The following is a 110,314-nucleotide window of genomic DNA, read 5'->3' as shown; positions in this document are numbered from 1 at the left end:
TGTCACCCATTGCAGGTAACCCATGAACATTGCCCCCGAACGCCCCACCTACACGCTGCGGCAACTGGTGCTGTATTTCCTGCGGCTGGGCGCGCTCGGCTTTGGTGGCCCTGTGGCGCTGGCCGGCTACATGCGCCGTGACCTCGTCGATGCCCGTCAGTGGATTACCGAAGCGGACTACAAGGAAGGCCTCGCGCTCGCCCAACTCGCGCCGGGGCCGCTGGCCGCGCAACTCGCCATCTACCTCGGCTACGTGCACTTCCGCATCGTCGGCGCCACGCTGGTCGGCATGGCGTTCGTGCTGCCTTCATTCCTGATGGTGGTGGCGCTGGGCTGGGCCTATGCGCGCTTTGGCGGGCTGACCTGGATGCAGTCCGTGTTCTATGGCGTGGGCGCGGCGGTGATCGGCATCATCGCCATCAGCGCGCACAAGCTCACCACCAAGAGCGTCGGCAAAGACAAGCTGCTGTGGGCCGTCTACCTGCTGCTGGCGGCGGTGACGGTCGTGACGGAATCCGAAGTGGCGTGGCTCTTTCTGGCCGCCGGTGTGCTGGTGTGGTTCTGGCGCGCGCCGCCAAAGTGGCTGCGCCAGGGCCGTGTGAACGCCGTGGCCGTGGCCCCGGTTGCAGCGGCCAGCGGCATGCTCGGCACGCTCGATTGGCCGCTGCTCTCGCAGCTTGCCGCGTTCTTCGCCAAGGCCGGTGCATTCGTATTCGGCTCGGGCCTGGCCATCGTGCCATTCCTCTACGGCGGCGTGGTCACAGAGCACCACTGGCTCAACGAAAAACAGTTCGTCGACGCGGTGGCCGTGGCCATGATCACGCCCGGCCCGGTGGTCATCACCGTCGGCTTTATCGGCTATCTGGTGGCGGGCCTGCCCGGTGCGTGCGTGGCCGCGCTTGGCACGTTTCTGCCGTGCTACCTCTTCACCATCCTGCCGGCGCCGTACTTCAAGAAATACGGCAAGCTGCCCGCCATCCTGGCCTTTGTCGACGGCGTCACTGCGGCGGCCGTGGGTGCCATTACCGGCGCGGTGATCGTGCTGGCCAAGCGCTCCATCGTCGATGTGCCAACAGCGCTGCTGGCGGTGGCGACGGTGTTGCTGCTGGTGAAATTCAAGAAGCTGCCCGAGCCGGTGATCGTGGCGGGAGCAGCGTTGCTTGGCTTGGGGCTGTATCCGCTGCTCCATCACTGATTACGTTCACTCATGCGGGAGGTTGTGCCATGCAATGGATCACACGCGAGCGCCCCAAGATCGACCGCATTGCCTGCCCGTGGCTGATCGCCCGCTTCATCGACGAGACCCCAGATTTTCTCTACGTGCCACCGGGTGACGTGCTGCCCCTCGCCCGTGACACCGGCGCCATTCCGTACGACGTCCCGGGTGTGGAGCTCTCGCACGTGGGCGAGCTGTGCAGCTTCGATGCGTTTCTCGACAAATACCGGCTGGGCGATGATCCTGCCTTGCAGCACCTTGCGCGCATCGTGCGCGGCGCGGATACATCAAGGCTCGACATGACGCCCCAGTCCAGCGGGCTCTACGCAATTTCGCTGGGCCTGTCGCATGTCTTTGCCGATGACCTTGCCATGCTGGAGCACGGGTTGGTGATGTACGACGCGCTCTACGCGTGGTGCAAACACTGCCAGGCAGAAACGCACAACTGGCCGCCCAAGATGCCTGCATAAACAACGGCGGGGCAAGGGTCACGCTGACACGCTCGCTCACGCTGTCCGGAGGGCCCTCGATGCGCAGGCCGCGGTGAAGAAATAGCCCGCGCGATGCCCGTGGGCGCGGCCTCCAACGCCAAACGGTTGCGCTCATACAGTCAGGGAAAACCAGGCCAAACGTTGTTCCCAATGCCCGATACCAACCGGCACAGGCAGCGTTACGATTGGTTTCAATTCGACCAAAATGCGTGCCATGGCCGGGACTATCCTTCGGGCACCCCCCACCGAGGAGATAACCATGAAAACAAGCTATCGGAACATCCTCATTGCATTGCCCCTGCCATTCCTCGTCGCTGCATGCGGCGGCGGGGATGGCGGTACGGATGCCGGCACAGGCACGCTCCATGTCTCGATGACGGACGCACCGTCCTGCGGCTTTGATCACGTCTACGTCACCGTCAACAAGGTGCGCGTGAACGCCAGCGCGTCAGCCGCCGACACCGACGCCGGCTGGACCGACATCGCGTTGGCCACGCCGCAGAAGGTCGATCTGCTATCGCTCACCAACGGCGTGCTGACTGACCTCGGTACGGCCCCGCTGCCCGCCGGGCAATATCAGCAGTTGCGCCTAGTGCTGTCTCCCAATCAGGGCAACACGCTGGCCAATTCCGTGGTGGTGACGGGCTCGTCGACCGAGCAGGCGCTGGCCACTCCAAGCGGCACGCAGAGCGGATACAAGATCATCCATCCCTTCACGGTGCAGCCCAACACGCTGGTCGATCTGGTGCTGGATTTCAATGCCTGCAAATCGATCGTGCAGCAGGGCAATGGCGGCTACAGCCTCAAGCCGGTCGTCACAGCAACGCCCAGGGTGGTGAGCGGCTCGATCACGGGCTACGTGCCCACCGCACAGGCCGGCGCCACGGTGTATGCCGAACAGAACGGCCAGGTCATCCGCGGCACGGTGGCAGATGCCACGGGCAAGTTCGTGCTGTCGCCGCTGGTGCAGAGCAGCACCAATGGTGCGTATGACGTGGTGATCGTCGACAACACGCTGCCGACCGGCCATGCCACGGGCATCATCCGCACCGTGCCCGTCACGGCCAGCACCACGACCACGGTCTCCACCACGGGCGCGCCGATTACGCTGCCGGCCTCCACCACCAATACCGCATCGGGCACGGCCACCGCATCGGCGCAGGCGACGTTGCGCGCGCTGCAGACAGTCAACTCGGTGTCGTACGAGATCACCTCGGGTAATGCCAACCTCGATACCGGCGCGTATTCGCTGGCGTTGCCCGCAGCCGCGCCGCTGGTCGGCACGTACAGTGCGACGCTGCCGATCGCACTCTCAGCGGTGTCGGCATCTGCCGGCCAGTACTCGGTGCAGGCCACCAGTGCGTCGGGCGCCACGCTGAGCAATCCGGTCAACGTTTCTGCCGGCAGCCAGACCGGGGTCAACTTCAGTTTCTAACCAGGGAGAAAGGGGGCGAAGCTCGCCCTCACAACACAATGAAGAACATCATCCTCATCCTGTCTTTGGGTGCGTCGCTGCTGGGCGGTTGCGTCTATCTGCCCGACGATGGCCCCGTCATGCGCCCGCAAGGCGGCCCGGGCAACGGCTTCTGCCCGCCGGGGCAGGCGAAGAAGGGCAATTGCTGAGCCGTTGACTTAGCGCTCGCGCAACAAAAAGCCGGTCTACGTGACCGGCTTTTTCTTTGCTGCGTTGCGGCGCTTACTTGCCCTTGCCCGCGTGCTTGTGCTGCGTGGATTTGCCATGCTGATGCGCGCGGTCTGCAGCGCGCGCCTTGCCCTTATCGCGGTCCAGGCTGTCGTGGCCGTTGGTGTTGGACATGCCGTGGCTGCTCATGTGCGCAGCGGAACCGCCACCGGCATTGCCCTTGGCCTGCGCCGACAGCGAAACGGTGCACAGCGCTGCCATTGCCGCCGCCACCATCCATTGTGCTCGAGTCATCTGTTTCCTCCTCCTGGTTTTTGGTTCCACCGATTCTAGGCAGGCACAGATGAGAATGTGCGCTCCAGTGCAACCAAACGTAACCACGACCGCAGGTGCACCCGCACTAAGGGACTAGCGCCTCCAGACGTGAACTTCATTTCCACTTGGAACCAATCTCCGCCAACCCCGCCTTCTGCAAATCTTCCGCACTCATCACGATGCGGAACTCACAGTCTGCGTTGAACAGCAGAAACCACGGCTCCGCCAGCGCGGGAATGTGCGAAGCCGATTCCACATTGACGATGAGCACCGCGCCGCGGTGGCCGCCCTGCTCGGTAAAGTACACAGCCTCTGGCTTGCTCTCGGCCATCACGCGAGGGATCAGCTCGGCGATGGAACCGTCGCGCACATAGGTGTTGAAGGGTTCGTGCGGAATCCGCACGTTCACGAGCATGCGCATGATTTGCCTCCTGGGTGATGGCCAGGGCAAGCGCCGCAGTCAGGCCACCATAGCCGCCACGGCCATGCGCGGCCGAACACCGTAGGTATAGGACGGGCGCCGCGTTTGCGTTATCAGCCGTTGGCTAGGCGAGATGGCCTAGAGGCCAGGATGAGGGCGTAGCGAACCCGGCCGCGCTTGCCCTCAATCCAGCGGCGCCAGCGCCTTCGGCACGACGTATTGCTTGCCGTCATACGCAAGCCGGTAGGTGGTGCGTTGCGGCTTGGCGTTGTGTGTCTGGCATTCGCCGGCCTTGTCGACCGTGTTGGTGGATGCGGATTTGCTTTCCGACAACGCAATATCGGCGTAGCCGTTGTGGGTGTCCGCTGCCATGGTCAGCGTGCGCTTGGTTTGCTCGAACGCGCCGGCGCAGTTGGTATCCCATTCACCGCCGCTGGCTTCCACGACAACGCCATTCAATACCGGTTTCAGTTGATTGCCCTGCAACGTGTAGAGCCACAAGGCGGTCTCGCTGAACGGATTGGGCCGCGAGCTGCCCTCCTTGGCGATGCGTACGCCAAACGCTATCTGCCCGGGCGCGACCACGTAGCGCGCGGTATCGAAGGTGACGGACCGAATGCGCACCGCATCGTCCGACATCCGCGCGGGCAGGCGCAGACGTTGCCGGATGCTGCCGTTGCCGGTGTCGAGCACCAGCAGTTCAAGGTCGCCTTCATTGGTGCCTGCATCTGCGTCCTCCTGCTGCATGAGTGGCACGGCCATGAGCGTGAGTTCCGGGTGCGCGGGCCACGTACGGCACACCACCGCATGCGGGTTGAGCGCCTCCGGCAACTGGATGCGGGCGCCGTCGACCTTGTAGCCGCTGCCCGAACGTTTCGCAGCGGGGTACGCCTGCTTGATCGCGCTGTCTACCTGCGCGGCGCAGGCATCTTCAGCGGCGTGGACGGTTTGCGTGCCGAGCAACAGGCCGGCAATGCACAGCAGAAGGGATACGTGAGCGTGTTTCATGTTTGGTGATGGTGGCGTGCTTTCACTTCGGAATCGGCTCGTAATGCACCTTGCTGCGCCATTTGCCGTTGACGAGCGTTTCGACGGTGACTTTCATCTTGTCGCCAGGCCCCTGCGCGTCGTCAATGCGGCGCTCGACGGCAACCGGTACATCGTGTTCGACGGCGTACACCGTGCGCTCGTGATAGCAGCAACCGCTCTTTGCCCACGTGCGCAGACGCTTGTTCTTGGCGTCCACTTCAAAGAACCCCAGCGTTTCCTGGATCAGCCCCGTCATCTCGCTGTTGGGTACGAAGCGCTGCGCCTGCGCATTGAACAGATAGATGTCGTAGCTCGGGCCGCCGTAGCTGCCTTCGTTGCCGGTCTGGATGCCGAAGTCTTCCTGGCCATCGAAGTTGAAATCGCCAACGTTGATCACGCCCTGGTAGTCATAAAGGCGCGACGAGTTGACCAACGGCCCCTTGCTCCCCTTGGGCAGCGTGACAAAGACCTTCGGCAGGTTGATGACCTGGCGCACAGCGCGCTGGCCCTTGTCGTGAATGAGCAACTGGGCCGGGCCTTCGCAGGTGGTGTCCTCTTTGTCGCTTTGCGCCGGGCAGGCTTCGAGCATGCGCAGCACGAAGTCGTGCTGCTTGGCGATCGCGTTCAGCCGGAAGATCGGGCCATCCACGGCCTCGCCCGGCTCCGGAAACGCGGGTTGCGATTTCAACTCGTCAATGCGCGTGCGGTACGCCTCCTTCAACGCGGCCACGTCGATCTGGCCAGAGGGCGCGCGTTGCTTCAGCCAGTCACGTTGCTCCGCCTTCAACGCATCGGTGTCGGCACCGTGCTGCTTCAACGCAGCGCGGTACGTATCGGCCAGTTGCGTATCCAGCGCGGAGAGCTGCGCGTCATTGCAGATGGCATGCTCGATTGAGCTGCGCGCGGCGGCGCAATCAAAACTGGCTGCATGCGCGGCCGCGGGCAACACAGCGATGGCAAAAGCGATGGCGGAGATGCCGCGAGGTAGCGTCATTGGATCAACCTTGGGAAAGCAGATGTGAGCGTGTGCAGCATTGTGCTCGGGAATGCGGCGGCGCGGTGTGCCCTATCCGCACTTGGCCGCCTTCACCGCCCGGCCCGAGCGGCACGGGAAGACTTTTCCTACCATGGCAACCACCCCGCCCCGAAAACGATGAGGTATGCAATGGCCCTTCCCACGCGCAACCCCCAGACCCGTCCCGCACACGATCCCGCCACCCAGCGTGTACGTGGCGTCGCGCGCACGCTATCCCTTGCCATCGCGCTGCTGCTGCCTGTTGCCGCATGGGCCGCCGACCCCGTCGACGACGCACTGGAGCACTGCCTGAAAACCCCACACGGCCAAACCACGGCCGGCATGACCGAGTGCACGCACACCGCTTACCAGGCGTACGACCGCCAGATGAACACGCTGTATCAAGCGGTGATGAGCAAATCCGACCCCGTATCGCGCGAGGCCATCCGCAACGCCCAACGTGCATGGCTGGCCTACCGAAACGCACAGCGGGCAGCCGACAACGCGCCGTGGCGGGCGGACAGCGGCTCGATGGCGAGCCCCGATATCGAAGGGCTGAACGTGGAGGCGATCCGGACGCGCATTGCAGAGCTGGAGTACTACCCGCACTAGCCGGGCAGGGGAAGACTCCACTGTGGATAACCGCCCTTCCCCCTGTGAATAACTCCAGGGACAAGCATGTGGGCTCTCCGGGGTCAGCAGGCAGACAGCACGGGAACAACTTCCCACCGTGTCGGCAGGGCCCGACGCGATACCCCGGACTCATCCACGCAACAGCACACCCTGTCCGACCGGTTGTCCGTTCTGCAAGTCGTTGATGCAAAAGCGATTTTGGTACTTGCCCACAGGACTTATCCACCGTTATCTACTACTACTATCTGTATACATAAAGAAGTAAACCTATAAACCCTCTGTCGGGCATCGAGTCCGTGGCTGGGTTGTGGGCAAAGCAGCATGCAGGTGCTGGCTTTTGGTGGAGCAACCACCGAACGCCGCCGCCCGATCTCTCGCGCAACAGCATCAAGTGCCTCCCAAGTTGTTCCCGATATCGCAGGCTGACCGCCTTGCTGCAGACTTATATTTCGAATATATTGGAAATATGGAAGAAAACGACGCTATCCGATCCCTCGCCGCGCTGGCCCATGGCCTGCGCCTCCAAGTGTTTCGCATGCTGGTGGTCGCAGGGCCTGCGGGCATGACACCAGGTGCGATTGCCGAACGGCTCGACGTGCCGGGCGCCACGTTGTCGTTCCACCTCAAGGAGCTGACGGCTGCACGCCTGGTAACGCAAGAGCGTGACGGCCGCAACCTGATCTATCGCGCGGCATATGACCACATGAACGCCCTGCTGGGCTTCCTGACCGCCAACTGCTGCCAGGGCGAAGCCTGCCTGGAAGCGAGCGCCACCGACTGTAAATGCTGAAGGAGCATCCCATGAAACGATTTCACGTCCATCTCCACGTTGACGACCTGAGCAAAAGCATCGCCTTCTACTCCAAGCTCTTTGCCGCCGAGCCGACGCGCGTGGAAACCGACTACGCCAAGTGGATGCTGGATGACCCGCGCATCAACTTCGCCATCTCCACACGCGGCAATGCCCCGGGCGTTGACCACCTGGGCTTCCAGGTGGACGACGCTGCCGAACTGGCCGGGCTGAAGGCCCGTGCGGAAGCCGCAGACATGGCGCTATTGGATGAAGGCGAAACCACCTGCTGCTATGCCCGCAGCGACAAGCACTGGATCACCGACCCGCAGGGCATCGCCTGGGAGCACTTCCATTCGCTCAGCAACATCCCGGTCTTCAGCGAAGACAAGAAGGAAGAAGCCGCCCCGGAGGCTTCTGCCTGCTGCGCACCGCGTGCTCCAAAGGGCAAGCCGATCGGCATTGCCGTGAAGTCCGGCTCCGGCTCATCCTGCTGCTAAGGGCGCACGCATGACCACCAACGTCCTGATCCTCTGCACCCACAACTCCGCACGCAGCGTGCTGAGTGAAGGGATGCTCAATCATTGGGCCAAGCAACTCGGCAAAGACGTGCGCGCTTACAGCGCCGGCAGCGCACCGAGCGGGCGCCTCAACCCGTTTGCGCTCGAAGCCCTCACCAACGCAGGCATCGACACCGCCGACTACCGTAGCAAGAGCTGGGACGAATTCGTTGCCGACGGAGCACCCCAGATGCGCATCGTCATTACCGTGTGCGATAGCGCTGCAGCCGAGACCTGCCCGTATTGGCCGGGCAGTCCCGTCAAGGTGCATTGGGGCTACGCCGACCCGTCCAACGCGACGGGCGGCGACGAGGGCAAGCGCCTCGCCTTCGAGCTGACACGCCAAGCCATCGGCTATCGCATGTTGCAGTTGCTGGCCCTGCCGCTCGACCGCATGAGCAATGCCGAGCTGCAAACGGCGTTGGAAGGCATCTCGCAAAATTGATCTGAAGCCTGCCCAATGACTGCATCCAACGTAGCGCCGTCGGCACAGGCCGAGGCCAAGCCTTCCATCAACTTCTTCGAGCGCTACCTGACCGTCTGGGTGGCCCTTTGCATCGTTGCCGGCATCGTGCTCGGCCAGGTGCTGCCCGGCCTGTTCCAGCAGATCGGCCGGATGGAATACGCGCAGGTCAACCTCCCGGTCGGGTTGTTGATCTGGGTGATGATCATCCCGATGCTGGTCAAGGTGGACTTTGGCGCATTGCATGAGGTGCGCCAGCACGTCAGAGGCATCGGCGTCACGCTTGTCGTGAACTGGCTCGTCAAGCCGTTCTCGATGGCGTTTCTCGGCTGGCTTTTCATCCGCCATCTGTTTGCGCCGATGCTGCCTGCGGACCAGCTCGACAGCTACATCGCAGGCCTGATCCTGCTGGCTGCCGCACCGTGCACCGCAATGGTGTTCGTCTGGAGCCGGCTGACGGGCGGCGATCCGCTGTTCACGCTGTCGCAGGTCGCGTTGAACGACAGCATCATGGTCATCGCATTTGCGCCGCTGGTCGGCTTGCTCCTGGGCATGTCTGCCATCACGGTGCCGTGGGCGACGCTGCTGACTTCGGTCGCCCTCTACATCGTCATTCCGGTGATCCTCGCGCAGATCTGGCGCAAGGTGCTGCTCGCCAAAGGCCAATCAGCGTTCGATGCTGCAATGGCGAAGATCGGCCCGTGGTCGATCGCGGCGCTGCTGGCAACGCTGGTGCTGCTCTTCGCTTTCCAGGGCGAAGCGATCCTGAAGCAGCCGCTCGTTATTGCACTGCTGGCGGTGCCAATCCTGATCCAGGTGTTTTTCAATTCAGCGCTGGCCTACTGGCTCAACCGTGCGGTGGGCGAAAAGCACAACATCGCCTGCCCGTCTGCGCTGATCGGGGCGTCAAACTTCTTCGAACTGGCCGTCGCGGCCGCGATCAGCCTGTTTGGTTTCCATTCCGGTGCAGCGCTGGCCACCGTCGTCGGCGTGCTGATCGAAGTGCCCGTCATGCTGCTGGTGGTGCGCATCGTCAACCAGACGCAGGGCTGGTACGAGTGCCGGACCTAGCGGCAACGGTTCAATCCAGCAGCAAGCGCGCCTGAATCGTCGGGCGAGTACCCAAAGCAGCCGCAACGCCTGAGGCGCCCGCGCGCCTCCCCCTTTCCTTCACGCTTGCGCCTCGCGTGGCGCGTACTACTCTTGACGAGGCCCCGCGTCGCGCATTTCCTACGGCGCGGTCAGCCGATCTGCAGGCTGCTTCCATCCGGCCCGGCCAGCCCCCGCTCCCCCAAGAGAGAACAGCCATGCGAAAACTGTTTGCAGCCGTCGCGCTCATGCTCGCCATGACGCCCCTTGTGCAAGCGCAGGTGAAGCCGTATCCGCCGGGCTTTCGGCACCAGAACATCCAGACCGACGGCGCGACGCTGTTTGTGCGCGTGGGCGGCAGCGGCCCGGCGGTGGTGTTGCTGCACGGCTTTGGCGACACGGGCGACATGTGGGCGCCGCTGGCCGCCGAGCTGGCCCGCACGCATACCGTGGTGGTGCCGGATCTGCGCGGCATGGGTTTGTCGTCGCACCCCGAAGGCGGCTACGACAAGCGCACGCAGGCTGCAGACGTCCGCGCCGTGCTTACCCAGCTGAACATCGACCAGGCCGATGTGGTCGGCCACGACATCGGCACCATGGTGGCGTTTGCCTATGCGGCGCGCTATCCGGACAAGACCACGCGGCTGGTCGTCATGGACGCCCCCGTGCCGGGCGTGCCGCCGTGGGAGCAGATCGTCCGCTCGCCCAAGCTCTGGCACTTCTCGTTCGGCGGCCCCGATGCCGAGCGGCTCGTCAAAGGCCGCGAGCGCATCTACCTCGACCGCTTCTGGAATGAGTTTGCCGGCACCCCCTCCAAGATCGACGAAGCCACGCGCGTCCACTACGCCCGCCTCTACGCCAAGCCGGGCGCCATGCATTCAGCGTTTGCGCAGTTCCTGTCGATCCCGCAAGACGCGGAAGACAACCAGAAAGCCATCGCCACCAAGCTGCCCATGCCGGTGCTCGCCATCGGCGGCGCCAAGTCGTTTGGCGAGAACGAGGCCATCGTCATGCACAACGCCGCCACCAACGTGCAGGAGCTGGTGATTCCGGATGCCGGGCATTGGTTGATGGAGGAGCAGACGCAGGCTACGGTGGGTGCGGTGGTTAAGTTTTTGGCGCAGTAGCGTCGGCCTTCTGCATTTTCTTTATTGGTGTTTCACGCAGCTCAACGAAAGGAGTTTCCAATGCAGCCCGTCGTCCGAGTTTCGATTCTCCGGTGTCCGCCAGACAAGTTTGCCGAGATGCGGCAGATGATGAACGACCTCGAACCCGTGCTCCGGCCCGGTATCGAAGCCATGCGCGGGCTGGTCGCGTTCTATGTGGGCGAGGACGAGGCAACGTCGTCGCTGTCGAACGTGAGCCTGTGGACTGACCTGGACGCGGCCAAGCAACTGGATACGTTCCGGCCGATGCTGGATTCGGCCAAGCCGTTTCTCGACAAGGGCGGCACGTTTGAGCGGCCGATCATGAATTACCTGCCGATGTGGGAGTTGAAGCCGGTGGGGAAGGTTTGAGGTATTTGTAATAGATCCCCCCCTGCAGACACCGCACACCATGCAGTCAGTCAATGAGATGGCCCGGCAGCGCAATATCTCGATTGCGCGCCTGCAAGCACTTGAAGTTGCGACGATTGCTGTCGATTGCGCCAAGCCAGTCGACGTCGGGTTCTATGCAAAGGAGAAGATGCGCTTCCTGAACCCGCTGTCATGGCTTCCGAAAGCGGAAATCCGCCCCGGCCTTTTTGCGTATGGAAAACAGGCGCCCAACGTTGCTCACGCGGTTGCCGCTGACAGCGACCTATGCGCTGCGCTGGACCTCCTTTTGACACGCTACGCATTCGCCGTCGAATGGTGCGATGCGTCCCTGCATGCCCGCGTGAACACCTGGGCCGGGACGATCGACGGAGATTCCACAGGCGGTGACCGCTTCTTGTCCAACCTTGAGACCGTTGCTAGACACCTTGGCGATATCGCGCAAGGACGCAGCCAGGTCGAAGCCGACTTGTCGACGCCAGCATTTGGCCCGACGTGGTTCCGGAGTCGCGCCATGGTTGGTGGATTACTCACGGGGTTTGTAGGTGCCTTCCTGTTTTTGTTCGCCGTCATTGGGCTTATTGCGCTCAGGCGGATGGTGCATTGAAGGCGCGGCTCGTCGTAAAACCCGTTCAACGTATTCGTCCACATGAACATCACCTTGAAGTTTGCTGGCTGCCTCGTCCTCCTGACGGCGTGTTCGCACGCAAGCGCACTTACCCCACAGCGCCTCCCATCAGAGGTGAGAACGTTCATTGAGGAACGGAAAATCTGCGACCACTTTCGTGGAGAACCATTCGAGGGAGATAGCCCGGAGCAAGTGGAGCGAAGAGAATTCTTGCTCGACAGCTTCGATATCTATTGCGCTGGTACCGACAAGCGCCTTGCCGCATTGAAGCGGCGGTACAAAGACAATCCGGCCGTCATGAGGCGGCTCAGTGAGTTTGAGGAGCGGGTTGAGTGATAGCGCGCGCGGCGTCCCTACCGTCCGGAGACGCACCGACTGTTCGCTGCTAAACGAGGGAGGCGGGCCTGACGGCGGGGGTAGCAGACTGGCCTCACAGGAAGCCGGTAGACCCGAAGGTCTCCCCGCCCGGCCCGCCATGAAAAACACAAGCGAACGAAGATGGACTCTCGCTGGCGCGGCAGTCTGTCTAAAGACTGCAGTGCGGGTTGCTACGCTCGTCTACCGTTGGTGTCGCGGCGGGGATTATAGCGACGGGGTACAGGCCATCGCGTCTGATTTGCAGTCAACTGAGCACCCAAGTCCCATTCGACAATTCAGGCGTGGCATTCCCGCCCGTCACGGGAATGCGTCAATCTCTTGTTATTGGCTGTAGCCCCGCCGCTCTACGGCAGCTAATACATCCCACGTCTGCGGATCGACATCGCGGCCCCCGAGCGACATCGACACGTACGCATCAATCGCATCCATAAAGCCTTTGATAAACGCCGGCGGGAACGCGTGTGCGGAGAGGTGCTGAAGCTCCTCACGCAACATGCCCGGTCGGCATTGGCCGTGGGTGCGCATGGCGGTGCGGGTGCGCCTGAGATACGCCTGCGCTGCGATTGCACCGTTCAGGTAGGTGCGGTTTTTTGTAAGCGTGCCTGCGTCGGACGACGTGGGCGTTGGGCTCGGTGGTGGTGCTGGTGGAGATGGGTAAGACGCGGGGCGGTGCCCGCTTTTGACAGATGGCATGTCGGCCTCTCTAAGTTGCATCGGAGGCTCGCCATCTCGTTGCTACACGGGGTGGCGGGCCTGACGGCGGGGGTAGCAAACCGGCCCTTAGAGAACGACCGGCAGACCCGAAGGTCTCCCCGCCCGGCCCGCCATGAAAAACACAAGCGAACGAAGGCGGACCGTCGCTGGCGCGACAGTCTCTCTAAGGATGCTATGCGGGTTGCTACGCCCGGCTGCCGTTGGTGCGGCAGCGGGGGAATTATAGCGAGGGGTATGGCGCGACGACTCTGATTTTGAGGTCGCCGTTATTCCTAGGCTCGACCCTAGCCACCGCTTGCCCTCGCCATTAGCCAGCTTCGCCGTTTAGATGGATACATCGCCATGACAGACCTTCCAACCCTTTCAGAACATTCGGTGCCTCATGTTCATATGCAAAGGCTCGACTGAGCCCGGCGCGCGACAGATCTTTAGATATGCTTCTGTCCTTTCCACGGGACAAACAAAACATTGCGTCAGCCACCACCGACCCGTCCCGGATGTCTCCTTCGCAATACTGAAATGCAAACCATGACTGCTCTCATGAACAACACGAAGTGGAACGAGGTGAGAATCGGTATGTATGGTCTTGGGGAGTTGTCACCCCGTTTTCGCGTTCGTAACCTCAATAGCGGGCACGTTAGTGATTGGGACGGCGAGTGGTTCTACCACTTTGTTGGGCGCCATGAGGAAGATGAGTGGGTCGAGGTCGCCGTGACCTCTGCGGTCCAACGTGAGGCCGTTTTGAGCATCCTTCGTGCGGTTGGCGTTCCTGGCGTGGCGACGGAGGCGGGTTTCAAAATTTTTGGCTATGCGCCTCTTGGGATTTCCGTTCAGTATTTGTAGGAGCGCAGAATCAGCATCGTTGCCGCAGCGCCTCGTCCACGCGAGGAAATTCCCAACAGCTAATTTAAGCCGGCTGCACTAACGAGTGCTGGCTAATTCATCAGCCGTAGTTGACCATCCCATGCATCCTGTTATCTCTGCAGCTTTGGACGCCATTTGCTTGGAGCGCGACGATCAAAACTATTCTGCATCCTATGAGACTGCGGCTGCCATCGTCAAAGAGTTCGGTGAACGTGATCTTGCCGAGATCGTCTTCTCGGAGATTCCTCGAACGGTGCCGTTTGAACTGGTTGCCGAGCTGTTTAATTTGATCGCATGGCAAACAACCGACAACGGTGCCAGTGTCACAAGAACCATTGAAGCTTGGCTGCGTGAAGGCCAAGACAATCGCAAATTGCTGATCGCGCTCCACCTAGAGGTTTTTCCCTTCATTGACGATGAAGAGATGTACCGTGTCCTCTCTCATCTCGGGGAAACAAATTCCCGCGTGTCCGCCCGCTGCAAAGAACTCATATGGTTGCGCAAAGCTGAGGGCAGGTAGCGCAGCGACGCGCGCACCCGCGAGAGCCGTTCACCGGGCGCGGGTGAGCGTGCGTCGATCAATTACCCGAGGCAAACATGGCGAGTTGCTGCAGATGACCAAGCCTGTACTGACGATATTGCTAAACGACCAGCTCCTTTCGTGCCTGACTGCTGTCGAGACTCTAGTTCAGCCTCTCGGATTCCGGCTGGAGCATCCAATTAGCGGAAAGATAACGACCTGGACAAGCGAGGGCGTCCAGCGTGAGGTATTGCGGGAGGCCTTCGCAGAGGAGGCCGTGGAGAACGTTCAGTTCTGGAAATCGTCATGCGACGATCTCTTTGTTTCTTGGTCCCCTACTTCGTCGGGATTTCGATTTTCCTTCCATCTCAACGGTGTACCAATGGAGTCGCGTATCGCGCTGGCAAATACGCTGGTGCGTACGGTCTTGACGGATCTAAGACATCAATTTTGCGATCAGTGTGCTTTTACGATCGAGTTTGAGTAATCCATTACAAGCGTTTCGGTGCCCATCTGTCTCAGATCGAACATTGTCCTGCGAGAGGTAGTGATCCATGGAACGAACCAAGATTGCGCCACAGTGGCCAAACGCCCTTCGCTGGTTCCTGATTCAGAACCTGCACACCTTCACCCCTTGGCATTTCATTCGTGAACCTTCGGAGTTTGAGTTCGCGGCAAACGCGTTCCGACGAGAGGATGTTGGCGGGAGGGACGTTTTTGTATTTGCCCGTCGGCAGGATTGTGATGACTTTGCCGGCCTCGAAGTTGTCGATGGCCGGACTACGAATCGGGTTATCCACTTTCACCCCGTGTTTGCCACCGGCAATACAGAAGGCCCAGCGATGCGCCGCTGGGACATCGTCTGCAACGTTTTTGAAGACGTTTTTAGTTTCGTGGCAGAGCGCGTGGTCCCTGACATGAAAGACTGGGCAGAAGTGGAGGACGCCGGTGATCTAGCGTTGTGATCAATCTGAGTGCACGCCCTGACCAGTTTGCCAAATGGTTCTACGGACTTAGGCACTAACGTGCAGGCCTCATCCCCTGGCCCGTGTTAGGGCAGCCGAGCAAAAAGCCCCACACGTCGAGCTCCGAGCTCGAGCAGCCGAGCAAAAAGCCTCACACGCCGAGCCCCGAGCTCGAGCAGCCGAGCAAAAAGCCTCACACGCCGAGCCCCGAGCTCGAGCAGCCGAGCAAAAAGCCTCACACGCCGAGCTCCGAGCTCGGACGGCCGAGCAAAAAGCCTCACGCGTCGAGCTCAGAGCTCGGGCAGTCGAGCAAAAAGCCTCGCGCGTCGAGCTCCGAGCTCGGGCAGTCGAGCAAAAAGCTCCACGCGTCGAGCACCGAGCTCGGACCGTCGAGAACGTTTCTCGATGTGTCGAGTTGTGAAGGCCGCATCAGATCATTCTGATTCTTCGTCCGAAACTGCCTTCTGGCATTGCGGAGCCGCGCTGCAGCGGCCAATCTCCCGCCCTCGTGCCCTAGATGGCTCGGCACTGCCAATTGATTTGCGAGGAGTGAAATGCCGCAGAACTTGATTTCGTATCAGCTCACCTCGGCCGATCTGGCCGCCGTGGACGGCGCGCTGAAGACGCTGGAAGACCGGCTCGCCAGCCTGATCGACCTCACCCCGGTGCAGCGCCGAACGCTAGTGAAGATGGGCGACAAGTCCGAAGCCTTCGCACGCAAGGCCGTGGAGGTGCTGAACAACAACCCCAACGTGCTGCCCGGCAATTTCGACCTAGCGGAACTGCGCCGCGATCTGGCGGGCTTCGATCAGCTACGCAGTCGCCTCATGCGCGTGGCGCGCATTCACGAACGCATGGCGGATTCGCAGTTGGCGCTGGGCAGCGATGTGATGAGCGCCACGTTGGAGGGATATGCGTTCCTCAAGGTGGCAGGTCAGGGAGAAGGGTTGGATGCGGCGCGGAAGGCGCTGGCGGTGCGGTTTAGTCGCGGGCCGCAGAAGCGGGGAGAAGATATGGTGACTGAGTAAGTTCCGTTGACTCGTCTTTTAAGAACCGAGTACTTGGCACGTGTGCGGTTTCTGCGAAGGAGAGTGTCGACTGGTTGGGACAGGAGATGCAACGGAGCAACAAGCGAGAGTGTCGGCGCTGCGGAAGCTAAGACACTTTCCCGATTTGCCATGGTAGGCGTACGTCGTTATTGACCGCCGGTGTGGATTGCGCTCAGCGCATGCAAGGCTGTGCGTTTTTTCACCCGCGTGCCAACATGAAGCCCTCGGCATTGCGGTGCTTCTTTTGTACCGGGAAGACAGGAAAATGGCAGGGCGAAGAAATTTCCTCGCCCTGCCTCAAGAAACGGCTTAGGTAGCCGCCAACGCGTTGGGCGACCTCTGCGCGTTGAACGTCGCCCAGTCATTCACCTCGCCCACCAACAAGCCATCGTCTGCATCGATGAAGTTCTTGAAGTGATCGCGGAGGTTGGCGGCGTTCGTGTTAAAGCGCTTAAAGCACCAACTTGACTCAAGCATCCGCACCGCGTTGAACCGCGCGAGCTCATCGTAAAGTGGCTGATAGTTGCGTTGCTTGCGAAGGTCGTAGTCGAGAAAGTATAGAGCCATGCTATTTCCCCTTTCCCTTAACCTTTTGGGTCAGCGCGGAAGCCGCCACTGACTTCACGGCTTTCGGCGTCTTTGGATCGCGGAGCAGTTTGCTTGCAACGGTTGCCACGCGCTGTGACGTCGTTTCATTTTTCTTTGTGGTCATGCTAAAGTTTCCTTACAAATCAATGGGTTGATGTAAAGCTTATTGCTTATCTGATGCCACTCCGGCCCACGAGCCGCGCCTTGTCAGGGGTGAAGCGATTCGTGGGCCTTTTCTATTGGGGCCGCACGCCGGTGGCATAGTCGGGCGGCCGCTGCCTCATCTCAAGATACTGACCCTCCTAAAGAAGTCTGTGTTGGGTGCCCTCCTAGGAAAGGGTAGGGGCAATGACCCTTGCCGCGATAAGTTCTCCATAAGGCGACCCGCTGCTTGATTGCACAGTAGGACACTTCTCTGAATTTATCAAGATGTCTTCTGATAAAAGAAGCAAGGCATCAAGATGGAGGCTAAAATCAAGACTTCGGTTCAAGGAGGTCGAAATGGAAGACTTGGTGTCGCGTAAGAAGGATCGGAGTCCGAACTTCCCGTTTATTAGCTTGGAAGCGGCTTTGGACCGGGCAAGGGCCTTCTATGAGGAAGAGCGTCGCGGGGCCGCTCCTGTAGCGCGTGTGGCCAAACACTGGCGCTACAGTCCGTCCAGCAGCGGTCTGCTGCAAACCATAGCTGCTCTGAAGAGCTATGGACTAATGGCCGACGAGGGGTCGGGTTCGGAACGAAGGCTGCGTCTGACGGAGATTGCGCTGCGAATCCTGCTTGATACGCGGGCGGATTCATTGGAGCGTGCAGAGCTGATCAAGCGTGCGGCACTGAATCCTTCTGTTTCGAGCGACATACACAGCAATTGGCCTGATGGTTTGCCTTCGGAGGACACTCTAAGTCATGCGCTTATCTTCGAGATGGGGTTCGCGCCCCCAAATGCCTCGCGCGCCGTACGAATTCTCAAGGAAAATCAAAGGTTTGCATCGATTCTTTCGGGCGATCGCTTATCTCCGTCAGAAATGAGCGACCAAGATGGCGTCGGGGAGTCAGTCTCTGAGGTACAGGTCCAAACAGTGGACAGGGCACCATCCGACTACCCCCGTCTACCCTTATCGCATCCGACTAGCGTAGGGGCGAAGTCTCTGGGCGGTGTGGTTCCTTTGGAAGCGAGGACACATGGTGCCGGTCTGGCGTTGCCATTCACAGAGCAGGTTCTTGACCCCGACGGACGGGCTATGCGGATCGAGTTTTCTGCTCCGCCCACCGAAGAGATGTACGAGTTTCTGAAGGACTACATCGATCTGCGGCTGAAAGCGATTAGGCGTAAGGCGGCCACGATGCTGTGACCGGTCGTGCGGGCCCCGACCTGATGGGGAGGGCCGGCGCACTGTTAATTTGCAGGCCTTCATAACGCAGCGTCTGTTCAAAAAAAAGTCGGCTCGCTAATCGGTTACATCCCACATGCGGGCGCTCAGAAGTCATTCAGCGCCGCCCCCGTTTTTACACGGCGTTTACACCCCTCCCCCCCAACCTTTACCCCGTTTTTACCCCCCTTTCCCTACTGTTGCACTGCACGCAGGCCCTGTGACGGGAGCCTGCCTGCACGCCGCATCCGGCCCCCGTTGACGCGCACCTGCGCCGGGCCGGGCGGCACCTAAAACAACAAGGGAAAGGTCCATGCAAGCCAAGGTTTCTTTGCACGCCACCGTCATCGGTGGCGTTGTCTTCTGTGCCGCAGCACTGTCCAGCGCGGCCGCTTTTGCGCAGTCCACTGACGCTGCGCCGGCCCCCGCCGCTGCACCCGCCAGCCCGTTGACGGCCAATGTCACGCTGGCCAGCCAATACCGCTATCGCGGTCTCATGCAGACCAACAACAAGCCGGCCATTCAGGGCGGTGTGGATTACGCGCTGCCCAACGGCTTCTATGTGGGCAACTGGAACTCGTCGATCAGCTGGCTGGGGGATTCCAACCCCAACGTCTCCGCTCCCATCGAGATGGATTTCTACGGCGGCTACAAGACCGAGCTGATGAAGGACGTGCCCATTGATGTGGGCGTGCTGCAGTACTACTACCCGGGCAGCTACCCCGATGGCTACACGCGCCCGCACACCACCGAAGGTTATGCACAGATCGGCTACGGGCCGGTCTCGTTCAAGTACTCGCATGCGTTCTCCAACCTGTTCGGTTTTGCAGATAGCCACCACAGCCAGTACTTCGATCTGTCGGGCAACTTCGACACCGGTTTCTGGGGCCTCACGCTGAACCTGCACGTGGGCTACCAGCAGGTGCCGCATCAGGTGGTGCGCACGTCGTATGCCGACTGGAAGGTGGGCGTGACGAAAGACTTCGGCAGCGGTTGGACGGCATCGCTTGCGTACATCGACACCAATGCTGCGCGCGCCGCGTACACCAACACGCGCGGCAACTACATGGGCAAGGCCACCGCGCTGCTGGCGGTGACCAAGACGTTCTGACCAACACGACCTGAAGGAAAGGGGAGCGCATATGGACCTCGTTTATCTCGCCGGCCTTGCGATGCTGGCCCTGGCAGTGGGCGGCTTGCTCGCCCTCTCCGGCCGGCTTGCCACCAAAGACCAACCCACCACGCACGCGATGGAGAAACAGCAATGACCTGGCTCTATGTGCTGTCCGGGGCCATCACGGTGGCCTTGTTGATCTATCTGTTCGTGGCCCTGCTGTGGCCCGAACGCTTCTAACAACACTGCGAGGCACACCATGAATGCGTTCCTCCTCCAGCTGGCGATCTATCTGGTCGTGCTGCTGGTTCTGGCCAAACCGCTGGGCGCGTATATGACCGGCGTGTTTGGCGACAAACCGTCGCGCGCGCACTGGCTCGGCCCCATCGAGCGGCTGTTCTACCGCGCGGCCGGCGTCAACCCGCAGGCCGAGATGGGCTGGAAGCGCTATGCGCTGGCCGTCATCGTCGTCAACGTGCTGGGCGCGCTGGCGGTGTATGCGCTGCAACGCGCGCAGCAGTGGCTACCGCTCAACCCCCAGGGCTTTGGTGCCATCACGCCGGATTCGTCGTTCAACACGGCCATCAGCTTTGTGAGCAACACCAACTGGCAAGGCTATTCGGGCGAAAGCACGATGAGCTATCTCACGCAGATGCTGGGCCTGGCGGTGCAGAACTTCCTGTCTGCGGCGACCGGCATTGCGGTGGTGATTGCGCTTATCCGCGGCTTTGCGCGCCACTCGGCCAACACCATCGGCAACTTCTGGGTCGACTTCACGCGCGCGACGGTCTACGTGCTGCTGCCGCTGTCGATTCTGGTGTCGGTGTTCTTCGTGAGCCAGGGCGTGATCCAGAACTTCGACGGCTACAAGGAGGTGACCACCGTCACCGCCACCACGTACGACAACCCGAAGATGGATGCGCAGGGCAACCCGCTCAAGGATGCCCAAGGCAACCCCGTCACCGAGAAAGCCACCACGCAAACGCAGACCCTGCCGATGGGCCCGGTCGCGTCGCAGGAGGCGATCAAGATGCTCGGCACGAACGGTGGCGGCTTCTTCAACGCCAACTCCGCACACCCGTACGAGAACCCCAACGCGCTGACCAACTTTGTGCAGATGCTGGCGATCTTCATCATCCCGGCGGCGCTGTGCTTTACGTTTGGCGGCATGGTGGGCGATGGCCGGCAAGGCTGGGCCGTGCTGGCGGCGATGACGGTGTTGTTTGCCGTGCTGGCCGTCTTCCTGGCATGGGCTGAGCTGCACGCCAACCCGATGCTCGCCAACCTTGGCATCGACCAGGCCGTGGGCAACATGGAAGGCAAGGAAACGCGCTTCGGCATCGTGGCCTCGTCGCTGTTTGCCACCATCACCACGGCAGCGTCGTGCGGGGCGGTCAACGCCATGCATGACTCGCTGACGGCGCTGGGCGGCTTCGTGCCGATGTTCCTGATGCAGCTGGGCGAAGTGGTGTTTGGCGGTGTGGGCTCGGGCCTGTACGGCATGCTGGTGTACGCCATCCTGGCCGTGTTCATTGCGGGCCTGATGATCGGCCGCACGCCGGAATATCTCGGCAAGAAGATCGAGGTGTTCGAGATGAAGATGACGTCGATCGCCATCCTTGTCACGCCGCTGCTGGTGCTCGTGGGTACGGCCATCGCCGTGGTGGTTACGCAGGGCAAGGCGGGCATCTTCAACCCCGGCACGCACGGCTTCTCTGAGGTGCTGTACGCCTTCTCGTCCGCCGCCAACAACAACGGCAGCGCGTTTGCCGGCCTGTCTGCCAACACGCCCTTCTACAACGTGGCGCTGGGCATTGCGATGTGGCTGGGCCGCTTCTGGATCATCGTGCCGGTGCTGGCGATGGCAGGCACGTTTGCCGCCAAGAAGCGCCTGCCCGTGACGGCCGGCACGCTGCCCACGCATGGGCCGCTGTTTGTGGTGCTGCTGATCGGCTCGGTGCTGCTGGTGGGCGCGCTCACGTACATCCCGGCGCTCGCGCTCGGCCCCATTGCAGAGCATCTCGCCCGCTAAGCGCACGGCGAGTCGTCTACCCAATATCAACAGGTGCCTTATGGCTATCCGTTATCCCGAATCCGAACCTGCCGTGCGTACGGTCAAGCACAAGCTTGAGCCCAGTGCCGGCACTGGCACAGCCGCAGCCGCCGAGCCGCAGGCGCGCAGCACGCACACGACGCTGTCCGCCAAGGATGTGCGCAAGCTGTCGATGTTCTCGTCGGCGCTGGTCAAGCCCGCCATTGTTGACAGCTTCCGCAAGCTGTCGCCGCGCGCGCAGGCCAAGAACCCGGTGATGTTTGTCGTCTACGTTGGCAGCATCCTCACCACCATCCTGTGGGTCATGGCGCTGCGCGGCCAGGCCGAAGCGCCGGCGGGCTTCATCCTCGCCGTGTCGGTGTGGCTGTGGTTCACGGTGTTGTTCGCCAACTTTGCCGAAGCGCTGGCCGAGGGCCGCAGCAAGCAGCAGGCCGCATCGCTGCGCGGCATCAAGACCACGGTGCAGGCCAAGGTGCTGGCAGACGCGCACCGCCGTGACCGCGTGGAAGCGCGCGCTGCCACCGCGCTGCGCCGTGGCGACATCGTGCTCATCGAAGCCGGCGACATGGTGCCCGGCGACGGCGAGGTCATCGAAGGCGTGGCCTCGGTGGACGAAAGCGCCATCACCGGCGAATCGGCACCGGTCATCCGCGAATCGGGCGGGGATTTCTCGTCCGTGACGGGCGGCACGCGCGTGCTGTCGGACTGGATCATCGTGCGCATCACCGCCAACCCCGGCGAGAGCTTCCTTGATCGGATGATCTCGATGGTGGAAGGCGCCAAGCGCCAGAAGACGCCCAACGAGCTGGCGCTGACGATTCTGCTGGTGAGCCTGACCATCATCCTGATGCTGGCGACCGTCACGCTGCTGCCGTATTCGATCTTCTCGGTCGACGCCATGAAGGCCGGCTCGCCGATCACGATTACCGTGCTCGTGGCGCTGCTGGTGTGTCTGATCCCGACCACCATCGGCGGGCTGCTCTCCGCCATTGGCGTGGCGGGCATGAGCCGCATGATGCAGGCCAACGTGATCGCCACCTCGGGCCGCGCCGTAGAGGCGGCCGGTGACGTGGATGTGCTGCTGCTCGACAAGACCGGCACGATCACGCACGGCAACCGCCAGGCTTCGCGCTTCATTCCCGCGCCCGGTGTGACGGCCAAGCAGTTGGCCGAGGCCGCATGGCTGTCGTCGCTGGCTGACGAAACGCCGGAAGGCCGCAGCATCGTCACGCTGGCACGCAACCTGGGCGAGGCGTCCATCGATGAAGCCGCGCTGGCGAAGACGCAGCCGGTGTACGTCGCCTTCTCTGCGCAAACGCGTATGAGCGGCATCAACGTTGGGCACAACGGCGAGGCACGTCAGATCCGCAAGGGCGCAGCCGATGCGATTCGCACGCATGTGACGCTGCTGGCCGGCAAGTTTCCCGATGCCGTGTCCACCGCCGTGGACGACGTCGCACGCCAGGGCGGCACGCCGCTGGTGGTGTCCGACAACGACCGCGTGCTCGGCGTAGTGGAACTGAAGGACATCGTGAAGGCCGGCATTCGCGAGCGCTTTGCCGAGCTGCGCCAGATGGGCATCAAGACGGTGATGATCACCGGCGACAACCGCCTGACCGCGGCTTCCATCGCCGCTGAAGCCGGCGTCGACGACTTCATTGCCGAAGCCACGCCCGAGACCAAGCTCGCGCTCATCCGCGAGCAGCAAGCGCAAGGTCGCCTCGTTGCCATGACCGGCGACGGCACCAACGATGCCCCCGCCCTGGCACAGGCCGACGTGGCCGTCGCCATGAACAGCGGCACGCAGGCCGCCAAGGAGGCCGGCAACATGGTCGACCTGGATTCCAGCCCGACCAAGCTGATCCAGATTGTCGAGATCGGCAAGCAGATGCTGATGACGCGCGGCTCGCTCACCACGTTCTCGATCGCCAACGATGTGGCGAAGTACTTCGCCATCATCCCGGCCGCGTTTGCGACGACGTATCCGCAGCTCGCCGCGTTGAACGTGATGCACCTGGCAACGCCCGCATCGGCCGTGATGAGCGCCGTGATCTTCAACGCGCTGATCATCGTGTTCCTGATTCCGCTGGCGTTGAAAGGCGTGAAGTACCGCGCGCTGGGAGCGGCTGCGCTGCTGCGCCGCAATCTCTTGATCTACGGCCTGGGCGGCCTGCTGCTGCCCTTCCCGGGCATCAAGCTCATCGACATGTTCCTGGCCGCGATGGGCTGGGTTTAAGGAAGGAGTGCATTCATGGCAACCACAACGCAAACCGTGCAGGGCGATGTGCCGCAACAAGGTGGGCTGCTGCGTGCGGCGCTGGTGGTCTTCGTCGGGCTGTCGCTCATTACCGGGGTGCTGTATCCGGTGGTGGTGACGGGTATCGGCAAGGCGCTGTTTCCGGCGCAGGCCGGGGGCTCGATCATCGAGCGCAATGGCAAGGCAGTCGGCTCATCGCTGATCGGGCAGAACTTTGAGTCGCCGGAGTATTTCTGGGGGCGGATCTCGGCGACTGCACCGAACCCGTATAACGCGCAGGCTTCGGGTGGTTCGAACTTTGGGCCGAGCAACCCGGCGTTGACTGATGCCGCCAAGGCGCGCATTGCGGCGCTCAAGGAAGCGGACCCGACGAACACTGCGCCGATTCCTGCTGATCTTGTGACGGCTTCTGCGAGTGGGCTGGACCCCGAGATTAGTCCTGCTGCTGCGGCGTATCAGGTGGAGCGGGTGGCGCGGGCGCGGCACTTGTCGGTGGAAGTGGTTCAGCGGGTTGTTGCTGAGAACACCAAGGGGCCGGTGCTTGGGGTGTTTGGGGAGCCTACGGTGAATGTGTTGGAGGTGAATTTGGCGTTGGATGATTTGAAGTGAGGGGTTGGGGGTTTGTGGACTGCTGGGTTTGATGTTGGTGGTCCATCCCCCTTTCGTTCCCTGCCGGGACCGACTTACTTTTCTTTGTCTTGCCAAAGAAAAGTAAGCAAAAGAAAGGCGCGCCCGAGATGGCGACCCCCTCCTTGAATTTCTGTAACCGTGCGGGGAAGGAGGCAAACTCGCTTCGCTCAGACAGGCCTCCTTCCTTTATCCGCCCGCTTACAGAAATTCAAGGCGCCATCAAGGGCAGGAACGTCAACGGCCAAAACGGTGGTGTGCGGGTCCTGTCGGCGTCTCGGTTGTTGCTGTTTTCTGCTTCGCTTCGCTCGCACTCCACCGGTGGTTTTGCTCGCTTCGCGTTTTGCCGCGTACGCACCGCTGCGGCTGTACTTCGACGGTGTGGCCGTACCCTGCCCTAGATGGCGCCTTGAATTTCTGTTGCAGAGAGGAAAAAGGAAGGGAAACTGTCTGAGCGCAGCGAGTTTTTCCCTTCCCCTCTCTGCGACATAAATTCAAGGAATCTTTCGCCATCTCGGGCGCGCCTTTCTTTGCTTACTTTCTTTGGCAAGACAAAGAAAGTGAGTCAGCCCCGGCAGGGGATGAAACAGGGGATGGACCACCAAGTCCCAAAAACCCAAAATACGCAACATGCCAGAAGCCGCGCGCCCGAACCCCGACCAACTCTTAGCCGAACTCCAATCCGGCCAAGAACAGTCCGCCCGCGGCAAACTCCGCATCTACTTCGGCGCCTCAGCCGGCGTAGGCAAAACCTACGCGATGCTGGCAGCAGCAAAGGCCGCCCGCGCCGCCGGCATCGACGCCATCATCGGCCTCGTCGAAACCCACGGCCGCGCGGAAACCGCCGCGCTGGTCGCCGACCTCGAACACCTCCCCACCCGCCAGATCGAATACAAGGGCCGCACGCTGCCCGAGTTCGATCTGGATGCCGCGCTAGCCCGCCGGCCCGCCCTCATCCTCGTCGACGAACTTGCGCACTCCAACGTGGCGGGCTCGCGCCACCCGAAGCGCTGGCAGGACATTGAGGATTTGCTCGCTGCTGGCATCGACGTCTGGACCACCGTCAACGTCCAGCATCTCGACAGCCTGAACGAGGCGGTGGGCAGCATCACCGGCATCCGCGTGTGGGAAACCGTGCCCGATGCGGTGTTCGATGCGGCCAACGAAGTCATCCTCGTCGACCTGCCGGCCGATGAGCTGCTGCGCCGCCTGGCCGAGGGCAAGGTCTACATGCCCGAGCAGGCGCAGCACGCCGCGCGCAATTTCTTCCGCAAGGGCAACCTCATCGCCCTGCGTGAACTCGCCCTGCGCCGCACCGCCGACCGTGTGGACGACGACGTGCAGGCCTACCGCCGCGCGCGTCGCATTGAAAACGTCTGGCGCACGCGCGAGACCGTCGTCGCCTGCCTGGACCCGCAGGGCGATAGCGAACAGGTTATCCGCAGTGCCGCGCGCCTGGCCGCGCAACTGGAATGCGACTGGCATGCCGTGGCCGTGGTGATGCCGCATCTGCGCGCCGCCGATGCGCGCGCCGAGCGCCTGCACGCGTTGCTCAAGCTGGCCGAAGACGCGGGGGCGCGTGTGGAAACGCTGGCCGGCACCAACGCCGTCGAGGCGATCACCGGTTATATCCGCCGCCACAACATCACCAAGGCCGTGATCGGGCGGCCGCCGGAGAAGCGCTGGCGATCGGCGCGCGCCATCGTCGTCGCGCTGCGGTTGGCGATCGGGCTGGAGCGCCGGTTGCCCAGCGGTGACTTTGCCGAGGCGCTGGCGCGGCATTGCCCCGAGGTCGACGTGATTCGCGCCGCGGCCGACCCGGCGCATATCCAGCTCACGCCGCGCGCAGCCGAGGTCGGCCGTGCTGATGTGCGCAGCGAAGCCCAGCGCGCGGCCGATGCGCAGGCCGGTTGGCTCAAGCCGGCTTACGTGGCCGCGTGCGTGTACGTTGGGATTGCGACGGCGATCTCCAGCCTGGTGCGGCCGGTGTTCGATCTGGCCAACATCGTCATGCTGTTCCTGGCGGCCGTGGTGGCGGTGGCGATGCGCCATGGGCGCGGCCCGGCGGCGCTGGCGTCGGTGCTGTCGGTTGCGCTGTTCGATTTCTTTTTCGTGCCGCCACGTTATTCCTTTGCCGTGAGCGACGTGCAGTACCTGCTGACCTTTGCGGTGATGCTGGCCGTGGGCATGCTGGTGGGCCAGTTGACGGCAGGCCTGCGTGAACAGGCCGAGGTGGCGGTGCAGCGCGAGGCCGCCGCGCATGCGTTGTATGAGGCCGCGCGTGAACTGTCCGCCGCGCTCACGCTGGATCAGATCGTCAGCATCGGCGGGCGCTTCGTCAACGCGACCTTTGGCGGGCGCTGTGCGTTCTTCTTCGTCGGGCTTGATGGGCGGCTCGGTGCACCTCAGGTCGCCAAGCCGGAAGGCAGCACCGATGCACCGTCGGGCATGCCGAACCTCGACCACGTGCTGGCCGATTGGACGTACCAGCACGGCCAGCCTGCCGGCACGGGCACGCACACGCTGCCGTCGGGCTCGGTGCTGTATCTGCCCTTGAAGGCGCCGATGGCGATTCGCGGTGTGCTGGCCGTGGAGCCCGAAACCTTCCACGTGCTCGCACAGCCCGACAACCGCCGCCAGATTGACGCCTGCGCCACGCTCATCGCCATTGCCATCGAGCGCGTGCATTACGTGGAAGTGGCCCGCGACGCCTTGGTGCGCATTGAATCGGAGCGGCTGCGCAATTCGCTGCTGGCCGCCGTGTCGCACGACTTACGCACGCCGCTCACCGGGCTGGTGGGAATGGCCGAGACATTGCTGCGCGCGCAGCCGCCCCTGCCCGCGCTGCAGGCTGAAGCTGCCGCTGCAATCGGCCAGCAGGCGCAGCGCATGCGCACGATGGTCACCAACCTGCTCGACATGGCGCGCCTGCAGAACCAGGACGTCAAGTTGCGGTTGGAATGGCAATCGATCGAAGAGCTTGTTGGTGCGGCGCTGCAAGCGATTCCGCTGCCAGATCATCGTGTGGTTGTGGATAACCTCGCAGCCCTGCCCCTCATCCGCTGCGACGGGCCGTTGATGGAGCGCGTGCTGTCGAACCTGCTGGAGAACGCGGGCAAGTTTGCGCCGGCCGGCACCGAGGTGCGCATCTCTGGGGAGATCGTCCACGACGGCGCCCGCGGCGATGAACTGCGCATGCGTGTGCGCGACCACGGGCCCGGTGTACCGGCGGGTTCGGTGCGGACCATCTTCGAGAAGTTCACGCGCGGTGAGAAGGAATCGGCCACCACCGGCGTCGGCCTGGGCTTGGCCGTGTGCGAGGGGATCGTGAGCGCGCATCACGGCCGTATCTGGGTGGAGGCGCCGGCCGATGGCGGCGCGTGCTTCGTCGTCGCCCTGCCCGCCGCTGAACCTCCGCCCGTGGAAGACGGCGAGCCCATCGCCTAGCTGCACCGTTGTTGGGCATATGGACATGCCGAAAATGTCGTTCTGTCGTGAGCGCATGCGTGACACGATTGCGTCACACCGCCCGCTACCCGCGGGCGATTTCATTCACGACAAGATCCACGAGGTTTCTCCATGTCTCTGTTCTCCCGCCTTGCGCGCGTGGCCGTACCGGCCATCGCCTTTGCCGTTGCCACTGCCGCCAGCGCCGACACCAAGCAGATCAAGCTCGGCACCATGAGCGGCCCCGACGCGCAAATCTGGGAAGTCGTGCAGAAGGTCGCCAAAAAGGACGGCCTGGACGTCAAGGTCATCGAGTTCAACGACTACGCCCAGCCCAACCCCGCGCTCGATTCGGGCGACCTGGACGCCAACGGTTTCCAGCACCAGCCTTTCCTCGACAGCCAGATCCAGGCGCGCCACTACAAGATCGTCAACGTGGGTTTGACTTACGTTGCGCCGATGGGCTTCTACTCGAAGAAGATCAAGTCGCTCGCGCAGCTCAAGGAAGGCGCCAAGGTCGGTATCCAGAACGATCCGTCCAATGGCAACCGTGCGCTGCTTTTGCTGCAGAAGGCGGGCGTGATCAAACTCAAGGCGGGCGCCGGCACAAACGGCAACAATGCGACACCGCGTGACGTGGTGGAGAACCCGAAGAAGATCAAGCTGATCGAGCTGGATTCGGCACAACTGCCGCGCTCGCTGGATGATCTGGACGCCGCCTCCATCAACACCGACTACGCGGTCAAGAACGGCCTGACACCGGCCAAGGACGCCATCGCACTGGAGGATCGCCAGGGTCCGTACGCCAACCTGATCGCCGTACGCGAAAAAGACAAGAACCAGCCGTGGGTGAAGACGCTGGTGCGCGCCTACCAATCGGAAGATGTGCGCAAGTTCATCGACACGCAGTTCAAGGGCGCGATCCTGCCGGCGTTTTAAGCAGCGGGGGCTAAGTCAGCGGTTACTTTCGCGGTTTGGCCCGAGAGTGAAGCATGGCGTGCCGGTAGGCGGACTACCTTTTGAGCCCACCGCGTCGTTTTGCTGCGCTGCGTCATTGTGTGACAAGTGCAATCGTTTTCGTCACCCGTGGCGCCTTGGCAACGCTTGTAGCCTCTCGTTACATTAAGTAGTTCTACGTTATTGCAACGCAACAAACGATTCGCTATAGTAGGAACTGTCTCCTCCACCCTCCTTGGTGGATTGTGGCCCGAGCACCTGGTGCTCGGGCTTTTTTCTTTGGTGCGCGGCTTTTGTTGTTCTTCCGGCCGCCTTGCATCTCGGCCAGTTCCGGCTACCCTGAATTCTCAATTTTTCTGCGCGTTTTCCGCTGCGGCGTTGCCCGATAGCAACGAGCGCAGATTTTTCAAGCGTGCGCTTCGAGTCCCACTTCGAACACCGCCACGTATGTCGGCGGAAAAGAGCCAAAGCGTTGTTTGAATCACGTTAGCGCTGCGAATGTGCGCGCAACCCGCCGCTTTGTGTCGCTAACATCGCGAAATATCGTCAGTTTTTGTCCTACAAGCCTTTCGGCCAACCCCGGACAGTCTGACTGCATCCCCTCCGCTAAACTTCACCTTGCTCTCTCTTTAGAGAGCACTCCCCCCCTTTTGAGCCCGCCCCTGTTGCGGGCTTCATTTTTTTCGGGCACGATTTCTTCCATCCCGACGCTGTCGACACCGGCGTCGGAAGCTCAAAAGGTTGGGGGAATCTCTCAAGGCCCGCGCAGTTGAAAAGCTGCGCGGGCTTTGTTTTTTTCCGGCGCCGCACGCTGACTCCACCTGACAAGGCCCCCGGCCGGTGCTTCAATGGCGGCTGACGGTGGCATCACTCAGCGCAAACGGGATGCGCCTTGCCCCGATACCGACAACAACAAGGACTGGCCGATGGAAGGTTTTGCGCAACTCGCCGTGCTGGTGGTGGACGACCATCCGGTGCAACGGGCGGCCGCCCGGCAACTGCTCCATACGCTGGGCGTGCAGCAGATCCTGACCGCCTGCGACGGCCGCGAGGCGCTCTACCTTCTCCAGCTCTGCCATGTCGATCTCGTGCTGTGCGACATCGACATGCCCGGCATGAACGGTCCCGAGCTGATGGAGCAGATGCACTTGCGCGGCGGCCGCGTCTTTCCGCGACAGGCGCCCGTGTGGGCGTGGGTCAGCGCGCTGGATGCGCCGATTGTCGAGTCGCACGTCAGCCTGGCCGACGCGATCGGTTTGACGCGCACGCACGGCGTGCAAAAGCCGCTGCGCCCAGCACACGTGCTGCCGCTGTTGGAAGAGGCAGCCGCGCGTGAGCGGGACAGGGCATCGGCTGCACCAGCTGTCTTGCCGCAGTTTTCCGACGACGAACTTGTCGCGCTCATTCAGGAAACGCCAGAACAGATCGAGGTCGTATTCCAACCCCAGCACGATCTGGCCACCAACCAGATTGCCGGCGCCGAGGCGCTCTGCCGCTGGATGCATCCAGTGCATGGGCGAGTGTCGCCCGCGGCGTTCGTGCCGCGCCTGGAAGCGCTTGGGCTGGCCGATGGCCTGTTCTTCCATGTGCTCGACCAATGCGTGCGTGTGCAGCACGCGCTGGCAGCGCATGCGTATCCCGTTTCGATCGGTGTGAATGCGTCTGCGCAGACGCTGAGCCGGGCCGGCACCATCGAGCGCATCGAAGCCATCGTGCGCGAGGCCCGCATTGCGCCGGCCGCCATCGCCATCGAGTTGACGGAAGATTCGCCGGTGCACGATGCCACGCAGCTCACCATCGCACTCAACCGCCTGCGCCTGCTGGGTCATCCCCTGGCCATCGATGATTTTGGTGTGGGCATTGCCACGCTCAAGCTGCTGGCCGACCTGCCCTTCACCATTCTGAAGATCGATCGCTCGTTTACCGCCGCGGTAGACCAGACCAGCCAGCGCGGCGTGATCTGCCGCACGATGATCGAACTGGCGCGCACGCTGCATCTCGAGTGCATTGCCGAAGGCGTGGAAACCGAAACGCAGCGCCAGACGTTGCGCGCGCTGGGCTGTGCGACCGGGCAAGGCTATCTGTGGGCGGCCCCGCTGTCTGTCACCGCGTTTCTTGCGCACGTGCAGGCGGCAGCGTAAGCGCGAATAAGCGCGAATACCGCAGGGCCATTCAGTTTTTCTCAACCCAGATAGAAGCAGCTTCTGCCCCGAAAGGTTACACGGAGCCAAAGTCAGAAAAGTCTGATCCCGCGCGGCATATCTGATGAGTAAGGTACCGGCTCCTTTCAGCGGTGCTCCTGACTCCCATGACGGCTCCGATCTCTTCCACCCTGCTGCTCGCCACGCTGGACACCTTATCGCTGGCGACGCACCTGACCTGACGGCGTGCGCATGTGCTCTGTCCTCTCGATCGTGATGGCAGACGATCATCCGGTGATTCTTATGGGGCTGGCGGCGGCCATTGCGCAGTTTCCACAGCAGCAGGTCGTGGCACAGGCACACGACGGGCGCGAGCTGATGCAGGTGCTTACGCAAATCGACTGCAACGTCATCGTGACCGACTACAACCTGGGTGGCGAACCTGCCTTCGATGGCATGCAGTTGCTGGCGCGTTTGCGCAAGCAGCATCAGAAGCGCGCCATCGTCGTCTGCACGATGGTCCGTAACCCGGCCCTCTTGCGCGCCATGCGGCAGGTTGGCGTGGCAGGCATCGTCAGCAAGAGCGATGACTTTGTTCATGTCGGGCATGCCGTCATGGCGGCCGCACGCGGCGTGCGGTATGACAGCCCGCGCATCCTGGAAGAGACGGGCCTCGGTTCCAATGAACGAAATGTCTGCGAGCGGCTGAGCGAGCGCGAGCGCGAAGTCCTGCGCCTGTATGCCGGTGGCACGGCCGTGTCCGACATAGCGCTCATGCTCGGTTCGAGCGTGAAGACGGTCAGCACGCAAAAGGCCGTGGCGCTGCGCAAGCTTGGCCTGGCGCGCGAGATCGATCTCTTTCAGTACGCCCGCGCCCGCGGGCTGACGGCGCTCCGCTGAGCGCCCACCCTCAGCTTGGCTGGCGGTGCATCGGCACGGCTTGTGCCGGTGCGATGGGAGCATTGGAAGCCTGCGCGGGTGCGGCTTCCACGCCCATCAGCCAACTGAACAACGGCGTTGCCAGCAGCGCGCCGGCGAGTTGCGCCAGCATGTAGCCCGGGACGTCGCCGGGACGGATGCCGGAGGGGCCGTCGGTCAGTGCGCAGGCAAAGGCCAATGCCGGGTTGGCCAGCGATGACGACGACGTGAACCAGTACCCCGCCGCGATATAAGCAGCTACCACCAGCGGCAATTGCTTCGGCGCATGACGCCCGCATGCGATGCCCATGCCGATCAGCCCGAACGTTGCCAGAGCTTCGCCCCACCACAGTGCGGGGCCCGTGGCGGCATGCGTGCCCGGCGCCCACGCCGCCATGCCGAACATGACGTGCGCAGCGGCCACACCCAGCGTGGCGCCCACGGCCTGTGCAGCCAGATAGGCCAGCGCTTCATGCCCACGCAGACCGCCCCGCAGCAACGTCGACAGCGTCACCGCCGGGTTCAGGTGCGCACCCGACACCGGCGCAAACACCGTCAGCAGCGCCAACAGACCGGCGCCGCCAGCCAGCGATTGCGCGAGCAGCGTCCAAGCGGCATCGCCGCTGGAGAGCCGGCTTGCGTGGATGCCCGTGCCGATGACCACCGCAATCAGCAAGGCCGTACCGAGCCCCTCCGCGACGATGCGGCGAGCCAGCGACGGGGCAGCGGACGTGGCCGAAGCCGCAGTGCGAAGATGAGAAACAGTGGCCATGCGGAAAGAAGACGAGCGATGCCGAGCGCATCGCGCGGGAGTGTGGAATGTCCGCCGAGGCCGATCAATGCACGCGGGCGCGCTTGTGTCGCGCACCCGAGTATCGAATGGTGATGAGAGTGATTGGATGGTGCCTCAGGCCGGACTTGCCGCGCCGGCGGCCGCCAGTTGCCGTTGCTGTGCCCCGAGCCGCGCAAAACCCACGGCCGCCGCCCCGAGCGCCGCCAACATGGCGATGCATCCCGCCATCGTGCCGTGCGCCATGCCGGTGGCACCGCCGGCAGCGGCAAACGTGAAATACAGCCCGCCGATACAGGCGACGCCCAGGGCGCCCGCCAGTTGCTGCGCGGTAATCAGCAGCCCCGCCGCTGCGCCGGCCTGCGTACGTGCCACGCCGGTCAGCACCAGGCCGATCAGCGGCACGACCACCAGGCCTTGCCCTGCCCCGTACAGCGCCACGGCAATGCCGATGCGCATCATGCTCGGCGTGGCGGGGTGCGCCCAGTCTGAGCCGAATCCCGACAGCAGCGCCACCAGGCCCAGCGCCATCAGCCCAAGGCCCGACAACAGCGCGCGAACGCCATGGCGCCGCACCAAGGCATTGGCCGCCCGCGACGTGATCAGAAAGGTGACGGCCAGCGGCAGGATGGCGACGCCCATGCGCACCGCAGAAAGCTGCCGCCCGTTCTGCAGATACAGCGTCAGCACCAGGAAGAACGCCATCATCCCGATGTAATGCAGCGCTGATGCCGTCAGGCCGGTCATGAAGGCGCGATGCTGCAGCAAGGTCGGCGGCAGCAGCGGCGTACCGCCGGCCCGGTCGACGCGGGCTTCAAGCTGCTGGAACGTTGCCATGCCGAGCACGCCTACGACCAGCAGTGCCAGCGACCACACCGGCCAGTGCAGCTCGCGGCCGAACAGCAGCGGCACGAGCACGGCGGCCACGCTGACGGCCATCCACGCCACGCCGGCGGTATCGAGATGCACCTTCGGTGCGTCGGCGCTCGGGTGCGGAATCCAGCGCCAGCCGAGCAGCGCGGCGGTCAGCCCGACCGGCACGTTGATCAGGAAGGCCGAGCGCCAGCCGAGCCCGGCGATGTCGGCGCTGGTGAGCGCGCCGCCCACCAGCAGCCCAGCCGCGCCGCCGGTGCCCATTACCAGGCCGAAGATCGACAACGCGCGGTCGCGCTCGGTGCCGGCAAAGAGTGCCTGCACGCTCGCCAGCACTTGCGGCACCATCATCGCGGCCGACAGGCCCTGCGCGAAACGCCATGCAATGAGCGCCGCCGCGCTGCCCGCCAGCCCGCAACCGGCCGAGGTGGCGGTAAAGGCCACGAGGCCCAGCAGGAACACTCGCCGGCGCCCGAACAGATCACCCAGGCGGCCGCCGGTGATGAGCAGAATTGCGTAGCCAAGCTGGTACACCGCCAGCACCGCCTCCAGTTGCGCGGGCGTGGCGTGCAGGCTTGTGCGGATGCTCGGAATCGCCACATTGGCGATGAACGCGTCGACGATGAACATGAATTGCGCCGTCACCATCACACCGAAGGCGAGCCAGCGGCGAGGTTCCGATACTGAGGAAGCAGAGGAAATGTGAGTCACGATCGGCTCCGGAAAGAGGGATGAACGCAGCGTAGGTGCGCGAGCCGATTCGATGCAGAGCTAGGATTAACCTAGGATTGGGTTGTCCCTCCCACCTTCACGCGCTGTCGTGTGTAATGCCCCTCATGGACGATTTCACCGCCGACCTTGCCCCCTTTCCGGCCACGCCCCGCAACGAGCTGGGCGAATTCCTGCGCAGCCGCCGCAGCCATCTGCGTCCGCAGGATGTGGGGTTGCCCGAGGGCAGCGGGCGCCGCCGCACCGCCGGCCTGCGCCGGGAAGAAGTCGCGCAGCTCGCCAACATTAGCATCGATTGGTATGTCCGCATCGAGCAGGGGCGCGACGTGCGGCCCTCGGTGGCGACTATCGAGGCGATCGGGCGGGCGCTGAAGTTGTCTTCAGATGAGCGCGCGCACATGCGCGGCCTGGCGCGCGCGGAATCGGTCTTGACGGGCACAGCGGCAGCGGCGTCGGGGCGTTCGGCCGCCGAAGCGGTGCCCGATGTCTTGCGCCGCGCCGTTGCTGGCATGGTCCTGCCCGCTCACGTGCGCAGCTACCGCACCGAGCTGCTGTGCTGGAACGAGGCGACCTCGCAGCTCTTCATGGATTTCGGCACGATGCCGCCGGAAGACCGCAACTCGCTGGTCTACATGTTCCTGTATGCCAATGCGCGCGAGCGTTTTGTCGAGTGGGAAAACGAGGCGCGCCGCATGCTGGCGAAGTTTCGCGCGGTGTACGACCCGCACGCAGACGACCCGGTGCTCGTGGCGCTGGTCGACCGGCTGCGCACCAGCAGCCGCGAGTTCGATACCTGGTGGCGCCAGCACGAGGTGCGCGCCCAGCGCGCGGAGCACAAGCTGATCCGCACGCCCGGCGGCAAGGTCGTCCGCTACGACTATATCGGCCTGCCGGTGATGGAAGACCCGCGCCTGCGCATGGTGCTGTACGTGCCGGTCGAGGACGGCGCCTGAACGTTCAGGCCGTCAGCGTTCAGGCCGTCAGCGCCGCCAGGATGGTGTCGGTGTCGCGCACGCGGCCCAGTCGCGGGAACACGTTTTCCACCGACGAACGATGCATCGCCGCATCGTTGGAGCTCATCGCATCTTCGGCCAGCACCAGCGCGTAGCCGTGCTCCCACGCGGCGCGCGCGGTCGATTCCACGCCCACGTGCGTCGAGATGCCGCCCAGCACGATGGTGGTGATGCCGCGACGGCGCAGTTGAAGATCGAGTTCGGTGCCGTAGAACGCGCCCCACTGGCGCTTGGTGATCTGGATGTCGGTGGCCGCCACTTCCAGCTCGGCCGGTTGTTCCCACCATTGCGGCGGTAGGCCGCCCGGCTGTGTGGGCGCGGGGCGGTCGACGGGCTGGCGTGGCGCATCGGCGTAGTCGGCCGCCCAGCCCACACGCACCAGCACCACGGGTGCCCCCAGCTCGCGAAAACGCTTGGCGAGCTGTGCAGACGCGCTCAATACCTGCTCGGCTGAGTGTGGCCCCTGCGCAAACGGCAGGATGCCGCGTTGCAGGTCGATCAACACCAGCGCGGTGGTTTTCGCAGACAAGTCGGACAGGGTTTGCAGCGGTTCAGACATCAGTGCTCCAGGTCAAATCGGATTTACGGACGGCGGATGACACACGTTGCCGTGGCATGCGCCAGCAACGTGCCGTCCTGCGTCTTGAGCGTGCCCTCTGACACGCCGATCGTGCGCGAGACATGCAGCACGCGCCCGACGGCCACCAGCGGCGTATCCACCGGCACGGCCTTCACCATCTTCACGTTCAGGTCGACCGTGCCGTAGCCGACGCCGGCTTCCAGCATGGAATGCACGGCGCAGCCCGTCACGGAATCGAGCACCGTCGCCGCAAAGCCGCCATGCACGCCGCCCAGCGGATTGAGGTGGCGTTTGTCGGCCTGGGCGGTGAAGTGCACGGTGCCCGCTTCGATGGAATCCATCGTCATCGGGATGGTCTCGCTGATGGACGCGCGCGGCAGCTCGCCGTGCGACATGGCCTGCAGCAATTGCAGGCCGGTCATTTGGGACGGATGCATGGGAAAGGGCCGTTGGAGTTGAGATGGGGCGACTCGACACTCTACCGCGAGCCCGATTGCCAGGGCTGCAATGCGTTGCATTGGACGGCGCAACAACCTCCGCCTCCGCACGCGCCCCCAATGCGGGTAGACCCTAGCGTTGCGCGCACGCCGACGCGAAAGGCTCCAGAAAGGTGCCCCCTTCTACGCTCGCCCAGCGATTGCATCGGGCGGCCTGACCCACTGCCCTAGCGCGTTTCCCGAAGCCGGCATCACGACCGGACACCATCACCCACAAAGGAAGGAGACTTCAATGTCCCGCATCAAGTTTGCCCTTGCGGCAACTGCAGCCGCGGCGGCCACGCTCGCAGCCGGCGCCGCCCATGCCCAGTCGAACGTGACGCTTTACGGCCTGATCGACACCACCATCAGCACCGTGAACAACACCAACGCCTCGGGCGCGCGCACCACCGGCTTCCAGATTCCCTGGTTCTCGGGCAGCCGCTGGGGCCTCACCGGCAAGGAAGACCTGGGCGGCGGCACGTCGGCCATCTTCCGCCTGGAATCGGAGTTCGAGACGCCGACCGGCAGCATGGACACCCCGGGCGTGCTGTTCAACCGCGACGCCTGGGTGGGCCTGTCGAGCGAATCGCTGGGCAAGCTGACCTTCGGCCGCCAGAACGCGATCGCGCGCGATATCTCGGCCATCTACGGCGACCCGTACACCAGTGAAAAGGTCGGCCTGGAAGAAGGCGGCTACACCAACACCAACAACTTCAAGCAGCTGATCTTCTACGCAGGCAGCGCCACCGGCACGCGCATGAACAACGGCGTGGTGTGGAAGAAGATGTGGGGCGGCCGCTTCCTGACGGCCCTGGGCTATCAGTTTGGCGAAGTGCCGGGCCAGTTCACGCAAGGCACCACCGAGTCGCTCGCACTGGGCTACAACGGTGACAACTTCCACCTGGCGGGCTTCGCGCAACAGGCCAAGGTGGGCGGCTTCATGGACCGTTCGTATTCGGTGGGCGGCAACGTGATCATGGGCATGTTCCGCGTCAACGCCGGCTATTTCCACTACACGGGCGAGCAGCCGGCCGCGATCGGCAATCGCAGCGACAACGCGTACACCGTGTCGCTGAAGATCGCTCCGCAAGGCGCGTTCGACTACGAAATCGGCTACCAGATCATGAAGGCCAACAACGCCGCCTTCAACGCCGACGGCAACACGCTCAACGCATACGCCAGCGTGGTGGGCGCGACGGCTTCGGGCAGCGGCCGCAAGAACACGCTGTACGGCTCGGTGTTCTACCACGTGTCCAAGCGCACGGAGTTCTACGTGGCCGCCGACTACATGAAGCTGAAGGATCAGTACATCGTGGGCGGCACCAACGGCCACAACAGCCAGACGGAGTTTGGCGTCGGTATGCGCACGCGCTTCTAAGCGCCTGTTTGGCTTGAGCTAGCGGCGCTCGCGCACTTGATCAACAAACTTGTTGGTGTAAGTGCGCGAGAGGTCGATGTGCTTGTCGCGCGCGTTGGCATTGCTGGCGGCGAGGACGCGCAGGACGGTGGGTGGGCCGTCGTCCGGCATGCGTCCGTCGGTGCTGAAGGTGGGCAATGCGGCGGCAAGCGCTTTTGTGTACAGCTCGGGATGATCCCGCCGGAATTCAGGCGGCATGCGTCCGGCAATGTCTTCGGCGCCGTGCGTGTGCATGTAACGCAGGGTGCGCACGAATGCGCGGGCCAGTTTGGCGGCGACGTCCGGATGCGCTTCCAGCCATTCGGTCTGCAAGTACAGACACGCTGCCGGATACGAACCGCCCAGCGCGGCACGCGTGCTTTCCAGCGTGCGCAAGTCGAGCAGCACGCGCGCTTCACCGCTGTGGACGAGGCGCGAGACCGTCGGGTCGGTGGTCATGCCGGCATCGATGCGGCCGCTACGCAGCGCGGTGACGAAGCTGCGTTCGGCGCCGACTGGCAGCATGGTGTAGTCGCCGGCCGACAGCCCCTGCTGCGCCATCAGGTAACGGGTGAGAAAGCTGGTGGATGCGCCCAGGCCCGTCACGCCCAGCGTGCGGCCGCGCAGGTCATGCATCGATTGCACCGTCGCCGGCAACCGTGTCGACACGACTTCCGCTTCGCCCGGCACTTGGCTGAATACGACAATGGCGCGCACTTCCTTGCCCTTGGCCTGCAGGTCGATGGTGTGGTCATAAAAGCCGACTACGCCTTGCGCAAAGCCGGTGAGCAGCTCGCTCTCCGCATCGACACCGGCGGGCTGCGAGAGCAGTTCCACGTCGAGTCCTTCGTCATGGAAATAGCCCAGGCGCTGCGCTAGCGTAGCGGGCAGGTAGATCATCTTGGCGGTGCCGCTGACCATGAGCGTCAAGCGCGCAGGGTCTTGCGCAAGGGCATGTGAACCTGCCACTGCCAGAAGGGCAGCGAGCCACGGCGTGATCCAGCCCCGGACGCCGCGTGCGCGGGCGCTCCTGCAGGTAAAAACACCCATTGAGTTGTCTCCGGCTCTTTTGTAGATATCAGTATCGCGCGGTCCGGATCTGTTGAGTGATGCTTCCGGCGCGCGTAGGCAGCCGCCACTATTCTAGGAAGCGGCAACCCACAAATCGCTTTCATTTTTCGGACGCGCTGTTTTCGCATGAAGCTGCTCCTGATCGAAGACAACGCCCCGCTGGCGCACTGGCTCTCCGAAGCCCTGCGCCGCGCCCATTTCACCGTGGATCACGCCACCGATGGCGAATCCGCCGACACACTGTTGCTTACGCAACACTACGATGTGGTGCTGCTTGACCTGCAATTGCCGACCTTGTCAGGGCAAGGTGTATTGCAACGTTTGCGCGGGCGGCGCAACCCGGTGCCGGTGCTGATTCTCACGGCCAGCGGCGGGATCGACGACAAGGTTGCCTGCCTGGGTGCCGGCGCCGACGATTACCTCGTCAAGCCGTTTGAGATCCGTGAGCTGATTGCGCGCATTCAGGTGCTGGTGCGGCGCAGCGCGCCCGACCAATCTGTCGAACTGCAATGCGGCGACCTGACGTACCACACCGGCAGCCGTACCTTCAATCTGGCCGGCCAGCCTTTGTTGCTCCCCGCGCGCGAGCACACCGTGCTGGAAATCCTCATGCTCAAACTGGGGCGCACGGTGTCCAAACCGGCGCTGGTGAACGGCGTGTTTGGCATGGACGACGAAGCCAGCCCCGAGGCCATCGAAATCTACATCCACCGCCTGCGCAAGAAGCTGGAGCATTCCGCTGCCACCATCGTCACGCTGCGCGGCCTCGGTTACCTGCTGCGCGATGCCTCCGCCGCGCAGTCCTGAACAGGCGCCCGCGCAATCGGCCCCAGCGCGTGCGCGCAGCCTGCGTGCGCGTCTGGTGTTGTGGCTGGCATTGCCACTGGTCGTCTATGTGGCGGCCGATGGCTGGCTTGACCTGGCGGCCGCACGCCATAACGCCGATCTCGTGCACTTCCATGCGCTCGACACCGCCGCACAGATGATCAGCGGCCAGATCGAATGGGACGAAGGCCGCCTGCGCGTGTCGGTGCCGCCGGCCGCGCTCGCCGTGTTTGCCGCGCCGGAAACCCCGGTGCGCGATCAGGTGGCGTACCAGGTCAGCACCGAGCATGGCCGCCTGCTGGCCGGGCGGCTCGATTTCGGCACGCGCCCCGCGTTTGACGCAGCGGGCCTGGCCGATGCTGGCACCTACACCGATACCGTGGAAGGCCAGCCCGTGCACGTGGCCGCCGTGGTGCGCACCATGTACGACGCCGGCCGCACCGAGCGCGTCGTCACGCGCGTCGCGCAAACCATGAACGGTCGTGACGCGATGGTCCGCCAGTTGTGGTGGCCCGGCACCGTGCGCCAGCTCGCTCTGGTGGGGCTGGCGCTGGCGATGATCCTCATCGGCCTGACCCTGGAGCTGCGGCCGATCTTGCGGCTGGCCGGCAATGTGTCGGCACGTGCGCCCACCGACCTTGCGCCGCTCGACCCCGACGGCCTGCAGCACGAGCTGCAGCCGATTGCCGGCGCGTTCAACCAGTACCTGCAGCGCATTGCCGACAACGCGCTCACGCAGAAGCGCTTCATTGCCGATGCCGCGCACCAGATGCGCACGCCGTTGGCGATTCTCGATACGCAGATGCAGGTAGCGGCGCAAGCCAACGCTGATGCCGCGCTGCACGAAGTCCTGAAAGCCGCGCGAACCAGCACGCGCAATCTGGCAGACCTCATCAACGACCTGCTCCTGTTGTCTCAGGCCGAAGCATCGGCTGCGACGAGCGAGGCGGTCGACCTTTCGCAGGTGGCGCGCACGGTGCTGGAAGACCTCGCGCTGCTGGCCGATGGCCGCCAGATCGATCTGGGCATCGAGCCTGCCGAGCTGCCCGTGTGGACGTCAGGCAACCGCACGCTGATCGCTGCCCTGCTCTTCAACCTGGTCGACAACGCCGTGCGTTACACGCAGGAAGGCGGCCATGTGACGGTGCAGGTGTCGGCGGACTACGGATGGGCCATGTTGACCGTGACCGATAACGGCCCTGGCATTCCGCCCGAGGCGTACACACGCGTGTTCGAGCGCTTCACGCGTCTGGAAGGCACGCAGACCCAGGGCAGCGGCCTGGGTCTGGCGATCGTGCGTCAGATCGTGGATCGCATGGGCGGCCAGATTGCGCTGGCGCCCGGGCCGGGCGGCGCGGGGCTCGCGGTGACGGTTTGGCTGCGACGGACGAGTGCGCCCGCCGCCGCGTGAGTCACCGCCGCTGCCTTACTGCTTCGGCACTCACTGCACCGATACAAACACCGGGTTCGAGTAGAACCACAGATCGTTGTAGTTGCGATCGTTGATGGCGTTGAAGCGCGCAGCGTTTTCTGTCACCACGGTCTTCTGGTCGGGCAGCGGGTTGCCGTTGCTGGTCTCGCCCGACACATTCATGCCGAGGTTGGTGCCGCGCAGGCGGAAGTATTGATTCTTGGCCGCTGTGTAGGTGTACGTGATGCTGTTGTAGCCGTCGGCGTCGACCTTCCAGTCTGCCTTCGTGAACGTGGCGATGACCTTGGTGGAGTCATTGGTGTCCTTCGCATAGGCTGGCGTGCCCGATGCAGCCTTGCCCGTCACGTCGCCGGCGATCAGATCAACGTGATCCACTACCGGGCGCATGTTGACCTTGAAGCCGCTGCCCAGCGGGTACTCGTAGTTGTTGTGGTCGGGGCTCTTGAAGCGGATGGTGATCGTCACCTTGTCACCGGCCTTGGCCGTGAGCGTGCCGCCCATGTCGGCTGACGTGGCCGCGGTACCGGCGGTGAAGTCCAGCGCGTTGATGAGGTCGCCAAACACGGCGAACGATTTGCCCGAGCGCATGGCCGCCAGCAGCGTCTTCAGGTCGGTGCTGGTGCCCGGCAGCCAGATGTAGGTCTTGGCGTATTCGCCCGGGTAGTAGCCGCTGCTGAACTGCTGCGTGGCATCGACTTCAAAGTGGTGGTCGGAATCTGCAAAGTTCCAGATGCGGCGGCCCTCACCGAGCAGCGCATCCCACACACCGCCGACTTGCGCGACCACGTAATCGACGCCGCCGTAGGTGCGGTTCTTCAGGTTGGCGTCGATATAGGCGCTGGTATAGCCGCCGCGGTCGGGCTCCATCTGGTTGCCGACCATGCCTTCGATGCCGAACATGATGTCGGGCGCGGTGTCGTTGAACTCCCGGAAGTCCGCCACCGTGTACTTGCCCGGGTTGCGCGACGGGTGGTTGATCAGGCCGTAGCTGGTGTTCGGATAATTCGTCTTGAGCCACTTGAAGGCATTGACCACGTCGGTGTGCGTCGTGCCGGCGCGCGGGCCCTCCTGCTGCCATGCGGTCACATCGTTCGGATCGAACAGCGATGCGGATTGCTGCGTGAAGAAGTATTCGAACTTGTTCAGGCCCTTGGCCGACGTCTGCAGCTTGTCGGTGCCATCAAAGATGCCGACGTTCAGGTGGTCGTGCGTTGGCATGTCCCACTCGGCGGCGGAGAAGATCAGCTTGCCCGCGTACTTGCCTGCCGCCTGCGCTTGCGCAATGGCGGGCATTTCGTACTTGGCGATCCCGGCGGACGCGGCAATGGAGCCGCCCGTGAGGGTGGCGCCCGTGGCGTCACGCGGCGACGGGCGCAGGTGGTTCGATACGGCCATCCAGTCGAGGCTGTTGAGGTCGAACGCGTGGTCGAGCACCGTGGACAGCGGCGTGACGGCATCGACGGACTCAGCCGTGTGCACGTGCAGGTCGCCGGTCGTCCACATGCCCTGCGGCTTGGCAGGCTGGGTCGGTGTGGTGGGCGTGGTCGGTGCCGGCGAGGTACCTGCCGTGCTTGTCGGCGCGGGGTCGTCACTGCCGCCGCAGGCGTATAGGCCGAGGGTCATGCACGCCGGCACCGCAATCGCGAGCAGCGTTTTCTTGGTCGAAAGCATTGTGGTTTCCTGTCGATTCATGAGGTCGGGCAAACGCCTCCGGCCACCCATGCGTGTGGGCGGCTCATTCACGACTAAAACGTTTGCGCGGCCGAATCTTGGCGGCAAACCATGAAAATTTAGTGACGAAGCGATATGAAAACAGGAAGGGACAGGGCCCGAAGCGAATTCGTTGGGCACGCAAACGGGGCGCAAAGAAAACGGCCCCGAAAAGGGGCCGCGTTCATCGCGATTTCTCTCGGCGCCAGGGCAGGGTCTTGGGGCGCAGCGCGGAATTATTCCATCGCGGGCTTCAACTGCTCCGCCATCTGCAGATGCTCGCGCAGCGCAGGCAGGTTATGTGAAAAGAACGCCTTGATGTCGGGGTCCTTCGCGTCCTTCAAAGCCTTGTCGAACAGCGAAACCGCCTCCTTGTGCGCCTTCACGCCCACCTCATCCGCGTAGGCCTTGTCGAATTTCGCACCTTCCAGTGCACTGAGCTTGTCGACCTTGGCGCGCTCGTCGGTGGGTAGGCTGTCCGGCACCGTAATGCCCTTTTTACCGGCCAGCGCCTTGAGTTCATCGCCAACGGTGGTGTGGTCCTTCACCATCCGTTGTGCAAAGGCGCGTACGTCGGGATTGCTTGCGCGCGTGATGGCAACCTGGCTGGCTTGCACTTCGAGCATCCCGGCCGCCGCCGCCTTGGTGACGAAGGTGGCGTCGGACTTGTCCGCCGCCGCCCGCGCTATCCCGAGCGCCCCGCCAAAGCCCAGCGCGCCTGCCACCAACAACGCGGCCACGCGGCGCGCGCCAATCTGCTGTGTCGATCTGTTCATGAGTCGTCCTTCTGCGCGGGTGCGCATCACATTTCGTGGCCGATGGCCTTGGAAACGGCGGCCGGCGTCTCGTACTCGTCGTCGGGCATGTCGCGCAGCGTCTTGAGCGTGCTGTCGTCTGCACCGTTGGCCTGCGCGGTCTTCACCAGCTCCTGCTTCTTCGCGGGGTAGGACGCGCCCTTCAGGGCCTTTTGAATGCCGATCGGAGAATGCGTTGCGTGTTCACGCCCGCTGCCGCCCTGTGCGCCGCGCTCGTGCGACTTGGCACCCGCACGTTCAGATGATTTGCCGGCACTGCCGTGGCTGGCGTGCCCGCCACGCTCCTTGTCAGATGCGCTGCTGCGCGTGCTTTGGGACGTCGATTTCGAGTGCGACGCGTGATTGCTCTTGTCGCGAGTCGGTTTCATGACACCTCCGCTGGTCAGTTGATCGGGCCGTCACCGGAAATGGCGCGGCCAACAACCGTTTTGCAGCAGTGAACATGCCTGGGCGAACGTGCGACGAAGGCAAAAAGGAAACGCGGCCCAGAAGCGGCGCGCGGGCTACGTGCGCGATGCAAGCTTGGCGCGGGGGCGCGGCATCGGCAGCGGCGCCTCCCCCAGCGCCCGGTTCACCGCATTCGGCTTGTCGACCAGATTCTGCAGCGTGTAGCCATCGAGCACCTCAAAGTACGCCCGCAGCGCCGCGTGCAGCACGCCGCGCAGGCCGCACACGCGCGTAATGACGCAGTGGTTGTCGTCGCCGTGGAAGCACTCGACCATGCGGAAGTCGGGCTCGGTGGCGCGCACCACATCGCCGAGGTTGATTTCGCCCGCAGGACGGCCAAGCGTGATGCCGCCCGCGCGGCCCCGCACGGTGTGCAGGAAGCCGTCCTGCCCAAGCTGCTGGACGATCTTGATGAGGTGGTTCTTGGGAATGTCGAAGGCATCGGCAATGCGCTGGATCGTGACGAGTTCGTCCGGGTGCACGGCCACGTAGATCAGCGTGCGCAGGGCGTAGTCGGTGTAGTCGGTCAGTCGCATGGCGTGCGTGCGGGTTTGCCGCAAGTAAAAACATTCATGAGAGGCACATCTTATCGGGAAGTTGCCCCCAAGATGCGCCGGTTTGCCGCAGGTCAATTTGTTGCATCACAAATATATGTTTAATAGAATCCGATGCAAGCGGTTGCCTGAGCACCAGGCCATCCAAAAACAGAGCGTGACGGCGCCCCCCGTCTTATTTGTTGCATATTTCACGCATATTTGGAGTCCAGCATGCTGTCCGACAAGTCCAAGCCTTACATCGATGCCAGCGTTCCAGTGCTGCGCGAGCACGGCTTGACCATCACCGAGACCTTCTATCGCAACATGTTCGCCAGCCACCCCGAGCTGACCAACGTGTTCAACATGGGCAACCAGGCCAATGGGTCGCAGCAGCAATCGCTGGCCTCGGTGGTGTTTGCGTACGCAGCCAACCATGGCAACAACGCTGCGCTGACGCCCGTGGTCAACCGCATCGTGCACAAGCATGCCGCTGTGGGCATCAAGCCGAGTCACTACCCGATCGTGGCGCGCCACCTGCTGGGTGCGATTGCCGAAGTGCTGGGCGATGCCGCCACGCCCGACCTGCTTGCCGCCTGGGACGAAGCTTATTGGCTGCTCGCGGCCGAGCTGATTGCGGCTGAAGCACGCCTGTACCAGCACACCGGCAGCGGCCCCGACCACCGTCAGCCGGTGCGTATTGTGGAACGCCGTCAGCAGGCCGAAGACGTCGTCTCGCTCACGCTGGAAGCCGTGGGCGATGCGCCGCTGGCCGATTTCCTGCCTGGTCAATACGTTTCGGTGCAAGTGGAGCTGGCGCCGGGTGCGCAACAGCAGCGTCAGTACAGCCTGTCAGACGCGCCGAATGGCCGCACGTGGCGCATCTCGGTCAAGCGCGATGCGGGTGATGCCGACCGCCCTGCGGGCACCGTGTCGAGCTGGCTGCACGCCAACGCGCGCGAAGGCGACGTGCTGCTGGCCAGCCAACCGTACGGCGACTTCGTGCCGCAACTGGCAACCGACAACCCGATCGTGCTGATGTCGGCCGGTGTTGGCATCACGCCCATGATCTCGGCGCTCAACACGCTCGCGCAGCAGAACAGCGCGCGCAAGATCGTATTCAGCCACGCCAGTCGCGCGGCCTCGCATGTTGCCCACGTCGATGACTTGGAGCGTGCCGCACAGGCGCTGCCTGCATTCGAGGCGCACGTATTCCTGGAGTCCGGCGAAGACGCGGAATTCGCGCAGCGCCCGGCCCAGCCCGGCCGCATGACGGTCGACACGTTCGTGCGCGACCACGGGACGGAAGCGGACTTCTATCTCTGCGGCCCGCTGCCGTTCATGCAGGCGCAGCGTGCGGCGCTGCTCGCCAGCGGCGTGCCGTCGGAGCGCATCCACCGCGAAGTGTTCGGCCCCGATCTGCTGGACGACATCCTCTGACCTGAACCACGGAAATCACCATGCCCCGCCAAGCCCCGTTGCTCACCATCGGCAAGCCCGACCCGGCAAGCCGCATGCCTTACACGGGGCGGGCCGTCTTCGCGCTCGGCTTCCGACCCTTTTACCTGCTTGCAGCCGCCTTTGCCGCCTTGGGCATGGCGTTGTGGGCAGCGTTGCTGCTGGGGGTGCTGCCGTCGACGCAGGGCCCCGCCACCATGGCACCGCTCTTCTGGCATGCGCACGAGATGGTGTTCGGATTTGCGGCAGCGGTGGTGGTCGGTTTCCTCTTCACCGCAGGCAAGAACTGGACGGGCCTGCAGACGCCACAAGGCGCGCAACTCGCCGCGCTGGCTGGGCTGTGGCTGGCGGCGCGTGTGCTGATGTGGACGGGCCCCGTGCCGCTGGCCGTGGCGGCGGATGTGGCGTTTCTGCCGGCATGCGGCGTGGCGTTCCTGCGCGTCCTGCGGCGTGCAAAAAGCGCCCGCAACTACGGCTTGGCGATCGCGCTGCTGGTGCTCGGTGCCGTCAACGCGGCGTTCCATGCGGCGCTGGCTCTGGACGCGCCGCTGGCCGCACTGCGTTGCCTCGATGCGGCCGCTGGGCTGGTCTGCCTGTTCGTCACGGTCATTGGCGGACGCGTCATCCCGATGTTCACGTCCAACGCCGTCCCTGGCGTGCAGGTGCGCCGCGTGGTGTGGGCCGAGCGCGCCATCGTCCCGGCGACTGCGCTCGCCGTTGTCATGTTGGCGACGCCGCTTCAAGGCATCGTTCCAGCCATCGTGTTTGTGGCGGCAGCAGTCGTGCAGGCCGTCCGCTGGGCCGGCTGGGACACGCGCCGCACGCTGCGCACGCCTATCGTCTCCATCCTGCATGTGGCGTATGCCTTCCTGCCCGTCGGCTTTGCCATGTTGGCAGCCGCGGCGCTCGGCTGGGGCGATCGTTCCACCGCGCTGCACGCGCTCACGGTGGGAGCCATCGGCGGCGCCATCATCGCGATGATCACGCGCACCGCGCTGGGCCACACCGGCCGGATGCTGCGCACGGGCCGGGCAGAGCATTTCGCCTACGCTGCCGTCGCGCTGGCTGCACTCGTACGTGTGGCCGGCCCCGCTTTGTTGCCGCGCGAGGTGTGGATCGGTGGCGCGAGCGTGCTGTGGGTGGCGGCGTTCGTGGCGTACCTGTGGCGCTACACGCCATGGCTGATGGCGCCGCGCGGTGACGGCCGGGAAGGCTGAACTTCACACTGCCCTCCCCGCCTCCGGTTGCTTCCGTAGAATGGCGCAGCCCCTTTGCACACTGCGCCCACGATGGATGTCCATTTGACGATCCACGGCCGGCACGACCTTGCCGGCCAACTCTATCGACAACTCCGCACCGCCATCCTCGATGGCCGGCTCGTGCCGGGCGAGCGTCTGCCCTCCACGCGCGACCTGGCGCTGCAGATTGGTGTGTCGCGCAAGACCACGCTCGACGTATTCGAGCGCCTCATTGCCGAGGGCTATCTGCAGCCACGCGCCGGCTCCGGCACCTTCGTGGCCGAAGCCACCGAAGGGTTGCGCGCTCGCACGCCGGCCGCCTCGCCTGCGGTGCAACTCGCCTCGCCCACGCCGGCCGTACGCACCTTCGACACGCCCTGGAACAACATGCCCGCGGTGCTGCCTCAGCCGCGCCCAAACCTCGTCTACGACTTTGTGGGCGGCGTGACGGAGAAGCGCCTGTTTCCCTTCGACGTGTGGCGCCGCTGTGTTGCGCACGCGTTGCGCCAGCAGGCGCGCGGGCGCGGCGGCTATCACGACCCGGCGGGCGATCAGGCGCTGCGCCTGGCCATCTCGCGCTATCTCGCATTCAGCCGTGCGGTGGTGTGTGCCTGGGCCGATATTGTCGTCACGCAGGGCGCGCAGCAGGCCATCGACCTGATCGCCCGCGTGCTCGTGCGCCCCGGGGATACGGTGGCGATTGAAGATCCGGGTTACCCGCCCGCGCGCATTGCGCTGCAGGCGCTGGGTGCCAACGTTGTGCCGGTGCCGGTCGATGCCGAAGGCCTGGTCGTCGATGCGCTGCCGAAGCACGCGAAGCTTGTCTACGTGACGCCGTCGCACCAGTTTCCGCTGGGCATGCCGATGAGCCTGGCGCGCCGCGCACAACTGCTCGACTGGGCGCAGCGCCATGACGCGCTGATCATCGAAGACGATTACGACAGCGAATTCCGCTTCGACGGCCGCCCGATGGAGTCGCTCAAGAGCCTGGACGCTGCCGGTTGCGTGGCTTACGTGGGCACGTTCTCCAAGACGATCTTTCCGGAGCTGCGCATCGGCTACGTGGTGCCGCCGGCTTCGCTGGTGGCGCCGTTGCGGCACGCCAAGCAGGTGGCCGACTGGCACAGTGAATCGCTCATGCAGGCGGCGCTCGCCAAGTTCATGCTCGACGGCGATTTCGGCAAGTACCTGCGCCGCATGCACAAGGAATACGCGGCGCGCCGCAATGCGCTGCTGCGGCATCTGCGTGGCCCGCTGGCCCCGTGGCTGGTGCCCGTGCCATCGGCGGCGGGCATTCACATGGCAGCGCAGTTGCAGACGCCGTTGGCGGAAGCCGAGCTGGTCAAGCTGGCGGAGAGCGTGGGCGTCGGGTTATACGGCACGGCCAGGATGCATGTGGCGCGGCCGCCGCAGCCCGGGTTGCTGATCGGCTACGGCCATGTAAACGTTGCGGAGATCGACGCGGGCCTCGGCAAGCTGGCGGAAGTGCTGGACAGAGTGGCTACCTGATATTCGCTGCGATTGGCAATTTCAAGGTGCCACCTGCGCGCCTAGACTGGCTTCAGTTCTCAAGCACAGGAGCCACTCATGGAACCCCGCCTCGACTTCTACCAAAGCAATCCCGCCGCCATCCAGGCCGTCATGGGCCTGGAAAAAGCGCTGGGCAAAAGCACGCTGGAAAAACCGCTGACTGAACTCGTGCGCCTGCGTGCCTCGCAGGTCAACGGCTGCGCCTACTGCGTCGACCTGCACACCGCCGATGCCCGCAAGGGCGGCGAAGACGACCGCCGCCTGGCCACCGTGTCCGTCTGGCATGAAACGCCGTTCTTCACCGACCGCGAACGCGCCGCGCTGGCGTGGACGGAAGCCGTCACCCTCGTCGCACAAACGCGCGTGCCCGATGACGTCTGGCAGTCCGTGCGGGCGCAGTTCTCCGATGCCGAGCTGGTCGACCTCACGCTACTGGTGAGCACCATCAACACATGGAACCGCCTGGCCATCAGCTTTCGCAAGCTGCCCGCCTGAGCGCCGCATATACTGCCTCGCACGGCGCGCGCCGCACACGGAGGCCACATGCTGCACAACGTCCGCACCCTGAGCATCAATGTCGAGCGTCACTTTGATGACGTGGCCATGTTCCTGGCCGAGCCGCTGAACTTCCCGATCTGGGCGACCGGCCTGTCGGAAGGGCTCGCGCCGGGCACGCAGGGTTCGGGCGCGGCACCCGACGAGTGGATCGCCAAGGCCGCACCCAACAGCGACGAAGGCTGCGTGTTCATCCGCTTCAGCCCGCCCAACGAATTTGGCATTGCCGATCACTGGGTTCGCCTGCCGGACGGATCGATCGTCTACGTGCCGCTGCGCGTGGTGCGCAACGGCGCGGGCACCACCGTCTCGCTCACGCTGTTTCAGCAGCCGAACATGGACGACGCCCAGTTCGAGGCCGATGCCGAGTGGGTGCAGCGGGACCTGGTGAAGCTGAAGACCGTGCTGGAAGCCGAATAACCGCTCAGACCTTTTCCGCCTGCGGTGCTTGCGGCGCCGTTTGCGGACCGGATGCGCCGGCGGAGGCAGGGGATGCAGCCAGCGACGGGCCGCCCTGCGCATCCGATCCCTTCACCTGGCTCACCCAGAACACGCAGAACAGCCCCGCCGCCACGGCCAGCCAGCCGTTGAGGCCGTAGCCTTCGATGCGGCCACCCGCGCCACCGGACAGCAGCAGCCCGCCGACCCACGCACCTACGCCGGTACCCACCGACATCACCGCGCTGTTGGCCGACAGGAATGCACCGCGCACTTGCGGGGCGGGCACCGTCGTCATCAGCGCCTGCATTGGCACCATGCGGCTGGAGAGGGTCACCATGAAGAACGGGAAGAACAGCAGCATGCCGATGTAGGGCCAGTCAGGCAGATGCGTCATCACCAGCACCGGGATGAACGCCAGCAGTGCGGCGCCCACGAACACGCGGCGGCGGCCGTAACGGTCGGCCAGCTTGCCCACGGCGCGCGAGCTGAAGAACGACGCCGCGCCGCCGGCCACATACAGCCACGACAGGCTTTCGGGCGACACTCCGTGGTTGGCCACCAGCACCGGCGAGATGAACGGAATCACCATCATGTGCGAGCCCATCATCACGAAGGTCAGCACAAAGGCGCGCAGGTGGCGCGGGTTGGTGAGCAATTGCCACAGGCCGGAGAGGATCTCGCCCAGCGTCTGGCTGCGCTTGCCTGCCAGATGTTCGGCCAGCGGCGGAATGGTCTGCCGAGCGCCCAGCCAGATCAGCACCGTGAGCGCCGTCAGCAGGAAGAACGGCGCCGACCAGCCGAAGTGCGCGCCAATGGCGATGCCCACGGGCACGCCTGCCATGGCCGCCAGCGCAAACGACGACATCACCACGCCGGTGGCCGCGCCACGCCGCGCGGGCGGCACCACGTCTGACAGCACGGCCATGATGATCGACCCGAGTACGCCGCCCGTGACGCCCGCAAATGCACGGGCAAACAGCAGCATGCCGTAGCTGCCCGACAGCGCACAGGCCAGGTTGGCCAGCGTGAAGAGGCCGTAGACGGTCAGCAGCAGGCGGCGGCGGTCAAAGCGGTCGACATAGGTGGCGGCCAGCAGGCCGGAAGCACCCGAGCACAGCGAATACACCGACACCGCCGTGGCGAACGCCGCCGGACCGATGCCAAACGTATGCATGATCTGCGGACCAAGCGGCATCATCACCATGAAATCCATGATGACGGTGAACTGCGTGAGCGCGAGCAGCCAGAGCAGCCGGCGCTCGCGCGAGGAATCAAGTAAGGGCATGAGGGCGAGCGAAGAAAGGGGGGAGGCGGCGCGCGCAGGCGGGAGCCGGAATCGGCCGGCTGGTGCACCGAGTTGTGTCAAAAAACATATCTTAAGATAGTTGTCGCGACACAAGAAGTCAAACTTTATTCAAGCGGGGATTCTCCGCCTCGTCATGGTTTCGAGGCGAGCAATGGGCTATTTCGCCCGTAGCATCCAAAGCACGTCAAGCACGTGCTGGGTCGATCGCTCTACGTGGCCGGCCCGGTGCGCGATACCAAGCTCGCGCCACAAGGCGGGCCGGAGCGGCCGCATGGTGATACGTGCATCCGAAGGCGCGGCCGATGCCTCATGCGGCAGCAGCGTGGCGCCATAACCGGCCGCGACCAGGCTCTTGATGGCGTCGTTGTAGTTGAGCTGGATGCGCGGCACCGGGTGATGGCCGCCCGCCGCGAACCATTCGGTTGTCTGGCGCGAGAGTCGTGTGGTGGCGTCGTTCAGGATCAGCGGCTGCGCAGAGAGCCACGCGGGCGTGATGTGCGCGGGGCTCGGCCAGTGCGCCGGCAGAAACGCCATGACGGGATCGCGCCGCCACGGTTTGATGGCGAGGCCGGCCACCTGCGATTGCGGCAGCGCAACCAAGCCAATGTCGAGCGCGCCATCGGCCAGACCCGCCAGCGTTTCCTGCGAAGTGAGCACCGCCACCTGCACGTCGATGCCGGGGTGGTTTTGCCGCAGCACGTCCAACGCCTGCGGCAGCAGATGTGCGATGGCGCCGGTGGAAGCGCCCAGTCGGACGCGTCCGCTCAAGCCTTGCACCTGCCGCTGGATGTCGTCCAGCGCCTGTTCGGCATCGGCGAGCAGCTTGCGCGCGCGTTCCACCATCACCTCGCCAATGGCGGTGGGCTGCACCTGCCCGCGCTTGCGAGAGAGAAGTTGCGCGCCCACGCGATCTTCCAGCTCGGCGATATGCAGGCTCACGGTGGGCGCCGCCAGATGCAGCGCCCGCGCCGCGTCGGCAAACGAGCCGCGGCCGGCCACTTCCACGAGTGTGCGCAGGCGGTCCAGGCTGATTTCTCGCATGGTTCAGAAACGCTGAATGTGATGGTTGGGAAATTCAACTTTTCATATTCTAGGTCGCGCTCGAAGATGGGGGGTCGCATTCACCGCCCTCTTCTTTCTTCTATTGGAGCGCCCCGCCATGTCCACTCCCCGCGTCTTCATTGATGGTGACCAAGGCACCACCGGCCTGCAGATTCACGAGCGCCTGCGCGGCCGTGTGGAGCGGCAGGACCTGAAACTGCTCACGCTTCCCGCCGACGCGCGCAAAGATGCGCGACGCCGCGCCGAGGCCATCAACACCTGCGATATCGCCATCCTGTGCCTGCCCGATGCGGCTGCGCGCGATGCGGTCGCGGCCATCGTCAACCCGAGCGTGCGCGTGATCGACGCCAGCTCCGCGCACCGCACCACGCCGGGCTGGGTGTACGGCTTTCCGGAGATGAGCGAAGGGCAAGCCGATCGCGTTGCCGCCGCGTCGCGCGTGACCAATCCGGGCTGCTACCCCACTGGTGCGATCGGGCTGCTGCGCCCGCTCGTGCAGGCGGGCCTCGTGCCGGCGGATTACCCGATCAGCATTCATGCGGTGTCCGGCTATTCGGGCGGTGGCCGCACTGCGGTGGAAACCTACGAGGGGCCGGATGCGGCGAACGCATTGCCGTTCCAGGTGTACGGGCTGGGCCTGGCGCACAAGCACACGCCGGAGATCCAGTTGCACGCAGGGCTCACGCAGCGGCCGATGTTCGTCCCGGCCTACGGCGCCTATCGCCAGGGCATTGTGCTGACGGTGCCGCTGGAACTGCGCCTGCTCAACGCTGGTGTTGACGCGGCCGCGCTGCACGCGTGTCTGACCGACCATTACGCTGGCGCGCAGCATGTGGACGTGATGCCGCTGCAGGCGCCGTCGGCCTTGCCGCATCTGGACCCCCAGGCGCTCAACGGCACCAACGACATGCGTCTGGGCGTGTTCGCCAACCAGCATGGTCAAGTTTTGCTCACGGCAGTGTTTGACAACCTTGGCAAGGGCGCCTCAGGGGCGGCGGTACAGAACCTGGACCTGATGCTGGCGCGCTGATTTACGTATCGCTCCGTCGATGGGTAGTGGCAAATCGAATGGAAGTCATCGCAACATTTAATTGGTCGATTGTGAGTGACTTCGCTATCGTCAACGCCGCCCGTGAACGAACTGCCTGATGCTGTTTGCGCCCGCGGCCGGACCAACCCATTGCCTGAATGCAATATGTCTAAGACCACGTATTACGCGCCGCATGGCGGCCATCCGCCGCAGACGGATCTGCTGACCGATCGCGCGATGTTCACCGAGGCGTACGCGGTGATCCCCAAGGGGGTGATGCGCGACATCGTCACGAGCTGGCTGCCGTTCTGGACCAACACGCGCCTGTGGGTGATCGCCCGCCCGCTCTCGGGTTTTGCCGAGACCTTCTCGCAGTACATCGTCGAAGTGAACCCGGGCGGCGGCAGCGACAAGCCCGAGCAGGACAAGAACGCCGAAGCCGTGCTGTTCGTCGTTGAAGGTGAGGCCGAGCTGACGCTGCAGGGCACGAAGCACACGCTCACGCCGGGCGGCTACGCGTTCATTCCGCCGGGCGCCGACTGGACGCTGCACAACGTCAGCGATGCCGCGGTGCGCTTCCACTGGATCCGCAAGCACTACCAGCTCGTCGATGGCATTCCCCTGCCGGAAGCCTTCGTCACCAACGAACAGGACGTCGAGCCGATCCCGATGCCGGGCACCAACGGCGCCTGGGTGACCACGCGCTTTGTCGACATGAGCGACATGCGCCACGACATGCACGTCAACATCGTGACGTTCGAGCCGGGCGGCGTGATTCCGTTTGCCGAAACCCACGTGATGGAACACGGCCTGTACGTGCTTGAAGGCAAGGCCGTCTATCGCTTGAACCAGGACTGGGTCGAGGTCGAAGCCGGCGACTTCATGTGGCTGCGCGCGTTCTGCCCGCAAGCCTGTTATTCGGGTGGCCCCGGCCGCTTCCGTTACCTGCTGTACAAGGATGTGAACCGTCACATGAACCTGACCCTGAACCCGTCGCGTTAAGCGAACCAGAGGTCGGACAAAAAAGCCCGCTGGCGGTACCGGCGGGCTTTTTTCATGGCTGGCGTTTCTGTTTCTGCAGGTTCACTTACTTGCGCGTGGCCACGATGAACAAGCGCGGGAAGGGCAGCAACACCGTGCCATCGTTGAAGGCCGGATAGGCTTGGGCGATCGCGTCGCGATAGCGCGATAGGAACGCGGGGCGTTCGTCCTCGCTCAACGCCGCCAGGAACGGCCGCAACGCGCTGCCCTTGAACCATTCCACCACCGCGTCCGCGCCGCCTTGCAGCGGGTGCATGTACGTGGTGCGCCACACGTCGACGCGCGAGCACAGCGGCGCGAGCAGCGCGTAATAGCGGCGTGCATCGAAGCGCTCCGTGCGCTCCACACCCTTGAGCTTGCCGGCCCACGGTCCCGCAGCGGCCACTTCGCGCATCAGGCGGTGCGCCGGTTCATCGAGGTTGTCCGGCATCTGCACGGCCAGGTGGCCACCCGCCGCCAGCTTGCCGATCAGCTTCGGAAACAGCGTTTCATGCGCCGGCAGCCATTGCAGCACCGCATTGGCGAGGATCAGGTCGTACGCGCCCGGCTCATCCCACGCAGCAATGTCGGCGACATCGAAGCGCACCTCGGGCAGGCGCTTGCGTGCGGCTTGAATCATGTCGGCCGAGGCGTCGGTGCCGCGAACAGCTGCCGCGGGCGCACGCGCTATCAGCGCTTCCGTCGAATTGCCCGGTCCGCAGCCAATGTCGATGGCGATATGGATGGGCGTGGGCGGCACAGCGGCGAGCAGGTCCCGGACGGGGCGCGTGCGCTCATCCTCGAATTGTACGTACTGCTTTGCGTACCAATCGTGTGGGGTCGTCACGGTGCGCTCCTTGTTGTTTGCCGATGCACGGAGTGTCCGGCTTCCCGATCGATCAGTAAAATGAATTCAATTTCTGGATTGATTCACAACGCTGATGAAAATCGATACGCTGGGCGTGCAGGCATTTGTGGCGATTGCGGAGTGCGGCAGCTTTACGCAAGCCGCTGAAACCCTGCACGTGACGCAGACTGCGATCACGCAGCGCCTGCGCAAGTTGGAGGCGTTTCTGGGTGTCGCACTGGTGGAGCGCACCACGCGCCGGACCGAGCTGACGGAAATCGGTGAGCGCTTCCTGCCGCAGGCGCGGCGTCTGCTCAACGAGTTGTCCGATGCGCTCACGGAGATTCGCGAGACCGGCCTGAGCCAACGCGGCGACATCACGATCGCGTGCGTGCCGACGGTGGGCGTGCAATATCTGCCGCGCATCCTGCGCGCGTTCTCAGAGCACCGCCCGCACGATCGCGTGAAGATTCTCGACCATGCATCGGCGTCTGTGCTGCAAGCGGTGCTGCGGCGTGAGGCCGAGTTCGGCATCAGCATTGCGGGCGACCAGCATCCGGAGTTGGTGAGCGTGCCGCTGACGAGCGATCCGTACGTCCTTGTCTGCCGCGACGATCATCCACTGGCCAAGCGCCGCCGCATCCGGTGGCAAGCCTTGCAGCCCCACCCGCTCATCTTTGCCGGCGAGGTCAGCGGCAACCGCAGCCTGCTCGACGGCGCGCTCAAGGCGAACGGCGTGACGCTGCATTCGTTCTACGAGGTGCAGCGCAGTTCAACGGCGCTCGGGCTGGTGGCGGAAGGGCTGGGCGCGGCGGTGGTGCCGCGTCTTGCGCTTCAGAAGAATGCGTATCCGATGATCCGCACGGTGGAACTGGTCGAACCGGAAGTGTCGCGCACGCTGGTGCTCGTCACGCGCAAGGCGGCGCAGCTATCGCCTGCAGCGCGTGCCCTGTATGACCGGATCGTCGAGGGGGCAACACCGTCGACGTGATGCCGGCACAGACGGGCGGCCGTGTCTCACAGCGGCCCGTCTCATGCCATACGCAGCCATTCACGCGCTTGCGCCGTCCGTGGTGCTGGGGTAACGCGTATCGCCGCGCCATGCGAGCACATCGTGTGCGCTGGATTGCCGATCCGCGCCCTGCGCATACGGATCGAAGCGATCGTACTTCCACGACAGATAGCCATAGGTATCGGCCTGGCGGTCCGCACCTTGCGTGAACGGGTCCGTCTTGTCGACGGCGCCTTGCGTGTACGGATCGTACTTGGCCTGCGCGGCCGAGGCTGGTTGCGCGATGAACAGCGCGGCAGAAGCGGAAAGCGTGGCAAGCAAGGCCTGGGAAATGCGGCGGGTATGCATGGTGAACTCCTCGTGCGGTGAATGTGCCGCCGGAGGCGGCATCCCATCGGATCGCTGGCGGAGCGTGGCCGCCCGGATCCCACAGGTTGGTCGCGGTGCGCATGCAAACCTGACACTGCATCGACGAAAAAATTGCCGCACCAGCCTGTACCTGCAGATACGCAGCCCGTGCGGCAATGGATGCAGCCCTTGCGAAAAATGCGGACGCTGCTACGGCAGTTGCATCAAGCCGTGCACGCCCTGCCACCCCACGTAGAGCCCCACGAGGGCGATCAACACGCCAGAGAAGTACGGCGCCCTGCGTGCGAATTCACCAAAGCCGCCCCAGCGCCTGGAGACGTGTTTCACGCTCAGCGCGGCCAGCGCGCCAGACGCCACCAGCGTGAGCGCCAGCCCGATGCTGAAGCACAGCACCAGCGCTGCGCCCAGGGTGATCTTCTTGAGTTGCAGGCACAACAGCAGCACGGTGATCGACGCCGGGCAGGGAATCAGCCCGCCCGTGAGCCCAAACACGATGATCTGGCCGGTGGTCACTTCACGGTTGGCGAAGCGGCGGCGGATGTCGTTGGCGTGCGCGCGTTCGTGGGCGTCCTGGTATTCGGCAGATGACACATCGAGCCCGCTATGGTCGTGGTTGTGCTCGTGGTCATGCTCGGTGAACGTGACGTCATAGTCATGCCGATGGTGTTCGGACCCGAGCGACAGGCGCGCCACAAACGCGTGCGGCTCCGGAATGGATTGCTCCGATTCCAGAAAGCCGTCGCGCTGGACGAAGCGGAAGGTTTGCCGGCTGCCGTCGGGGCGCTCGGTCACGATCTGCACCTGCGCGGCCGACCATGCGGTGCCGCGCGTGCCTTCGCGCGTCAGCCGAAAGTGCGGCGGCACGCCGTCTTCGAAAATCGCCAATTGCACGACACCATGACCGGTGTCGATGCGCTGAACCTCGTCATGGCCATGATCGTGATCATGGTGATGATGGTCGTGGTCGTGCGCCGCGTGGGTACTGCGCCAGGTGCGCCACATCATCCACGCTGCCACGGCCACGATCAGCACGGCAGACACCACTTGAAAATACGGTTCGGTGGTTTCGGCGTTCCAGTTGCGGCCGAAGTACAGGCCAGCCATGGCCACCGCCCACACCACCGCCGTGTGCGACACGGTGGCCGACAGCCCGAGCAAGACCGCCTGCGTGAGCGTGCCGCGGATAGCAACGATGAACGCCGCCATCATCGTCTTGGAATGCCCGGGCTCCAGACCATGAAGCGCACCCAGCAGGATCGCACTGGGAACGAACAGCCAGGCGTTGCCTTGCTGCAGCAGGGTGGTGAAGGCGGTCATGGATGGCAGTCGATCAATTCGGGTAGGCGAAATATACTCCCCCCGAGTATAGTGATGCTACCCTCCCGCGTCATTTACACCACCTCGATATCCGACCCATGGCCCATACCATCCGCGACAAAGCCAAGCTGCTGGCGCGCGTGCGGCGTATCCAGGGGCAAGCCGCTGCGTTGGAAAAACAACTCGCCGACGAGGGCGATTGCACGGCCATCCTGCAGCAGATTGCGGCCATTCGCGGAGCGGTCAACGGGCTGATGGCGGCGGTCATCGAAGGCCACCTGACGGATCACGTGGTGAAGGAACCCGCCGAGGCGCAGCGCCAGGAAGATCTCGACACGGTGATGCAAGTGATCAAGTCGTACCTGAAGTAGCGCGCCGCCCTTGCGCCATGCGCACGATGCCGATACGCTGCTCGAACGCCATCGGCCAATTCTGATTCTTCGATTCTCCGAATCTTCGTCTTCATGTCCCGACTTCACGCCACCCTCCTCGCCGCCGGCCATCGCGCCCGCGTGGATGACGTGTGCGTGCAGCCCGGGCCCTTCCCTCCTCCTGTCGTGTCTTGGGGCTACGACGCGATCGGCGCACAGCCGCCGCCGCTTCCGCCCGCTCTCGGCTGATTCTCAGCCGCTTCGTTTCCGGTTGACCTGAACCAGGCTCGGGCACACGCCCGAGGCAGGCGCTCGCCTGCGCGCCGGAACCCGACATCTCTTTTCGACAGGTGAGTGGTATGCGTTCCATGCAAGCCGCGCTAGCAGGGTCCGGCGCGACGGTTCTATTCGTGCTGCTGTGGAGCAGCGGCGCAATCTTTGCGGAGATCGGGGTGCAGCATGTCCCAGCGTTCGCGTTTCTGGTTGGGCGCTTTGCGCTCGCGTCTTTGGTGCTGGCGGGGCTTGGCCTCCGGCGGGGACGGTGGTGGCCGGCGCCGGGGTCACGCCTGAAGGTGGCGGCCACCGGTGCGTTGCTGACTGGCGGCTATTCGATCTGCTATCTGCTCGCGCTGGACCGCGGCCTCACGCCCGGGTTGCTGGCTACGGTGCTCGGCGTGCAGCCGCTGCTCACGCTGCTGGCGACCGAGCGCACGTGGTCTGTTCGGCGCATGGCGGGCCTCGTGCTTGCGCTGGGCGGCCTATCGCTCGTGGTGGGCGGGGCCGATGCGCAGCAGGTGCCGATGGCCGGTCTCGGCTATGCGCTGGCCGCGCTTCTCTGCATGACGGTTGGCGCCATCGGCCAGAAGCGGCTGAACCAGTCGCCCATCGCTACGCTGCCGTTGCAGAACGCGGTGAGCTTCGTGCTGTGTGTGGGGTTTGCATTGGCGCTGCCCGCGCAATCACTGGCATTCACGCCGAACCTGCCGGGCATCGCCGCTTTGTTGTGGATGGGCGTGGTGATGTCGGTGGGGGCGCAGTTGCTGTTCTACCGGCTCATGCAGCGCGGCAACCTCGTCAACGTGACAAGCCTGTTCTACCTCGTGCCAGTGGTCACGGCGCTCCTGGATGATCTTGTGCTGGGGCATCGCCTTGCGCCCGTTGCAATGGCGGGGATGGCGATGATTCTGCTGGGGTTGGCGGTGGCGTTTCGGGCGCGGCGGTAGATCGGTGTGCGGTTGCCGCTAGGCGGTCGGCAACCGCACCGTCGCCCGCAATCCGCTGGCACCACCACTGGCCTCGCCCAGTTCGACCTCTCCGCCGAGCCGTCGCACTACGGTGCTCACAATCGACAGGCCAAGCCCCGAGCCGGTCGCCTCGTTGCCGAGCACACGGTAGAACGGGTCGAACACGCGTGCGTGCTCGTCGGTGGGGATGCCGGGGCCCGTGTCCTGCACGGCAATCGACACAACGCGCGCGTCATTGGCTACCGACAGGTCGATGCGTCCGCCTTCCGGCGTGTAGCGGATGGCGTTGTCCACGAGGTTGCGTACCACGACGAAGAGATCGAGTTCGTTGGCATGTACGTGCGCATCGGCTTCAGAGGTGACGCCCACGTCGAGCTGCTTGGCGTCGGCCAGCGGCATGAGGTCTTCGAGCACGCTGCGGAACACGCGCTGGACGGAGACGGTGGCCGTCGGCACGCCAGTGGCCTCTTGCGCACGTGCCAGGGCCAGCAGTTGTTCGAGCAGCCCGCGGCTACGTTCGATGCCCTGGCGCAGCGTGCCGAGCCGCTCCTGCGCATCGGGCGACATGGCGGCCTGGCCGAGCCGTTCGGCCTGCAGCGACAGCGCAGACAGCGGCGTGCGCAACTCGTGCGCGGCATCGGCGACGAAACGGTGCTGTGCATCCATGGACTGCTGCACGCGCGCAAGCAGCCGGTTGATGGCCACCACGAACGGGCGCACCTCATCGGGCACGGCTTCGGGCGCGATGGCATGCAGTTGGCGCTCGTCGCGTTGGTCCACCTCATGCGCGAGCCGCTTGATGGGCGAGAACATCTTGCGCAACACGTGTGCGACAGCCAGCAGAAGGATCGGCACGAGGATCAGGAACGGCATCAACGTGCGCAGAGCGCTGTCGCGGGCGGTTTCGTCGCGCACGGCGGTCTCTTGCGCCACGGCGATACGCTTGCCGTTGGCAAGCGTGCGGACCCACACGCGGTAGTCGCGCTTGCCCAGGCGCGCGGTCTGCATGCCGTCGGCCAGCACGGGCATGTTGGCCGCCGGCAAACCGTCGGCCGGCGGCAACACCTGGACGATCACGCGAGCCTCTTTGTCCGAGACCTTGGGGGCATCGGCCGGGTTGCCGGGGGCGGGCAGATGCGCGAGGTCGAACATCGCCCCCACCTGACGCAAGACGTCGTCCTGCAATTCATACGCTTCGCGGAAGGCCGAGGCAAACGCAAAGCCGCCGGCCAGCACGGCCACCGCCACGATGATCACCGACAGCCACACCGACAGCCGCCGCTGCACGGATGCTGCCGTAGACGCGGCCGCTGTCATTGCCCCCTGGGCACCATCCATCCCACCCCCCTGACGTTCTTGATGGCCTGCGCGCCGAGCTTCTTGCGCAAGGCGTGGATGAGAAATTCCACCGCGTTGCTTGCCACCTCATGGCCCCAGCCGTAGATGCGCTCTTCCAGCTCTGTGCGAGAAAGAATGGCGCCAGGCCGCAGCATGAGCGCCTGCAGCAACGCGAACTCGCGCGCGGACAGGCGGATCGGCTCGGCATCGCCCATGCGCGCTTCGTGTGCGGCGGGGTCGAGCGTCAGCACGCCATTGGTGAGCACGGGGCTCGCTGCCCCGCCCCTGCGTCGCAGGACGGCGCGCATGCGGGCGAGCAGCTCAACCATCTCGAAGGGCTTGAGGATGTAGTCATCCGCGCCACCGTCGAGGCCGCGCACGCGCTCATCCACCGCATCGCGCGCGGTCAGGATCAGCACAGGCACAGCGTTGTCGCGGGCGCGCAGGCTGCCGAGCACCGCGTGGCCGTCCTTTCCTGGCAGGCCGAGATCGAGCAGCAGCAGGTCGTAGTGTTGATGCGCGGCCACGTCCAGCGCCGTCTGGCCGTTGCGTACCCAGTCCACCGCATAGGCGGCGTCTTGCAGCGCGGCTTGCACGGCCGCGCCAATCATCGGGTCGTCTTCAACGAGGAGCACTCGCATGCAGTGTCGGGTGAACGGTCAGGCAGATTGCAGCGCGCCACGCCGCGCCTGCCAACTCGTAAAGGCAATGGTGATGAGCAGGATCGCCAGTAGCACGGCCGATGCACCCGCCGTGCCGAGGTTCAGCCCGCCCGCGCTGACGGGTTTGGTCAGCAGGTCCCCGCCCGTGGCACCCAGGGGCCGGGTCAGCACAAAAGCCATCCAGAACAGCGCCACGCGTGAAATGCCGGTCAGATAATACGCCGCCGCAATCAGCGCAATCGCCCCGGCAATGAGCAGGGCGCCGCCCGCAAAACCCAACCCCGAAGAATCGGCCAGGAAGTCGCCCAGCGCCGTGCCCAGCGTGTTGGACACGAGGATGGCGCACCAGTACAGCAACTCCTGCCCGCTGCTGCGCACGTGCGTGACCGACAACGACTTCTGCGTCACCTTCCAGTAGATGAGCACAGCGCACAGCAGGCTGGCGAGGATGGCGGCGCCGGTGGCATAGCCCAGGCCCAGCGTGCGGTCCATGAAATCCGACAGCGTGGTGCCCGCCGTGCTGGTGGCGAGGATCACCGCCCAGTAAAGCAGCGGGTGATACGTCCTGCTGCGCAACTGGGCGCCAAGCGTGACGAGAAAGACGCCGATCAGCAGCACCGAACTGGCGGCGTAGCCGATCTTGAGCGTCATCGAGAGCAGATCGCCCGCGGTTTCCCCCAGCGTGGTGGCGCTGATCTTCATGATCCAGAACGCCAGGGTGATTTCGGGCAATTTGCTGCGCGAGGCGGCGGGCTCGCGCGTATGCGTATGTGTGGAGAGGGTCATGCGGATTCTCCAGAGAGGTGGAGGGAGATTCCGCACCAGTCTGCCGAGGCAGACTTAGATGATCCATAGCCGCCCGGTGGCCGATGCCTTACTGCGCCAGCCGCCGCAACTTCCATTCCCCGCTCGGCTGCTTGCACAGCCATGCCGTCCACTGTTCCTTGCTGCTGCCGCGTGCCAGCTCGCTCTGCAAGCGGCGGCACGATTGCCCTGCGTCGGTCTTGGATTCCAGCGGCGTGATGGTCGCGTCAATGGCGGGTTGCCTGCCTTTGGCGGGTGATGTCCATTGCGCAGGCGTGTTGTCTGCGGTGCTCTTCAGCACATCGCCAATGGCCTTGGTAAACGACTTCAACTCCGTCGGGCTCATCGAGCCGATGATGGTGCTGGCCAGCACGTTACGGAAATAGGCGAAGGAAGGCGTGGCGGCAGCAAACAGCGCAGCACCCGCGAAGGCGAGTGCAAGACGGCGGCGATGCGACATGGGTCCCCCAGGATGTGACGAAAAAGATTCTTCATCCTAGACCATGCCGCATCGGCCTGTGGCGGCAATGCGCGCTCAGCCGCCGAGCTTGTCGAGCAGGCTGTACCACGCCACGCCCGCCGCAATGTAGAAGCGCTGCAACCCATGCAGCGGGATTGGCGTGATGGGCGACACGGGATACGGAAACGCCTCTCCACTGCCCGCAAGCCGTGCGGCGATGTGCTGGCCAAGACTGGTGCACAGCGCGATGCCGCGCCCGTTGCAGCCCAACGCCATCGTGATGCCAGGCGCGGGCTCGTGGATGTGCGGCATGAAATCGCGCGTGATGGCGATGCGGCCCGCCCAGCGGTACTCGTATTCCAGCGGGCCGAGTTGTGGAAAGAGCAGCTCCAGTGAGCGTTCGAGGTGTGCGAAATCCTGCGCGTCGCGCGGCTCGGAAAAGAAGCCGCGTCCACCCATCAGCAGGCGCCCGGCTGCATCTTTGCGGAAATACAGCAGCAGCCGTTGCGATGTGGAAGCCGTTTCGCCGCGCGCCAGGATGGCTTGTGCATCCGCCGTCTTGAGCGGCTTGGTCGCAACGATGAAGCTGTTGGCAGAAAGCACCGTCTGTGCCAGGCCGGGCCACAGCGAGCCGGTGTAGCCATTGGTGGCGATTACCACGCGCTGTGCACGCACCACGGCGCCGGTGCTGGTGGTGGCGATCCACTGCGCGCCCTGTCGCTCCAGCGCCGTTACGGTGGTCTGCCCGTGCACGGCGGCGCCGGCTTGCTGTGCGGCGCGCACCAAACCGCGCGCATACGCCATCGGCTGAATGCCGCCCGCGCGGCCGTCGAGCCACGCACCTGCAAACGCCTCAGTGCCGACCCGGCGCGCGACGGCGGCGCGGTCGAGCATTTCTACCGGCACGCCGCGTTTTTCCCACTGCCGTGCGCGCGCATGCAGCGCCGGCACGGCCTTGTCCGAATACGAAAGCTGCAGCCAACCCGCGCGCACGGGCTGGCAGTCGATGCGGTGCCGGTCGATCAGATCGAACACCAGATCGGCGGAGCGTGAGATGGTGTCGATCAACGGTTCGGCACGCGCCGCGCCGAACAGGCTCACCAATTCATCGGGGTCATGCTTGAGCGTGGGATTGACCTGCCCGCCGTTGCGCCCGGAAGCACCCCAGCCCGGCTCGTTGGCCTCCAGCACGGTGACCTGCGTGCCGCGCTCGGCCAGATGCAGCGCGGTGGAAAGTCCCGTGTATCCACCGCCGATGACGAGCACATCGGTGGTGATCGATTCCATCAACGCAGGCGTGGGCGGCGCAGCGGGTGCTGTGGCGGCCCACAGCGACGGCGGCAGCGGCTCGCCGTTTGCAGCCATGTCGAGTTGCTGCTGCGTCATGGCACGAGGTCCCCGGCGGGAGCATCGGCGGGTTTGTGCAGCACGCGGCGCAGAAAGTCCTGCGTGCGCGGCTGACGCGGGGCGCCCAGCACTTGGGCAGCCGGCCCCTCTTCGACGATGGTGCCGCTGTGCAAAAAGCACACGCGGTCCGCCACCTCGCGCGCAAAACCCATCTCGTGCGTCACGACGATCATCGTCATGCCTTCGCGGGCGAGGGCGCGCATCACCTCCAGCACATCGCCGACAAGTTCGGGGTCGAGCGCTGACGTGGGCTCGTCAAACAGCATCGCCTCGGGTTCCATCGCCAGCGCGCGGGCAATCGCCACGCGCTGCTGCTGGCCGCCGGAGAGCTGCGCCGGATACGCCTGCGCCTTGGCGGCGAGGCCCACCTTCTCCAGCAGCGCCATCGCCTTGGCACGCGCCGCTTCGGGGCGTTCGCCTTTGACGTAGACGGGGCCTTCCATCACGTTTTCCAGCACGCTGCGATGCGGGAACAGATTGAAACGCTGGAACACCATGCCCATGCGGCTGCGCAGCGTGTGGATGGTTTTGCTGTGTTGATCGACGCGTTCGCCAAAGGCCCGGATCTCGCCGCCGTCGTACGACTCCAGCCCGTTGATGCAGCGCAGGACGGTCGACTTGCCCGACCCAGACGGGCCGATCAGGCAGACGACCTCACCCTTGTCCACATGCAGGCTCACGCCGCGCAGCACGTGGTGCTCGCCAAAGTGTTTCTGCAGATCGCGGATTTCGATCATGCTCATCGTTTGGCCCTCCCTGCGCCCAGGCGGTGTTCCAGCTTGCGCAGGCCGAACACCAGCGGCAGGCTCATCACCAGATACAGCAGCGCCACCAGCGTGTAGACCGTCATGTTCTGGAACGTGGACGAGGCGATGAGCTGCCCCGCGCGCGTCATTTCCGCCACCGTGATGGTGGACACCAGCGACGAATCCTTGAGCATCATCACCAGCGTGTTGCCGTACGGCGGCAGCGCAATGCGAAACGCCTGCGGCAGGATCACGCGCCGCATGATGAGCGTGCCGCGCATGCCCATGGCCTGGGCGGCTTCGCGTTGGCCGGGGTCCACAGCCTCGATGCCGGCGCGGAAGTTCTCGGCCTGATACGCCGAATACGCAATGCCCAGCCCGATCACGCCCGCCTGGAACGCCGTGAGCTGAATGCCGATGTCCGGCAGCACGAAGTAGATGTAGAAGAGCTGCACGATGATCGGCAGCCCGCGAATGATGTTGACGATGGTCGCCCCGGCCGTAGACACGGCCTTGACGGGCGACAGACGCATCAGCGCGAGCCCCAGGCCGATCACGCTGCTGAGCAGGAACGACAGCACGGTCACCTCAACCGTGACCACCGCCCCTTTCAGCAGGATCGGCAGGAAGTCCTGCGCGTTCTCAAGAAACGTTGCAACACTCATGGCGCATCACCGATCCGAAATCAGATGCCCCACTTCTTCACGATGGCATCCAGCGTGCCGTCTGCCTTGATCTTGGCGATGGCCTTGTTGAGGCGGTTGAGCGTTTCGGTATCGCCCTTGCGCACCACCAGGCACACATCGCCCACGTTGGCGGGTTTGTAGCCGGCAGCGAGCTTCACACCCTGGAAGGCGTGCTGGCGAATCTGGTACGCGATGATCGGCTGATCGCCCAGGCCGGCCTTGATGCGGCCCAGCGCCAGGTCGCGCGTCATGTCGGCCACCGAGTCGTAGCTGCGCACTTCTTTGAAGATGCCCTTCTTGTTGAGCATGTCGAGGAACACCGTGCCCACCTGCGCGCCGACCACCTCGCCTTTCAGATCATCGAGCGTGGCGTAGTTCTTGGCGTCGTCAGCCTTGACGATCAGGCCCTCGCCGTACGAGTAGACCGGGTCGGAGAAATCCACCACCTGCGCGCGCGCCGGCGTCTTGAGCATCGCCGCCGAGATGATGTCGATCTTGTTGGACGTGAGCGACGGAATGAGCGCCGAGAACACCGTCTGCTGCACGTTCACGTTGAAGCCGCCCGCCTTGCCCACGGCCGTCACGGTGTCGACCATCATCCCCTGGATGGAATTCGTCTTCACGTCCAGAAACGTGAACGGCACGCCCGTGGCTGTGGCGCCGACGTTGTAGGTGGCCGGCGCGCCCTGCGCCCAGGCAAACGATGCGGTGCCGAGCATGCACAACGCCAGTGCAGCGCGACGGAAGGTGGTGACAACAGACATGGCAATCCTCCAGGCAACGGAAAAAAGACGCACCCCGAACGCGCATGCACGGGGAATGGCTCAACGTGATGCAATGCTTGTGCCAATATTCGAACGTATCGAATCGATAAATAACTATGGAAAACCACTAATCGACGTATACGAATCGATATGCGATTCTTTGCCCGTTGATTTGCCACTGAGCCGCCACTTGTCATGACCGACGCTGCTGAATCCGCCGACGCCCCCGACCTACTGTTCAACCAGTCGCTGGAGAAAGGGCTGGCCGTGCTGGGCGCCTTCAACGCGCAGCGCCGCACCATGACGATTGCCGACGTGGCCGCTGCGGCCGGCATCAACAAAAGCTCCGCGCAGCGCATGGTCTACACGCTCGAGCAGCTTGGTTACCTGCGCAAGCATCCGCAGACACGCCGCTACCAGCTCACCCCCGCAGTGATGAAGATCGGCTTCAACTACCTGGCCGCCGACACGCTGATCGACGTGGCCAATCCGTTCCTGGCCGAACTCACGAAGATGACCACCGAAACCTCGTGCCTGACCGAGCCTGATCAGGACGAGATGGTGTACGTCGCCCGCTTTGTGAGTGCGCACTTTGTGCCGGTGCACATGCCGATCGGCAGCCGCATTCCGATGTATTGCACCGCGTCGGGCCGGGCCTACCTGAGCGCCCTGCCGATGCCCGAAGCGCAAGCCATCGTCGAGGTGTCGCAGCGCGTGGCGCACACCATGCACACGCGCACCGACGTGGCCGACATCATGGAAACGCTGCGCCTGGCGCGCCAGCGCGGCTACGCCACCAACTGCGAAGAACTGTTCCTCGGCGATATGACCATCGCCGCGCCCGTCGTCAGCAGCAACGGGCGGCCGCTGGGGGCAATCCACCTTGTTGCGCCCACCGGGCGGTGGACGGCGGAAGAGATGGAAACGAAGCTGGGCCCCGCGCTGCTGCAATGCGCGCGGGCGATCAGCACGTCGGTGCGGGCGCTGGGATAGCGCGGCGCGCGGCAGAGTTGAGCAGCACGCCGCCCACCACCATCAAGCCTTGGGCGCCTTCACCAGCAGCACCGGGCATTCGGCATGCGCGAGCACCCGCCCTGCCACCGAGCCCATCAGCGCCTCGACGAACACGCCGCGCCCGTGCGAGCCCATGACGATGGCCGCGGCCCCTGCATTTTGTGCGTGCTGCACGATGCGCTCCGGCGGAAAGCCCACCAGTGCGTGCCGCTCGAACGGCACGCCAGCCGCACCCAGGATCGCGCAGACCGATGCCATGGCGCCGGTGCTTTCCTCCGCGTACCAGGCGTCGACCTCTGCCTTGCCGACGAGCGATTTGATGTCGCCCGAGAGATCCGGCATGCAGTGCACCACATGCACCGTCACATCGCTGCCGAAGAGGGTCTTGTCGGCAATGCAGCGCGCTGCCGCATCGGAATAGGCCGATCCGTCCGTTGCCAGTACCAGGGTTTTCATGTGGCCTCCTTGCCATGTCTGCGGCCGCGCAGTGTGCGCGGCCGGCGTCTGCTTCCAACGTAAGCGCTGCTGAAAGCCACGCGTTGATACGAGTCAACGTAAGCGCTGTGGTGCGGTCACCCGGTCAGCGTTTGCACAGGAAGGCAGGCAGAATGCACAGATTGACCCGGATTTCGCGCCCCACATGACGACCACGCCCTCCCTTTCCGATTACCCGCTGCACTCGACCGACAAACTCCGCTACGGCGACACCGACCGGCAGGGCCACATCAACAACGCCGTCTTCGCCACGTACCTGGAAACGGGCCGCGTAGAGATGCTTTTCACGCCCGACAATCCGCTGGCCGCGCCCGGCTGCGAGTTCGTCATCGCGCAGCTTGTGCTCGACTTCCGCAGCGAGATTCTCTGGCCCGGCTCCGTGCAGATCGGCACGCGCGTGGCAAGCGTCGGTCGCAGCTCGGTCAAGCTGGAGCAGGCCATCTTCCAGAACGGCCGCTGCGCCGCCACGTCGCAATCGGTGATCGTGCAAATCGACGTGGCGACGCGCCAATCGAGCCCCATTACCGACAGCGCCCGCCAGCGCCTTGCCGCGCTCACCGCCGCCCCTGCCGGCGCAGAAGCGGAGTGATGCGCGCTGTACGCAAACGTCCGCCCACAGAAAATTTTTAACTTTGATTGCACTTCCACCGCTTGCCGGTGGGAAGATGGCTCTCCCGTTCAATCACGCGGAGGTGACCATGGGACTGTTGGATGAAGTGGGCAAGATCGCCGGCGCCGTCGCCGCCGTTGAAGCCGCCGAGAAAGTCGATCCGGATGCCGGCCTGCTGACCAAGGCAGTTGCCGCAGTCGCCGGTTTCAAGGGCGCGGGCGCGCTGGAAGAGATGATCGAGAAGAAGGACGAAGCCAAGGCCGAAGGCGCCGAGGCAGCTCCTGAAGATGGGGCTGCGCCGCAGGCTTGATTGGCTTGCAGGCTCAAAAGGATTTGGGGGACCCCGCCGGTTGGCGGGGTTTTTGTTTTGTCTACAGCGTTGACGAATCAGGAAAACACGGCGAGTCCGTGCTTCTGCACCAGCTGCAGGAGGCGTGCAGCCATGCCGCTAGGTTTTTTGTCACCTTGCTCCCACTGACGCACTGTCGAAGCAGTGGTGTTCAGATATGCAGCGAACACACTTTGGCTGACGTTCACAGATTTACGGATGCGCGCGATTGCCTTCGCATCGAATTCCGGCACGGGCTCTATGCACAGGTCGTCGTACTCACGCATGGTTTTCTTGTCGATGAGCTTGGCGCGATACAGGTCCGAGGCTAGGCTGTGAATGGCCTCAGATGCGTCGCTCTTGAATCGTGTCTTAGTCATTGCAAATTTCCACCAGTGCTTGCAGTTCGACCAGCGAGTCAATCTCTGTGTCTCGCAGTTTGCCCAAATTTGCGGCAACTTTTCGGAAGTCCTTCAGTTCACGGTCATTGATGTTCTCTCGGTCGCTCTTGGCGAACAGAAAGACAAAGAACCAAAAATGGCCAATCTTGTTCACCACGATGCCGCGCCTGCGGTTCTGGTCGAGACGCTTCTTCCATACATTGCCGCCGAGATCGTCGCCCATGCCCTGCATTAACTGTCTTGCCGCGCGGCATAGTTCCACGTCGGTAATACCTGCGACTTTCGCTGCTCTGTTGAACCACTTGGTTTTGAAAATGCGCGGCGTGCGGGACGTCATGCTGCTCCGATGAGAACTAAATATACCACTTGGTGGTATAGATCTAGATGCCTCGTGAATGAGGGATAGCGCGCAAACTTAGCGAGCAATGTGAGCCATCGCTATCGGAATTGTCCGCAACCCAGGGCGGAGCGCTTCCTTGGGAAGACTGTGGCCATATAATCCCCACCGTCACCGCACCAACGGTGACTGGGTTTCGCAGCCCATTTCCCCTCCAGACGGACAGCCGCTTCCGAGCGGCGTTTTCATGTCCGGTGCTTGCGCACGCCTATGCTTTCTGCGGCGGGCCGGGCAGGGAGACCTTCGGGTCTGCCGGCGAGCTGGAGTGGGCCGGTCTGCGAACCCTGTCGTCAGGCCCGCCACCCTCGTTCGCAGCGAGGGCCGGGTCTCCTTCAATCCACTCCAGGAGGCCACATGGCTACCGCACTCAGCGGGCATCGCCCCGCGTCTTACCCTTCCCCACCGCCTTGGCGCTGCAGGCTTCCCACGCAACCGGGAGGTGCCGCATGTCGCTGACCAAAAACCGCCTCTACCTGGATGGCGCGGTGTCAGCGCGCGCGTTTCTGTGCCGCACGCACAGCGTCATGCGCGACCCTGGCCATTGCCGGCCCGGCAGGCTGCGCGAGCAGCTCACGTACTTTTCGGAACACGCGTATCCGCTGGCATTCGTGAAAGGCTTTATCGATGCCATCGACGCGTATCTGTCGATGTCGCTCGGGGGGAGCGACGTGGATCCGCACACGTGGGAGGTGTTGGCCGCCATTGAGCGCCGGCGGGTTTCCGCCGCATAAGAACAGTTGGACCCATCCCCGAGACGGGCGGGGATGCCGGCACCACGCCGCAACATCGTGGAATGCGCTGTGGCATGCTGGGCCCTCACATTTGAGGCGGACACAGCGGGAGCCATCTTGAAGCTCGATCACATTGCCTTCGTCGCGCAAACACTTGAGCAGGCGCAGGCCTATGCCGCGCAGCGGTTTGGCGTGGCGCTGCCCGCAGGCGGCAAGCATCCCTTGATGGGCACGCACAACCTCGTCACGCGGATTGCGCCCGGTGTGTTTCTGGAGTTCATCGCCATCGACCCGGAGGCTGCGCCGCCCAACAGGACGCGCTGGTTTGCGCTGGACCGCCTGACGCGGGAAGGCACATTGGAAGAGGCGCCCCGGCTGTTTGGATGGGTCGCGAGCCTTCCTGATCTGGCGCGCAACACGAGCGAATCACCGCAGCACGAATTGCTCGAAGTGACGCGTGGCGATTTGCGATGGCACTTCTTTCACCGCAGCGACGGTGAAGCGGAAGCGGGCGGTTGCTGGCCCGCACTCATCGACTGGGCGAGCGGCCAAAGCCCGGTCGACCGGATGCAGGACGTGGGGCTGCGCCTGAACCAATTCCAAATCGCACATCCAGAGATGCAGGCCATCCGCGCAAAGCTTCAGGGGCTGGGGTGGGATGCTTCCGAACCGGAGAACCGATCTGTCAAATTGACCGATGCGGCGCGGCCGGGATTGACGCTCGTGCTCGATACGCCGAATGGGCGCGTGCAGATCGAAGGCGGCGGCCTGTAACCGCGAGCCACGGGTCAGGCGGCGCGCCGCTCCGCCACGCGCTGCCGCGTAGAGAACCCGTCGCGCACGCACTGCCCCAACGCCAGCGCCGCTGCACTCGCGCCTTGCGCAGGCAGCAGCAGGCTGATCGCAAACATCGGCAGTTCCGGCAGGCCGGCTTCGGGGCCGAGGATGTCGAGGTCCGCCGGCACCGTCGGCGTCAGCCATGCCGTGACGGCTAGCCCGGTGCGGACCGTGGCGGTGGTCGCTTCAATGTTGCCGCTCTCGAACACCGTGCGCCATTCAATGCCCTGCTCGCCGAGCGCCTTGAGCACGCGGGCGCGGAAGGCGCAGCTCTCGTCCACCATCGATAGCGGTAGCGGGCGCTTCGCATGCACGTTGCCGCCGCGCGGGCCGACCCATACCAGACGTTCCACGCAGAGGCATTCACCCGTGGCTTCGTCCACCGGCGCTTCGACCACGGCGACGTCCAGCTCGCCGCGCGCAATGCTCTCCGCCAGCTCGGGTGAGGTGCCGCAGACGATGGTCAATTCCACCGACGGCCACGCTTCGGTAAACGCCTTGAAGATCGGCGGGAAAACGGTGCCGACCAAGTCGTAAGGCACGCCCAGGCGCACCGGGCCCTGCAGCGGACGCGCGGCCATGTCGGCCCAGATTTCGTCGTTGAGTGCGAGCAGGCGTTTGGCGCGACCTAGGAACCGTTCGCCCGCGTGGGTGAGTTCCAGCCGCCGGCCGTCGCGCTCGAACAGGCGGCATTCGAAGGCGTCTTCGAGCCGCTTGATCTGCTGGCTGATGGCGCCCTGCGTGAGGTGTAGCGCGTTGGCGGCCACCGTCATGCTGGCGTTTTCGGCTACAGCAATGAAGGTGCGGACGAGGGTGATGTCGAGGTTCTTGGCCATCGAGGCATTCTAGATGCTAATGGATTGCATCAAAAACCTTCGATTTGCTAATGGTTTTGCCCGCTCTACAGTGGGCCATCCGTCATCAACCGAAGAGTGCCGCCCATGGCCGTCGAAGCGTTTTCCTCCATCGCGCCGCTGGTGTTGTTTGCCGTGGTGTCTACGGTGTCGCCGGGCGGGGCCACGACGCTGGCGACAGCCTCGGGGTCGCAATTTGGGTTTCGGCGCTCGATTCCGCTCATGGTGGGCATTGCCGTCGGGCTGGCTTCGTTGGCAGCGGGTGCGGCCGCGGGCTTGGCCGGGTTGCTGATGGCTGCGCCGTGGCTGCTGCTGGTGATGAAGGCGGCGGGCTCGGCCTATCTGCTGTGGCTGGCGTGGAAGGTAGTGCGTAGCGGTCCGCCCAATCTCAATGCCGCCGCCACGGTGCCGACCACGCTGCTGGGCGGTGCCTGCCTGCTGTGGCTGAACCCCAAGGGCTGGGCGATGGCGCTGGGTGCGGCGGCTTCGTTTGCAATGCTGGCGAGCGGCCCGCTGCAACTGGCGGCGCTGCTGGGCGCGACCTTTGGGTTGGCTGCGCTGGCGTCGCTGTCGCTGTGGTGCGCGGCCGGGATCGTGCTGGCGCGGCTGTTGAAGACGCCGCGCCAGTGGCGTGTGCTCAATGCGGTGCTGGGCGTGCTGCTGGCCGTCTCGATCGTGCCGATGTGGCAGCCGTGATTGGGTGGTGATTGGGTGCCGGTCGATCAGCGCACCAAGAGCTTCATCATCGTCTCGAACGTCTTGCCGTACGGCGCACGGAACAGGCCCAGCCCGTTGATGGCCGATTGCCGGAACACCGGCTTCATCTTCGAGAACCGCTCGAACCCGTGGATGCCGTGGTACGCGCCCATGCCGCTGGCGCCCACGCCGCCAAAGGGCAGGTCGTCTTGCGCTACGTGCAGCAGCGTCTCGTTGATGCACACGCCGCCGGCAATCGTGCCGGACATCACGCGGTCGACCGTGGCGCCATTGCGCTCGAACAGGTACAGCGCCAGCGGCCGTGGCCGGGCGTTGATGTAGTCCAGCGCTTCGTCCAGCGTGCGATACGGCACCAGCGGCAGCAGCGGGCCGAAGATTTCTTCCTGCATCAGGCGCATTGCCTCGGTGCCGCCCGTGATGAGCGCAGGCGGAAACTGGCGCGTGCCTTCGTCGGACACGGCGTTGGTCAGCGGCAGCACCTGCGCGCCCTGCTCGCGCGCCTCGTCGGCCAAGCCGGCCATGCGCTGGAAGTGGCGTGGGCTGATGAGCGTCGTGTAGTCGCTGTTACGTGCCATGTCGGGGTACATCTTGCCGACCAGCTTGCGCGCCGCATCGATGAAGCGCTGCTCGGTGCCGGCGGGCAGCAATACGTAGTCGGGCGCCACGCAGGTCTGCCCTGCATTGAGCAGCTTGCCGACCAGCGTGCGCTCCACCGCGCGGTCGAAATCCGCATCCGGCCCAATGATCGTGGGCGATTTTCCGCCCAGCTCCAGCGTGACCGGCGTGAGGTTGTCGGCCGCGGCGCGCATGACGTGGTGGCCGACGTTGGTGGAGCCCGTGAACAACAAGTGATCGAACGGCAGCCGCGAGAACGCCTCGGCCACTGCCGCATCGCCATTGATGACGCGCACTTCATCGGCGGCAAAGTTGCGCTCGATGAGGTCGGCAAACAGCGCGGAAAAGCGCGGCGTGTATTCCGACAGCTTGACCATTGCGCGGTTGCCCGCCGCCAGCGCAGACACCAGCGGCCCGATGGTCAGATAGATCGGGTAATTCCACGGCACGACGATGCCCGCCACGCCCAGCGGTTGCGGAATCAGCCGCGTGCTGGCGGGCCGGAACCACAGGCTCACGCCCCGGCGCTGCACGCGCATCCAGCGCTTGCCGTGCGACAGCGCGTGCTTGATGCCGTCCACGCTCGGGAAGATTTCCAGCAGGTCGGTCTCTTGCCGCGAGCGGTTGCCGAAGTCCGCACTGACGGCCTGGGCGATGGCCTCGCGGTTATCCATGACAAGGCGCTTGAGGCGCATCAGGCGGTCTCGGCGCACGGGCCAGGTGGGCAGCATGTCGGCCTGGTGGGCGGCGCGCATGGCCTCGAAGGTCTGCTGCATGCGCAGCATGTGCGGGGCGGGCAGGTCGGCAGGCTGCATCGGGGGCTCCTGGCACGGTGGGCGGATCGGTGCAATTGCAAAGCAGTATGGTCGCCAGCCGCCCTTGCGACGGCCTGATACGGCCTCGCCGTGTGCGGCATGCCCGGCCTGCGTGGGCGCACGCAACCGTATGCCAGCGCGCAATTGCTGCGTTGCAATATCCCGCCGTTGGCGTCGGCTTGAGGGTTTGGGGGCTGCCTCTCGTCGGCTTGTTGCATGACATCGAACGATGCCTCTAATGCGGGTAAGCCCGGTCGTTTGAAACAACCCGGCACGCCTAGGATGTGAGTTCGTGACCGGCAATAAGCCGGCGGCGTCGCTCGCCCATTAGAAAACCATCCGGAGACACCCATGGCCACCGAATCGCAGACATCCGCGCTCACTTTTGACTACGTCATCGTCGGCGCAGGCTCAGCCGGTTGCGCGCTTGCCAGCCGGCTGACCGAAGACCCGGACGTGACCGTCGCGCTGCTGGAGGCTGGGCCGCACGATCATCATCTTTCCGTCTGGGTGCCGGCCGGATGCGCGGCGTCGCTGCCGTTCAAGAACAAACGCAACTATGGGTTCCAGACCGTGCCGCAAGCCGGGCTGGGCGGGCGTCAGGGCTATCAGCCGCGCGGGCGGGGGCTGGGTGGCAGCTCTTCGCTCAACGCGATGATCTACATCCGTGGCACGCCCAGCGACTACAACCACTGGGCGGCGCTCGGCTGCACCGGCTGGAGCTGGAGCGATGTGCTGCCCTACTTCAAGCGCTCTGAGGGCAACGAGCGTTTTGCCGGCCGCGATGACGACGCACTGCACGGCGGCACCGGCCCGCTGCACGTGAGCGACCTGCGCACCGGCAACCCAATCGCACAACGCTTCGTCGATGCCGGCGTGGCAGCAGGCTACCGCCGCAACAACGATTTCAACGGCCCCGATCAGGAGGGCGTCGGCCCATACCAGGTCACACAATACAACGGCGAGCGTTGGAACGCCGCGCGCGCCTACCTGCATGGCGGGGACAAGGCTGACGCCACCTTCAGCCGCAACCGCCGCCAGCTCACCGTGATGCCCGACACGCAGGCCCTGCGCATCGTCTTTGAAGGCAAGCGCGCGGCTGGCGTGACAGTGGAGCGCGGCGGCCGTACCGAAACGCTGCGCGCGCGCCGCGAGGTGATCGTCTCATCGGGGGCGTTCGGCTCGCCGCAGTTGCTCATGGCTTCGGGCGTGGGCCCGGCGGAGCATCTGCGCTCGCTCGGCATTCCGGTCGTGCACGACCTGCCAGGCGTCGGCCAGAACCTGCAGGACCACCTCGACATCATCCTGCACAAGAAAGTCTTCAACCTGGATCTGATCGGCTATTCCGCGCGCGGCAGCGCCCACATGCTGGGCGAGATCCTGCGCTACCGGCGCGAGCGTCGCGGCATGCTGGCGACCAACTTTGCCGAAGCCGGCGGCTTCATCAAGAGCCGGTCCGATCTGGCCGATCCCGATCTGCAACTGCACTTCGTGGTCGCCATGGCTGACAACCACAACCGCACGTTCAACTACGGCCACGGCTATTCGTGCCACGTGTGCGTGCTGCGCCCGAAGAGCCGCGGCGAAGTGCGCCTGGCCTCCGCCGACACGCGCGACGCACCGCTGATCGACCCGCGTTTCTTGTCTGACCCCGACGACATGAACGGCATGCTTGCCGGCTTCCGCGCCGTGAAGAGCATCTTCGCGCAGCGTCCGTTGGCTGACCTTGGCGGGCGCGAGCTGTATTCCGGAAACATCCGCGGCGATGGCTCCGACGACGAAGCCGTCCGCGCCCTGATCCGCCAGCACGCCGACACCATCTATCACCCCGTCGGCACCTGCAAGATGGGCAGCGCCGACGACGCCATGGCTGTGGTCGACCCGGAACTGCGCGTGCGCGGCCTCACAGGCCTGCGCGTGATCGACGGCTCGGTCATGCCGACGCTCATCGGCGGCAACACCAACGCCCCGATCATCATGATCGCCGAGCGCGCCGCAGATCTGATGCGCCAAGGCGGACGCCCGACGCTGAACGTGGTGAGCAGCATCCCGGCGCAGGCAGCGCCGGCCGAGGTGCACTGAGCAACAAGACACATCTGGGCGCCAACGCACGCACACCAACGGTGTGGCCTTTGACGTAACTGCCCTAGATGGCGCCTTGAATTTCTGTTGCAGAGAGGAAAAAGGAAGGGAAACTGTCTGAGCGCAGCGAGTTTTTCCCTTCCCCTCTCTGCGACATAAATTCAAGGGGAAGTCGCCATCTCGGGCGCGCTTTTCTTTGCCTACTTTCTTTGGCAAGACAAAGAAAGTAGGTCAGCCCCGGCAGGGGATGAAACAGGGGTGAACCACAAACGCCCACCCCGCGCAGAGAAACAGACAACAACATCAGTTCCCAGCACTATCCGTAGGCGTATTAAACGAATCCCGCAGCAAATAACTCATCGGCACCTCCAGATTCACCCCATTCGGCGGAATCGGCTGCTGAAACCACTTCTTGTACAGCTTCGGCACCTCACCATCGACAATCAGCCGCGTCATCGACTGGTCGATCAGCTTCTTGAACTCCGGGTCTTGCTTGCTGAGCATGATCGCGTACGACGACACAAGTTGCGTCTTGCCCGTCATGCGGTAATCAGCCGGGTTCTTGGCCGTGGCGCGCATGCCCGAGAGCAGAATGTCGTCACCGGCAAACGCATTGGCGCGGCCATCGGCCAGCATGGCGAAGGCGCTGCGCAGGTCGTTGGCATCCACCACGTGCATCGTCATGCCTGTCTCGTTGAGCTTGCGTGCGAGATCGGCATTGCTCGATCCGCGCGCGGCCACCACGGTCTTGCCGTTCAGGTCTTCCCATTGCTGGATCGGCGAGCCAGCCTTCACCAGCATGCGGCCCTTGGTGATGTAGTGCGGGATCGTGAACGCGACTTTCTCACGGCGCTCGCGCGAGTTGTTGGTCGAGCCGCATTCCAGATCGGCCTTGCCCGAGGCAACCACGTCCATGCGCGTGGCGGCTGTCACCGGCACGTACTGCACCTTCAGGTCGGGGCGCTTGAGCGAGGTCTTGATCGAATCGATCAGGCGGGAGCAGATATCGATCGTGTAGCCGACCGGCTTGGCGCCATCAAGGTACGAAAACGGAATCGAGTCTTCCCGATACGCCACATGCACCGTGCCCGAATCGCGGATGCGATCGAGCGTCGGGGTGGCGGCAACGGCGGTGGACGGGAAGACAGCGGTGGAAACAGCAGCGGGAACGGCAAGCGCGGCCAGCAGCCACGTGCGCGCAGCGAACGGCATCGTCAAAGGTCCTAGGAGAGGTTCGGGCTTCTAATGGCCAGCCGACCGCATCGGGGCCCTATCGACGCGGCCGTGCGCGCAATCGATTGCCGGGCGACATCCGCCCGGCTGCGCAGCATTGGCTGGGGCGCGCCGTCACTCCCCCCGGGAATGCCAAAACGTGAAGCAATGTTACGCGCCGCCATGGGCGCGCATTATGCGCTGAATGCGGGTATACCCTCAAGCACCTTCTCTGTGCATGGTCGATCAGCGTTGCGCTAATCCGCCACCTTGTCGGTCGGGAACTTGAACGAGTCGCGCAGCAGGAAGCTCATCGGGATCTCCAGCTTCACGCCATTGGGCGGAATGGGTTGCTGGAACCACTTTTTGTAGAGCTTTTCCGCCTCGCCATCGAGGATCGTGCGTGACATGGCCAGGTCGATCACCTTCTTGAACTCCGCGTCGTCCTTGCCGAGCATGATTGCGTATGGCGCCACCGCCAGGTTGCTGCCGACGACCGCGTAGTCCGCCGGGTTTGGCGACGTCGCCCTAAAGCCATAGAGCAGCACGTCGTCCATCGCAAACGCATCGGCCTTGCCGGCCGCCACCATGCCGAAGGCTTCGGCGTGGTCGCGGGCCTCCACCACGTTGACCTTGAGCACGCGCGCATCGGCCATCGCGCGGATCTGCCCGCCGTTTGTGCTGCCGCGCGTGGACACCACCGTCTTGTTGTTGAGGTCTTCCCAGCGGTGGATGCTCGAACTGATCTTCACCAGCATGCGGCTGCTGGCAATGTAATGCGGAATAGTGAACGCTACCTTCTCGCGCCGCTCGCGCGTGTTGTTGGTCGAGCCGCATTCGAGGTCTGCGCGGCCCTCGGCGATGGCGCCGATGCGCGTGGCGGGCGTCACGGGCACGTACTGCACCTTCAGGTCGGGCCGCTTGACCGCCACCTTGATCGCGTCGACCAGCCGCGCGCAGAGGTCGATCGAATATCCCACCGGCTTGCCGCCATCGACATAGGAGAACGGTACGGAGTTCTCGCGATACGCTAGCCGGACAGTGCCGGTATCGCGGATGCGGTCAAGCACGGGGGATGCAGCCAACGCCTGGAAAGCGCACAACGCCAGGCCGGCCGCGAGCAAGGCGCGGGTCGGGTGCGGCACGGGATGTCTCCTGTCTGGTTATTTTTCTGGTGCCGGCGCGCTCGCGCGGCTCCCCCACCCTAGGCGATGTGATCTTTCATCCCGCTTTCACGCCGGTATTCCCGCGTTTCTCTTTACAGCGTCTTCATACGGGCCACGCGCGTTGCAGCACCGCACCCAGCTCCTGCGCATGCCCATCGAGCGTGCCGAACACGCGGCCATGCTGATGATGGAAGCGGCTGGCAATGAAGCGTTCGGCGTCGTCCGGGTGGGCGTGGGCCAGCATCAGCGCGGCCTGTGCCGTGAGCGCCAGCCCCTGCGCGATGCGGCGCGCGGAGGTTTCCTGGATGTCGCCCGGCTGATGCAGCATTGCCTGCAGTGCAGCCAGCTCCGCGCGCACGGCACGGTGGCCCTGTGCGCGCTCGCCAATGTCGTGCACGAGGCGTAGCGCGTCGTCCGGCGTGCGGGCGATGGCACGCAGCACGTCCAGGCACATCACGTTGCCCGAGCCTTCCCAAATGGAATTGACCGGCGCTTCGCGGTACAGGCGCGCCATCGGGCCTTCTTCCACGTAGCCGTTGCCGCCCCAGACTTCCATGGCCTCGCCGGTCGCCTCGATGGCGCGCTTGCAGACCCAGAACTTGGCGGCGGGCGTGACGATGCGCTTCCACGCCGCGGCCAGCGGATCGACATCGGCACGCTCGAACGCGTTGCCCAACTCCATCATCAGCAACGTTGCCGCCTGCGATTCGAGCGCGAGGTCGGCCAGCACATTGCGCATGAGCGGTTGATCAGCCAGCAGGCGGCCGAAGGCCATGCGGTGGCGCGCGTGGTGCAGCGCCTGCATCAGCGCGTGGCGCAGGATGGCCGCGCTGCCGATCACGCAATCCAGCCGCGTGTGCGTGGCCATCTCGATGATGGTCGGAATACCGCGCCCTTCCTCGCCAATGAGGATGCCCTCCGCGCCGCGGAACTCCACTTCGCTGCTGGCGTTGGACCGGTTGCCGAGCTTGTCTTTCAGGCGCTGGATCTGGATTGGGTTCTTGCTGCCGTCGTCACGAAAGCGCGGCACGAAGAAGCACGACAGCGGCCCGTCTTCCGCGCCCATGCGTGCCACCACAAGATGCGCATCGCACATCGGGGCGGAGAAGAACCACTTGTGTCCGGTGATCGCGTATGTGGCGCCGCGGCCCTCGCCGCGCAACGGTGTTGCCACCGTGGTGTTGCTGCGCACATCGGAACCGCCCTGCTTTTCGGTCATGCCCATGCCGACGAGGATGGCGGTCTTCTGGCGCCACGGCAGATCGCGTGCGTCGTGTTCGCGGGCGTAGAGACGCGGCCCGAGGTCGGCAAACAGCGCCGTCTCTTTTTGTAGAACGGGGATGCTCGCGAACGTCATCGTCGCCGGGCACAGCGTGCCGGATTCGATCTGCGCCTGCATGAAGTAACCGGCGGTGCGCGCGGCCCATGCACCGGCGCGCGGCTCGGCGAAGGGCAGCGCCTGCAGCCCCTGGCTGCGCATCAGCCCGAGCAGCGCGTGCCACGCGGGGTCGAAGCGGATGGCGTCGATGCGCTCGCCGGTGCGGCTGTGGGTGTGGAGTTCGGGGTGGTAGGTGTTGGCCTCTGTGGCCCACTGCAGCGTCTCGGGCGCGCCGAGCTGGTCACCGAAGGCTTGCAGCGCGCTGGCGTTCCAGCCGCCACCCAGGCGTTCGAGTGCGCTTTGCAGCGTGGTGTCGGACGTGAAGGGGTTGAAGCCGGTCAGGTCCGGGACCTGGTTGAAGACGCGGTGGGTGGCCTCGGTGGGCATTTGGGGTCTCCTGGCGTGGTGCTTTTGGTTGTGTGGGCCATGGTAGACCACCGGCGGTGGAGGTGGGTGGAGGGGGATTTCTATACGGTTGCCGCTTGCAAGGCGGCCCCATCCCACTCGAGGAACAGATACACGCCCTTGTCCTCCACCAGTCGAAACCCCATTCGCTGATACAAACGCTGAGCGGGGTTGAAGCGCTCCACATGGATCTGCACGCGTTTTCCTGAAGCGCGGGCCTGCGCAAATACAGCAGAAAGCACCGCGCCGCCGATCCCCGAACCGCACCGCTCCGGCACCAGCGAGATATCGATGATCAGCAGGGCTTCCTGCCGGTGCTGCAGGTAGATCCGCCCGGCAGGTACGCCCTCCTGTTCGATCACGAAAAATTCCGCGTCGGGGTAGGCAAAGTAGGCGCGTTGCTGTGCATCGAACTGCATCCGGACAAACTGCGCCTTCTGTTCATCGGTCCAGCCGGTCGCCTGCAGTTCGGCTTCGCGGGTGGTGCCGTAGAGGTGCAGGAGGAAGGGCTGGTCTGCGTCGGTCAGGGGGCGCAGTGCGGTGCCGGGCCGTTCAATGCGGAAGACGGGCATGCGGTGCCTCAGCTGAGATTGAAGCAGGCTTGGTATCGGAAGCCGTCGGCACTGCGTTCGACCGGTACCAGAAAGATCGCCTGTTCGGGCAGCGTGTCGTGCTGCAGGAAGTACGTGCCCTGCTGCAGCGTGAACGAGGCATCGCCTGTAAAGAACAGCGAGAACGCCTGCTGGCCCGGGCGTGCCGCGGGTGTGGTCACTTCGTTCAGTCGCAGAGTGAACTGCGGATTGGGGATCTGGCCGGGCTCCTGGAGCACGGAGAACGCGGTGCCGACATGCGGCTGGAACAGCTCGGCGGAGAGGGTCATGGGGGCAACGAAAAGACGGATGCGGAAATCGGGGAGCCGAAAGGCGGACCGGTGCGACATGCGCGGCCGGTCCGCCACGAGGGCTCGGCTTACGGACGCGTCGGCCAAGCGCCCTGCAGGGCGATGCAGTAGTTCATCACCAGGTATGGCTGCATGTTTTCGTGCGGCAGACTGCCGCCGGCTATGCCGACTGCCTGCGGGGACAGGGTCGTGAGGGCCGGGGACGAATCCGTCGCGATGAACGCCTGGTTGAATGTCACCTGGAAGCGCGACGGCAGACGGCCTGCTGCCGTTTGTGAAGCTGCACGGCTGTTGTCACCGTATGCGGTGTGCGTGTGAGCGGGCATCTCCTCGCTCAACAGCGTGACCGTCGACGAGCCTTGCAACTCGTTCGGCACGCCGTTCTGCTCCGTGCCTACTACTGCCCGCCCCCGCAGGTCGGGCAAGCCGAACGTGCTCGTGCCGTTGCCGCCATACATGGTGCCCAGGATCGAGAACAGCGCGGTGTTCTGTGAGATCGGCATGATCGCGCCGTCGCAGGCTGCCCAATCCACCGGGGCAAAGTTGAAGCCGAAGACCCGGATCTCTCCGAGGAATTGATCAGACATGGGGTTCCCTTTTCGACTCAGCCTTGCGACGGGTAGATGCCCGCGGTGGCAATGATGTAGTTGATGGAGACCGTCGGCATTTGATTGGTATGTGGCTGATTGCCACCGGCCTGCCCGATCGTCTGGGGGGCCAGTGCGGCCTTGCCCGGCGGATTTGCCGTGCCGGCGTCGTAGAAGCCCTGCGCGTTCGGTACGGTCGCCAGCAGTGTGCTGGGGCCGGGCGTGATGGTGGTGGCGGCTGCACTGGTGCAGTTGATGGCGTGGTTGTGCCCCGGAATCTGATCAGTCGTCAACGTCACGCTGTCGACGCCGAACTGCTGACCGATCAGGCGGTTGGTGAGCCCTAGGCCCTGCCCTTGTCCCACGGGAAGCTTCCCTTGCAGGTTCGGCAAGCCGAAGTTGCTCTGGCCATCGCCACCGTAAGTGGTGCCGAGCAGGGTGAAGAGGACCTCGTTCTCGGATATGCCAATGATCTGACCCTGGCAAAGCAGCCAGCCCACCGGGGCATAGTTGCCAGCGAACAGGCGGATTTCGCCAACGTATGGTTCTGCCATGAGTGATCTCCTAGCCGCGTGACGGGTACACGCCGGTCAGCGCGATGATGTAGTTCAGCGCCAGCGAAGGCTGCATGTTCTCGTGCGGCTGGTTGCCGCCGCTGCTGGAGCCGCAGGCTTCGCTCGACAGTGGCGTCAATGTGCCCGGGGCGCCGTAAAGCAGGGTGCCCGCGCTTGGGGGCCCCGGATTCGTCGCGTTGTAAATGTTGCTGGTGGCTAGAAGATGGTTCTGCGTGATGCCGGTATTCGGCAATGTGGCAGGCGTCGTCGATGCGGTGAATGAGTGGCTGTGCGCCGGCAGTTGCGGGGTCGACAGCGTGACGGTCTCGACGCCACCTACCTCGCCCTGCACGTAGCCCTGGAGGTCGCGGTGCAGCGGCGTGCGGCCGCGCAGGTCCGGCAACGCGAAGTTGGTCGTGCCATTGCCGCCATACTGGGTGCCCAGCAGCGAAAACAGCGCGGTGTTCGTCTGGATGGCCAGCAGTGCGCCATTGCACAATGCCCATCCTTTTGGTGGAAAAGGAAATCCACAGAGGCGAATCTCGCCCAGGTATTGATCCACGACCCCTCCTCGTAATGTGGCATCGCCACGATATTGAATTCTTCGCTTCAGAGCAGAAATTTTTCTATTAATGGTTTCTGCGTCTCAATTTGATTGCCAGACTGGTCATGGCGTATCACCAGACATAATGGACGGAATTTTCGCGTTGCCCGCATGAAAACCTGTGTCACGGCAGCAGAGCGTGCCAAAAGCGCTACATCATGCCAATTCATCCGAAAGTTGGTATTGACGCAGTGGGACCGTTTTTCTAGCATCGCGCTGGGATCGCTGCGTCTGTTCATATAAAAGATAAGAAAGCCGCATTGATCGATCGGGGGTGTTTGCAGGGTTAACACTGAGTTATTGCGAGGCTATGCTCTATGCAATTGACTGCAGGTGTTCAAATCTATGCGTTATTTCCCCTCGTCATCGGGAAGTGCCTGATGGGGATCCGGCACTGATTTTCCCAATACACCACAAAAGGAAAAGCCCGTAACAGCGGGCGGAACGAGGGGGGAAATACGCGTGCTGAAAAGAACCAGCCCGTTTTGCCGGCGAGGGGTCGCCGTATGGTTAATGTTTCGACGCCTGGGGGAAGCGGGGCGCGCGTGGATGCGTCGGGGCCTGCTGGCTTTTTTGGCGATCGGGTTGATGTTGTTATCGCAGGCCGCGCTTGCAAACATCTCGTGCTCTGTCTCGTTTTCGATGCAGCAGAACACGACGAAAACCTACACGCTGACCCCCAGTGAAAATACGGCATGTGACCCGATCAACTCAGGGTTGGCGTTCGACACCGTCGGGGATCAAAACTTCAACTCCACCTCGGGTGCCGTTACTACGCCGACCACGCAGGGCGGCACGTTTTATATCTTCGCGAGCGTTCCCGGCGGCAGCGGTGCCGACAACGGTTTTGTCTACACGCCACCAAGCCCCTCTTTCAGCGGCACCGATACGGCGACGTTCTTCATCACGGATAACGGCGGGGCTTGGACTGCGACAGGTTTTTTGACGATTACCGTCATCCCAACATCGCCCACCGTAACCAATATCTCGCCCACCGCGGGCCCGACCGCCGGCGGCACCTCCATCACCATTACCGGCACCAATTTCGCCGGCACCACGGCCGTCAAGTTTGGCGCGACCAACGCAAGCAGCTTCACCGTCAACAGCGCTACGTCGATCACAGCTACCTCGCCCGCAGGGGCGGCCGGTACGGTTGACATCACCGTGACGAACGCTAGCGGAACCAGCACCACCAGCGCGTCTGATCGTTACACCTTTGTGGCGCCTCCCGTTGCGAACGCGGTCAGCACCACCGTTGCACACGGCAGTACAAGCAACCCCGTCACGCTGAATATCACCGGCGGCGCGCCGACCGGCGTGGCCATCGCAACGCAGGCAGCGCACGGCACAGCTACCGCGTCGGGCACGTCGATCACCTACACGCCGAGCGCGTCCTACTCTGGCCCGGACTCATTCACGTACACGGCGACCAACGCGGGTGGCACGTCCGCGCCGGCCACCGTGACTGTCACCGTGTCGAATCCGACGGTCACGTATGGGCCGTCCTCGCCTGCAGGCGGCACGGTGGGTACGGCTTATAGCCAAACGCTGGCTTCGGCCAGTGGCGGCACGGCGCCTTATACCTACACGATCGCGTCGGGCGCGCTGCCAGCCGGCATCTCGCTGGCCAGCGACGGCACGCTGTCGGGCACGCCCACGGCGGGCGGTACGTTCAACTTCACCGTGACGGCCACCGACAGCAGCACTGGCACCGGCCCGTTCACGGCGACCAGCGGCGCGCTCACGCTGACCGTTGCTGCACCGACGATCACGCTCTCGCCGTCCTCACTGACCAATGCCACCGTTGCAACGGCATATAGCCAGGCGATAACGGCCAGCGGCGGCACGGCGGCCTACAGCTACGCCATCACTTCCGGAGCGTTGCCGGCTGGCCTCGCGCTCAGTTCTGGCGGCGTGCTGTCGGGAACGCCCACGGCAGGGGGCACGTTCAACTTCACCGTGACCGCCACCGACAGCAGTACCGGCAGCGGTCCGTATACGGGCAGCCGTGCCTATTCGCTGATCGTCAATGCACCCACGTTGGCGATCACCCCGGCATCGGGCAGTCTCAGCGCTTCAGCGGGCGTCGCTTACAGCCAGACCTTCACAGGCAGTGGCGGTCTAACGCCGTACACCTACAGCCTGGCGGTCAATAGCGGGACGATGCCGACCGGTCTCTCGTTCAACACCGGCACCGGCGTGTTGTCCGGTACGCCCACCACCACGGGCGTGGTCAATTTCACGGTGACTGCCACCGACCACGCAACCGGCACGGGGCCGTACAGCACGTCTGGCACCTACACGCTGACCACCTCGGCGCCCACCATTACCGTGTCGCCCACCACGCTGACTGCGGCAACTGTCGGCGCCGCCTACAGCCAGACTGCCACGGCCAGCGGGGGTGCCGCGCCTTACAGCTACGCGCTGACTGCTGGCGCGCTGCCAGCGGGCTTGAGCTTGAACGGCAGCACCGGCGCAATCACTGGTACGCCCACGGCGGGCGGCAACTTCAACTTCACCGTCACGGCCACCGACGCCAACAGCTATACCGGCTCGCGTGCGTACACCCTGACGGTCAACGCTGCCACCGTCACGGTGAGCCCGAGCACGTTGCCGGGCGGTACCGTCGCTACGGCATACAGCCAGACCCTCTTGGCGAGCGGCGGCACAGGTCCCTACACGTACGCCGTCACGGCTGGTTCGCTGCCGACGGGGCTGACGCTGTCCAGCAATGGCACGCTGTCGGGTACGCCCACGGCGGGCGGCGCGTTCAACTTCACTGTCACCGCGACTGACAGCAGTACCGGAACCGGCCCCTACACGGGTAGCCGCGCCTACTCTCTGACGATTGGGTCGCCCTCCTTGATCATCACGCCGGCCTCGGGTTCTCTCAGCGGTGTGGCCGGCACCGCTTACAGCCGCAACTTCACGGCAAGTGGTGGTACGAGCCCGTACACCTATGGCCTCGTGGTCAACAGCGGCGCCATGCCCGCGGGCCTGACGTGGAACGGCGCCACCGGCACGCTGGCAGGTACCCCAACAACGGCCGCCACGGTCAGCCTTACCGTCACCGCTACCGACAGTTCGACGGGGACGGGCGCTCCATTTGCGGTAAGCGGTGTCTATACGCTCATCATCGCCGCGCCTAGCGTGACGGTATCACCGGCCACGCTGCCCAACCCGGCGATTGCATCGGCGTACAGCCAAACCGTCACGGCAGCCAATGGCACCGCGCCGTACACCTACGCCGTGACGGCGGGTGCATTGCCGGCAGGCCTGAGCTTGAACACCACCACCGGCGTCCTCTCGGGCACGCCCACCGCAGGCGGAACGTTCAACTTCATCATCACGGCGACGGATGCCAATAGCTTCACGGCCAGCCGTGCCTACAGCGTCACCATCGGTGCGCCCACGGTCACAGTGAGTCCTGCGGCCGCTAACCCGGCCCAGATCACCACGGCCTACAGCCAGACCTTCAGCGCCACCGGCGGCACCGCGCCTTACACGTACGCCGTGTCCACCGGTACGTTGCCCGCGGGCCTCAGCCTGAACGCCAGCACAGGCGTTCTGTCGGGCACGCCCACTGCGCTGGGCAGCAGCACGTTCACCGTGCAGGCCCGCGACAGCAGCACCGGCACCGGGGCCCCGTACACCGGTACACGCAGCTACACGATCACGGTCGGCCAGGTGATCGGCACCGCGCCTGCAATCACGGCGACCACCATGTCGACGGCACCGATCACGCTGCATGCAACGGCCAATGCAACGGGCGGTCCGTTCTCGTCCATCGCGATTGTCAGTCCGCCTGCCAGCGGCACCGCCGTCGTCAACGGCCTGGACATCGTCTACACGCCGACCCCGACCACCTCCGGCGCAGTCAACTTCACCTATGCACTGATCAACACGGCCGGCACATCCGCGCCGATTCCGGTGACGGTCAATGTGAACGCCGTGCCGATTGCCGTGGCGCAGAAACAGGCCACTACGTCGTCGGGTCAGGCCGTGAGCGTGGACCTGACCGAAGGTGCCACGGGCGGCCCCTTCACAGGCGCGACGCTGGTGTCGGTGGTGCCAGCCAACGCCGGTACGGCCACGATCGTGCAGAAGGCCGTGCAGACACCGGCCGGCCTGAAGCCGCAGGCTGCGGCGGCATCGACGTACGTGCTGAACTTCACCCCGTCGGGCACCTACAGCGGCCAAGCCGTGCTGACGTACACGCTGTCCAACGCGTTTGCCACCTCGGCGCCGGCCACGGTGCAGGTGAGCGTGGCGCCGCGCAAGGACCCCTCGGCCGACCCGGACGTGGCAGGTCTGATCAACGCGCAAGTCCAGGCTGCGCGCCGCTTTGCCACCACGCAGATCGACAACTACAACCGTCGTCTGGAAGCGCTGCATGGCACGGGCCGGGCACCGTCAAGCAACGGTCTGACAGTCGCCATGCCGGGCCAGCGCGTAGACATGCAGGCGCGTTGCCAGGATGTGGTCGGCATTTCCGCGCACGATGCCTGCATGCGCGGTGAGGGCCAGGGCGTGCGGCCGTTCGCACGGGGCAAGCGCAATACCGATGCGGCCAACGGCAACGCCGACAAGTCGAACGCCGATGCCGGCCCTGACCTGCCCGGTGCCGACGCAGCCGGCGCGGGCCCGGACAACACCGACCCGAATCTCGCATTCTGGAGCGCCGGTACGCTCGACTTTGGTTTCGCCAACGCGGGCACGCAACGCTCCGGTTTCCGCTTCACCACAGGCGGTGTGACGGCGGGCGCCGATTACCGCGTGTCCGATCAGTTTTCGGTCGGTGCCGGATTCGGCTACGGGCGCGATTCCACCGACATCGGCAACGCGGGCACCAAGAGCACGGGCGATAGCTATAGCCTTGCGCTCTACGGCAGCTATCGCCCGCTGCCTTCGTTGTTCGTCGATGGTGTGGCAGGCTTCGGCACGCTCAGTTTCGACTCGCGCCGCTGGGTGACGGACTCCAACGACTTCGCCACCGGCAAGCGCAACGGCAAGCAAGTGTTTGCTTCCGTGTCGGCCGGCTATGAGCATCGCGATCGCACGTGGCTGATCTCGCCTTACGGGCGCCTGGCGGTCTCGCAATCGACGCTGGATCAGTTCACCGAATCAGGCGCCGGCATCAACGCGCTGACGTATTTCGACCAGACGGTGACAACGGTATCCGGCACGCTCGGCCTGCGTGCGGAATACACGCAGAAGACCAAGTGGGGCACGTTCCTGCCGTTCGCACGGGTGGAGTACCAGCACGACTTCAATGGGCAGAGCAATGCAGGGTTGGCGTATGCCGATCTGGCCTCGGCGGGCCCTGCTTATTACGTGCCGGGTACGCCGTTTGGGCGCGATCGCATGCAGATCGGGCTGGGAACGAAGTTCCGCACCGGGCCGCTCACGTTTGGGCTGGACTACAGCGTGATGGCCGGGATGGGCGGTTTGCAGCAGGGGGTTCGGTTGACGTTCGCTGCACCGTTCTGACGCAACAAGCGGTCAGCGCCCAACAAAAAGCCAGCCTTCGGGCTGGCTTTTTTTTCGGACGCGATGTCAGCGCATCAGGTAGCCGTCGAGGATGCCGCCGGTTTTTCTCCGGTCAGCAAGTAATGCATCAACTCCTTCACCGGCCGAATCGCCTCGCCAAACGGCAGCTTCCCCGCACCACGGAAGAACAGCCCGCGCTCCACATCCCCCCGCAGCGCCTGCGCCAGCTTCAGGTCAATGCAGAACTGCCCCACCTTGCCGATGCCATCCCGCAGTCCGCACGTCTGCAGGCAATCGAACCCCTGCAGGCAATCCCGCACCTTGGCCTTGGCCTGCAGCGCGCTTTCGCGTGACAGATAACGCGACAGCCACGGCGTCATCACGGCCCGCGCAGGCAGCCCCGCCACGCTGACGAACTCGCCGATATCGCCTTGCTCTGCGCCCGTCAGCACGCGCTTGAAGCGCACGTGCGCATCGCCCTCTTCCGTCACCGCAAACGCAGTGCCGAGCTGCACCGCAGCGGCGCCCTTGTCGAGCCAGTGCTTCACCTTGGCGTGCGAGTCGATGCCGCCGGCCAGGATGATCGGGATCTGTTCCGCAGCCAGCCCCAGCTTGATGAACAACTCTCGGCATTCGTCCAGCACGCGCGCAAACGAAAAGCGCTCGTCGCGCAAATCTTCGATGCGCGCGGCGCCCAGATGCCCGCCGGCGTGCGTCGGATGCTCGATCACCACCGCATCGGGCAGGCGCGACTTCTTCATCCACCGCTTGAGCACCACGCCCACGCCGCGCGAGTCGGAAAGAATCGGGATCAGCGCGACTTTCGGGTGTTCTGCCGTCATCTCGGGCAGGTCCAGCGGAAGCCCCGCGCCCATGACGATGGCATCCGCGCCACTCTCGCAGGCCTGGCGTACCAGCGCGGGGTGCGATTCCACCGCCTTCATCACGTTCACGGCGATCATGCCGTTGCCCTGGCTGCCTTCACGCGCGGCGCGAATCTCGCGGTCCAGCGCGACGAGGTTGGCGGCGTTGATGGCGTCCTTGTCGCGCGATTTCTCGGTGGCGGCAACCAGGTCTGCGTGGTGATGCCGCAAGTCGATGCTGGCGATGGTGCCGACGCCGCCTTCGCGCGCCACGGCGCCGGCCAGCCGGTGCGCCGAAATACCCACGCCCATCCCGCCCTGCACGATGGGTACGAGGCTGCGCCCCGCGAGTGTGAACCGACGCTCCAGCATGACAACTCCCAGCGGCAGTGCCGCAATGCAATAGAAAAGGGATTGAGCGTCGCATAGGTGAAACGCAGCGGGGTTGCGCAAGATCAAGGCACGCTGCGCCGGTGCGCGCCGCCGCACATTGCATGGCGGTTTGGACTGAAATGACCCGTCGACCGTCACCTCAAGGGTTTTCGTGCTAGCAACGCCGGCGGCCCTGTGCTTAAATTCAGCCTCGTTGGATGAAACAGGGGTGCCGTACGGATGGGCCGTGCGGCTGAGAGAGTCCCTTCGCACCCGATCCGGTTCGTACCGGCGTGGGAAGTTTCAGAACACCGCGTAGTCTCTGGCAGCCACCCATCAGTTCTTCGGGCCACGCCACCTCTCCCGGTTTCGTCCACTGCCTGCTCCACCAGGCCACAGAATCAAGGACGAGACCATGCCCCAAGCCAAAAACGCCCCCGCCGCATCGTTCGACTCGCTGCAGTCCGAGCTCGACCAGAAGTTCGCCTACCCGGCCTCCAGCAAGACCTACATCGCCGGCAGCCGCCCGGATATCCGCGTGCCGATGCGCACCATCAAGCAGACCGCCACGCGCACCGACAAGGGCGAGATGCTGAACCCGCCGGTGCCGGTGTACGACACCTCGGGCCCGTACTCCGATCCGGACGTGCACATTGATCTGAAGGCCGGTCTGGCCCCGCTGCGCGCCAAGTGGATCGACGAGCGCGGCGATACGGAAATCCTCTCGGGCCTGTCGTCCGAATACGGCCGCACGCGTGCCAATGATCCGGCCACGGCCCACCTGCGCTTTGCACAACTGACGAACCCGCGCCGCGCCAAGGCTGGCGCCAACGTGAGCCAGATGCACTATGCGCGTCGCGGCATCATCACGCCCGAGATGGAATACGTCGCGCTGCGCGAATCGCTGAACCTGCAAGCGCTGCAAGACAAGCCCGAATACCGCCAATTGCTCAAGCAGCATCCGGGTTTCTCGTACGGCGCCAACCTGCCGCAGCGCCCGGAAGACATCACGCCGGAATTCGTGCGTGCGGAAATCGCTGCCGGCCGCGCGATCATCCCCGCCAACATCAACCACACCGAGCTGGAGCCGATGGCCATCGGCCGCAACTTCCGCGTGAAGATCAACGGCAACCTCGGCAACTCGGCGGTGACGTCGTCGCTGGCCGAGGAAGTGGAAAAGATGGTGTGGGCGATCCGCTGGGGCGCCGACACGATCATGGACTTGTCCACCGGCAAGCACATCCACGAGACGCGCGAATGGATCCTGCGCAACTCGCCGGTGCCCATCGGCACGGTGCCCATCTACCAGGCGCTGGACAAGACCGGCGGCGTGGCGGAAGACCTGACGTGGGAGATGTTCCGCGACACGCTGATCGAGCAAGCCGAGCAGGGTGTGGACTACTTCACCATCCACGCGGGCGTGCTGCTGCGCTACGTGCCGCTGACGGCCGACCGCATCACGGGCATCGTCTCGCGCGGCGGTTCGATCATGGCCAAGTGGTGCCTGGCGCATCACAAGGAAAACTTCCTGTACACGCACTTCGACGAGATCTGCGAAATCATGAAGGCGTACGACGTGTCGTTCAGCCTGGGCGATGGCTTGCGCCCGGGTTGCATTGCCGACTCGAACGACGCCGCGCAATTTGGCGAGCTGCATACGCTGGGCGAGCTGACCAAGAAGGCGTGGGAGCACGACGTGCAGGTCATGATCGAGGGCCCGGGCCACGTGCCGCTGCAACGCGTGCAAGCCAACATGGACGAAGAGCTGAAGCACTGCTTCGAAGCCCCGTTCTACACGCTGGGCCCGCTGGTGACCGACATTGCCCCTGGCTACGACCACATCACCAGCGGCATCGGCGCGGCCAACATCGGCTGGTACGGCACGGCCATGCTCTGCTACGTCACGCCCAAGGAACACCTGGGCCTGCCGGACAAGGAAGACGTGCGCGAAGGCATCATCACCTACAAGATCGCTGCGCACGCGGCTGACCTTGCCAAGGGCTGGCCGGGCGCGCAGCTGCGTGACAACGCGCTGTCGAAGGCACGCTTCGAATTCCGCTGGGAAGACCAGTTCAACCTCGGCCTCGATCCGGAGAAGGCACGCGCCTTCCACGATGAAACGCTGCCGGCCGAGGGCGCCAAGATCGCACACTTCTGTTCGATGTGCGGTCCGAAGTTCTGCTCGATGAAGATCACGCAGGAAGTGCGCGACTACGCGGCATCGCTTGACTCCAACGCCACCACCGCCGTGAGCGGAATGGAAGAGAAGTCGATCGAGTTCCGCAAGAGCGGCAGCAAGATCTACAGCTAACCAACCGGTGCAATGCCAACCTCGACTTCATTCGACGTAACGATCCTCGGTGGCGGCCTCGCTGGCCGCCTGTGTGCCTGGCAACTCGCGCAAACGGGGGTGCCCCCTGCGCGCATTGCCGTGGTGGAGCGCGGCCCGCGCGACGGCAGCGGTGCCGCCGCGTATGTTGCTGCAGCCATGCTGGCGCCGTTGGCCGAAGCCGCCGTGGCCGATCGTTTCGTCGTCGACTTGGGGTTGGCAAGCCTGGCGCTGTGGCGTGATTGGTTGCCCAAGCTGCGCACGCCGGTCTTTTTCCAGGAGGCCGGCACGCTGGTGGTGTGGCATGCGGCGGACCGCGGTGAGGCATCGCTGTTTGCCAACCACGTGCGCAATGCCGCGCCGCCCGAGCGCGTGGCCGCCGATCTGCGTGCCGTAGACGCATCTGGCATTGCCCAGCTCGAGCCGCTGCTCGCACAACGCTTCACGCAAGGTCTGTATCTGGCGGGCGAAGGTCAGCTTGACCCGCGCGGCGTGTTGGATGCGTTGGCGACCGAGCTGGAAGCGCTGGGCGTGCAATTGCGCTGGAACACGGAAGTTGTCGATCCGAGCCCCGACGCGCTGGCCGCCGCGGGGCTGGGTGCGCGCCTCGTGCTCGATTGCCGTGGGCTCGGTGCCAAACCGCAGTGGCCACGCCTGCGTGGCCTGCGCGGCGAGGTGGCGCGCATTCATGCGCCCGATGTGTCGCTCACGCGGCCGGTGCGCATGCTGCATCCGCGCTACCCCCTGTACATCGCGCCCAAGCCGGGCAACGTCTACGTGATTGGCGCGACTGAGCTGGAATCCGACGACATGTCGCCGGCAAGCGTGCGCTCCACGCTGGAATTGCTCTCTGCTGCCTATGCCGTGCACCCCGCGTTTGGCGAGGCGCGCGTGCTCGAGCTGAACACGCAGTGCCGGCCGACGCTGCCCGACCACCGTCCGGCCATCCGCTGGGATGGCGCGGGCACGTTGTTGGTCAATGGCCTGTACCGGCACGGCTACATGATTGCGCCCGCCGTCACCCAAGCCGCGGTGGCAGCGGCGTGCGACGTGCTGGACGGCTGTGCCTTCGATACGGACGACTGCGAATGGCCCGCGCTGTTCGCTGACGCCGCATCCCCCGAACCTGTTTTGTCATGACGCTGAACGTCACCCTCAACGACCTGTCGCTCGCGCTGCCTGCGGGCAGCACGCTGGCCGATGCCATTGGTGCTGCTGCGCCGCAATTGCAAATCGCGCCGCCGTTTGCCGCATCGGTGAATGGCGACTTTGTGCCCAAGGCGCGCCATGCGCAGCACGCGCTCAACGCGGGCGACCGCATTGCACTCGTGCAGCCCGTCGTGGGCGGCTAGGAGTCTTCGATGACCACTACGAACCTTTCCGCCGTGGCGGACCCGCTGCGCCTCTACGACGAGACCTTCGCCTCGCGCCTGCTGCTCGGCACGGCGCGTTATCCGTCGCCGCAAGCGCTGGAAGACGCCGTGCGCGTGTCCAACCCGGCCATGCTGACGGTGGCGCTGCGCCGCCAGAGCGCGGGCTCGCCCGAAGGCGGCGCCGGCTTCTGGAAGATGCTGCGCGAACTCGGCGTGCCCGTGCTGCCGAACACCGCCGGCTGCTATTCCGCAGACGAGGCTTACACCCTCGCGCAGATGTCGCGCGAAGTGTTCGAGACGGATTGGATCAAGCTCGAAGTCATCGGCGACGACTACACGCTGCAGCCCGATACGCTCGCCCTGCCCGCCGCCGCCGAACGCCTCATCCGCGACGGCTTCAAGGTGCTGCCGTACTGCACTGAAGACCTCGTGTTGTGCCGCCGCCTGCTCGACGTCGGCTGCCAGGCGCTGATGCCGTGGGCTGCACCCATCGGCACCGGCCGCGGGCCCACCAACCCATACGGCCTGCGCCTGCTGCGCGAACGCCTGCCCAACGTGCCGCTCATCGTCGATGCTGGCCTGGGTGTGCCGTCGCACGCGACGCAGGTCATGGAATGGGGCTACGACGCCGTGCTGCTGAACACCGCTGTCGCGCAAGCGGGCGACCCGGTGGCGATGGCGCAGGCGTTTGCGATGGCCACGCAGGCCGGTCGCATCGCGCGCCTGTCTGGCCCGATGCCTGAGCGTGATGTTGCGCAGGCCAGCACGCCCGTTGTTGGGTTGCCGTTCTGGCATGCGGAAGAGAAGCAGGCATGAGTGCATCCGCCTTGCGTTTTTCCGCCGCGTGGCCGGAAGCTGCGGCCCTTGCTGCACAGATCATCGATCGCCATGTGGAAGCCTTTGGTCGCGCGCCGCACGCCTGGAGCGTGACCGATCGTGCTGACGAAGCCACCACTCCCAACACTGTCCTGCTGACGACGGATGCCGCGCAGGCCGAACGCGCGCGCTCCGCTGGCGCAGCCGTGGTGCTGACAGCAGCGGAAGGCGATCAGCGCATCGATACCGTGCACGACCGGCTCGGCGCGTACCGCTTCGCGTCTGCGGCACAAGGCAATGCATTCGATGCGCGCTTTGCCGCCATCTTCGGTGCGGCACTCGCGCTGGCGTTCGAACCGCGAGATGCGCTGTGCGTGGCGCGCGCGTGGATCGCCGAAGGCAATGCCGACGCGCTCGCCTGGCCGACGCGCTTCGACGCCCTGCCCCGCGTGCTCGAACCGGCATTGCCGTGCCCGACTGCAGCGGACCTCGCCTTTGCGCCGTGCCCGACGCAACTCGGCATCTACGCTGTCGTGCCGGACGCTGAATGGGTCGAGCGCCTCGTCGCGCTGAAGGTGCCGACGGTGCAACTGCGCTTCAAATCTGACAACGCGCAGGCTGTGATCGACCAGGTGCGCCGCGCAGAAGCCGCCGCACGCGGCAGCGCCACGCGTCTGTTCATCAACGACCACTGGCAAGTCACGCTGGACGTGCACGCGCAGGTGCCCAATAGCGGCATCTACGGCATTCACCTCGGCCAGGAAGACATTGACGAGGCTGACCTGGCGGCGATCCGCTCGGCCGGTTTGCGCCTTGGCATCAGCACGCACGGCTTTGCCGAAATGCTGCGCGTCGCGCCGCTGAACCCGAGCTACCTTGCACTGGGCGCCGTGTTCGCCACGCCCACCAAGACCATGCCGACCGTGCCGCAGGGCCTCGGTCGCCTGTTCGCCTACGCGGCGGCCATGCGCACGCGCGTGCCGGCCCCGCCGCTGGTCGCCATTGGCGGGATCGATCTGGCAGCGATGCCGCGCGTGCTGGAATCCGGCGTGGGCAGCGTGGCCGTGGTGCGCGCCATCACCCAGGCGGCCGATGTGCCGGCGGCGGTGGATGCACTGCAAGCGACGTTCGCGGCGCACGTGCGCGCGTAAGCATCGTCCGCCGCACGTCTGTGCGCTTGCGCCGCCCACCCGGGTTTTCGCTGACCTATCCTGTTCGTGCGCCGCTGCGGTTGTTGCCGCAGCGGCTTTCCAACACACGCTGCAGGAGACAAGACATGGCGGTCCAGCCCATCCCCGAGGGTTACCACAGCGTCACCCCGTACCTGAGCATCAAAGGCGCCGCGCGCGCCATCGACTTCTACAAGCAGGCCTTCGGCGCCACCGAAATCATGCGCATGAACGGCCCCAACGGCACCATCGCGCACGCCGAAATCCGCATCGGCAATTCGCCCATCATGCTGGCCGATGAATTCCCCAACATGGCCTGCGCCAGCCCCGACACGCTGCAGAGCACGTCGGTCGGCATGATGATCTACGTACCCAACGTCGACACCGTGTTTGCCAATGCGCTGAAGGCCGGCGGCACGGAAGTCCGCCCCGTGGTGGACCAGTTCTACGGCGACCGCTCCGGCACGCTCAAAGACCCGTTCGGGCACGTGTGGACCGTGTCCACGCATGTGGAAGACGTGGCGCCCGATGAGATGGGCAGGCGCATGGAGAGGTGGACGAAGGAGCAGGCGGCAGCATCGGCGTGAATATCGGTGTGGCAAAGAAAAAAGCGCGGATGAGAGCCGCGCTTTTTCTTTGTCCGGGTTGATTTCCTAGCGCGGCTGGCACGTCACCTGCACATTGTTCACATCCCCATTGACCGTACCGCTGCCATTGTTCACCACACAGTTGGCCGACGCGGGCTGCGTGCTGATCGTCACCACATAGCTATTGTCGAACGGCACCAGCCCGCCAAACACGAACGGGCCGTTGGCGGCCAGCGTGAGCGAATCGCGGCCGTTGTTGAGCAATACGATCGACTGGCCGCCGGGCAGCCCGGACAACGTCCCGCCAATCGAGAAGACGCTGCCGATGGGCGAGCCGAGGCTGATGTAGCCGTTACAGGCACCGAGCAGCGCGCACAGCGCAGCGAGCGGAAGGCAACGAACCAGCATGATCGGCAGGCGTTTCATGGCAGCTCTCCTGATCAGTCTTCCTCGACATCCACTTCGAGCGAACGCGGTGCGGCGAGCGGCCGCGGCGCGAACCCGTGGTTCAACGGACCGGCGCCGCGCCCGAGTGCCAGATGCCGGCCCGCGCCGATGGCATGCAGCAGGTAATCGAGCGAGGCTTCGATGGCCACTTCCAGCGCATCGCCGCGCGCCAGGTGCGCGGCAATGGCGGCGGACAGCGTGCAGCCCGTGCCGTGCGTGTGCGGCGTGTCGATGTAGGTATGCGCGTAGACGCGCTCGGTGCCGTCGGCGGTGACGAGCACGTCTTGCAGCACGCCGTCTTCGCCTGCATTGGACGCGGCGCTCAGATGCCCGCCCTTGAGGAGCACGGCGCGCGGCCCAAGCGCCAGCAGGTCGCGCGCGGCGGGCAGCATGTCGTCGGAGGCGCGCACCTCGCGGCCGAGCAGCGCGCTAGCTTCCGGCAGGTTCGGCGTGACGACCAACGCGCGTGGGAAGAGCCATTTCGCCATGGCTTGCACCGTGGCGTCGCTGCCGAGCGCTGCGCCGCTGGTGCTGACCATGACCGGATCGACGACGAGGTTGGCGATCGGGTGGCGGTCCAGCGCGGAGAGAATGGCTTCCACCACCTGCGGCGTGCCGAGCATGCCGGTCTTGGCCGCATCGACGCCAATGTCGCTTGCCACGGCGTCGATCTGCGCGGCAACGATGTCCGGGGTGAGCGATTCCACCGCCGTCACGCCCAGCGTGTTCTGCGCGGTGATGGCCGTGATGGCCGACATGCCGTAGCAGCCGAGCGCGGCAAACGTCTTCAGGTCAGCCTGGATGCCCGCACCGCCGCCACTGTCCGAACCGGCGATGGTGAGCACGCGCGGCACGTGCGAGGCGGGAGCGGCAAACGCAGCGAGGGTCGGGTCGGTGATCGTCATGTCGGTGCGAATGTTTGGGGGGTGTTTCGCACTATAGCGCTATCGCGGCCGGATCGACGCGCCGGCCTCTGACCCCGGAAGGCGGCCGTTTCAGGCCCAAGCGCGAAGCGAAAACCGTGGAGCGCGACGGTTTTTGGCTCGGGCGCGAGGCTCAAACCGTGAGGGGCGATCGTTTCCGGCCCGAAGGCGAGCCTCAGACCGTGGAGCGCGACGCCCTGACCCTCGATCACGAGGCCCAAACCGTGGAGCGTCACCCCGCGAGGGTCGAACGCGGGGCTCAGAGTGTGGCGCACCGCTGTCAAAGCACCATTTTGTTGGCTCTTGGAGAGCCGCGCGTGGGGCTCCGAGCGCCGTTCGCCACCCTCCAAGGCTGAAGCGTGAGGGTTGGAGCGTGGAAGGCCGCCCTCCGAGGTCGAAAATTTGAAGCTCGGAGAGCGGAGCACCGGCCTTGGATGCTGGCGATCGGCTCTCCGACCCTGGAGCACGAGGCTTTCTGCCCCGCGCTCCGGCAGCAGACGGCGGCGCGTCAGTCCATCAGGTCGGTGTAATCCGCGGCGGCGTAGCGCTGGGCGCGTTCCCACGGTGCGGCGGCGGGGGCGGGCAACGCCGTCACGCGCGTGAGCTTGCGTTGCGTGCCGGTGGCGTTGCGCGATTCAACGCGGCGCGGGTATTGGCCGGCCACGTCCCAATCGACGGTGACGGTGCGCTCGCCCTGCGTCGATCGGTAGGTCTGTACGCCATTGCGCACGGGGCCCTCGGCGCGCATGCCTTTGAGCGCGGCCGGGTCCAGCAGGTGATACGCCGTCGCCCAAGAGCCGTCGAAGCCGATGTTGGAATATTCGGCTGGTTCCACGGCGTAGTTTTTCTGCTGCGAAACGCTGACGACGCGCACGGTCAGCGCGCCCTTGGCATCGCGTTCGATCCAGCGCGGGGCGGCGTCGGTATCGGCGTGCTTGTGGCCGGCGTGGGCGTTGGCGTGGTCATGTTCCTGTTCGGCGTGCGCCGAAGCCGGCGGCAGCTCGCGGGCGATCCAGATGCGGTCGCCCTGGCGGTAGACGCGCTCGGCAAAGCGGACGTCGCGCTGGATGCCGTCGGTGCCGAGCGACGACAGTTGATGTTCGACGCGCAGGGCGGTCAGCGAGTTGGACGAAGCCGGGCCGGCGGCCTGTGCCGTGCCGGCAAGCGCGGCGAACGCGAGCGAAAGAAGGAAGCGAGCAGATCGGATCATACGAATTTGGTCAGGCTGAAACGAAAAAAAGCGCATGCCGATTGCCTCGGCATGCGCATCAATGGAAACGCAGGAATCAGAGGCCCATGGCCGTCTTGACCACGCCGAACACTTTCGTGTTGTCCAGCGTGCCCTTCAGCGGTGTGCTGCCCGGACCAGAGGAGAACAGCATCACATCCCCGCCGCCGTGCGTTTCCGAACCAGGGGTGCCGAGCTGCACGCCCACTTCCTGCAAGTAATCGTCTGCAGCCGTGTCGACCGCGGCCACGTTGTCGCGCGTGGCCTTGCGCGGCGTGCCGCCGTTGCCGAACACCAGCGTGGTGTACGGCAGGCCGTCGGCGGCCAATTGCGGCTGGCCGGTCTTGATGTCGTTCGACACGCCCAGGATCGGGTTGCCCTTGCGGGGGTAGCCGTTGATCGTCATCGTGTGGTCGTGGTCGGCCGTGACGACGATGAGCGTGTTCGACAGATCCGCCGTGCCCAATGCGCGCTTGATGGCTTCGTCAAACGCACCGGCATCTTCCAGCGCGCGCTTGGCATTGGTGCCGTGCAGCGCGTGGTCGATGCGGCCGCCTTCCACCATCAGGAAGTAGCCCTTGCCGTTTTTCTGCAGCACGCGGATGGCCTTCTCGGTCATGTCCGCCAGGCTGGGCTCGTCCACATTGTTCTTCTTGCGGTCTAGCTCGTAGTTCATGTGGTCCAGGTTGAACAGGCCGAGCAGCTTGTTGGTCGTGGCCGGGTTGACGGCGGTGAGCTGCGTGCCGGTGGTCACATAGGTGTAGTTGGCCGCCTGGAACTGGGCGGTCAGGTCGGTCGTGTCGGTGCGCTTGCTGCCCGTCGTGCCTTGCGGCAGGTAGTGACGGCGGCCGCCGCCAAGCAGCACGTCCAGGCCATCCTTGAGCGCGGCGTTGTACAGCGCGTTGCCCGGCGCACCTTGCGCGGCGATGGTGTTCTCGCCGTCGCGGTGGCAGACGTGCGAGTACGTGGCGGCCGGCGTGGCGTGCGTCACGCGCGTGGTCGTCACCGCGCCCACCGACTTGCCGGCAGCCTTGGCGAGTTCGAGCAGCGTGACGGCAGGCGTGCCGTTGTTGGCGGGGCACGTGCTGTCTGCACCGCTCACGTAGCCCTTGCCGGTGGCATCGCTGGCCTTCGTGTCGGCCGACATGGAGATGACTTCGTTGTTCATCTTCACGCCGGTCATGTACGCCGACATCGACGGGGCGCTGTCGGTGGTCTGCGCATCGTTGGAATACGTCTTGATGCGCGCCGTGCGCTTGAGCGATTCCATCGTCAGCTTGCCGGCTTCGCCCACCTTGTAGATGCGCGTGGCGGTGACGGTGGTCGGGCCCATGCCGTCGCCCAGGAAGAAGATCACGTTCTTGGCTTCACCGGCGGCGTGCGCTTGGGCGCAGGCACCGGCTGCCAGCGCCAGCAGCGTGGCGTGCAGGATACGGTTCGATTGCGTGTTCATGATGTGCCCTCTCCCTCTTACAGACCCACGGCCTGCTTGATGAGGCCGAAGACCTCGGTGTTGTCCATCGTGCCGGTAAAGCGCTCCGCACCCAGGCCGCGTGCGCCGATGAAGACATCGGTGCCGCCGTGCGTTTCGCCGCCCGGTGCAACCGGGATCACGGCTTCCTGGTGGTAGGTCTTGTCGTACACGGCGGCATCGGTCAGTGCGCCGCGCGTGGCCGGGCGGTTCTCGCCGGTGCCGAAGCCGATGATCGTGAACGGGTTGCCGCCCGTGTCGGTGGCGTTGGCGCCCGTCACGTAGTTCTTCAGCAGGCCCAGCACGCCGGGGTTGCTGTCGCTGGTCGGGCCCGTGCGCTTGGCGTAGCCGTTGAGCACCAGCGTGTGGTCGTGGTCAGCCGTCACGACGATCAGCGTGTTCTTCAGGCCCGGGTCGATCGTGTTGAGCTTGTCGATCGCGCCGCGGATGGCGGAATCGAACGCCACCGTGTCCTGCAGTGCCTTGCGGGCGGTGGTTTCGTGCAGCGCGTGGTCGATGCGGCCGCCTTCCACCATCAGGAAGAAGCCATTCTTCTTGGCGGCCAGCACGTCGATGGCCTTGTTGGTCATCTCGCCCAGGCTCGGTTCCTTGCTCGGATCGCGATCCAGGTCGTACGACATGTGGCTGCTGGTGAACAGGCCCACGACCTTCTTGTCGGTGGCTTGCAGCGTGTCGAACTCGGCCTTGTTGCTGGCATAGCGGTAGCCGCCTGCCTTGAGTTCAGCGATCAGGTCGCGGCCGTCGGTGCGCGCGCCGCCTGCGGTGCTCGGCTGGAAGTGCTTGCGGCCGCCGCCAAAGACGACGTCCACGCCATCGCCCAGCGCGGCGTTGAAGCCCTTGCCAGCCGGCGTGAGTTGCGCGGCAATGGTGTTTTCGCCGTCGCGGTGGCAGATGTGCGAATACGTGGCCGCCGGTGTGGCGTGCGTGATGCGCGTGGTGGTGACCACGCCCGTGCCGTAGCCTGCAGCCTTCATCAGTTCTAGCAGCGTCGTGACGGGCTTGCCGTTGCCGCTGGGGCAGGTGCTGTCGGCGCCGGAGAGGTAATCCTTGCCGCCCGCGTCATAGGCCATCGTGTCTGCAGACATCGAGATGACCTCGTTGTTCATCTTCACGCCGGTCATGTAGGCCGACATCGACGGCGCCGAGTCGGTCACCTGCGCGTTGTTCGAGAACGTGCGCACGAAGCCGGTTTCCGGCAGCGTGTCCATGGTCAGCTCGCCGTCTTCGCCCACCTTGTAGATGCGCGCGGCGGTCATGGTGGTCAGGCCCATGCCGTCGCCCAGGAAGAACACGACGTTCTTGGCGGGCGTGGTGGGCGTGCCGGCATCCGGCGCGGCAGTGCCGGCGTTGCTGGACGTGCCGTCGCTGCCGCACGCTGCCATGGCGAGCGCGGCTGCCGCGGCAGCGGCGTACTTCGTAAGTTTGTGGTTGTGCATCGTTGGCTCCCTGAACGATGCCGGGCACTTTGGTGGCCGCGTGTTGCACGTCCGTGATGCGGGTGCACCACTTCCTAACCGGATCGCAAGGTTCAAATGTGACAACCGATTGACACCGCTGCATGAGCCGCGCTACCGCTTTGCAGTTTCCTGAGCGGCGAGCCATGCATTGGCACGCGCATCCGGGGCGCCGCCGCGCTACGATGCCGGCACCTCCGCTTGCTTGCCTGCGACCATGCTCACCCGCCAGTTCGTCAGCCACGTCACGCTGCGGCGCGACACCGTTGCCGCCTTCGACGCCTATCCGTTCAGCCTGCCCGCCGTGCGCGCGCTCGAGACGCTGGAGCTGCATCCCAAGGTCACGTTCCTCGTGGGGGAAAACGGCTCGGGCAAGTCCACGCTCATGGAGGCGATTGCCGTGGCGCTCGGCTTCAACGCCGAGGGCGGCTCGCGCAACTTCAACTTCAGCACGCATGCCTCGCACTCCGAGCTGCACGCGCATCTGCGCATTGCCAGGGGCTTTCGCAAGCCGCGCACCGAGTTCTTCCTGCGCGCCGAGAGCTTTTTCAACGTGGCCACCAACATCCAGCAGATGGATGAAGAGCCGGGCCTGGGCGGGCGCGTGATCGATTCCTACGGCGGCCGATCGCTGCATGCGCAATCGCACGGGGAATCGTTTCTCGCGCTGCTGATGAACCGCTTCGGCCCGAACGGCCTGTACCTGCTCGACGAACCCGAGGCAGCGCTGTCGCCGCAGCGGCAGCTGGCGGTGCTTACGCGCCTGCATGACCTGGTGCAGGCGGAAAGCCAGTTCGTGATCGCCACGCACTCGCCCATCCTGATGGCCTATCCCGACGCGTGGATCTATCAGTGTGACGGCGACGGCATTCGGCGCATCGCCTATGAGGAGACCGAGCACTTTCAGGTCACGCGGGACTTTTTGGCGAATCCGCAACGGATGCTGAACATGCTGCTGGAGCAATGAAGGGCCGTGGTGGCGGGCGGCCGAATCCGCTACAATCCAGCCCATTCCGAGGAGCGTTGCAACGGGTGGGCACTGCCCCAACCGCCAGGCTCGGAAGTTCAAACGGCGCTCGCAGTATCGTGGCTGACACGATGGCGAGAACGCATCTATCCGGGCCCCCAGCATGGGCTCCGTCTCAGTGGTCATCTCCCCGCGTGCGGTCACCCTTCTTTTCCGGAGTGATCCAATGAACGCTGTCACCGAACTGAAACACGATTACCTCGTCGCCGACATCAAGCTGGCCGACTGGGGCCGCAAGGAAATCGCCATTGCCGAGACCGAAATGCCCGGCCTGATGGCGATTCGCGACGAGTTTGCCGCCAGCCAGCCGCTCAAGGGCGCGCGCATTGCCGGCTCGCTGCACATGACCATCCAGACCGCCGTGCTGATCGAGACGCTCAAGGCACTGGGCGCCGACGTGCGCTGGGCCTCGTGCAACATCTTCTCGACGCAGGACCACGCGGCCGCCGCGATTGCCGCATCGGGCACGCCGGTGTTCGCTTTCAAGGGCGAATCGCTCAAGGAATACTGGGATTTCACCCACCGCATCTTCGAATGGCATGACGGCGGCACACCCAACATGATCCTGGACGACGGCGGCGACGCAACGCTGCTGCTGCATCTGGGCGCCCGCGCCGAGAAAGACGCTTCCGTGATCGCCAAGCCGACCAGCGAAGAAGAGACCTTCCTGTTTGCCGCCATCAAGGAAAAGCTGACGAAGGACGCGACCTTCTACAGCCGCAACCTCGACGCCATCAAGGGCGTGACCGAAGAAACCACCACGGGCGTGCACCGCCTGTACCAGATGGCCCAGCGCGGCGAACTGCGCTTCCCGGCCATCAACGTGAACGACTCGGTCACCAAGAGCAAGTTCGACAACCTGTACGGCTGCCGTGAATCGCTGGTCGACGGCATCAAGCGCGCGACCGACGTGATGATCGCCGGCAAGGTGGCGATCGTGGCCGGCTACGGCGACGTGGGCAAGGGCTCGGCCCAGGCACTGCGCGCGCTGTCGGCGCAGGTGTGGGTGACCGAGATCGACCCGATCTGTGCACTGCAGGCCGCCATGGAAGGCTACCGCGTGGTCACGATGGACTACGCTGCCGAGCACGGCGACATCTTCGTCACCTGCACGGGCAACTACCACGTCATCACGCACGACCACATGGCCAAGATGAAGGACCAGGCCATCGTCTGCAACATCGGCCACTTCGATAACGAGATCGATATCGCATCCGTTGAGAAGTACCAGTGGGAAGAGATCAAGCCGCAGGTCGATCACGTGATCTTCCCCGACGGCAAGAAGATCATCATCCTGGCCAAGGGCCGCTTGGTGAACCTGGGTTGCGCCACGGGCCACCCGTCGTACGTGATGAGCAGCTCGTTCGCCAACCAGACCATCGCGCAGATCGAACTGTGGACCGAAGCGGTGAAGGGCTCGAACAAGTACCCGGTGGGCGTCTACACGCTGCCCAAGCACCTGGACGAGAAGGTCGCGCGCCTGCAGCTGAAGAAGCTGAACGCGCAACTGACCGAACTGACTGATCAGCAAGCTGCGTACATTGGCGTGAGCAAAGAAGGCCCGTACAAGGCTGACCACTACCGCTACTAAGCCGTACCTGCCGGCGGCATTCCCCGCCGCCGGCTCTCCAACCGAGGATTCCTCCATGAGACTGCTCGCTGTCTGGGTCATCAACGCGCTGGCGTTGCTTCTTGTCGCCTATCTGCTCAAAGGCATCCACGTCAACGGCTTCGGCTCCGCGCTGATCGCGGCGCTCGTGCTGGGTCTGGTCAACACGCTGATCCGCCCCATCCTGGTGATCCTCACCCTGCCGGTGACGCTGCTCACGCTTGGGCTGTTCATCTTCATCATCAACGCGCTGCTGTTCCTGTTTGTCGGCAACCTGCTGGCGGGCTTTCAGGTGGCCAGCTTTGGCGCCGCGCTGCTGGGCTCCATCCTGTACAGCGTGATCTCGTGGCTGCTCTCGAGCCTGTTGCTGCGCGAGGCTTAAGGTTTCTGTCATGCAAGACCGTCAATTCAGTTTCGAATTCTTCCCGCCCAAGACGGCGGAAGGCGCCGAGAAGCTGCGCAACACGCGCGCGCAGCTTTCGCCGCTCAAACCCCGCTTCATCTCCGTGACGTTCGGGGCGGGCGGCACCACGCAACAGGGCACGCTGGATGCCGTGGTGGAAATCCAGCGCGAAGGCATCGAGGCGGCGCCGCACCTGTCGTGCGTCGGCTCGTCGCGCGAGAGCATCCGCGGCATTCTCAACACGTATCGCGAGCACGGCATTCGCCGCATCGTCGCGCTGCGCGGCGACATGCCCTCGGGCATGGGCGAGATCGGTGAATTCCGCTTCGCCAACGAGCTGGTCGAGTTCATCCGCCAGGAAACCGGCGAGGCTTTCCACATCGAAGTGGCGGCCTATCCGGAATACCACCCGCAGTCGCGCTCCGCCCGGCACGATCTGGAGAACTTCGCCCGCAAGGTGAAGGCCGGTGCGGACTCCGCCATCACGCAATACTTCTTCAACGCGGATGCGTACTTCCAGTTCGTCGACGACGCACGCAAGCTCGGCGTGGACGTGCCCATCGTGCCCGGCATCATGCCGATCACGAACTCGTCGCAGCTCATGCGTTTTTCCGAGATGTGCGGTGCGGAAGTGCCGCGCTGGATCGCCAAGCGCCTCGAAGGCTTCGGCGACGATCGTGAGTCGATCCGCGCGTTCGGCCTGGACGTGGTGACGGCCATGTGCGACCGCCTGCTGCAAGGCGGCGCGCCGGGCCTGCACTTCTACACGCTCAATGCCGCCGGTTCCACGCGCGCCATCTGGCAGCGTCTGGGCCTGTAAGCAGAAAGCAGCAAAGCCAAGGAGATCGTCATGGCAGCCGCACCCGATCCGCTGATCGCCTGGTTGCTTGACGAACTCCGGCCGCTCGCCGCACAGATCGGTGAGATCCGCGCCCGCCGCATGTTCAGCGGTGCGGCGCTGTATTACGACGACATCGTGTTTGGGCTGGTGCTGCGCGGCACGTCTTATCTGCGCGTGGACGACCTCACGCGTGAACGTTTTCTCGCTGAAAAATGCACGCCGTTCAGTTACGAGCGCAACGGCCGCACCATCAGCATGACGGGCTATCTGAGCACACCGGCAGAGGCGCTCGACGGCGGGCAGCCCTTGCGCGACTGGGCGCGGCTGGCCATTGAAGCTGCACTGCGTGACGCGAATGCCAAGGCGGCCAAGCCCAAGCGCGCCGCAGCAAAGACTGCCAAGGCGCCCAAGGCAACAAAGACAACGGCGACCAAGAAGGTCGCCGCAAAAAAGACAGTCAAGCGCTGAACGCTCAGTACAGCGTTGTTTTCAGGCGTTCGGGCAATTCGCGATCATAGGCGTCGCCATCAAATGCGCCACCGCTGATGCGCTGCAGGATCTTGCCTGCGGTGGGCACGGCCGGTTTGGTTTCCTGCGCGCCGCGCTCCCAAAGCTTTGAGCGCACCAGTGCCTTCGAGCAGTGGAAGTAGACGGTCTGCACCTGCACGAGGATCACGCTGCGCGGAAGCTTCCCCTGCACCGCAAATGACGCGAGCAATTCCGGATCCGCCGAGATGGTCGCCGTGCCGTTCACGCGCAATGTTTCACCCACGCCGGGCACGATAAAGAGCACCGACACGCGGCCGTCTTCGACGATGTTGCGCAGGTTGTCGATGCGGTTGTTGCCGGGCCGATCGGGAATCGCCAGCAGGCGTTCGTTGAGGATGCGCACGAAGCCCGGCGCATCGCCCTTCGGCGAAGCATCCGTGCCCTGCGCGCCCACCGACGACAGCACGATGAACGGCGACGCCTCCACGAACGCGCGGTAGTCGGCGTTCAGGTGGTCGATTTCCTTGAGCAGCGAGCGTGGGTTCGGCGCGCCATACACGGCTTCAAGGTCGGCAACGGTTTTCAGCGTGTGGGACATGGGCATTCTGTGAGGGGTCAAAACGCGCCGCGCTCGGTGACGATGCAGTCCAGCGCGATGTCGTGCGGTTCCGGCGCAATGGATTCCACGCGGTTCACTTCATATGCCACGCCAATTGTGCGCGGGCGGTGCCCGGCGGCATGCAGCGCAGCCAAGGTGCGATCGTAGAAGCCGCCGCCGTAGCCGATGCGATAGCGTTGCCCGTCAAAGCCCACGCACGGGATCAGCAGGGCATCGGGCGTTTCCATCTCACCCGAGCGGGGGATGGGGATGTTGTACGCGCCGGGCGTCATTTCACAATCGGGCGTCCATCGCCGAAACTGCAGAGGAGAGAATTTGTCAGTCACTATGGGCAGCAGTGCATGGCGCGTTGCGTCAGCCGCCAGCCAATGGCCCAGCACGGTCAACGCATCGAACTCTCCCTGCGTTGGCCAGTAGGCGGCCAGGCGTTTGACGGGCAGTGCGTTCAGCAACCCAGCCAGGTGATGCGCCAGCGCGGCATCCTGTGCGATGCGGTCTGGCAGCGCCGCGCGCGCATCGAGCAACATCGTGCGCAGCGTGCGGCGCGATTCGATTGGCGTGGTGGGATTGGCCGGATCGTGCGTACTCATTGGATGTGGCCTCTCGCCGGTTCACGATCCGTAGCGAGCGGCCCGAGGTTGGTGCGAGAAGCGCAGTCGTACACGTGTACGGCGAGCATCGCAGTGCCAAGATCGGGCCGCGCAGTAGGATCGTGAATTGGCGCTAAGGCTGACATGGGATAATTCGGCAGACCTAACAGTGATTGGATGGGGCAGGAGATGACATTGAAGGCCAAGGCAGTATATCGCGCGGTCGCGCTGGCTTTTGCGGGCGTGGTGGGCATGAGCGTGGTTGGCCCGACGCCGCTGGCGGTGGCGGCCAAGCGCCAGGCGCCGCAAGGCATTCCGGCCAATCCGGACGATGCGTTTGTCGAGTTGCGCAACGCTGCGCGCCGCAACGATGTGTCGCGCAGCTGGGAGCTGGCCGACAGCCTCTCCGATTACCCGATCCAGTCTTACGTGCAGTATTTCCGCATCAAGCCGCAGTTGTACGATGCCAGCGGCTATGCCCGGACCGATGCACCGGAAGATGAAATCCGTTCGTTCCTGCAGCGCTACAAGGGCGAGGCGATTGCCGACCGGCTGCGCAACGACTGGCTGCTCGTGCTGGGCAAGAAGCGCGACTGGGCGACGTTCGATGCGGAATACCCCAATTTCGTGCTGAAGGACGATACGCAGGTCGAGTGCTATGCGCTGCTCTCGCGCGCGATGAAGGGCCAGAACGTGGCCGCCGATGCGCGCAACACGCTGTCGGATCCCAAGGGCTATGGCGAGGGGTGTGTCGACCTGATCGGCTATCTGGCGCAGTCCAAGCAGTTCACCCGCGCGGATGTGGCGTTGGCGGCGCGGCTGTCGCTGGAGCAGAACCTCGTCACGCAGGCCTCGCGCATTGCCGCGGTGTTGCCCGACGGCGATCGCGTGGACAACGACACGCTGGCCAACGTGACCCGCATGGCGCGCAACGATCCGTCGCAGGCGACGGCGTATCTGCTGGCGCAAAGCGGCGGCTTGTCGCGCGAAGAGCAAGGCACGGGCTGGGGCGTGATCGGTCAGTACGCCGCCAAGAAGCAGACGCCCGATGCGCTGGATGCCTACCGCCGCCAACTGACGCTCGGCGGCGATGCCTACCTGTCGGACGAGTCGCAAGAGTGGCGTGTGCGCACGGCCCTGCGCGCGGGGGACTGGAAGATGGTGCGCCAGGCCATTGAAAAAATGCGCCCCAGCCTGCGCGATCGTGATCCCGCCTGGACGTACTGGTACGGCCGCGCGCTCAAGGCCGACAACCGCAACGACGAGGCACGCCAGCAGTTCCAGTCGATCGCCGGCCAGTTCAATTTCTATGGCCAGCTGGCGCAGGAAGAGCTCGGCCAGCGCATCACCGTGCCGCCGCGCACGACCGTGACTGACGCCGAGATCGACGTGATGGGCCGCAACCACCCGGGCTTTGGCCGTGCCAAGAAGCTGTACGACCTGAATCTGCGCTTCGAAGGCAACCGCGAGTGGAACTGGGAGCTGCGCAACATGAGCGACCGCGAGTTGCTTGCCGCAGCCGAATATGGCCGCAAGCTCGGCCTGCTCGATCGCACCGTCAATTCGGCGGACAAGACCAAGGCCGAGCACGACTTCTCGCTGCGCTTCCCGACGCCATACCTCAATGTGGTCCAGCGCAACGCCGATGCCGTGGGGTTGGACATTGCCTGGGCCTACGGCCTGATCCGCCAGGAGTCGCGCTTCATCATGGACGCGCGTTCGTCGGTGGGCGCCTCGGGCCTGATGCAGGTGATGCCGGAGACTGCCAAGCACATCGCCAAGAAGATCGGCCTGCCGGGGTTCCGCGTTTCGCAGATGAGCGACATCGATACCAACGTGCTGCTGGGTACGGCCTACCTGTCGATGATCCTGACCAACCTGGACAGTTCGCTCACGCTGGCGACCGCCGGCTACAACGCGGGCCCAGGTCGCCCGAAACGCTGGCGCTCGACGCTCGCGCGGCCGGTGGAAGGTGCGATCTTCGCCGAGACGATCCCGTTCAACGAGACCCGCACGTATGTGAAAAACGTGCTGTCGAACGCGACGTACTACAGCGCGTTGCTGACCGGCCGCCCGCAGTCGCTGAAGGACCGCCTGGGCAAGGTGGCGCCGGAATCCGTGACGCCGGACGACCTGCCATAAGCGCTCGATCGTTATCCCGCTCACCCAAACGCCCGCCGCAACGCGGGCGTTTTTTCATGGGCGCGTGCGCTGGCTGGCGCACAGAAGTGTGGCTTGCGGCACGCCGCGTCGACATATCTTGGGGGCGATCGCCTTCGGGATGTATTGTGGTGTTGCCCCCTCCCGTCTTGGAGATGCCTCTATGCAGCCCTCCAATCTGCTCGTCTTTGGCGGTACCGGTTTTATCGGTTCGCAGTTGCTGTCACGGCTGGTGACGGAGACGTTTTCCGCGCCCGGCCTCCCCGAGGGCCGGATGATCGTGCCCACGCGCGATCCTGAGTCTGCCCGCGCACACAACCTCACCCTGCTGCCGCGCGTGGACGTGATGGACGCCGACATCTACGCCGACGATGCCCTCGAAGCGTTGTTCCTGGCGCTCACCGAACGCGGCGGAGAGCACTGTGCCGTCATCAACCTCGTCGGTGTGCTGCAGGATGCGCGAGAGATGCCGTACGGGCCGAACTTCCAGCGCGTGCATGTCGATCTGCCCCGCCGCATTGTCGCCGCATGCCGACGCCATGGCGTGAACCGGCTGCTGCACATGAGCGCGTTGGGCGCTGACCCCGCCGGCCCGTCGATGTATCTGCGCAGCAAGGGCGACGGCGAACGCGTGGTCATGAACAGCGAGCTTGACTGGACGGTGTTCCGCCCGTCGGTGGTCTTCGGCCCGCAAGATCATTTCCTGAATCTGTTTGCGAGCATGCAGCGCATGGCGCCGTTTGTGCCGCTGGCCTGTGCCGATGCGCGCTTCCAGCCCGTATACGTGGATGACGTGGCCGCCGCGTTCATCAATGCGCTCAAGAAGCCCGCGACGATCAGGCATGCTTATCCGCTGGTCGGGCCGCGCGTCTACACGTTGGCGGAGCTGATGCGCTTTGCCGGACGTGCCAGCGGCCACCCGCGCTGGATCGTGCCGCTTCCCGAAGGTCTAGGCCGCATGCAGGCCGCGCTGCTCGAGCATCTGCCTGGCGCGCCCATCTCGCGGGACAACCTCGACTCCATGCGCGTGGACAACGTCAGCATGGAACCGGTCGCACCGGAACTCGGCATCCACCCGCTCGGCATGGAGGCGGTGATGTTGCCCGCGCTGGCCGGTTTTGGGCCGGACCGCGGATTGCGTGCCGCACGGACGCGGGCGCATCGCTAGAAGCTACGGAAACCCGGA

General features: G+C 64.5%; 113 protein-coding genes and 2 riboswitches. Of the genes, 63 read left to right on the top strand and 50 right to left on the bottom strand.

Going from position 1 to position 110,314, the window contains the following annotated elements; all coding sequences use genetic code 11:
- Positions 1-22 precede the first annotated feature (22 nt).
- The 4 genes from NG898_RS10460 (at position 23) to NG898_RS10445 (ending at position 3,330) form a co-directional block, all read left to right on the top strand.
- Entirely contained in the window at positions 23-1,195 is a 1,173-nt protein-coding gene (locus NG898_RS10460; protein ID WP_252692241.1) for a chromate transporter, read from the top strand.
- 29 nt (positions 1,196-1,224) lie between these two features.
- Positions 1,225-1,686 carry a chromate resistance protein ChrB domain-containing protein gene (locus NG898_RS10455; RefSeq protein WP_252692240.1) on the top strand — a complete coding sequence of 154 codons (462 nt, stop codon included), beginning with the start codon at positions 1,225-1,227 and terminating at the stop codon, positions 1,684-1,686.
- Positions 1,687-1,966: 280 nt separating this feature from the next.
- Positions 1,967-3,142 carry a DUF4382 domain-containing protein gene (locus NG898_RS10450; RefSeq protein WP_252692239.1) on the top strand — a complete coding sequence of 392 codons (1,176 nt, stop codon included), beginning with the start codon at positions 1,967-1,969 and terminating at the stop codon, positions 3,140-3,142.
- A gap of 38 nt (positions 3,143-3,180) precedes the next feature.
- The gene (locus NG898_RS10445; protein ID WP_037031851.1) at positions 3,181-3,330 is read left to right on the top strand and encodes a hypothetical protein; all 150 of its coding nucleotides are present in this window, start codon (positions 3,181-3,183) and stop codon (positions 3,328-3,330) included.
- A gap of 73 nt (positions 3,331-3,403) precedes the next feature.
- On the opposite strand, the gene NG898_RS10440 is transcribed toward NG898_RS10445, so the two are convergent.
- From NG898_RS10440 to NG898_RS10425, 4 genes are all read right to left on the bottom strand, one after another.
- Positions 3,404-3,643 carry a hypothetical protein gene (locus NG898_RS10440; RefSeq protein ID WP_252692238.1) on the bottom strand — a complete coding sequence of 80 codons (240 nt, stop codon included), beginning with the start codon at positions 3,641-3,643 and terminating at the stop codon, positions 3,404-3,406.
- Positions 3,644-3,779: 136 nt separating this feature from the next.
- Entirely contained in the window at positions 3,780-4,085 is a 306-nt protein-coding gene (locus NG898_RS10435) for a panthothenate synthetase (RefSeq protein WP_252692237.1), read from the bottom strand.
- 183 nt (positions 4,086-4,268) lie between these two features.
- A complete protein-coding gene (locus NG898_RS10430) occupies positions 4,269-5,093 on the bottom strand; it encodes a PA3715 family protein (protein WP_252692236.1) in 825 nt (274 codons plus the stop codon).
- A gap of 22 nt (positions 5,094-5,115) precedes the next feature.
- The gene (locus NG898_RS10425; RefSeq protein ID WP_252692235.1) at positions 5,116-6,108 is read right to left on the bottom strand and encodes a lysozyme inhibitor LprI family protein; all 993 of its coding nucleotides are present in this window, start codon (positions 6,106-6,108) and stop codon (positions 5,116-5,118) included.
- A gap of 171 nt (positions 6,109-6,279) precedes the next feature.
- On the opposite strand from NG898_RS10425, the gene NG898_RS10420 reads away from it, so the two are divergent.
- From NG898_RS10420 to NG898_RS10380, 9 genes are all read left to right on the top strand, one after another.
- A complete protein-coding gene (locus NG898_RS10420; protein WP_252692234.1) occupies positions 6,280-6,741 on the top strand; it encodes a lysozyme inhibitor LprI family protein in 462 nt (153 codons plus the stop codon).
- 487 nt (positions 6,742-7,228) lie between these two features.
- On the top strand, positions 7,229-7,552 hold the full coding sequence (locus tag NG898_RS10415; RefSeq protein ID WP_232041451.1) for an ArsR/SmtB family transcription factor: 324 nt from the start codon (positions 7,229-7,231) through the stop codon (positions 7,550-7,552).
- 11 nt (positions 7,553-7,563) lie between these two features.
- Complete coding sequence (locus tag NG898_RS10410) at positions 7,564-8,052, top strand: ArsI/CadI family heavy metal resistance metalloenzyme (RefSeq protein WP_252692233.1); 489 nt, start codon at positions 7,564-7,566, stop codon at positions 8,050-8,052.
- A gap of 10 nt (positions 8,053-8,062) precedes the next feature.
- On the top strand, positions 8,063-8,557 hold the full coding sequence (locus tag NG898_RS10405; protein ID WP_252692232.1) for an arsenate reductase ArsC: 495 nt from the start codon (positions 8,063-8,065) through the stop codon (positions 8,555-8,557).
- Between the two features lie 15 nt (positions 8,558-8,572).
- On the top strand, positions 8,573-9,646 hold the full coding sequence (gene arsB / locus NG898_RS10400; RefSeq protein WP_252692231.1) for an ACR3 family arsenite efflux transporter: 1,074 nt from the start codon (positions 8,573-8,575) through the stop codon (positions 9,644-9,646).
- Between the two features lie 236 nt (positions 9,647-9,882).
- The gene (locus tag NG898_RS10395; RefSeq protein WP_252692230.1) at positions 9,883-10,791 is read left to right on the top strand and encodes an alpha/beta fold hydrolase; all 909 of its coding nucleotides are present in this window, start codon (positions 9,883-9,885) and stop codon (positions 10,789-10,791) included.
- A gap of 60 nt (positions 10,792-10,851) precedes the next feature.
- A complete protein-coding gene (locus NG898_RS10390) occupies positions 10,852-11,181 on the top strand; it encodes a hypothetical protein (protein WP_252692229.1) in 330 nt (109 codons plus the stop codon).
- A gap of 40 nt (positions 11,182-11,221) precedes the next feature.
- Positions 11,222-11,806, top strand: coding sequence for a hypothetical protein (locus NG898_RS10385; protein ID WP_252692228.1), 585 nt, complete (start codon positions 11,222-11,224; stop codon positions 11,804-11,806).
- Positions 11,807-11,848: 42 nt separating this feature from the next.
- Entirely contained in the window at positions 11,849-12,163 is a 315-nt protein-coding gene (locus NG898_RS10380; protein ID WP_252692227.1) for a hypothetical protein, read from the top strand.
- Between the two features lie 363 nt (positions 12,164-12,526).
- Here NG898_RS10380 and NG898_RS10375 read toward each other — a convergent pair whose 3' ends face one another.
- Entirely contained in the window at positions 12,527-12,898 is a 372-nt protein-coding gene (locus NG898_RS10375) for a hypothetical protein (RefSeq protein WP_252692226.1), read from the bottom strand.
- Between the two features lie 540 nt (positions 12,899-13,438).
- Here NG898_RS10375 and NG898_RS10370 point away from each other — a divergent pair.
- The 4 genes from NG898_RS10370 (at position 13,439) to NG898_RS10355 (ending at position 16,296) form a co-directional block, all read left to right on the top strand.
- Positions 13,439-13,762 carry a DUF6678 family protein gene (locus tag NG898_RS10370; protein ID WP_315862493.1) on the top strand — a complete coding sequence of 108 codons (324 nt, stop codon included), beginning with the start codon at positions 13,439-13,441 and terminating at the stop codon, positions 13,760-13,762.
- Positions 13,763-13,883: 121 nt separating this feature from the next.
- The gene (locus NG898_RS10365) at positions 13,884-14,303 is read left to right on the top strand and encodes a hypothetical protein (RefSeq protein WP_252692224.1); all 420 of its coding nucleotides are present in this window, start codon (positions 13,884-13,886) and stop codon (positions 14,301-14,303) included.
- Between the two features lie 554 nt (positions 14,304-14,857).
- Complete coding sequence (locus tag NG898_RS10360; protein WP_252692223.1) at positions 14,858-15,268, top strand: hypothetical protein; 411 nt, start codon at positions 14,858-14,860, stop codon at positions 15,266-15,268.
- A gap of 554 nt (positions 15,269-15,822) precedes the next feature.
- Positions 15,823-16,296, top strand: coding sequence for a hypothetical protein (locus NG898_RS10355; RefSeq protein WP_252692222.1), 474 nt, complete (start codon positions 15,823-15,825; stop codon positions 16,294-16,296).
- Positions 16,297-16,626: 330 nt separating this feature from the next.
- Here NG898_RS10355 and NG898_RS10350 read toward each other — a convergent pair whose 3' ends face one another.
- Complete coding sequence (locus tag NG898_RS10350) at positions 16,627-16,884, bottom strand: hypothetical protein (RefSeq protein ID WP_252692221.1); 258 nt, start codon at positions 16,882-16,884, stop codon at positions 16,627-16,629.
- A gap of 1 nt (position 16,885) precedes the next feature.
- Complete coding sequence (locus tag NG898_RS10345; protein WP_252692220.1) at positions 16,886-17,029, bottom strand: hypothetical protein; 144 nt, start codon at positions 17,027-17,029, stop codon at positions 16,886-16,888.
- A gap of 377 nt (positions 17,030-17,406) precedes the next feature.
- Between NG898_RS10345 and NG898_RS10340 the strand changes: the two genes are divergently transcribed.
- From NG898_RS10340 to NG898_RS10295, 11 genes are all read left to right on the top strand, one after another.
- Complete coding sequence (locus NG898_RS10340) at positions 17,407-18,252, top strand: hypothetical protein (protein WP_252692219.1); 846 nt, start codon at positions 17,407-17,409, stop codon at positions 18,250-18,252.
- 331 nt (positions 18,253-18,583) lie between these two features.
- On the top strand, positions 18,584-19,381 hold the full coding sequence (locus tag NG898_RS10335; protein WP_252692218.1) for a TorF family putative porin: 798 nt from the start codon (positions 18,584-18,586) through the stop codon (positions 19,379-19,381).
- A 31-nt stretch (positions 19,382-19,412) separates the two neighbouring features.
- A complete protein-coding gene (locus NG898_RS26080; RefSeq protein ID WP_260780491.1) occupies positions 19,413-19,538 on the top strand; it encodes a hypothetical protein in 126 nt (41 codons plus the stop codon).
- Entirely contained in the window at positions 19,535-19,624 is a 90-nt protein-coding gene (gene kdpF, locus NG898_RS10330) for a K(+)-transporting ATPase subunit F (RefSeq protein WP_102064073.1), read from the top strand. The genes NG898_RS26080 and kdpF overlap by 4 nt, the downstream gene beginning before the upstream one ends.
- A 19-nt stretch (positions 19,625-19,643) precedes the next feature.
- Positions 19,644-21,416 carry a potassium-transporting ATPase subunit KdpA gene (gene kdpA, locus NG898_RS10325; protein WP_252692217.1) on the top strand — a complete coding sequence of 591 codons (1,773 nt, stop codon included), beginning with the start codon at positions 19,644-19,646 and terminating at the stop codon, positions 21,414-21,416.
- Positions 21,417-21,456: 40 nt separating this feature from the next.
- Positions 21,457-23,673, top strand: a complete 2,217-nt coding sequence (gene kdpB / locus NG898_RS10320; protein WP_252692216.1) for a potassium-transporting ATPase subunit KdpB — start codon at positions 21,457-21,459, stop codon at positions 23,671-23,673.
- Between the two features lie 15 nt (positions 23,674-23,688).
- The gene (kdpC, locus tag NG898_RS10315; RefSeq protein WP_252692215.1) at positions 23,689-24,303 is read left to right on the top strand and encodes a potassium-transporting ATPase subunit KdpC; all 615 of its coding nucleotides are present in this window, start codon (positions 23,689-23,691) and stop codon (positions 24,301-24,303) included.
- Positions 24,304-24,951: 648 nt separating this feature from the next.
- Positions 24,952-27,768: a sensor histidine kinase gene (locus NG898_RS10310; protein WP_252692214.1), complete on the top strand. Its 2,817-nt coding sequence runs from the start codon at positions 24,952-24,954 to the stop codon at positions 27,766-27,768.
- A 132-nt stretch (positions 27,769-27,900) separates the two neighbouring features.
- Positions 27,901-28,707: a MetQ/NlpA family ABC transporter substrate-binding protein gene (locus NG898_RS10305; protein WP_092973819.1), complete on the top strand. Its 807-nt coding sequence runs from the start codon at positions 27,901-27,903 to the stop codon at positions 28,705-28,707.
- A 944-nt stretch (positions 28,708-29,651) separates the two neighbouring features.
- Positions 29,652-30,866, top strand: a complete 1,215-nt coding sequence (locus NG898_RS10300) for an EAL domain-containing response regulator (RefSeq protein WP_252692509.1) — start codon at positions 29,652-29,654, stop codon at positions 30,864-30,866.
- Positions 30,867-31,118: 252 nt separating this feature from the next.
- The gene (locus tag NG898_RS10295; protein ID WP_252692213.1) at positions 31,119-31,766 is read left to right on the top strand and encodes a response regulator; all 648 of its coding nucleotides are present in this window, start codon (positions 31,119-31,121) and stop codon (positions 31,764-31,766) included.
- Positions 31,767-31,776: 10 nt separating this feature from the next.
- Here the strand turns inward: NG898_RS10295 and NG898_RS10290 are convergent, their stop codons facing one another.
- Complete coding sequence (locus tag NG898_RS10290; protein WP_252692212.1) at positions 31,777-32,556, bottom strand: aquaporin; 780 nt, start codon at positions 32,554-32,556, stop codon at positions 31,777-31,779.
- Between the two features lie 135 nt (positions 32,557-32,691).
- Positions 32,692-34,158, bottom strand: a complete 1,467-nt coding sequence (locus NG898_RS10285) for an MFS transporter (protein ID WP_252692211.1) — start codon at positions 34,156-34,158, stop codon at positions 32,692-32,694.
- Positions 34,159-34,283: 125 nt separating this feature from the next.
- Between NG898_RS10285 and NG898_RS10280 the strand changes: the two genes are divergently transcribed.
- On the top strand, positions 34,284-35,129 hold the full coding sequence (locus tag NG898_RS10280) for a helix-turn-helix transcriptional regulator (protein ID WP_252692210.1): 846 nt from the start codon (positions 34,284-34,286) through the stop codon (positions 35,127-35,129).
- Between the two features lie 19 nt (positions 35,130-35,148).
- Here NG898_RS10280 and NG898_RS10275 read toward each other — a convergent pair whose 3' ends face one another.
- Both NG898_RS10275 and NG898_RS10270 read right to left on the bottom strand, forming a co-directional pair.
- Complete coding sequence (locus NG898_RS10275; RefSeq protein WP_252692209.1) at positions 35,149-35,748, bottom strand: hydrolase; 600 nt, start codon at positions 35,746-35,748, stop codon at positions 35,149-35,151.
- Between the two features lie 23 nt (positions 35,749-35,771).
- Positions 35,772-36,206 carry a PaaI family thioesterase gene (locus NG898_RS10270; protein WP_102064083.1) on the bottom strand — a complete coding sequence of 145 codons (435 nt, stop codon included), beginning with the start codon at positions 36,204-36,206 and terminating at the stop codon, positions 35,772-35,774.
- Between the two features lie 292 nt (positions 36,207-36,498).
- On the opposite strand from NG898_RS10270, the gene NG898_RS10265 reads away from it, so the two are divergent.
- Positions 36,499-37,626 (top strand): porin, encoded by a 1,128-nt coding sequence (locus NG898_RS10265; protein ID WP_252692208.1) that lies wholly within the window; start codon positions 36,499-36,501, stop codon positions 37,624-37,626.
- Positions 37,627-37,644: 18 nt separating this feature from the next.
- Here the strand turns inward: NG898_RS10265 and NG898_RS10260 are convergent, their stop codons facing one another.
- Positions 37,645-38,694, bottom strand: a complete 1,050-nt coding sequence (locus NG898_RS10260) for an ABC transporter substrate-binding protein (RefSeq protein WP_252692207.1) — start codon at positions 38,692-38,694, stop codon at positions 37,645-37,647.
- A 147-nt stretch (positions 38,695-38,841) separates the two neighbouring features.
- On the opposite strand from NG898_RS10260, the gene NG898_RS10255 reads away from it, so the two are divergent.
- Together NG898_RS10255 and NG898_RS10250 are read left to right on the top strand one after the other, a co-directional pair.
- Positions 38,842-39,522 (top strand): response regulator, encoded by a 681-nt coding sequence (locus NG898_RS10255; protein ID WP_252692206.1) that lies wholly within the window; start codon positions 38,842-38,844, stop codon positions 39,520-39,522.
- On the top strand, positions 39,500-40,951 hold the full coding sequence (locus tag NG898_RS10250; protein ID WP_252692205.1) for a sensor histidine kinase: 1,452 nt from the start codon (positions 39,500-39,502) through the stop codon (positions 40,949-40,951). The genes NG898_RS10255 and NG898_RS10250 overlap by 23 nt, the downstream gene beginning before the upstream one ends.
- A 30-nt stretch (positions 40,952-40,981) precedes the next feature.
- Here NG898_RS10250 and NG898_RS10245 read toward each other — a convergent pair whose 3' ends face one another.
- The 4 genes from NG898_RS10245 to NG898_RS10230 all read right to left on the bottom strand — a co-directional run bounded on the left by NG898_RS10245 (position 40,982) and on the right by NG898_RS10230 (position 44,480).
- Positions 40,982-42,643, bottom strand: a complete 1,662-nt coding sequence (locus tag NG898_RS10245; RefSeq protein ID WP_252692204.1) for an S-layer protein — start codon at positions 42,641-42,643, stop codon at positions 40,982-40,984.
- 275 nt (positions 42,644-42,918) lie between these two features.
- A complete protein-coding gene (locus NG898_RS10240; RefSeq protein WP_252692203.1) occupies positions 42,919-43,458 on the bottom strand; it encodes a DUF4142 domain-containing protein in 540 nt (179 codons plus the stop codon).
- Positions 43,459-43,484: 26 nt separating this feature from the next.
- Positions 43,485-43,865, bottom strand: a complete 381-nt coding sequence (locus NG898_RS10235; protein ID WP_252692202.1) for a DUF2795 domain-containing protein — start codon at positions 43,863-43,865, stop codon at positions 43,485-43,487.
- Between the two features lie 135 nt (positions 43,866-44,000).
- Positions 44,001-44,480, bottom strand: coding sequence for an RrF2 family transcriptional regulator (locus NG898_RS10230; RefSeq protein WP_252692201.1), 480 nt, complete (start codon positions 44,478-44,480; stop codon positions 44,001-44,003).
- A 231-nt stretch (positions 44,481-44,711) separates the two neighbouring features.
- Between NG898_RS10230 and NG898_RS10225 the strand changes: the two genes are divergently transcribed.
- From NG898_RS10225 to NG898_RS10205, 5 genes are all read left to right on the top strand, one after another.
- Positions 44,712-45,917 (top strand): globin domain-containing protein, encoded by a 1,206-nt coding sequence (locus NG898_RS10225; RefSeq protein WP_252692200.1) that lies wholly within the window; start codon positions 44,712-44,714, stop codon positions 45,915-45,917.
- Between the two features lie 20 nt (positions 45,918-45,937).
- A complete protein-coding gene (locus NG898_RS10220; RefSeq protein WP_252692199.1) occupies positions 45,938-47,152 on the top strand; it encodes an NnrS family protein in 1,215 nt (404 codons plus the stop codon).
- A 72-nt stretch (positions 47,153-47,224) separates the two neighbouring features.
- Complete coding sequence (gene pdxR / locus NG898_RS10215; protein WP_252692198.1) at positions 47,225-48,682, top strand: MocR-like pyridoxine biosynthesis transcription factor PdxR; 1,458 nt, start codon at positions 47,225-47,227, stop codon at positions 48,680-48,682.
- A 78-nt stretch (positions 48,683-48,760) separates the two neighbouring features.
- Positions 48,761-49,198: a carboxymuconolactone decarboxylase family protein gene (locus NG898_RS10210; protein WP_252692197.1), complete on the top strand. Its 438-nt coding sequence runs from the start codon at positions 48,761-48,763 to the stop codon at positions 49,196-49,198.
- 48 nt (positions 49,199-49,246) lie between these two features.
- Positions 49,247-49,678 (top strand): SRPBCC family protein, encoded by a 432-nt coding sequence (locus NG898_RS10205; protein WP_252692196.1) that lies wholly within the window; start codon positions 49,247-49,249, stop codon positions 49,676-49,678.
- Between the two features lie 4 nt (positions 49,679-49,682).
- Here NG898_RS10205 and NG898_RS10200 read toward each other — a convergent pair whose 3' ends face one another.
- Complete coding sequence (locus NG898_RS10200) at positions 49,683-50,984, bottom strand: MFS transporter (protein WP_252692195.1); 1,302 nt, start codon at positions 50,982-50,984, stop codon at positions 49,683-49,685.
- Between the two features lie 177 nt (positions 50,985-51,161).
- Positions 51,162-52,046 (bottom strand): LysR family transcriptional regulator, encoded by an 885-nt coding sequence (locus NG898_RS10195; RefSeq protein WP_252692194.1) that lies wholly within the window; start codon positions 52,044-52,046, stop codon positions 51,162-51,164.
- A 118-nt stretch (positions 52,047-52,164) separates the two neighbouring features.
- Between NG898_RS10195 and argC the strand changes: the two genes are divergently transcribed.
- Together argC and NG898_RS10185 are read left to right on the top strand one after the other, a co-directional pair.
- Entirely contained in the window at positions 52,165-53,097 is a 933-nt protein-coding gene (gene argC, locus NG898_RS10190; RefSeq protein ID WP_252692193.1) for an N-acetyl-gamma-glutamyl-phosphate reductase, read from the top strand.
- Between the two features lie 165 nt (positions 53,098-53,262).
- The gene (locus NG898_RS10185) at positions 53,263-54,099 is read left to right on the top strand and encodes a bifunctional allantoicase/(S)-ureidoglycine aminohydrolase (RefSeq protein ID WP_252692192.1); all 837 of its coding nucleotides are present in this window, start codon (positions 53,263-53,265) and stop codon (positions 54,097-54,099) included.
- Between the two features lie 85 nt (positions 54,100-54,184).
- On the opposite strand, the gene tam is transcribed toward NG898_RS10185, so the two are convergent.
- Positions 54,185-54,964, bottom strand: coding sequence for a trans-aconitate 2-methyltransferase (gene tam / locus NG898_RS10180; RefSeq protein WP_252692191.1), 780 nt, complete (start codon positions 54,962-54,964; stop codon positions 54,185-54,187).
- A gap of 94 nt (positions 54,965-55,058) precedes the next feature.
- On the opposite strand from tam, the gene NG898_RS10175 reads away from it, so the two are divergent.
- A complete protein-coding gene (locus NG898_RS10175; RefSeq protein ID WP_252692190.1) occupies positions 55,059-55,955 on the top strand; it encodes a LysR family transcriptional regulator in 897 nt (298 codons plus the stop codon).
- Positions 55,956-56,015: 60 nt separating this feature from the next.
- Here the strand turns inward: NG898_RS10175 and NG898_RS10170 are convergent, their stop codons facing one another.
- Positions 56,016-56,324 carry a hypothetical protein gene (locus NG898_RS10170; protein ID WP_252692189.1) on the bottom strand — a complete coding sequence of 103 codons (309 nt, stop codon included), beginning with the start codon at positions 56,322-56,324 and terminating at the stop codon, positions 56,016-56,018.
- A 210-nt stretch (positions 56,325-56,534) separates the two neighbouring features.
- On the bottom strand, positions 56,535-57,662 hold the full coding sequence (locus tag NG898_RS10165; protein WP_252692188.1) for a nickel/cobalt efflux protein RcnA: 1,128 nt from the start codon (positions 57,660-57,662) through the stop codon (positions 56,535-56,537).
- A gap of 98 nt (positions 57,663-57,760) precedes the next feature.
- On the opposite strand from NG898_RS10165, the gene NG898_RS10160 reads away from it, so the two are divergent.
- Together NG898_RS10160 and NG898_RS10155 are read left to right on the top strand one after the other, a co-directional pair.
- The gene (locus NG898_RS10160) at positions 57,761-58,033 is read left to right on the top strand and encodes a metal/formaldehyde-sensitive transcriptional repressor (protein WP_252692187.1); all 273 of its coding nucleotides are present in this window, start codon (positions 57,761-57,763) and stop codon (positions 58,031-58,033) included.
- 359 nt (positions 58,034-58,392) lie between these two features.
- Positions 58,393-59,256: a DMT family transporter gene (locus NG898_RS10155; RefSeq protein ID WP_252692186.1), complete on the top strand. Its 864-nt coding sequence runs from the start codon at positions 58,393-58,395 to the stop codon at positions 59,254-59,256.
- Between the two features lie 18 nt (positions 59,257-59,274).
- Here NG898_RS10155 and NG898_RS10150 read toward each other — a convergent pair whose 3' ends face one another.
- From NG898_RS10150 to NG898_RS10115, 8 genes are all read right to left on the bottom strand, one after another.
- On the bottom strand, positions 59,275-60,615 hold the full coding sequence (locus NG898_RS10150) for an ATP-binding protein (protein ID WP_420803690.1): 1,341 nt from the start codon (positions 60,613-60,615) through the stop codon (positions 59,275-59,277).
- The gene (locus tag NG898_RS10145; protein ID WP_252692184.1) at positions 60,591-61,256 is read right to left on the bottom strand and encodes a response regulator; all 666 of its coding nucleotides are present in this window, start codon (positions 61,254-61,256) and stop codon (positions 60,591-60,593) included. Before NG898_RS10145 ends, NG898_RS10150 begins: the two co-directional genes overlap by 25 nt.
- 18 nt (positions 61,257-61,274) lie before the next feature.
- Positions 61,275-62,063, bottom strand: a complete 789-nt coding sequence (locus NG898_RS10140; RefSeq protein ID WP_252692183.1) for a COG4705 family protein — start codon at positions 62,061-62,063, stop codon at positions 61,275-61,277.
- Between the two features lie 88 nt (positions 62,064-62,151).
- A complete protein-coding gene (locus NG898_RS10135) occupies positions 62,152-62,541 on the bottom strand; it encodes a hypothetical protein (RefSeq protein WP_252692182.1) in 390 nt (129 codons plus the stop codon).
- 75 nt (positions 62,542-62,616) lie between these two features.
- Positions 62,617-63,927: an NAD(P)/FAD-dependent oxidoreductase gene (locus NG898_RS10130; RefSeq protein ID WP_252692181.1), complete on the bottom strand. Its 1,311-nt coding sequence runs from the start codon at positions 63,925-63,927 to the stop codon at positions 62,617-62,619.
- Positions 63,924-64,685: an amino acid ABC transporter ATP-binding protein gene (locus NG898_RS10125; RefSeq protein WP_252692508.1), complete on the bottom strand. Its 762-nt coding sequence runs from the start codon at positions 64,683-64,685 to the stop codon at positions 63,924-63,926. Before NG898_RS10125 ends, NG898_RS10130 begins: the two co-directional genes overlap by 4 nt.
- Before the next feature lie 2 nt (positions 64,686-64,687).
- A complete protein-coding gene (ehuD, locus tag NG898_RS10120; RefSeq protein WP_252692180.1) occupies positions 64,688-65,359 on the bottom strand; it encodes an ectoine/hydroxyectoine ABC transporter permease subunit EhuD in 672 nt (223 codons plus the stop codon).
- A 20-nt stretch (positions 65,360-65,379) separates the two neighbouring features.
- Entirely contained in the window at positions 65,380-66,144 is a 765-nt protein-coding gene (locus NG898_RS10115) for an ABC transporter substrate-binding protein (protein WP_252692179.1), read from the bottom strand.
- 195 nt (positions 66,145-66,339) lie between these two features.
- On the opposite strand from NG898_RS10115, the gene NG898_RS10110 reads away from it, so the two are divergent.
- Positions 66,340-67,137 (top strand): IclR family transcriptional regulator, encoded by a 798-nt coding sequence (locus NG898_RS10110; protein WP_252692178.1) that lies wholly within the window; start codon positions 66,340-66,342, stop codon positions 67,135-67,137.
- Positions 67,138-67,179: 42 nt separating this feature from the next.
- Here NG898_RS10110 and NG898_RS10105 read toward each other — a convergent pair whose 3' ends face one another.
- Entirely contained in the window at positions 67,180-67,614 is a 435-nt protein-coding gene (locus NG898_RS10105; protein WP_252692177.1) for a universal stress protein, read from the bottom strand.
- 184 nt (positions 67,615-67,798) lie between these two features.
- Here NG898_RS10105 and NG898_RS10100 point away from each other — a divergent pair, with 184 nt between their 5' ends.
- Both NG898_RS10100 and NG898_RS10095 read left to right on the top strand, forming a co-directional pair.
- Entirely contained in the window at positions 67,799-68,242 is a 444-nt protein-coding gene (locus NG898_RS10100) for an acyl-CoA thioesterase (protein WP_252692176.1), read from the top strand.
- A gap of 109 nt (positions 68,243-68,351) precedes the next feature.
- On the top strand, positions 68,352-68,573 hold the full coding sequence (locus tag NG898_RS10095) for a hypothetical protein (RefSeq protein ID WP_009239453.1): 222 nt from the start codon (positions 68,352-68,354) through the stop codon (positions 68,571-68,573).
- Positions 68,574-68,650: 77 nt separating this feature from the next.
- Here the strand turns inward: NG898_RS10095 and NG898_RS10090 are convergent, their stop codons facing one another.
- Positions 68,651-68,971, bottom strand: a complete 321-nt coding sequence (locus NG898_RS10090; protein WP_102080461.1) for a helix-turn-helix domain-containing protein — start codon at positions 68,969-68,971, stop codon at positions 68,651-68,653.
- Positions 68,964-69,329 carry a type II toxin-antitoxin system RelE/ParE family toxin gene (locus NG898_RS10085; RefSeq protein WP_045205197.1) on the bottom strand — a complete coding sequence of 122 codons (366 nt, stop codon included), beginning with the start codon at positions 69,327-69,329 and terminating at the stop codon, positions 68,964-68,966. Before NG898_RS10085 ends, NG898_RS10090 begins: the two co-directional genes overlap by 8 nt.
- Before the next feature lie 506 nt (positions 69,330-69,835).
- Here NG898_RS10085 and NG898_RS10080 point away from each other — a divergent pair.
- Positions 69,836-70,120: a hypothetical protein gene (locus NG898_RS10080; protein ID WP_252692175.1), complete on the top strand. Its 285-nt coding sequence runs from the start codon at positions 69,836-69,838 to the stop codon at positions 70,118-70,120.
- A gap of 117 nt (positions 70,121-70,237) precedes the next feature.
- The gene (locus tag NG898_RS10075; protein ID WP_252692174.1) at positions 70,238-70,894 is read left to right on the top strand and encodes a VOC family protein; all 657 of its coding nucleotides are present in this window, start codon (positions 70,238-70,240) and stop codon (positions 70,892-70,894) included.
- Positions 70,895-70,908: 14 nt separating this feature from the next.
- Here NG898_RS10075 and NG898_RS10070 read toward each other — a convergent pair whose 3' ends face one another.
- Positions 70,909-71,793 carry a LysR family transcriptional regulator gene (locus tag NG898_RS10070; RefSeq protein WP_252692173.1) on the bottom strand — a complete coding sequence of 295 codons (885 nt, stop codon included), beginning with the start codon at positions 71,791-71,793 and terminating at the stop codon, positions 70,909-70,911.
- 105 nt (positions 71,794-71,898) lie between these two features.
- Between NG898_RS10070 and NG898_RS10065 the strand changes: the two genes are divergently transcribed.
- The gene (locus NG898_RS10065) at positions 71,899-72,507 is read left to right on the top strand and encodes a LysE family translocator (RefSeq protein ID WP_252692172.1); all 609 of its coding nucleotides are present in this window, start codon (positions 71,899-71,901) and stop codon (positions 72,505-72,507) included.
- A gap of 26 nt (positions 72,508-72,533) precedes the next feature.
- Here the strand turns inward: NG898_RS10065 and NG898_RS10060 are convergent, their stop codons facing one another.
- Complete coding sequence (locus tag NG898_RS10060) at positions 72,534-73,958, bottom strand: coniferyl aldehyde dehydrogenase (RefSeq protein ID WP_252692171.1); 1,425 nt, start codon at positions 73,956-73,958, stop codon at positions 72,534-72,536.
- Between the two features lie 351 nt (positions 73,959-74,309).
- Between NG898_RS10060 and NG898_RS10055 the strand changes: the two genes are divergently transcribed.
- Entirely contained in the window at positions 74,310-76,040 is a 1,731-nt protein-coding gene (locus tag NG898_RS10055; protein ID WP_252692170.1) for a GMC family oxidoreductase, read from the top strand.
- 303 nt (positions 76,041-76,343) lie between these two features.
- Here NG898_RS10055 and NG898_RS10050 read toward each other — a convergent pair whose 3' ends face one another.
- The 8 genes from NG898_RS10050 to NG898_RS10015 all read right to left on the bottom strand — a co-directional run bounded on the left by NG898_RS10050 (position 76,344) and on the right by NG898_RS10015 (position 82,805).
- Positions 76,344-77,252 (bottom strand): amino acid ABC transporter substrate-binding protein, encoded by a 909-nt coding sequence (locus tag NG898_RS10050; protein ID WP_252692169.1) that lies wholly within the window; start codon positions 77,250-77,252, stop codon positions 76,344-76,346.
- A gap of 257 nt (positions 77,253-77,509) precedes the next feature.
- Positions 77,510-78,397, bottom strand: coding sequence for an amino acid ABC transporter substrate-binding protein (locus NG898_RS10045; RefSeq protein ID WP_252692168.1), 888 nt, complete (start codon positions 78,395-78,397; stop codon positions 77,510-77,512).
- 124 nt (positions 78,398-78,521) lie between these two features.
- Entirely contained in the window at positions 78,522-80,183 is a 1,662-nt protein-coding gene (locus NG898_RS10040; RefSeq protein ID WP_252692167.1) for an acyl-CoA dehydrogenase family protein, read from the bottom strand.
- 80 nt (positions 80,184-80,263) lie between these two features.
- Complete coding sequence (locus tag NG898_RS10035; protein ID WP_252692166.1) at positions 80,264-80,773, bottom strand: GNAT family N-acetyltransferase; 510 nt, start codon at positions 80,771-80,773, stop codon at positions 80,264-80,266.
- Between the two features lie 8 nt (positions 80,774-80,781).
- A complete protein-coding gene (locus NG898_RS10030) occupies positions 80,782-81,081 on the bottom strand; it encodes a DUF6916 family protein (protein ID WP_052672847.1) in 300 nt (99 codons plus the stop codon).
- Between the two features lie 89 nt (positions 81,082-81,170).
- Entirely contained in the window at positions 81,171-81,689 is a 519-nt protein-coding gene (locus NG898_RS10025) for a phage tail protein (protein ID WP_045205189.1), read from the bottom strand.
- Between the two features lie 17 nt (positions 81,690-81,706).
- A complete protein-coding gene (locus NG898_RS10020) occupies positions 81,707-82,243 on the bottom strand; it encodes a phage tail protein (protein WP_252692165.1) in 537 nt (178 codons plus the stop codon).
- Positions 82,244-82,253: 10 nt separating this feature from the next.
- Complete coding sequence (locus NG898_RS10015) at positions 82,254-82,805, bottom strand: phage tail protein (RefSeq protein ID WP_252692164.1); 552 nt, start codon at positions 82,803-82,805, stop codon at positions 82,254-82,256.
- A 555-nt stretch (positions 82,806-83,360) separates the two neighbouring features.
- On the opposite strand from NG898_RS10015, the gene NG898_RS10010 reads away from it, so the two are divergent.
- Entirely contained in the window at positions 83,361-88,337 is a 4,977-nt protein-coding gene (locus NG898_RS10010) for a putative Ig domain-containing protein (RefSeq protein ID WP_252692163.1), read from the top strand.
- 74 nt (positions 88,338-88,411) lie between these two features.
- On the opposite strand, the gene NG898_RS10005 is transcribed toward NG898_RS10010, so the two are convergent.
- Entirely contained in the window at positions 88,412-89,572 is a 1,161-nt protein-coding gene (locus tag NG898_RS10005; RefSeq protein WP_252692162.1) for an NAD(P)H-dependent flavin oxidoreductase, read from the bottom strand.
- 215 nt (positions 89,573-89,787) lie between these two features.
- Positions 89,788-89,889: riboswitch (TPP riboswitch) on the top strand.
- A gap of 98 nt (positions 89,890-89,987) precedes the next feature.
- Between NG898_RS10005 and thiC the strand changes: the two genes are divergently transcribed.
- The 6 genes from thiC to NG898_RS09975 all read left to right on the top strand — a co-directional run bounded on the left by thiC (position 89,988) and on the right by NG898_RS09975 (position 95,846).
- A complete protein-coding gene (gene thiC, locus NG898_RS10000) occupies positions 89,988-91,883 on the top strand; it encodes a phosphomethylpyrimidine synthase ThiC (RefSeq protein ID WP_252692161.1) in 1,896 nt (631 codons plus the stop codon).
- Between the two features lie 12 nt (positions 91,884-91,895).
- Complete coding sequence (locus NG898_RS09995) at positions 91,896-93,041, top strand: FAD-dependent oxidoreductase (protein ID WP_252692160.1); 1,146 nt, start codon at positions 91,896-91,898, stop codon at positions 93,039-93,041.
- Entirely contained in the window at positions 93,038-93,253 is a 216-nt protein-coding gene (gene thiS / locus NG898_RS09990; protein ID WP_045205182.1) for a sulfur carrier protein ThiS, read from the top strand. Before NG898_RS09995 ends, thiS begins: the two co-directional genes overlap by 4 nt.
- A gap of 9 nt (positions 93,254-93,262) precedes the next feature.
- A complete protein-coding gene (locus NG898_RS09985; protein WP_252692159.1) occupies positions 93,263-94,090 on the top strand; it encodes a thiazole synthase in 828 nt (275 codons plus the stop codon).
- Positions 94,087-95,241, top strand: a complete 1,155-nt coding sequence (locus NG898_RS09980; RefSeq protein ID WP_252692158.1) for a thiamine phosphate synthase — start codon at positions 94,087-94,089, stop codon at positions 95,239-95,241. The genes NG898_RS09985 and NG898_RS09980 overlap by 4 nt, the downstream gene beginning before the upstream one ends.
- 125 nt (positions 95,242-95,366) lie before the next feature.
- Positions 95,367-95,846 carry a VOC family protein gene (locus tag NG898_RS09975; RefSeq protein ID WP_252692157.1) on the top strand — a complete coding sequence of 160 codons (480 nt, stop codon included), beginning with the start codon at positions 95,367-95,369 and terminating at the stop codon, positions 95,844-95,846.
- A 66-nt stretch (positions 95,847-95,912) separates the two neighbouring features.
- Here the strand turns inward: NG898_RS09975 and NG898_RS09970 are convergent, their stop codons facing one another.
- The 5 genes from NG898_RS09970 to NG898_RS09950 all read right to left on the bottom strand — a co-directional run bounded on the left by NG898_RS09970 (position 95,913) and on the right by NG898_RS09950 (position 101,372).
- Positions 95,913-96,272, bottom strand: coding sequence for a DUF4369 domain-containing protein (locus NG898_RS09970; RefSeq protein ID WP_252692156.1), 360 nt, complete (start codon positions 96,270-96,272; stop codon positions 95,913-95,915).
- 14 nt (positions 96,273-96,286) lie between these two features.
- A complete protein-coding gene (gene thiD, locus NG898_RS09965) occupies positions 96,287-97,198 on the bottom strand; it encodes a bifunctional hydroxymethylpyrimidine kinase/phosphomethylpyrimidine kinase (RefSeq protein ID WP_252692155.1) in 912 nt (303 codons plus the stop codon).
- Positions 97,199-97,724: 526 nt separating this feature from the next.
- The gene (locus NG898_RS09960; protein WP_252692154.1) at positions 97,725-98,426 is read right to left on the bottom strand and encodes a hypothetical protein; all 702 of its coding nucleotides are present in this window, start codon (positions 98,424-98,426) and stop codon (positions 97,725-97,727) included.
- 76 nt (positions 98,427-98,502) lie between these two features.
- Entirely contained in the window at positions 98,503-99,897 is a 1,395-nt protein-coding gene (locus NG898_RS09955; RefSeq protein WP_252692153.1) for an alkaline phosphatase, read from the bottom strand.
- 17 nt (positions 99,898-99,914) lie between these two features.
- Positions 99,915-101,372: an alkaline phosphatase gene (locus tag NG898_RS09950; RefSeq protein ID WP_252692152.1), complete on the bottom strand. Its 1,458-nt coding sequence runs from the start codon at positions 101,370-101,372 to the stop codon at positions 99,915-99,917.
- 235 nt (positions 101,373-101,607) lie between these two features.
- Between NG898_RS09950 and NG898_RS09945 the strand changes: the two genes are divergently transcribed.
- The 5 genes from NG898_RS09945 (at position 101,608) to NG898_RS09925 (ending at position 105,738) form a co-directional block, all read left to right on the top strand.
- Positions 101,608-102,357, top strand: coding sequence for an AAA family ATPase (locus tag NG898_RS09945; protein WP_045205174.1), 750 nt, complete (start codon positions 101,608-101,610; stop codon positions 102,355-102,357).
- A gap of 42 nt (positions 102,358-102,399) precedes the next feature.
- Positions 102,400-102,475: riboswitch (S-adenosyl-L-homocysteine riboswitch) on the top strand.
- A 108-nt stretch (positions 102,476-102,583) separates the two neighbouring features.
- Complete coding sequence (gene ahcY / locus NG898_RS09940; RefSeq protein ID WP_252692151.1) at positions 102,584-104,008, top strand: adenosylhomocysteinase; 1,425 nt, start codon at positions 102,584-102,586, stop codon at positions 104,006-104,008.
- Between the two features lie 55 nt (positions 104,009-104,063).
- On the top strand, positions 104,064-104,408 hold the full coding sequence (locus tag NG898_RS09935) for a phage holin family protein (RefSeq protein WP_004628357.1): 345 nt from the start codon (positions 104,064-104,066) through the stop codon (positions 104,406-104,408).
- Positions 104,409-104,418: 10 nt separating this feature from the next.
- The gene (gene metF / locus NG898_RS09930) at positions 104,419-105,249 is read left to right on the top strand and encodes a methylenetetrahydrofolate reductase [NAD(P)H] (protein ID WP_015856052.1); all 831 of its coding nucleotides are present in this window, start codon (positions 104,419-104,421) and stop codon (positions 105,247-105,249) included.
- Positions 105,250-105,279: 30 nt separating this feature from the next.
- Complete coding sequence (locus tag NG898_RS09925; protein ID WP_252692150.1) at positions 105,280-105,738, top strand: TfoX/Sxy family protein; 459 nt, start codon at positions 105,280-105,282, stop codon at positions 105,736-105,738.
- 4 nt (positions 105,739-105,742) lie between these two features.
- Here the strand turns inward: NG898_RS09925 and NG898_RS09920 are convergent, their stop codons facing one another.
- Together NG898_RS09920 and NG898_RS09915 are read right to left on the bottom strand one after the other, a co-directional pair.
- On the bottom strand, positions 105,743-106,357 hold the full coding sequence (locus NG898_RS09920) for a pyridoxamine 5'-phosphate oxidase family protein (RefSeq protein ID WP_252692149.1): 615 nt from the start codon (positions 106,355-106,357) through the stop codon (positions 105,743-105,745).
- A gap of 17 nt (positions 106,358-106,374) precedes the next feature.
- Positions 106,375-106,968 carry a 5-formyltetrahydrofolate cyclo-ligase gene (locus tag NG898_RS09915; protein ID WP_252692148.1) on the bottom strand — a complete coding sequence of 198 codons (594 nt, stop codon included), beginning with the start codon at positions 106,966-106,968 and terminating at the stop codon, positions 106,375-106,377.
- 189 nt (positions 106,969-107,157) lie between these two features.
- On the opposite strand from NG898_RS09915, the gene NG898_RS09910 reads away from it, so the two are divergent.
- Together NG898_RS09910 and NG898_RS09905 are read left to right on the top strand one after the other, a co-directional pair.
- Positions 107,158-109,110 carry a lytic transglycosylase domain-containing protein gene (locus NG898_RS09910; protein ID WP_252692147.1) on the top strand — a complete coding sequence of 651 codons (1,953 nt, stop codon included), beginning with the start codon at positions 107,158-107,160 and terminating at the stop codon, positions 109,108-109,110.
- 181 nt (positions 109,111-109,291) lie between these two features.
- Positions 109,292-110,296, top strand: coding sequence for a complex I NDUFA9 subunit family protein (locus NG898_RS09905; RefSeq protein ID WP_252692146.1), 1,005 nt, complete (start codon positions 109,292-109,294; stop codon positions 110,294-110,296).
- The last annotated feature ends 18 nt before the right edge of the window (positions 110,297-110,314 follow it).

The organism is Ralstonia mojiangensis (genome assembly GCF_023955645.1).
Classification (GTDB): domain Bacteria; phylum Pseudomonadota; class Gammaproteobacteria; order Burkholderiales; family Burkholderiaceae; genus Ralstonia; species Ralstonia mojiangensis.
Note: the sequence above shows the minus strand (reverse complement) of the source record. Positions and strands in the feature narration are given on the sequence as shown.

What these genes read in the sequence shown, in the direction of transcription:
- NG898_RS10460 (WP_252692241.1), top strand. Translation starts at nt 23, where the DNA reads ATGAACATTGCCCCCGAACGCCCCACCTACACGCTGCGGCAACTGGTG.
- NG898_RS10455 (WP_252692240.1), top strand. Translation starts at nt 1,225, where the DNA reads ATGCAATGGATCACACGCGAGCGCCCCAAGATCGACCGCATTGCCTGC.
- NG898_RS10450 (WP_252692239.1), top strand. Translation starts at nt 1,967, where the DNA reads ATGAAAACAAGCTATCGGAACATCCTCATTGCATTGCCCCTGCCATTC.
- NG898_RS10445 (WP_037031851.1), top strand. Translation starts at nt 3,181, where the DNA reads ATGAAGAACATCATCCTCATCCTGTCTTTGGGTGCGTCGCTGCTGGGC.
- NG898_RS10440 (WP_252692238.1), bottom strand. Translation starts at nt 3,643, where the DNA reads ATGACTCGAGCACAATGGATGGTGGCGGCGGCAATGGCAGCGCTGTGC.
- NG898_RS10435 (WP_252692237.1), bottom strand. Translation starts at nt 4,085, where the DNA reads ATGCGCATGCTCGTGAACGTGCGGATTCCGCACGAACCCTTCAACACC.
- NG898_RS10430 (WP_252692236.1), bottom strand. Translation starts at nt 5,093, where the DNA reads ATGAAACACGCTCACGTATCCCTTCTGCTGTGCATTGCCGGCCTGTTG.
- NG898_RS10425 (WP_252692235.1), bottom strand. Translation starts at nt 6,108, where the DNA reads ATGACGCTACCTCGCGGCATCTCCGCCATCGCTTTTGCCATCGCTGTG.
- NG898_RS10420 (WP_252692234.1), top strand. Translation starts at nt 6,280, where the DNA reads ATGGCCCTTCCCACGCGCAACCCCCAGACCCGTCCCGCACACGATCCC.
- NG898_RS10415 (WP_232041451.1), top strand. Translation starts at nt 7,229, where the DNA reads ATGGAAGAAAACGACGCTATCCGATCCCTCGCCGCGCTGGCCCATGGC.
- NG898_RS10410 (WP_252692233.1), top strand. Translation starts at nt 7,564, where the DNA reads ATGAAACGATTTCACGTCCATCTCCACGTTGACGACCTGAGCAAAAGC.
- NG898_RS10405 (WP_252692232.1), top strand. Translation starts at nt 8,063, where the DNA reads ATGACCACCAACGTCCTGATCCTCTGCACCCACAACTCCGCACGCAGC.
- arsB (WP_252692231.1), top strand. Translation starts at nt 8,573, where the DNA reads ATGACTGCATCCAACGTAGCGCCGTCGGCACAGGCCGAGGCCAAGCCT.
- NG898_RS10395 (WP_252692230.1), top strand. Translation starts at nt 9,883, where the DNA reads ATGCGAAAACTGTTTGCAGCCGTCGCGCTCATGCTCGCCATGACGCCC.
- NG898_RS10390 (WP_252692229.1), top strand. Translation starts at nt 10,852, where the DNA reads ATGCAGCCCGTCGTCCGAGTTTCGATTCTCCGGTGTCCGCCAGACAAG.
- NG898_RS10385 (WP_252692228.1), top strand. Translation starts at nt 11,222, where the DNA reads ATGCAGTCAGTCAATGAGATGGCCCGGCAGCGCAATATCTCGATTGCG.
- NG898_RS10380 (WP_252692227.1), top strand. Translation starts at nt 11,849, where the DNA reads ATGAACATCACCTTGAAGTTTGCTGGCTGCCTCGTCCTCCTGACGGCG.
- NG898_RS10375 (WP_252692226.1), bottom strand. Translation starts at nt 12,898, where the DNA reads ATGCCATCTGTCAAAAGCGGGCACCGCCCCGCGTCTTACCCATCTCCA.
- NG898_RS10370 (WP_315862493.1), top strand. Translation starts at nt 13,439, where the DNA reads ATGCAAACCATGACTGCTCTCATGAACAACACGAAGTGGAACGAGGTG.
- NG898_RS10365 (WP_252692224.1), top strand. Translation starts at nt 13,884, where the DNA reads ATGCATCCTGTTATCTCTGCAGCTTTGGACGCCATTTGCTTGGAGCGC.
- NG898_RS10360 (WP_252692223.1), top strand. Translation starts at nt 14,858, where the DNA reads ATGGAACGAACCAAGATTGCGCCACAGTGGCCAAACGCCCTTCGCTGG.
- NG898_RS10355 (WP_252692222.1), top strand. Translation starts at nt 15,823, where the DNA reads ATGCCGCAGAACTTGATTTCGTATCAGCTCACCTCGGCCGATCTGGCC.
- NG898_RS10350 (WP_252692221.1), bottom strand. Translation starts at nt 16,884, where the DNA reads ATGGCTCTATACTTTCTCGACTACGACCTTCGCAAGCAACGCAACTAT.
- NG898_RS10345 (WP_252692220.1), bottom strand. Translation starts at nt 17,029, where the DNA reads ATGACCACAAAGAAAAATGAAACGACGTCACAGCGCGTGGCAACCGTT.
- NG898_RS10340 (WP_252692219.1), top strand. Translation starts at nt 17,407, where the DNA reads ATGGAAGACTTGGTGTCGCGTAAGAAGGATCGGAGTCCGAACTTCCCG.
- NG898_RS10335 (WP_252692218.1), top strand. Translation starts at nt 18,584, where the DNA reads ATGCAAGCCAAGGTTTCTTTGCACGCCACCGTCATCGGTGGCGTTGTC.
- NG898_RS26080 (WP_260780491.1), top strand. Translation starts at nt 19,413, where the DNA reads ATGGACCTCGTTTATCTCGCCGGCCTTGCGATGCTGGCCCTGGCAGTG.
- kdpF (WP_102064073.1), top strand. Translation starts at nt 19,535, where the DNA reads ATGACCTGGCTCTATGTGCTGTCCGGGGCCATCACGGTGGCCTTGTTG.
- kdpA (WP_252692217.1), top strand. Translation starts at nt 19,644, where the DNA reads ATGAATGCGTTCCTCCTCCAGCTGGCGATCTATCTGGTCGTGCTGCTG.
- kdpB (WP_252692216.1), top strand. Translation starts at nt 21,457, where the DNA reads ATGGCTATCCGTTATCCCGAATCCGAACCTGCCGTGCGTACGGTCAAG.
- kdpC (WP_252692215.1), top strand. Translation starts at nt 23,689, where the DNA reads ATGGCAACCACAACGCAAACCGTGCAGGGCGATGTGCCGCAACAAGGT.
- NG898_RS10310 (WP_252692214.1), top strand. Translation starts at nt 24,952, where the DNA reads ATGCCAGAAGCCGCGCGCCCGAACCCCGACCAACTCTTAGCCGAACTC.
- NG898_RS10305 (WP_092973819.1), top strand. Translation starts at nt 27,901, where the DNA reads ATGTCTCTGTTCTCCCGCCTTGCGCGCGTGGCCGTACCGGCCATCGCC.
- NG898_RS10300 (WP_252692509.1), top strand. Translation starts at nt 29,652, where the DNA reads ATGGAAGGTTTTGCGCAACTCGCCGTGCTGGTGGTGGACGACCATCCG.
- NG898_RS10295 (WP_252692213.1), top strand. Translation starts at nt 31,119, where the DNA reads ATGTGCTCTGTCCTCTCGATCGTGATGGCAGACGATCATCCGGTGATT.
- NG898_RS10290 (WP_252692212.1), bottom strand. Translation starts at nt 32,556, where the DNA reads ATGGCCACTGTTTCTCATCTTCGCACTGCGGCTTCGGCCACGTCCGCT.
- NG898_RS10280 (WP_252692210.1), top strand. Translation starts at nt 34,284, where the DNA reads ATGGACGATTTCACCGCCGACCTTGCCCCCTTTCCGGCCACGCCCCGC.
- NG898_RS10275 (WP_252692209.1), bottom strand. Translation starts at nt 35,748, where the DNA reads ATGTCTGAACCGCTGCAAACCCTGTCCGACTTGTCTGCGAAAACCACC.
- NG898_RS10270 (WP_102064083.1), bottom strand. Translation starts at nt 36,206, where the DNA reads ATGCATCCGTCCCAAATGACCGGCCTGCAATTGCTGCAGGCCATGTCG.
- NG898_RS10265 (WP_252692208.1), top strand. Translation starts at nt 36,499, where the DNA reads ATGTCCCGCATCAAGTTTGCCCTTGCGGCAACTGCAGCCGCGGCGGCC.
- NG898_RS10260 (WP_252692207.1), bottom strand. Translation starts at nt 38,694, where the DNA reads ATGGGTGTTTTTACCTGCAGGAGCGCCCGCGCACGCGGCGTCCGGGGC.
- NG898_RS10255 (WP_252692206.1), top strand. Translation starts at nt 38,842, where the DNA reads ATGAAGCTGCTCCTGATCGAAGACAACGCCCCGCTGGCGCACTGGCTC.
- NG898_RS10250 (WP_252692205.1), top strand. Translation starts at nt 39,500, where the DNA reads ATGCCTCCGCCGCGCAGTCCTGAACAGGCGCCCGCGCAATCGGCCCCA.
- NG898_RS10245 (WP_252692204.1), bottom strand. Translation starts at nt 42,643, where the DNA reads ATGCTTTCGACCAAGAAAACGCTGCTCGCGATTGCGGTGCCGGCGTGC.
- NG898_RS10240 (WP_252692203.1), bottom strand. Translation starts at nt 43,458, where the DNA reads ATGAACAGATCGACACAGCAGATTGGCGCGCGCCGCGTGGCCGCGTTG.
- NG898_RS10235 (WP_252692202.1), bottom strand. Translation starts at nt 43,865, where the DNA reads ATGAAACCGACTCGCGACAAGAGCAATCACGCGTCGCACTCGAAATCG.
- NG898_RS10230 (WP_252692201.1), bottom strand. Translation starts at nt 44,480, where the DNA reads ATGCGACTGACCGACTACACCGACTACGCCCTGCGCACGCTGATCTAC.
- NG898_RS10225 (WP_252692200.1), top strand. Translation starts at nt 44,712, where the DNA reads ATGCTGTCCGACAAGTCCAAGCCTTACATCGATGCCAGCGTTCCAGTG.
- NG898_RS10220 (WP_252692199.1), top strand. Translation starts at nt 45,938, where the DNA reads ATGCCCCGCCAAGCCCCGTTGCTCACCATCGGCAAGCCCGACCCGGCA.
- pdxR (WP_252692198.1), top strand. Translation starts at nt 47,225, where the DNA reads ATGGATGTCCATTTGACGATCCACGGCCGGCACGACCTTGCCGGCCAA.
- NG898_RS10210 (WP_252692197.1), top strand. Translation starts at nt 48,761, where the DNA reads ATGGAACCCCGCCTCGACTTCTACCAAAGCAATCCCGCCGCCATCCAG.
- NG898_RS10205 (WP_252692196.1), top strand. Translation starts at nt 49,247, where the DNA reads ATGCTGCACAACGTCCGCACCCTGAGCATCAATGTCGAGCGTCACTTT.
- NG898_RS10200 (WP_252692195.1), bottom strand. Translation starts at nt 50,984, where the DNA reads ATGCCCTTACTTGATTCCTCGCGCGAGCGCCGGCTGCTCTGGCTGCTC.
- NG898_RS10195 (WP_252692194.1), bottom strand. Translation starts at nt 52,046, where the DNA reads ATGCGAGAAATCAGCCTGGACCGCCTGCGCACACTCGTGGAAGTGGCC.
- argC (WP_252692193.1), top strand. Translation starts at nt 52,165, where the DNA reads ATGTCCACTCCCCGCGTCTTCATTGATGGTGACCAAGGCACCACCGGC.
- NG898_RS10185 (WP_252692192.1), top strand. Translation starts at nt 53,263, where the DNA reads ATGTCTAAGACCACGTATTACGCGCCGCATGGCGGCCATCCGCCGCAG.
- NG898_RS10175 (WP_252692190.1), top strand. Translation starts at nt 55,059, where the DNA reads ATGAAAATCGATACGCTGGGCGTGCAGGCATTTGTGGCGATTGCGGAG.
- NG898_RS10170 (WP_252692189.1), bottom strand. Translation starts at nt 56,324, where the DNA reads ATGCATACCCGCCGCATTTCCCAGGCCTTGCTTGCCACGCTTTCCGCT.
- NG898_RS10165 (WP_252692188.1), bottom strand. Translation starts at nt 57,662, where the DNA reads ATGACCGCCTTCACCACCCTGCTGCAGCAAGGCAACGCCTGGCTGTTC.
- NG898_RS10160 (WP_252692187.1), top strand. Translation starts at nt 57,761, where the DNA reads ATGGCCCATACCATCCGCGACAAAGCCAAGCTGCTGGCGCGCGTGCGG.
- NG898_RS10155 (WP_252692186.1), top strand. Translation starts at nt 58,393, where the DNA reads ATGCGTTCCATGCAAGCCGCGCTAGCAGGGTCCGGCGCGACGGTTCTA.
- NG898_RS10150 (WP_420803690.1), bottom strand. Translation starts at nt 60,615, where the DNA reads ATGGATGGTGCCCAGGGGGCAATGACAGCGGCCGCGTCTACGGCAGCA.
- NG898_RS10145 (WP_252692184.1), bottom strand. Translation starts at nt 61,256, where the DNA reads ATGCGAGTGCTCCTCGTTGAAGACGACCCGATGATTGGCGCGGCCGTG.
- NG898_RS10140 (WP_252692183.1), bottom strand. Translation starts at nt 62,063, where the DNA reads ATGACCCTCTCCACACATACGCATACGCGCGAGCCCGCCGCCTCGCGC.
- NG898_RS10135 (WP_252692182.1), bottom strand. Translation starts at nt 62,541, where the DNA reads ATGTCGCATCGCCGCCGTCTTGCACTCGCCTTCGCGGGTGCTGCGCTG.
- NG898_RS10130 (WP_252692181.1), bottom strand. Translation starts at nt 63,927, where the DNA reads ATGACGCAGCAGCAACTCGACATGGCTGCAAACGGCGAGCCGCTGCCG.
- NG898_RS10125 (WP_252692508.1), bottom strand. Translation starts at nt 64,685, where the DNA reads ATGATCGAAATCCGCGATCTGCAGAAACACTTTGGCGAGCACCACGTG.
- ehuD (WP_252692180.1), bottom strand. Translation starts at nt 65,359, where the DNA reads ATGAGTGTTGCAACGTTTCTTGAGAACGCGCAGGACTTCCTGCCGATC.
- NG898_RS10115 (WP_252692179.1), bottom strand. Translation starts at nt 66,144, where the DNA reads ATGTCTGTTGTCACCACCTTCCGTCGCGCTGCACTGGCGTTGTGCATG.
- NG898_RS10110 (WP_252692178.1), top strand. Translation starts at nt 66,340, where the DNA reads ATGACCGACGCTGCTGAATCCGCCGACGCCCCCGACCTACTGTTCAAC.
- NG898_RS10105 (WP_252692177.1), bottom strand. Translation starts at nt 67,614, where the DNA reads ATGAAAACCCTGGTACTGGCAACGGACGGATCGGCCTATTCCGATGCG.
- NG898_RS10100 (WP_252692176.1), top strand. Translation starts at nt 67,799, where the DNA reads ATGACGACCACGCCCTCCCTTTCCGATTACCCGCTGCACTCGACCGAC.
- NG898_RS10095 (WP_009239453.1), top strand. Translation starts at nt 68,352, where the DNA reads ATGGGACTGTTGGATGAAGTGGGCAAGATCGCCGGCGCCGTCGCCGCC.
- NG898_RS10090 (WP_102080461.1), bottom strand. Translation starts at nt 68,971, where the DNA reads ATGACTAAGACACGATTCAAGAGCGACGCATCTGAGGCCATTCACAGC.
- NG898_RS10085 (WP_045205197.1), bottom strand. Translation starts at nt 69,329, where the DNA reads ATGACGTCCCGCACGCCGCGCATTTTCAAAACCAAGTGGTTCAACAGA.
- NG898_RS10080 (WP_252692175.1), top strand. Translation starts at nt 69,836, where the DNA reads ATGTCGCTGACCAAAAACCGCCTCTACCTGGATGGCGCGGTGTCAGCG.
- NG898_RS10070 (WP_252692173.1), bottom strand. Translation starts at nt 71,793, where the DNA reads ATGGCCAAGAACCTCGACATCACCCTCGTCCGCACCTTCATTGCTGTA.
- NG898_RS10065 (WP_252692172.1), top strand. Translation starts at nt 71,899, where the DNA reads ATGGCCGTCGAAGCGTTTTCCTCCATCGCGCCGCTGGTGTTGTTTGCC.
- NG898_RS10060 (WP_252692171.1), bottom strand. Translation starts at nt 73,958, where the DNA reads ATGCAGCCTGCCGACCTGCCCGCCCCGCACATGCTGCGCATGCAGCAG.
- NG898_RS10055 (WP_252692170.1), top strand. Translation starts at nt 74,310, where the DNA reads ATGGCCACCGAATCGCAGACATCCGCGCTCACTTTTGACTACGTCATC.
- NG898_RS10050 (WP_252692169.1), bottom strand. Translation starts at nt 77,252, where the DNA reads ATGCCGTTCGCTGCGCGCACGTGGCTGCTGGCCGCGCTTGCCGTTCCC.
- NG898_RS10040 (WP_252692167.1), bottom strand. Translation starts at nt 80,183, where the DNA reads ATGCCCACCGAGGCCACCCACCGCGTCTTCAACCAGGTCCCGGACCTG.
- NG898_RS10035 (WP_252692166.1), bottom strand. Translation starts at nt 80,773, where the DNA reads ATGCCCGTCTTCCGCATTGAACGGCCCGGCACCGCACTGCGCCCCCTG.
- NG898_RS10030 (WP_052672847.1), bottom strand. Translation starts at nt 81,081, where the DNA reads ATGACCCTCTCCGCCGAGCTGTTCCAGCCGCATGTCGGCACCGCGTTC.
- NG898_RS10025 (WP_045205189.1), bottom strand. Translation starts at nt 81,689, where the DNA reads ATGTCTGATCAATTCCTCGGAGAGATCCGGGTCTTCGGCTTCAACTTT.
- NG898_RS10020 (WP_252692165.1), bottom strand. Translation starts at nt 82,243, where the DNA reads ATGGCAGAACCATACGTTGGCGAAATCCGCCTGTTCGCTGGCAACTAT.
- NG898_RS10010 (WP_252692163.1), top strand. Translation starts at nt 83,361, where the DNA reads ATGTTTCGACGCCTGGGGGAAGCGGGGCGCGCGTGGATGCGTCGGGGC.
- NG898_RS10005 (WP_252692162.1), bottom strand. Translation starts at nt 89,572, where the DNA reads ATGCTGGAGCGTCGGTTCACACTCGCGGGGCGCAGCCTCGTACCCATC.
- thiC (WP_252692161.1), top strand. Translation starts at nt 89,988, where the DNA reads ATGCCCCAAGCCAAAAACGCCCCCGCCGCATCGTTCGACTCGCTGCAG.
- NG898_RS09995 (WP_252692160.1), top strand. Translation starts at nt 91,896, where the DNA reads ATGCCAACCTCGACTTCATTCGACGTAACGATCCTCGGTGGCGGCCTC.
- thiS (WP_045205182.1), top strand. Translation starts at nt 93,038, where the DNA reads ATGACGCTGAACGTCACCCTCAACGACCTGTCGCTCGCGCTGCCTGCG.
- NG898_RS09985 (WP_252692159.1), top strand. Translation starts at nt 93,263, where the DNA reads ATGACCACTACGAACCTTTCCGCCGTGGCGGACCCGCTGCGCCTCTAC.
- NG898_RS09980 (WP_252692158.1), top strand. Translation starts at nt 94,087, where the DNA reads ATGAGTGCATCCGCCTTGCGTTTTTCCGCCGCGTGGCCGGAAGCTGCG.
- NG898_RS09975 (WP_252692157.1), top strand. Translation starts at nt 95,367, where the DNA reads ATGGCGGTCCAGCCCATCCCCGAGGGTTACCACAGCGTCACCCCGTAC.
- NG898_RS09970 (WP_252692156.1), bottom strand. Translation starts at nt 96,272, where the DNA reads ATGAAACGCCTGCCGATCATGCTGGTTCGTTGCCTTCCGCTCGCTGCG.
- thiD (WP_252692155.1), bottom strand. Translation starts at nt 97,198, where the DNA reads ATGACGATCACCGACCCGACCCTCGCTGCGTTTGCCGCTCCCGCCTCG.
- NG898_RS09960 (WP_252692154.1), bottom strand. Translation starts at nt 98,426, where the DNA reads ATGATCCGATCTGCTCGCTTCCTTCTTTCGCTCGCGTTCGCCGCGCTT.
- NG898_RS09955 (WP_252692153.1), bottom strand. Translation starts at nt 99,897, where the DNA reads ATGAACACGCAATCGAACCGTATCCTGCACGCCACGCTGCTGGCGCTG.
- NG898_RS09950 (WP_252692152.1), bottom strand. Translation starts at nt 101,372, where the DNA reads ATGCACAACCACAAACTTACGAAGTACGCCGCTGCCGCGGCAGCCGCG.
- NG898_RS09945 (WP_045205174.1), top strand. Translation starts at nt 101,608, where the DNA reads ATGCTCACCCGCCAGTTCGTCAGCCACGTCACGCTGCGGCGCGACACC.
- ahcY (WP_252692151.1), top strand. Translation starts at nt 102,584, where the DNA reads ATGAACGCTGTCACCGAACTGAAACACGATTACCTCGTCGCCGACATC.
- NG898_RS09935 (WP_004628357.1), top strand. Translation starts at nt 104,064, where the DNA reads ATGAGACTGCTCGCTGTCTGGGTCATCAACGCGCTGGCGTTGCTTCTT.
- metF (WP_015856052.1), top strand. Translation starts at nt 104,419, where the DNA reads ATGCAAGACCGTCAATTCAGTTTCGAATTCTTCCCGCCCAAGACGGCG.
- NG898_RS09925 (WP_252692150.1), top strand. Translation starts at nt 105,280, where the DNA reads ATGGCAGCCGCACCCGATCCGCTGATCGCCTGGTTGCTTGACGAACTC.
- NG898_RS09920 (WP_252692149.1), bottom strand. Translation starts at nt 106,357, where the DNA reads ATGTCCCACACGCTGAAAACCGTTGCCGACCTTGAAGCCGTGTATGGC.
- NG898_RS09915 (WP_252692148.1), bottom strand. Translation starts at nt 106,968, where the DNA reads ATGAGTACGCACGATCCGGCCAATCCCACCACGCCAATCGAATCGCGC.
- NG898_RS09910 (WP_252692147.1), top strand. Translation starts at nt 107,158, where the DNA reads ATGACATTGAAGGCCAAGGCAGTATATCGCGCGGTCGCGCTGGCTTTT.
- NG898_RS09905 (WP_252692146.1), top strand. Translation starts at nt 109,292, where the DNA reads ATGCAGCCCTCCAATCTGCTCGTCTTTGGCGGTACCGGTTTTATCGGT.